At 72.7% G+C, this 115,343-nt stretch carries 94 protein-coding genes, 1 tRNA gene and 3 pseudogenes (1 of these 98 running past the window's edge); 60 read left to right on the top strand and 38 right to left on the bottom strand.

What is annotated here, in order from left to right:
* The 3 genes in view from WA762_RS13055 to WA762_RS13045 are tightly spaced (at most 9 nt apart) and all read left to right on the top strand, a layout consistent with a single transcriptional unit that may run on beyond the window.
* Nucleotides 1-746: the final stretch of a choice-of-anchor A family protein gene (locus WA762_RS13055; RefSeq protein ID WP_335935708.1), read on the top strand. Its footprint begins 796 nt before the window's first position; the window shows 746 of its 1,542 coding nt (coding positions 797-1,542); its start codon lies off the left edge, out of view; its stop codon occupies nt 744-746.
* 9 nt (nt 747-755) lie between these two features.
* The gene (locus WA762_RS13050; RefSeq protein ID WP_335935707.1) at nt 756-1,115 is read left to right on the top strand and encodes a DUF952 domain-containing protein; all 360 of its coding nucleotides are present in this window, start codon (nt 756-758) and stop codon (nt 1,113-1,115) included.
* On the top strand, nt 1,112-2,047 hold the full coding sequence (locus WA762_RS13045) for an NAD(P)H-binding protein (protein WP_335935706.1): 936 nt from the start codon (nt 1,112-1,114) through the stop codon (nt 2,045-2,047). The genes WA762_RS13050 and WA762_RS13045 overlap by 4 nt, the downstream gene beginning before the upstream one ends.
* A gap of 208 nt (nt 2,048-2,255) precedes the next feature.
* Here WA762_RS13045 and WA762_RS13040 read toward each other — a convergent pair whose 3' ends face one another.
* Nucleotides 2,256-2,735 (bottom strand): VOC family protein, encoded by a 480-nt coding sequence (locus tag WA762_RS13040; RefSeq protein WP_335935705.1) that lies wholly within the window; start codon nt 2,733-2,735, stop codon nt 2,256-2,258.
* 561 nt (nt 2,736-3,296) lie between these two features.
* On the opposite strand from WA762_RS13040, the gene WA762_RS13035 reads away from it, so the two are divergent.
* Nucleotides 3,297-3,890, top strand: a complete 594-nt coding sequence (locus tag WA762_RS13035) for a helix-turn-helix domain-containing protein (protein WP_335935704.1) — start codon at nt 3,297-3,299, stop codon at nt 3,888-3,890.
* Between the two features lie 110 nt (nt 3,891-4,000).
* Here the strand turns inward: WA762_RS13035 and WA762_RS13030 are convergent, their stop codons facing one another.
* The 3 genes and pseudogenes from WA762_RS13030 to WA762_RS13020 all read right to left on the bottom strand — a co-directional run.
* Nucleotides 4,001-6,037: a CHAT domain-containing protein gene (locus tag WA762_RS13030; protein ID WP_335935703.1), complete on the bottom strand. Its 2,037-nt coding sequence runs from the start codon at nt 6,035-6,037 to the stop codon at nt 4,001-4,003.
* Nucleotides 6,038-6,240: 203 nt separating this feature from the next.
* Entirely contained in the window at nt 6,241-6,771 is a 531-nt protein-coding gene (locus tag WA762_RS13025; protein WP_335935702.1) for an NUDIX domain-containing protein, read from the bottom strand.
* A gap of 5 nt (nt 6,772-6,776) precedes the next feature.
* Nucleotides 6,777-8,129: pseudogene (locus WA762_RS13020) on the bottom strand (tetratricopeptide repeat protein); the annotation flags it as partial.
* A gap of 223 nt (nt 8,130-8,352) precedes the next feature.
* Here WA762_RS13020 and WA762_RS13015 point away from each other — a divergent pair.
* The 5 genes from WA762_RS13015 (at nt 8,353) to WA762_RS12995 (ending at nt 12,829) form a co-directional block, all read left to right on the top strand.
* Nucleotides 8,353-9,102: a hypothetical protein gene (locus WA762_RS13015; protein WP_335935701.1), complete on the top strand. Its 750-nt coding sequence runs from the start codon at nt 8,353-8,355 to the stop codon at nt 9,100-9,102.
* Between the two features lie 77 nt (nt 9,103-9,179).
* A complete protein-coding gene (locus WA762_RS13010) occupies nt 9,180-10,091 on the top strand; it encodes a phosphotransferase family protein (protein ID WP_335935700.1) in 912 nt (303 codons plus the stop codon).
* A 1-nt stretch (nt 10,092) separates the two neighbouring features.
* The gene (locus WA762_RS13005) at nt 10,093-10,785 is read left to right on the top strand and encodes a class I SAM-dependent methyltransferase (RefSeq protein WP_335935699.1); all 693 of its coding nucleotides are present in this window, start codon (nt 10,093-10,095) and stop codon (nt 10,783-10,785) included.
* A 36-nt stretch (nt 10,786-10,821) separates the two neighbouring features.
* Nucleotides 10,822-11,367, top strand: coding sequence for an HAD domain-containing protein (locus WA762_RS13000; protein WP_335935698.1), 546 nt, complete (start codon nt 10,822-10,824; stop codon nt 11,365-11,367).
* 118 nt (nt 11,368-11,485) lie between these two features.
* A complete protein-coding gene (locus WA762_RS12995; protein ID WP_335935697.1) occupies nt 11,486-12,829 on the top strand; it encodes a hypothetical protein in 1,344 nt (447 codons plus the stop codon).
* Between the two features lie 854 nt (nt 12,830-13,683).
* Here WA762_RS12995 and WA762_RS12990 read toward each other — a convergent pair.
* Nucleotides 13,684-13,944 (bottom strand): annotated as a pseudogene (locus tag WA762_RS12990) (DUF3631 domain-containing protein); the annotation flags it as partial.
* A gap of 7 nt (nt 13,945-13,951) precedes the next feature.
* Here WA762_RS12990 and WA762_RS12985 point away from each other — a divergent pair.
* A pseudogene (locus WA762_RS12985) lies at nt 13,952-14,239 on the top strand (tyrosine-type recombinase/integrase); the annotation flags it as partial.
* 7 nt (nt 14,240-14,246) lie between these two features.
* Here the strand turns inward: WA762_RS12985 and sodN are convergent.
* Nucleotides 14,247-14,642 carry a superoxide dismutase, Ni gene (gene sodN, locus WA762_RS12980; protein WP_073781898.1) on the bottom strand — a complete coding sequence of 132 codons (396 nt, stop codon included), beginning with the start codon at nt 14,640-14,642 and terminating at the stop codon, nt 14,247-14,249.
* A 204-nt stretch (nt 14,643-14,846) separates the two neighbouring features.
* Between sodN and sodX the strand changes: the two genes are divergently transcribed.
* Nucleotides 14,847-15,305 carry a nickel-type superoxide dismutase maturation protease gene (gene sodX / locus WA762_RS12975; RefSeq protein WP_335935720.1) on the top strand — a complete coding sequence of 153 codons (459 nt, stop codon included), beginning with the start codon at nt 14,847-14,849 and terminating at the stop codon, nt 15,303-15,305.
* On the opposite strand, the gene WA762_RS12970 is transcribed toward sodX, so the two are convergent.
* On the bottom strand, nt 15,209-15,838 hold the full coding sequence (locus WA762_RS12970) for a CGNR zinc finger domain-containing protein (RefSeq protein WP_335935696.1): 630 nt from the start codon (nt 15,836-15,838) through the stop codon (nt 15,209-15,211). The two genes, sodX and WA762_RS12970, sit on opposite strands and share 97 nt — an antisense overlap.
* A gap of 73 nt (nt 15,839-15,911) precedes the next feature.
* Here WA762_RS12970 and WA762_RS12965 point away from each other — a divergent pair, with 73 nt between their 5' ends.
* Complete coding sequence (locus WA762_RS12965; protein ID WP_335935695.1) at nt 15,912-16,685, top strand: class I SAM-dependent methyltransferase; 774 nt, start codon at nt 15,912-15,914, stop codon at nt 16,683-16,685.
* Between the two features lie 233 nt (nt 16,686-16,918).
* Here WA762_RS12965 and WA762_RS12960 read toward each other — a convergent pair whose 3' ends face one another.
* Genes WA762_RS12960 through WA762_RS12950 form a run of 3 tightly spaced genes read right to left on the bottom strand, consistent with a single transcriptional unit; the run spans nt 16,919 to nt 19,623 of the window.
* Entirely contained in the window at nt 16,919-17,686 is a 768-nt protein-coding gene (locus WA762_RS12960) for an amino acid ABC transporter ATP-binding protein (RefSeq protein ID WP_335935694.1), read from the bottom strand.
* Nucleotides 17,683-18,633 carry an amino acid ABC transporter permease gene (locus WA762_RS12955; RefSeq protein WP_335935693.1) on the bottom strand — a complete coding sequence of 317 codons (951 nt, stop codon included), beginning with the start codon at nt 18,631-18,633 and terminating at the stop codon, nt 17,683-17,685. Before WA762_RS12955 ends, WA762_RS12960 begins: the two co-directional genes overlap by 4 nt.
* Nucleotides 18,634-18,660: 27 nt before the next feature.
* On the bottom strand, nt 18,661-19,623 hold the full coding sequence (locus WA762_RS12950; RefSeq protein ID WP_335935692.1) for an ABC transporter substrate-binding protein: 963 nt from the start codon (nt 19,621-19,623) through the stop codon (nt 18,661-18,663).
* A 527-nt stretch (nt 19,624-20,150) separates the two neighbouring features.
* On the opposite strand from WA762_RS12950, the gene WA762_RS12945 reads away from it, so the two are divergent.
* The 5 genes from WA762_RS12945 to WA762_RS12925 all read left to right on the top strand — a co-directional run bounded on the left by WA762_RS12945 (nt 20,151) and on the right by WA762_RS12925 (nt 25,134).
* Nucleotides 20,151-21,377, top strand: coding sequence for an NAD(P)-dependent malic enzyme (locus WA762_RS12945; protein ID WP_335935691.1), 1,227 nt, complete (start codon nt 20,151-20,153; stop codon nt 21,375-21,377).
* A gap of 427 nt (nt 21,378-21,804) precedes the next feature.
* On the top strand, nt 21,805-22,770 hold the full coding sequence (locus WA762_RS12940) for a zinc-binding dehydrogenase (protein WP_335935690.1): 966 nt from the start codon (nt 21,805-21,807) through the stop codon (nt 22,768-22,770).
* Between the two features lie 32 nt (nt 22,771-22,802).
* Nucleotides 22,803-24,236 (top strand): cellulase family glycosylhydrolase, encoded by a 1,434-nt coding sequence (locus tag WA762_RS12935; RefSeq protein WP_335935689.1) that lies wholly within the window; start codon nt 22,803-22,805, stop codon nt 24,234-24,236.
* Between the two features lie 101 nt (nt 24,237-24,337).
* The gene (locus tag WA762_RS12930) at nt 24,338-24,547 is read left to right on the top strand and encodes a helix-turn-helix domain-containing protein (protein WP_335935688.1); all 210 of its coding nucleotides are present in this window, start codon (nt 24,338-24,340) and stop codon (nt 24,545-24,547) included.
* Nucleotides 24,547-25,134: a Clp protease N-terminal domain-containing protein gene (locus tag WA762_RS12925; RefSeq protein WP_335935687.1), complete on the top strand. Its 588-nt coding sequence runs from the start codon at nt 24,547-24,549 to the stop codon at nt 25,132-25,134. Before WA762_RS12930 ends, WA762_RS12925 begins: the two co-directional genes overlap by 1 nt.
* Before the next feature lie 116 nt (nt 25,135-25,250).
* Here WA762_RS12925 and WA762_RS12920 read toward each other — a convergent pair whose 3' ends face one another.
* Together WA762_RS12920 and WA762_RS12915 are read right to left on the bottom strand one after the other, a co-directional pair.
* The gene (locus WA762_RS12920; RefSeq protein WP_335935686.1) at nt 25,251-26,273 is read right to left on the bottom strand and encodes a PadR family transcriptional regulator; all 1,023 of its coding nucleotides are present in this window, start codon (nt 26,271-26,273) and stop codon (nt 25,251-25,253) included.
* 1 nt (nt 26,274) lies between these two features.
* The gene (locus WA762_RS12915; RefSeq protein WP_335935685.1) at nt 26,275-27,150 is read right to left on the bottom strand and encodes a DUF4097 family beta strand repeat-containing protein; all 876 of its coding nucleotides are present in this window, start codon (nt 27,148-27,150) and stop codon (nt 26,275-26,277) included.
* 311 nt (nt 27,151-27,461) lie between these two features.
* Between WA762_RS12915 and WA762_RS12910 the strand changes: the two genes are divergently transcribed.
* A complete protein-coding gene (locus WA762_RS12910) occupies nt 27,462-28,493 on the top strand; it encodes a hypothetical protein (RefSeq protein ID WP_335935684.1) in 1,032 nt (343 codons plus the stop codon).
* A gap of 171 nt (nt 28,494-28,664) precedes the next feature.
* Here the strand turns inward: WA762_RS12910 and WA762_RS12905 are convergent, their stop codons facing one another.
* Nucleotides 28,665-28,847, bottom strand: coding sequence for a DUF6104 family protein (locus tag WA762_RS12905; protein ID WP_003961784.1), 183 nt, complete (start codon nt 28,845-28,847; stop codon nt 28,665-28,667).
* Between the two features lie 185 nt (nt 28,848-29,032).
* Here WA762_RS12905 and WA762_RS12900 point away from each other — a divergent pair, with 185 nt between their 5' ends.
* From WA762_RS12900 to fxsT, 8 genes are all read left to right on the top strand, one after another.
* Nucleotides 29,033-29,599 carry a CU044_2847 family protein gene (locus tag WA762_RS12900; protein WP_335935683.1) on the top strand — a complete coding sequence of 189 codons (567 nt, stop codon included), beginning with the start codon at nt 29,033-29,035 and terminating at the stop codon, nt 29,597-29,599.
* On the top strand, nt 29,596-31,692 hold the full coding sequence (locus tag WA762_RS12895; protein ID WP_335935682.1) for a VMAP-C domain-containing protein: 2,097 nt from the start codon (nt 29,596-29,598) through the stop codon (nt 31,690-31,692). Before WA762_RS12900 ends, WA762_RS12895 begins: the two co-directional genes overlap by 4 nt.
* Before the next feature lie 127 nt (nt 31,693-31,819).
* Nucleotides 31,820-32,851, top strand: coding sequence for an AAA family ATPase (locus WA762_RS12890; protein WP_335935681.1), 1,032 nt, complete (start codon nt 31,820-31,822; stop codon nt 32,849-32,851).
* Nucleotides 32,852-33,120: 269 nt separating this feature from the next.
* Nucleotides 33,121-36,594: an SAV_2336 N-terminal domain-related protein gene (locus tag WA762_RS12885; protein WP_335935680.1), complete on the top strand. Its 3,474-nt coding sequence runs from the start codon at nt 33,121-33,123 to the stop codon at nt 36,592-36,594.
* 515 nt (nt 36,595-37,109) lie between these two features.
* Entirely contained in the window at nt 37,110-37,376 is a 267-nt protein-coding gene (gene fxsA / locus WA762_RS12880) for an FxSxx-COOH cyclophane-containing RiPP peptide (RefSeq protein ID WP_335935679.1), read from the top strand.
* Nucleotides 37,377-37,785: 409 nt separating this feature from the next.
* Nucleotides 37,786-39,012, top strand: coding sequence for an FxsB family cyclophane-forming radical SAM/SPASM peptide maturase (locus WA762_RS12875; RefSeq protein WP_443080575.1), 1,227 nt, complete (start codon nt 37,786-37,788; stop codon nt 39,010-39,012).
* Nucleotides 39,013-39,275: 263 nt separating this feature from the next.
* On the top strand, nt 39,276-40,733 hold the full coding sequence (locus WA762_RS12870) for an aKG-HExxH-type peptide beta-hydroxylase (protein ID WP_335935678.1): 1,458 nt from the start codon (nt 39,276-39,278) through the stop codon (nt 40,731-40,733).
* Between the two features lie 84 nt (nt 40,734-40,817).
* On the top strand, nt 40,818-43,811 hold the full coding sequence (fxsT, locus tag WA762_RS12865) for an FxSxx-COOH system tetratricopeptide repeat protein (protein WP_335935677.1): 2,994 nt from the start codon (nt 40,818-40,820) through the stop codon (nt 43,809-43,811).
* Between the two features lie 119 nt (nt 43,812-43,930).
* On the opposite strand, the gene WA762_RS12860 is transcribed toward fxsT, so the two are convergent.
* The 5 genes from WA762_RS12860 to WA762_RS12840 all read right to left on the bottom strand — a co-directional run bounded on the left by WA762_RS12860 (nt 43,931) and on the right by WA762_RS12840 (nt 51,051).
* Nucleotides 43,931-47,728 carry a multifunctional oxoglutarate decarboxylase/oxoglutarate dehydrogenase thiamine pyrophosphate-binding subunit/dihydrolipoyllysine-residue succinyltransferase subunit gene (locus WA762_RS12860; RefSeq protein ID WP_335935676.1) on the bottom strand — a complete coding sequence of 1,266 codons (3,798 nt, stop codon included), beginning with the start codon at nt 47,726-47,728 and terminating at the stop codon, nt 43,931-43,933.
* Nucleotides 47,729-47,986: 258 nt separating this feature from the next.
* The gene (locus tag WA762_RS12855; RefSeq protein WP_335935675.1) at nt 47,987-49,066 is read right to left on the bottom strand and encodes a HAMP domain-containing sensor histidine kinase; all 1,080 of its coding nucleotides are present in this window, start codon (nt 49,064-49,066) and stop codon (nt 47,987-47,989) included.
* Nucleotides 49,063-49,800 (bottom strand): response regulator transcription factor, encoded by a 738-nt coding sequence (locus tag WA762_RS12850; RefSeq protein ID WP_335935674.1) that lies wholly within the window; start codon nt 49,798-49,800, stop codon nt 49,063-49,065. The genes WA762_RS12855 and WA762_RS12850 overlap by 4 nt, the downstream gene beginning before the upstream one ends.
* Before the next feature lie 244 nt (nt 49,801-50,044).
* Nucleotides 50,045-50,737 carry a spermidine synthase family protein gene (locus WA762_RS12845; protein WP_335935673.1) on the bottom strand — a complete coding sequence of 231 codons (693 nt, stop codon included), beginning with the start codon at nt 50,735-50,737 and terminating at the stop codon, nt 50,045-50,047.
* Between the two features lie 128 nt (nt 50,738-50,865).
* Complete coding sequence (locus WA762_RS12840) at nt 50,866-51,051, bottom strand: hypothetical protein (RefSeq protein WP_335935672.1); 186 nt, start codon at nt 51,049-51,051, stop codon at nt 50,866-50,868.
* 236 nt (nt 51,052-51,287) lie between these two features.
* Between WA762_RS12840 and lon the strand changes: the two genes are divergently transcribed.
* Entirely contained in the window at nt 51,288-53,711 is a 2,424-nt protein-coding gene (lon, locus tag WA762_RS12835; protein WP_335935671.1) for an endopeptidase La, read from the top strand.
* 122 nt (nt 53,712-53,833) lie between these two features.
* On the opposite strand, the gene WA762_RS12830 is transcribed toward lon, so the two are convergent.
* Complete coding sequence (locus WA762_RS12830) at nt 53,834-54,598, bottom strand: polysaccharide deacetylase family protein (protein ID WP_335935670.1); 765 nt, start codon at nt 54,596-54,598, stop codon at nt 53,834-53,836.
* Nucleotides 54,599-54,807: 209 nt separating this feature from the next.
* A complete protein-coding gene (locus WA762_RS12825; protein ID WP_335935669.1) occupies nt 54,808-55,656 on the bottom strand; it encodes a lysozyme in 849 nt (282 codons plus the stop codon).
* Nucleotides 55,657-55,882: 226 nt separating this feature from the next.
* Here WA762_RS12825 and WA762_RS12820 point away from each other — a divergent pair, with 226 nt between their 5' ends.
* Nucleotides 55,883-56,380, top strand: coding sequence for a MarR family winged helix-turn-helix transcriptional regulator (locus WA762_RS12820; RefSeq protein WP_443080573.1), 498 nt, complete (start codon nt 55,883-55,885; stop codon nt 56,378-56,380).
* Nucleotides 56,381-56,571: 191 nt separating this feature from the next.
* Here WA762_RS12820 and WA762_RS12815 read toward each other — a convergent pair whose 3' ends face one another.
* Nucleotides 56,572-57,363, bottom strand: a complete 792-nt coding sequence (locus WA762_RS12815) for a hypothetical protein (protein ID WP_335935668.1) — start codon at nt 57,361-57,363, stop codon at nt 56,572-56,574.
* A 354-nt stretch (nt 57,364-57,717) separates the two neighbouring features.
* On the opposite strand from WA762_RS12815, the gene WA762_RS12810 reads away from it, so the two are divergent.
* The 5 genes from WA762_RS12810 to WA762_RS12790 all read left to right on the top strand — a co-directional run bounded on the left by WA762_RS12810 (nt 57,718) and on the right by WA762_RS12790 (nt 63,640).
* Complete coding sequence (locus tag WA762_RS12810; protein WP_443080572.1) at nt 57,718-60,822, top strand: sensor histidine kinase; 3,105 nt, start codon at nt 57,718-57,720, stop codon at nt 60,820-60,822.
* Nucleotides 60,819-61,298, top strand: coding sequence for a roadblock/LC7 domain-containing protein (locus WA762_RS12805; protein ID WP_335935667.1), 480 nt, complete (start codon nt 60,819-60,821; stop codon nt 61,296-61,298). Before WA762_RS12810 ends, WA762_RS12805 begins: the two co-directional genes overlap by 4 nt.
* On the top strand, nt 61,295-61,705 hold the full coding sequence (locus WA762_RS12800; protein WP_335935666.1) for a DUF742 domain-containing protein: 411 nt from the start codon (nt 61,295-61,297) through the stop codon (nt 61,703-61,705). The genes WA762_RS12805 and WA762_RS12800 overlap by 4 nt, the downstream gene beginning before the upstream one ends.
* Nucleotides 61,686-62,333: a GTP-binding protein gene (locus WA762_RS12795; protein WP_335935665.1), complete on the top strand. Its 648-nt coding sequence runs from the start codon at nt 61,686-61,688 to the stop codon at nt 62,331-62,333. The genes WA762_RS12800 and WA762_RS12795 overlap by 20 nt, the downstream gene beginning before the upstream one ends.
* 68 nt (nt 62,334-62,401) lie before the next feature.
* Nucleotides 62,402-63,640: a styrene monooxygenase/indole monooxygenase family protein gene (locus WA762_RS12790; protein WP_335935664.1), complete on the top strand. Its 1,239-nt coding sequence runs from the start codon at nt 62,402-62,404 to the stop codon at nt 63,638-63,640.
* Nucleotides 63,641-63,823: 183 nt separating this feature from the next.
* Here the strand turns inward: WA762_RS12790 and WA762_RS12785 are convergent, their stop codons facing one another.
* The 5 genes from WA762_RS12785 to WA762_RS12765 form a co-directional block, all read right to left on the bottom strand.
* Nucleotides 63,824-65,014, bottom strand: a complete 1,191-nt coding sequence (locus WA762_RS12785) for a C40 family peptidase (RefSeq protein WP_335935663.1) — start codon at nt 65,012-65,014, stop codon at nt 63,824-63,826.
* Between the two features lie 185 nt (nt 65,015-65,199).
* Entirely contained in the window at nt 65,200-67,830 is a 2,631-nt protein-coding gene (locus WA762_RS12780) for an outer membrane protein assembly factor BamB family protein (RefSeq protein WP_335935662.1), read from the bottom strand.
* An 82-nt stretch (nt 67,831-67,912) separates the two neighbouring features.
* A complete protein-coding gene (locus WA762_RS12775) occupies nt 67,913-68,179 on the bottom strand; it encodes a hypothetical protein (RefSeq protein WP_335935661.1) in 267 nt (88 codons plus the stop codon).
* Nucleotides 68,180-68,447: 268 nt separating this feature from the next.
* The gene (locus tag WA762_RS12770) at nt 68,448-69,200 is read right to left on the bottom strand and encodes a TetR/AcrR family transcriptional regulator (protein WP_335935660.1); all 753 of its coding nucleotides are present in this window, start codon (nt 69,198-69,200) and stop codon (nt 68,448-68,450) included.
* A 40-nt stretch (nt 69,201-69,240) separates the two neighbouring features.
* Complete coding sequence (locus tag WA762_RS12765) at nt 69,241-70,176, bottom strand: AurF N-oxygenase family protein (RefSeq protein ID WP_335935659.1); 936 nt, start codon at nt 70,174-70,176, stop codon at nt 69,241-69,243.
* 200 nt (nt 70,177-70,376) lie between these two features.
* Between WA762_RS12765 and WA762_RS12760 the strand changes: the two genes are divergently transcribed.
* Complete coding sequence (locus WA762_RS12760; RefSeq protein ID WP_335935658.1) at nt 70,377-71,486, top strand: ferritin-like domain-containing protein; 1,110 nt, start codon at nt 70,377-70,379, stop codon at nt 71,484-71,486.
* Between the two features lie 207 nt (nt 71,487-71,693).
* Here WA762_RS12760 and WA762_RS12755 read toward each other — a convergent pair whose 3' ends face one another.
* From WA762_RS12755 to ligD, 9 genes are all read right to left on the bottom strand, one after another.
* A complete protein-coding gene (locus WA762_RS12755; protein WP_335935657.1) occupies nt 71,694-72,575 on the bottom strand; it encodes an alpha/beta fold hydrolase in 882 nt (293 codons plus the stop codon).
* 130 nt (nt 72,576-72,705) lie between these two features.
* Nucleotides 72,706-73,794 carry an amidase gene (locus WA762_RS12750; protein WP_335935716.1) on the bottom strand — a complete coding sequence of 363 codons (1,089 nt, stop codon included), beginning with the start codon at nt 73,792-73,794 and terminating at the stop codon, nt 72,706-72,708.
* Between the two features lie 163 nt (nt 73,795-73,957).
* Nucleotides 73,958-75,415, bottom strand: coding sequence for a penicillin-binding transpeptidase domain-containing protein (locus WA762_RS12745; protein ID WP_335935656.1), 1,458 nt, complete (start codon nt 75,413-75,415; stop codon nt 73,958-73,960).
* Nucleotides 75,412-76,812, bottom strand: a complete 1,401-nt coding sequence (locus tag WA762_RS12740; RefSeq protein WP_335935655.1) for an FtsW/RodA/SpoVE family cell cycle protein — start codon at nt 76,810-76,812, stop codon at nt 75,412-75,414. The genes WA762_RS12745 and WA762_RS12740 overlap by 4 nt, the downstream gene beginning before the upstream one ends.
* Nucleotides 76,813-76,867: 55 nt before the next feature.
* Nucleotides 76,868-78,511, bottom strand: a complete 1,644-nt coding sequence (locus WA762_RS12735; protein ID WP_335935654.1) for a HAMP domain-containing sensor histidine kinase — start codon at nt 78,509-78,511, stop codon at nt 76,868-76,870.
* Entirely contained in the window at nt 78,508-79,317 is an 810-nt protein-coding gene (locus WA762_RS12730) for a hypothetical protein (protein ID WP_335935653.1), read from the bottom strand. Before WA762_RS12730 ends, WA762_RS12735 begins: the two co-directional genes overlap by 4 nt.
* 275 nt (nt 79,318-79,592) lie before the next feature.
* Nucleotides 79,593-79,931: a zinc ribbon domain-containing protein gene (locus WA762_RS12725; RefSeq protein ID WP_335935652.1), complete on the bottom strand. Its 339-nt coding sequence runs from the start codon at nt 79,929-79,931 to the stop codon at nt 79,593-79,595.
* Entirely contained in the window at nt 79,928-82,189 is a 2,262-nt protein-coding gene (locus WA762_RS12720; protein ID WP_335935651.1) for a PBS lyase, read from the bottom strand. The genes WA762_RS12725 and WA762_RS12720 overlap by 4 nt, the downstream gene beginning before the upstream one ends.
* Before the next feature lie 344 nt (nt 82,190-82,533).
* A complete protein-coding gene (gene ligD / locus WA762_RS12715) occupies nt 82,534-83,430 on the bottom strand; it encodes a non-homologous end-joining DNA ligase (protein ID WP_335935650.1) in 897 nt (298 codons plus the stop codon).
* A 79-nt stretch (nt 83,431-83,509) separates the two neighbouring features.
* Here ligD and ku point away from each other — a divergent pair, with 79 nt between their 5' ends.
* Nucleotides 83,510-84,646 (top strand): non-homologous end joining protein Ku, encoded by a 1,137-nt coding sequence (gene ku, locus WA762_RS12710; protein ID WP_335935649.1) that lies wholly within the window; start codon nt 83,510-83,512, stop codon nt 84,644-84,646.
* 465 nt (nt 84,647-85,111) lie between these two features.
* On the opposite strand, the gene WA762_RS12705 is transcribed toward ku, so the two are convergent.
* Complete coding sequence (locus tag WA762_RS12705; RefSeq protein ID WP_335935648.1) at nt 85,112-85,555, bottom strand: hypothetical protein; 444 nt, start codon at nt 85,553-85,555, stop codon at nt 85,112-85,114.
* A gap of 223 nt (nt 85,556-85,778) precedes the next feature.
* Between WA762_RS12705 and WA762_RS12700 the strand changes: the two genes are divergently transcribed.
* Entirely contained in the window at nt 85,779-86,156 is a 378-nt protein-coding gene (locus WA762_RS12700; RefSeq protein ID WP_335935647.1) for a hypothetical protein, read from the top strand.
* 185 nt (nt 86,157-86,341) lie between these two features.
* Here the strand turns inward: WA762_RS12700 and otr(A) are convergent, their stop codons facing one another.
* Together otr(A) and WA762_RS12690 are read right to left on the bottom strand one after the other, a co-directional pair.
* Complete coding sequence (gene otr(A), locus WA762_RS12695) at nt 86,342-88,387, bottom strand: tetracycline resistance ribosomal protection protein Otr(A) (RefSeq protein WP_335935646.1); 2,046 nt, start codon at nt 88,385-88,387, stop codon at nt 86,342-86,344.
* A gap of 579 nt (nt 88,388-88,966) precedes the next feature.
* Nucleotides 88,967-89,038 (bottom strand) — tRNA-Arg (locus WA762_RS12690).
* Nucleotides 89,039-89,228: 190 nt separating this feature from the next.
* On the opposite strand from WA762_RS12690, the gene WA762_RS12685 reads away from it, so the two are divergent.
* The 24 genes from WA762_RS12685 (at nt 89,229) to WA762_RS12570 (ending at nt 115,310) form a co-directional block, all read left to right on the top strand.
* Nucleotides 89,229-89,711 carry a response regulator gene (locus WA762_RS12685; RefSeq protein ID WP_335935645.1) on the top strand — a complete coding sequence of 161 codons (483 nt, stop codon included), beginning with the start codon at nt 89,229-89,231 and terminating at the stop codon, nt 89,709-89,711.
* A 54-nt stretch (nt 89,712-89,765) separates the two neighbouring features.
* Nucleotides 89,766-90,830: an ArgS-related anticodon-binding protein NrtL gene (gene nrtL, locus WA762_RS12680; protein ID WP_335935644.1), complete on the top strand. Its 1,065-nt coding sequence runs from the start codon at nt 89,766-89,768 to the stop codon at nt 90,828-90,830.
* Between the two features lie 26 nt (nt 90,831-90,856).
* Complete coding sequence (gene lysA / locus WA762_RS12675; protein ID WP_335935643.1) at nt 90,857-92,248, top strand: diaminopimelate decarboxylase; 1,392 nt, start codon at nt 90,857-90,859, stop codon at nt 92,246-92,248.
* A 96-nt stretch (nt 92,249-92,344) separates the two neighbouring features.
* Nucleotides 92,345-93,676 carry a homoserine dehydrogenase gene (locus WA762_RS12670; protein ID WP_335935642.1) on the top strand — a complete coding sequence of 444 codons (1,332 nt, stop codon included), beginning with the start codon at nt 92,345-92,347 and terminating at the stop codon, nt 93,674-93,676.
* 6 nt (nt 93,677-93,682) lie between these two features.
* Complete coding sequence (thrC, locus tag WA762_RS12665; protein ID WP_335935641.1) at nt 93,683-94,753, top strand: threonine synthase; 1,071 nt, start codon at nt 93,683-93,685, stop codon at nt 94,751-94,753.
* Nucleotides 94,754-95,299: 546 nt separating this feature from the next.
* Nucleotides 95,300-96,217: a homoserine kinase gene (thrB, locus tag WA762_RS12660; RefSeq protein WP_335935640.1), complete on the top strand. Its 918-nt coding sequence runs from the start codon at nt 95,300-95,302 to the stop codon at nt 96,215-96,217.
* A gap of 388 nt (nt 96,218-96,605) precedes the next feature.
* Entirely contained in the window at nt 96,606-98,618 is a 2,013-nt protein-coding gene (gene rho / locus WA762_RS12655) for a transcription termination factor Rho (RefSeq protein ID WP_335935639.1), read from the top strand.
* A gap of 488 nt (nt 98,619-99,106) precedes the next feature.
* Nucleotides 99,107-100,210, top strand: coding sequence for an LCP family protein (locus tag WA762_RS12650; RefSeq protein WP_335935638.1), 1,104 nt, complete (start codon nt 99,107-99,109; stop codon nt 100,208-100,210).
* A gap of 233 nt (nt 100,211-100,443) precedes the next feature.
* Entirely contained in the window at nt 100,444-100,668 is a 225-nt protein-coding gene (gene rpmE / locus WA762_RS12645) for a 50S ribosomal protein L31 (protein ID WP_335935637.1), read from the top strand.
* Nucleotides 100,669-100,821: 153 nt separating this feature from the next.
* The gene (prfA, locus tag WA762_RS12640) at nt 100,822-101,898 is read left to right on the top strand and encodes a peptide chain release factor 1 (RefSeq protein WP_335935636.1); all 1,077 of its coding nucleotides are present in this window, start codon (nt 100,822-100,824) and stop codon (nt 101,896-101,898) included.
* Between the two features lie 133 nt (nt 101,899-102,031).
* A complete protein-coding gene (gene prmC / locus WA762_RS12635) occupies nt 102,032-102,877 on the top strand; it encodes a peptide chain release factor N(5)-glutamine methyltransferase (RefSeq protein WP_335935635.1) in 846 nt (281 codons plus the stop codon).
* A 64-nt stretch (nt 102,878-102,941) separates the two neighbouring features.
* Entirely contained in the window at nt 102,942-103,589 is a 648-nt protein-coding gene (locus tag WA762_RS12630; RefSeq protein ID WP_335935634.1) for an L-threonylcarbamoyladenylate synthase, read from the top strand.
* Entirely contained in the window at nt 103,586-104,227 is a 642-nt protein-coding gene (locus tag WA762_RS12625) for an arsenate reductase/protein-tyrosine-phosphatase family protein (protein ID WP_335935633.1), read from the top strand. The genes WA762_RS12630 and WA762_RS12625 overlap by 4 nt, the downstream gene beginning before the upstream one ends.
* A 180-nt stretch (nt 104,228-104,407) precedes the next feature.
* Nucleotides 104,408-105,712, top strand: coding sequence for a serine hydroxymethyltransferase (locus WA762_RS12620; protein WP_335935632.1), 1,305 nt, complete (start codon nt 104,408-104,410; stop codon nt 105,710-105,712).
* A 136-nt stretch (nt 105,713-105,848) separates the two neighbouring features.
* On the top strand, nt 105,849-107,243 hold the full coding sequence (locus WA762_RS12615) for an MraY family glycosyltransferase (protein ID WP_335935631.1): 1,395 nt from the start codon (nt 105,849-105,851) through the stop codon (nt 107,241-107,243).
* Nucleotides 107,244-107,525: 282 nt separating this feature from the next.
* Nucleotides 107,526-107,963, top strand: a complete 438-nt coding sequence (locus WA762_RS12610; RefSeq protein WP_335935630.1) for a hypothetical protein — start codon at nt 107,526-107,528, stop codon at nt 107,961-107,963.
* 225 nt (nt 107,964-108,188) lie between these two features.
* A complete protein-coding gene (gene atpB, locus WA762_RS12605) occupies nt 108,189-109,010 on the top strand; it encodes a F0F1 ATP synthase subunit A (RefSeq protein WP_335935629.1) in 822 nt (273 codons plus the stop codon).
* A gap of 85 nt (nt 109,011-109,095) precedes the next feature.
* Nucleotides 109,096-109,347, top strand: a complete 252-nt coding sequence (locus tag WA762_RS12600) for an ATP synthase subunit c family protein (protein ID WP_335935628.1) — start codon at nt 109,096-109,098, stop codon at nt 109,345-109,347.
* A gap of 38 nt (nt 109,348-109,385) precedes the next feature.
* Nucleotides 109,386-109,943 (top strand): F0F1 ATP synthase subunit B, encoded by a 558-nt coding sequence (locus WA762_RS12595; RefSeq protein WP_335935627.1) that lies wholly within the window; start codon nt 109,386-109,388, stop codon nt 109,941-109,943.
* Entirely contained in the window at nt 109,940-110,755 is an 816-nt protein-coding gene (locus WA762_RS12590) for a F0F1 ATP synthase subunit delta (protein ID WP_335935626.1), read from the top strand. The genes WA762_RS12595 and WA762_RS12590 overlap by 4 nt, the downstream gene beginning before the upstream one ends.
* A 138-nt stretch (nt 110,756-110,893) precedes the next feature.
* The gene (atpA, locus tag WA762_RS12585) at nt 110,894-112,465 is read left to right on the top strand and encodes a F0F1 ATP synthase subunit alpha (RefSeq protein WP_335935625.1); all 1,572 of its coding nucleotides are present in this window, start codon (nt 110,894-110,896) and stop codon (nt 112,463-112,465) included.
* A gap of 3 nt (nt 112,466-112,468) precedes the next feature.
* Nucleotides 112,469-113,383, top strand: coding sequence for a F0F1 ATP synthase subunit gamma (locus WA762_RS12580; protein ID WP_335935624.1), 915 nt, complete (start codon nt 112,469-112,471; stop codon nt 113,381-113,383).
* The gene (gene atpD / locus WA762_RS12575; protein WP_335935623.1) at nt 113,383-114,825 is read left to right on the top strand and encodes a F0F1 ATP synthase subunit beta; all 1,443 of its coding nucleotides are present in this window, start codon (nt 113,383-113,385) and stop codon (nt 114,823-114,825) included. Before WA762_RS12580 ends, atpD begins: the two co-directional genes overlap by 1 nt.
* 110 nt (nt 114,826-114,935) lie before the next feature.
* The gene (locus WA762_RS12570) at nt 114,936-115,310 is read left to right on the top strand and encodes a F0F1 ATP synthase subunit epsilon (RefSeq protein ID WP_335935622.1); all 375 of its coding nucleotides are present in this window, start codon (nt 114,936-114,938) and stop codon (nt 115,308-115,310) included.
* Nucleotides 115,311-115,343: the final 33 nt, after the last annotated feature.

Below are 115,343 nucleotides of genomic sequence, written 5' to 3'. Positions count from 1 at the left end.
TCCAGGTGTTCGCCGTGGACGCCGACGTGGCGACCGCCGCGGGCGGACCGCAGGACATCCGGTTCGAGAACATCCCGGACGGCGCTACCGTGCTCGTCAACGTCTACGGCGCCCGCCGGGACATCAGCACCCTGATGGGCTCGCTGCCCCAACAGGGCCTCCGCGAACGACTGATGTGGAACTTCCCGGACGCGACCGAGGTCGGCCTGAAGGGCAGCGGGCAGTTCCAGGGCAGCGTGCTGGTCGGAAACCCGTCCAGCATGACCAGTCTCATGATGAGCGGCACCAACGGCCGCTTCTACACGGCCGGTTCGCTCACCCACACGTCCGCGGGGGAGTCGGGCGGCCAGGAACTGCACGCGTACCCCTTCGAGGGAGACCTGCCCGCCTGCGGCGAGCAGCCCACCCCCAGTCCGACGCCCACCGGCTCCGAGACCCCGCGGCCCACCCCGACCCCCACCGGCACGTCCACCCCCGCCCCGACGCCGACCCCGACCGGCACTCCCGCTCCGACGCCGACCGCCGCCCCGACGGGCACCGCGCCGGCCCCCGTCCCCACCGACGGCGGGCCGCACGGCCCCGGCGAGCCCGGCGGATCCGGCCCGGGCGGCCCCGGGACCGGTGGTTCGCTCCCGAACACGGGTTCCGGCACGGGGGAACGGGTGCTCGCCGGCCTCGCGGCACTTCTGCTCGCCGCCGGATCGGCGGCCACGTTGATGGCCCGGAGGGCACGTCGGCGCGGTTAGCGTGGGCCCATGGCCGAACTGCTGCTGCACCTCACCGAAGGGCCCCTGTGGGAGGCGGCCCGCGGGATCGGGACGTACGAGATGTCCACCCGCGGCCGCACCCTGCACGAAGAGGGCTTCATCCACTGCTCGCTGCCGCACCAGCTCGACGCGGTGGCCGAACGGCTGTACGGCGCCGGAAGCGGGGCCGGGGCCGGCGACCAGGACCTGGTGGTCCTCGTCATCGACCCCGCCCGGCTCCCGGCCCCCGTGCGGTACGAGGCCGTCGCGCCCGGCGGCGAGGAGTTCCCGCACGTCTACGGCCCGGTCCCGGTGGACGCCGTCGTGGAGGTGCGCCCCTGGCGGCGCGAGGAGGGCGGGCGGGCATGAACGTTCCGGAGCGCGCCGGCGAGCGCCCCGCCCCCTCCCCCGACGCGCCCGTCATCGCCGTCACCGGCGCGAGCGGTGCGGTCGGCGGACGCGTCGCACGGCGTCTGGTACGGGCCGGCGTGCCCGTGCGCCTCCTCGGCCGCGACCTGTCCAGGCTGCCGGAACTGCCCGGAGCCGCGGCCGCGCCGCCCGCCCCGTACGGCGACGGGGAGGCCATGCGCCTCGCCCTCGCCGGGGCGCACACCCTGTTCCTCGTCTCGGCGCACGAGAGCCCTGACCGGGTCCGCGAGCATCTGACGGCCGTGGACGCGGCGGTCGCCGTCGGCGTCGAGCGGATCGTGTACGTCTCCTTCCTCGGCGCGGCGCCGGACGCCACGTTCACCTTCGCCCGGGACCACTGGCACACCGAGGCGCACATCCGGGTCGTGGGCGTACGCCACACCTTCCTGCGCGACAGCCTGTATCTCGCCGGAATCCCGGCGATGACCGGCTCCGACGGGGTGCTGCGCGGACCGGCCGGGAACGGCCGGGTGGCGGCGGTGGCGCACGAGGACATCGCGGACGCGGCGACCGCCGTGCTGCTCGCCGACACCGAGCGGGACGACACCCGTCACGACGGCGTCACCTACGGCCTCACCGGCCCGGAGGCGTTCACCCTCGCCGAAGCCGCCGAGGAGCTCGGCCGGGCCGCCGGCCGCACGATCACCTATCTGCCGGAGACCCGCGAGGAGGCCTACGCCTCGCGGGCGCGGTACGGCGCGGAGGACTGGGAGGTCACCGGCTGGGTGACGTCGTACGAGGCCATCGCCGCCGGAGAGCTGTCCGCGGTCTCGACCGCCGTACCGGACCTCACCGGGCACCCGGCTACGGGCCTGGCCGCCTACCTGGAACAACACCCGGAAAGCTACCGTCACTTGCTGCCCCAGGACTGACCCGGGCCGGCCCGGGAGGACCGCCCCCGGCCCGGAGCCGGACCGGAAAGGGACCGGCCGGCCCGGAACCGACCCCCGTTGGCCCGGAACCGACCCCCGTTGGCCCGGAACCGGACCGGGCCGGTCTGGTCCGGCCCGGGGCTGAACCGGGTCGGTCCTGGGACTGGACTCGGCCGGCCCGGGGCTGGACCCGGCCGGCCCCGAGGCCTCAGCCCGCGTCGTGCGCCCTCCGCAGCGCGGCGATGTCCAGCTTCTTCATGGACATCATCGCCGCGGTGGTCCGTGCGGCCCGCTCGGCGTCCTGGTCCGCGAGCAGATCGGTCAGCAGCTCCGGGGTGACCTGCCAGGAGACGCCGTACCGGTCCTTCAGCCAGCCGCAGGGACGCTCCTCGCCGCCGTCGGTGAGCCGGTTCCAGTAGTAGTCCACCTCGTCCTGGTCCCCGCAGGGGATCTGGAACGAGACGGCCTCGTTGAACGTGAACTCCGGCCCGCCGTTCACCCCGACGAACCGCTGGCCGTTGATCTCGAACTCGACCGTCATCACCGAACCGGCGGGCCCGGGCCCGGCCTCCGTGTAGCGCACGGTCCTGCCCCGGCGGGATTTCCTGAACACCGAGAGGTAGTACTCCGCCGCCTCCTCGGCCTGCCCGTCGAACCACAGACACGTGGTGAAGCCCTCGGTGGTCATCCCTGTCTCCTGTCGTGCGCGCATACCCCCGCCGGGTACGCATGTCCTCTCGAACCGGCCGATTCCGTCCGGACCCGCCCAGGCGACTCATCGGTCACGCCTTGAAGGCATCGGAATCCGCGTCGGTACGGTCATCATCACCGCCGACACGTTCGAGAAGCGGGTCAACGCGCCGAGCGCCGCATCGAGCCGCAGGTCACATCTTCCGTTCCTCGCCCGGGTGTTCGGCACAGCCGAACGCGCCGCGCCGTTCCTCGCCGGAGTGTCCGGGCCGGGCGCCGGAGGTCCATGAGCCGCACCCCGTCCCCGTACCGGCGCGGCGTCGAACCCGCCGCGCGATGGTGACCGACGGGATGCCCTCGGACGTTGATCGAGAAGGTACCGGTCACCGGGCCGCCGCACACAATCGGGGTACGGCTCCGGCGAGTTCGGGGGCCGCGGGCGCGGCCGGGGTCGTGGGGTGCGCGGAGCGGCGGACGTCCGACCGGAAGCCGGCCGGCCGCGCCCGCGCGGTGCTGCGCGAAGCCCGCTTCGCCGGGCGACGACGGGCTGTGAGAGGCCATGGCGGACCGCGAGGTTGATGGGGGCCGCCGCACGACGATCTCCGACATCGTCGAAGAAGCGCAGATGTCGCGTCCGACCGTCTACAAGTACGCCGGAACCAAGGACGAGGCGTTCGCCAGGATCGTCCGGATGGGACTGGAACAGGCCGCGGCGGCGGCCGAGCGGGCGGCGGCGCGGGCGTACCGCGACCAGCGAGCCTGGCGCGATCTCCAGCGGTTCCTGCCCGAACGCCTCCGGCTGACCGACGAGACCGCGCCCCAGGAGGAGTTCTGGGACTGGTGCGGACACCGGGTCCACCTCGACCGCTGCCCGAATCCGGCGGCGAGGGCCAAGGTCGTCCTGCACCACGGCGTGGGCACCAACGGCCGCCAGATGTCCCTCATCCTGGGCTCCCCGCTCGCGCGGCGCGGCTTCGAGATGGTCGCCCTGGACAACCTCGGGTACGGTCTCAGACGCCATCGCGGACTTCGTCATCAGAAACGCCTCCTCCTGCCCGCACCCGGCCCGCAGACCGCCGAACCAACCCGGCGCCCCTCCCGGGCCGGGTGCGGTGCTTCTTCTCCGTGGGTCGCTGACCTGGCCTTTTACTGATGGCTGGCGATGGGGTGCGACGGTCCTGATCGGGTGTCCTGCGGACTGTGTGCGGACTGCTGTGTTGCGTTCAGAGCGGCAACTCTGGTCCTGTGTGGGACCGCCGTGGTTCACGGGCGCAGGCGATAGCTCTCCACACGGTTCGCCACGTGCCCCAGGTGGACGCGCTCAGGGCGGCCGACAAACAGGTAGAACATCGACTCTGGCACATAGCCGGGCCTACGGAACCAGTTCCGAACCTTGGAGCCAGTGCCCATGTCGTCCGCGATTTCGGCCAGCACGCGCTCGGTGTCCTCGTAGATGCGCCCCCTCCGGAGGCGCCCCTTGGACCTGTTCATCATGAAGTCGGTCAGTACCGGGACGCTGCTGCCGCTGTCCTTCATGGCCCAGTTCTGCAGTGACCTGCTGGCGCCCAGGATGTCGTTGACGGCATTGCCGGCCTGCACGTGGTGCCACACATCGAGAAGCGTTGCAAAATGGCCCGGGTGCTTCAGTTCCTCGAGTACGTTCGCGAGGAAGCGGACCATGAGCATTGCGTTGCGGTCGACACGCACCGGGACCTGCGTGCCAAGCACGGCGAGCACACCTTCGCGGAGTAGCAGGTCGGTCACGCTGACCGCGCCGGCGCCCCTGGGGGCGACATGGCAGGCGCTGAGCATTACGACGGGAGGCGCATTCCCGGGGCCGAGGCCGAGTTCCAGGCATAGCTCGTCGCCGATGACGAGCCCGGATACGTTGCCCTTGAATGAGCCGTGCGCGCTGATGATCAGAAAGTCCGGGCGGTACTCGGCGACAGCATGGCGGAGTGCATCCGGGGTGAGTGTTTCGACCTCATCGATCTTGAGTGCGTCGCCCGCTGCCTGGGCGGCCTCTTTTGCGACCTTCCAGCCCTGGCGCGAGAGTCGGCCCACAGGGTCACTGGTAGGTATGCATTCCGCGATGAGGACGCTCACTCTGCCATTGAGGTTGACGCTTGAGGGCGTGTTGGTCTCGTGCTGGAGGGTGCGGATCAGCGGAGTAAGCGGGCGGTAGGTAAGGGGCAACCGCGCGGTCAGCGGGGAGGTGTCGCCGGGCAAGGTCAGGAGGCCGAGGGGGAAGTTGGAGAACACCGTTAGCTGCGACGCCCGTTTGATCAGCTCAACGACGTCTTCGCTCCAAATAGAGCTGGCGGCTGCGTCGAGACGTGCCATCAGGCTGCGAACGCTGGCGGGGTTCTCGTTGCCGATGAAGTGTCGTTCCAGTTCGGCCAAAGCCACGAAGGCATCCCTGGGGGCGGGCGGCATCATTAGCTCAAGCCCGTTTGTGGCAACGGCGTGATGTGTCGCGGCGAACTCGATGGCGGCGTCTTCTACCGCACTGTCGGGACGCTCGTGAAGTGCAACGGACCAGACGTTCGGTTCGACTTCGCTACTGAGAGGGGAAATGTGGCTGCGCACTTCGCTGCTGTATGCCGTGCGGGAGTAGGCGACAGCAACTCCTGGTAGCGCGAGCGTCAAGGGGAATCTGAGACTTCGTGCTTCTTCGTCTAGTGTGCTCTCGAAGCGTTGTTCGGCGACTTCTCGCGGTGTTTGCTCACTTTCCAGCCGAGCGATCGTAGCGAGGAGGATCTGCCCGTGCACCGCTCGTAGGGCCAGCCCGCCGGCGCCATTACCCAGCGAAGGCTCGGCGAGGTCGCCAGCCCACCCCATCTGCCTTGCGAGCCTGTGGTGGGGTAGCAGGACAGGAGCAAGATCCAGGCGTCGAGTCAAGGTGAGTACGTTCCCCAGCGGCTCGCTGTCAGGGACGAAGTGACGGTGGATTGCCTTCCAGTGTGCCGTGAGGCTTTCGTCGCTTAGGGAAGCGTAGCCCACTGCAGGCAGGGCGAAGTCCATCGTCTTGGAGCGCTGTCGGGCCTCTTCCAGCAAGTCGTCGGGGCACACCACTAGTGTGCGATGAAGCCCACGGAAGAATCCGTCGACGTATCTTGCATCGAACACGTCAATCGGTAGGAGCAGGATGTGGTGGTCGAGCTTCAGCTGCTGGGCCGCTTTGAGGATCCTGGCTGGTGTGTCGACGAGGTCGCTGAGGGTGCTCGGAAGGTGCAGGGTGTACCAGAGTCCCGGGAGCGCGGCGGCAGCGGCTCGGGATATTCCATGGGGTACGGTCACATCCCTGTTCGCGACTTCGTCCAGCTGTTCCGTGGCGAAGGGCGAGCAAACCGCCGGATCCGTTCCGCCGTTCTCGGCGCGACACAGGACGACATAGCCGAGCGGCCGCTCAAACGGTGATCCCGATTCCGTGATCGCGCCCTTTCCAATGCGAAAATTGCTGCCTATTCACAGCGTTTTGGCTGTTCGCCGCTTGGACCCGTCTACGTCCAGCCGTCCAGCGATACCTGAGGCCCCCCGGTGAGGTAGCGATGGAGGGCGCTGGCCGTAGTGTCCACGAACGCCTCGGGAATGGCCTTGGCGTCGATCCAGCAAACCTGGCTGTGCTTGCGGGGTTCGCGGTTCTCGGGTTCGCCGGCCCATTCGTGGACGGCGAAGACGACGGTGAGGAAGCCGTTGGGGGCTTCGACGCCCCAGGCGCCGTGGATGATGTGGGCGACCTTGAGGGACTCGGGCTTCACCGTGAGGCCGGTCTCTTCGTAGAGCTCGCGGACGGCGGTCTCGGTGATGGGTTCGCCCGGCTCGCTCTTGCCGACGGGGAGGTCCCACATGCCCTGGGCGAACTTGGCGTTCTCGCTGCGCTGGAGCAGGACGACGCGGTTGGTGGCCTTGTCGTGGACGATGACGGCGGCGACCAGCAGGGTCATCGATTCGAGCGCCGGCTTGAGGGCCTTCGGCTGATCGTCGGTCTGCTGGGGCACGGTGTTCCCTTCGTCGGGCGGGTTGTTGGGCATGTGAGAGCGAGGGCCTCGCGGGCGCGGCGGGCGAGATCGGCGGTGCCGGGAACGCGGCGGCGCTGGTAGACCGCGAGGGTGGAGCGGATCGAGGTGATCGCCTTGCGGGTGCGGTCGGAGGTCATGCCCTCCATGAGGACCAGAGCCTGGGTCCAGGCGGCGACGGCCTCGTCGGCGCGGGCCTGGGCGGCAAGGCTGTCGCCGAGGTCGGCGTGGGTGAGCGCGTGGACACGCTTGTACTTCTCCGGATCCCAGCGGGTGAGGGCGTCGCGGTGCTGTTGTTCGGTGCCGATGTGGTCGGCGAGGTCGGTCAGGGTGCGGGCGGTGTGGCTGGCCACGGTGCCCGCGGCCGGGCCGCTCACACGGGAGTAGCTGGGCTGGGGGCCGTCGTCCCGGAGGAGGGCGTCTTCGGCGGCGAGCAGGGCGCGTGCGGCCAAGGAGTGCTCTTCAGTGGCTGCGTAGGCGCGGGCGTGAGTAATGTGTAGGAGTGCTTCAGTTTGGCCGTCGACGTGGCCGAGACCTGTGCGGAGAGCGCCTTCGACGAGGTCGACGCAGTGGTGGGGTTGCTTGAGGCTCAGGGCCTGGTGGGCGAGGGCGCGCATCATCCAGGCGGCGTGGCCGTGGGGGTCGGCTTCGCAGGCGAGCTGGTAGCCGACCTGGTAGTAGCGCTGGGCGGCGCCTTCCTGGCCGAGGTCGTGGTGCTTCCACCCTGCGAGGTAAGCGAGTTCGGCGACGGCGCCGAAGGCGGCCCGGCGTAAGGCTTCGCTGGGGAAGCGTCCGCGCAGCATGGGTGCGGCGGTGTCGGCGAGGTACGCGGTGACGGTGGTCAGGCCGTGCCCGCCGCCGAGGCGTTCGTCGGCGGCGCTGAAGGCCGCGGTGATCTGGCGTACGACGTCCACGTCCTCCGCCCCGACCAGGGACGTGCCGGTGCGGGCGCGGAGCATGCGCGCGGTGGCTTCGTGGTCGTATCCGAGCGGCATGGCCACGCCGGCGGTGGTGAAGGCCGCGATGGCGAGGAAGCGGCGGCGCTCAACGTCGGCCCGGCCCAGGTCGGTGGCGGCGAGGACAGGGTCGGATTTCGTCGGCTCTTCGTCGCCACCGGCCTGGACGCCGATCTCGGTCTGGGTGACCGTGCGCCCCGCTCTGCGGGACAGCGCCTCGGCCAGGTACTGACCTACCCGGCCCGACGGGTCGCGGGTGCCGTTCACCCAGTGCGAGATGGCTGACTTGTTGGTCTGGAGGATCTCGCCGTTCTCGGCGGCGATGCGCCGCACGTCTCTGGCGAGGGCCTCGTAGGTGCAGTCGACCGCCGTGATGACGTCACGCAGACGGGAGTTGGGTTCTCTCGGCGCCGCCACGATCGCCTCCACTCCGGAGCTGTAAACCGCGTATACCGCTTCAACTTCCTTCCACCGTACCCACTGAGCGTGACCACCGGTTCACTTATCAGCAGCCGCCCGGAACGGCGCGACCGTGATCCAGGCTCCCCCTTGGTCCGGGCGGCACCCCGAAGTTCCGTACGCCCACACCGGGCTCGGGCATTCCTGTGCCCGGACCCGGCCGAACAGAGACGGAGACACGGTGACCACCATCGACACCACGGCCATCACGGTCGAGCTGCCCGCGGCGTTCGACCCGCGCTGGAGCCGCCTGCCCGGCATCCAGGTCGACGGCCGGCGCATCACGATCGACCCGGCCGAGTACTTCTTCCGCTTCGAGTCGAACACCTGGCTCGTCGCCGACTGGGAGCTGGTCAAGGCCCAGCTCCTGGACGTGGACGAGACGACCGAGAGCGCGGTCGAGCAGCTCGCGCTCGACTTCATCAAGCAGTACAGCGAGTCGACCTCCGACGCGGCCCGCGTCGTGACCACCGCGTACGAGGTGTACGCGTACCTCTTCCGCGACGAGCATCTGGCCGGCCTCGGTCTGCCGCAGATCACCGCCGAGCACCTGCGGATGCTCCGCGAGGCGGCCACGTTCATGGCGCTCAACAAGGTCGAGCTGGACGGGCACATCTCCAACGTCGGCCCGTGCTGGTTCTTCCCCGCCGCCACTTCCGTCGTCTTCGACCTGGATGACGAGATGGGCGGGATGCTCGACGAGGTCTACCACGGCGGCTGGTTCAACGAGCACCGCCGGATCGAGTCCATCAAGGCCCACGCCGCCCTCGGCGGTCGGTTCGTGCACGGGTGCCAGTCCGTGCCGGACCAGTCCGGCGGCGTGGTCGCGCCCTGCGGTGCCTCGATGGCGAACTTCCGCGACGACCTCGCCGCGTTCAAGGCGGGCTGGATCGAGCAGGTCTACGCCCACCGCGTGAACCCCGCCGCGTAACCCACCCGATCAGGCTTCCGGGGGCGGGCCGGCATCCCTCGCCCGCCCCGGAAGCCACCATCCCCCGGAGTCCTCCCGTGACCACGAACCCCAGCGCCGAACTCCTCGACAACCTGCTCACCACGACCGGCCAGACCACCGCCGTACGGGAGGAGGTGCGCGTGTGGTCCATGTCCGGCGTCGAGCGCGTCACCTTCCCCGACGGCTCCACGGCCATCTTCAAGTACGCCAAGAAGCCCTTCGACAGCGAGGACCAAGCCCTCCGCCTGGCCCGCACCCTCGGCGTACCCGTCCCTCAGGTCCACGCCTCCGCCGTCCTGGACGGCTGGCTCGGCATGCTCATGGAGGACCTCGGACCGTCCGTCCGCGAGGCCGACGACCTCGACGGCATCGCCGCGGCCGTGGTCCTGCACGGCACCCGTACGGCTCCGCCCCTGCCCATTCTCGGCCAGGAGCGCCTGCGTGCACTTCCGGCCCGGGCGCTGGAGCACCTCGAACGGCTGCGCAAGGGCCACCGGTGGCAGGACGCCGACGACGTCGAGGACGCGCTTGACCGTATCGCCCAGGCCGCCGAGGCCCGCTCGGCCGGAGCGACGCTGGAACCGTTCGGCTGGGTGCACTCCGAGTTCCACCCCACCAGCCTCCACATCGGGGAGCGCGGCTGGCGGCTGCTCGACTTCGCCCGCGCCTTCACCGGCCCCGGCCTGCTCGACCTCGCCAGCTGGCACGGCACCATCGAGCCCCCGCACCCCGTGCGCCTGCGCGTCTTCCTGGAGCAGTACGTCACCGCCGGCGGCACCCCCGACGCCCTCGCCCCGAGAGGCGGGCTCACCGCCGAGAACTGGGCCCTGGGCTGGCACCGCATGTGGGCCGTCGAGTGGTTCATGGAACAGTCCATCCGCTGGATCAACGACCCGGCCACCGACCCCGCCTACATCAAGGCCGTCCGCCGCCACCTCACCGACGTCCTCCACCTCCTGGAGATCTGACGTGCTCGCCCAGGCATCCCCCTGGCACGCCCACGCCCTCCAGCGCACTGCCGCCGGACTCGCCGAACCCCTGGCCGTACCTGCCCGGATGGAATGGACCACGAGACCCGGCCAAGGGCCCGGCGCCGAGATCCTCGGCCCCGACCCGCGTGGCAAGCGACTCCTGGAACTCGGCTGCGGCCCCGGCCACAACGCCGCCCACCTCGCCACCCGACACGGAGCCCACGTCACCGGCGTCGACCTGGTCGGCCTCCAGGTCCGCCGCGCCCGCTCCCACTACGGACGGCTGAACAACCTCACCTTCGCCGCCGGCCACGCCCTGCACTGCCTTCACGCCTCTGACGAGCAGTTCGATGCCGTCTACTCCGTCTTCGGCGCCGTCGGCCTCGTCGCCCCCGAGCTCCTGCTCCCGGCCATCGCTCGACGCCTCGGGCCCGTCCGGGTGCTCGCCTTCTCCGTCCCCCATCCGCAGCGCGGCGGTCGAAGCCCCTCGGGTGACGACCGTCCCCGCCGCGACCACGTCACCCTCCCCGACCGCACCCGGCTCCCCATCGCCCGATGGGAGTTCGACACCGGCCGCTGGGAGAAGCACCTCAGCCAGGCGGGCTTCTGGCTCACCTCAGCCCAGGAGTTCCACGACCCCCGCATGGGCCACTGGCCCACCACCCTGCTGATCCGCGCCCGCAAGCTCTGACCAACCATTCGCCCCGGCTTCCCCCTGGAGGAACCGATGCGCCCGCCTTACCTGCTCCTCGACATCGACGGCGTCCTCATACCCTTCCCCGACGCGGACGGCTCGACCCCGGCCACCCACGCCCGCCACGATGTCGTCCCCACCGGCCGGAGCGCCGACAACCCGGTCACCGTCTGGCTCGACCCTGCCCACGGCCCCATGCTCATGGACGTGATCAGTGCGGGTCTCGTCACTCCGGTCTGGTGCACCAGCTGGCGGCAGGACGCCACCACCCTGATCGGACCGCTCCTCGGCCTCCCGCCTCTGCCGCACGTCGACCTGCCGCGTCCCCAGATCACCACCAGCCACCCCAACGGCTACCTGTGGAAACGCGACCACGTCGATGCCTGGTTGGCAGACGCCCCCGCCGTCTGGATCGACGACGACTTCACCGGCCTCGACCACACCTGGGCGACGGAGCGCACCGCCAAGGGAACAGCGACCCTCCTCGTTCAGCCCGACCCGCACCTCGGGCTGCGGCCCGAGCACCTGACCAAGGTCCGGACGTGGGCCTCGCAGTTACCCACAGCTCGGGCGGCCTGAGGAGTGGAAGTGAATCCCTCACGTGATCACCCTGCGGGCTCAATGCCATTGAGAATCAATACAGTTGCTTCGCCGATCGCGTCCGCGCGGTCGGATCCCTACTCGAAGGAGCCGTCAAATGCGCATACGAAGACGCGCGGCGGGTGTCGCACTGGTGATAGCGACGGCGTCGCTCAATCTGCTCGGTGCTCCCGGCACGGCAGCGGCACAATCTCGGGGTGGCATCGTTCTGCCCGTGCGGTCGCACTGGCAGACCCTCGCCGACAGTGATCATGTTTACATCAGCGCGCCCGGCGATGACGCGGTGCTGGCCACCGACCACGACGGACAGGTCGTGAAGAAGGTCGAAGGTCTCGACGGGGCGCGGGGCATGGCCGAGTCCGCCGACGAGTCCACCCTGTACGTGGCCCTCCCGGACGCTGACGCGATCGCCGTGATCGACGTCGCGACCTTGACCGAGACGCAGCGTATTTCGACTGGGGCCGACACCGAACCGGAGAACCTCGCCCTCGCCGGCGGCCGACTCTTCTTCAGCTATCAGGCCACCGTCTTCGACGCTGGCATCGGGTCGGTTGCTATCGCCGACGCGACCCCAAGTGTCACCCTGGACGACAACCCCGTCTGGTACGGCAAGCCGCGACTCGCCTCGTCGCCGGGCGCGCCCGACCGGCTTGTTGCCGCGGACAGTCAGGGCATGGCCGGCATGCGCGTCTACGACGTGGACTCGGGCACGCTTCGGGAGACCGCCTACAGCGACGCCGTCGGCGACGTCGAAGACCTCGCGGTGACGCCGGACGGCGGTAGTGTGATCACCGCGGATGGCTATGACTACTATCACCAGCGGTGGCGCCTGTCGGACTTGACGGAAGAGGTTCGGTACGACACCGGCCCCTACCCCAATTCCGTCGCCGTCGACTCCCACGGCACGGTCGCCGCGGGGATCGTGGCGGGAGGGGATTGGGACGTCTACATCTACCGTCCCGGAGAGACCACCGCGTACCGCACGGTGGCGCTGTCATGGCCGTACATGGATCTGCTCGACCGGGGCTTGGCCTGGGCGCCCGACGGCAGCAGGCTGTTCGCCACTCGATTCCCCTACTCCGGCGAGGTCATTCTCGACGTCGTCTCCGACCTGGCCAAGGCGTCCAGCACGATCACTATGTCCGCCCCGAAGACGAACCCCGTCGGCACGCCGGTCACCGTAACGGGGAAGCTGACCTCCATGGTTCCCTTCCCGAAGGGTGGCAAGGTCAAGGTGACGCGCAACGGCCTGGAGCTGCCGGACGTGAGGATCCGACGGGACGGCACCTTTGGCTTCTGTGACACTCCGCCCGACTGGAACATGTACGCCCAGTACACGGTCACCTACGCAGGCGACGCCCAGCATGTGTCCGGAACGGCAACCACCATGGTCGAACTCGTCGGCTCACCAAGTCGGGCGATTCGCCCGGGTCTGTCGTAACAATGTGGGGCCAGTGTCCCTCCGGGGCACTGGCCCCACACAACGGTGCTCCGGACGCCGAGCTGCAGTTCGTCGAGCGGGATCCGAAAGGGAGCCACGAAACGTGGCGAGGGCATCTGAATCGGTCAGTGGTGCCGACTGCGCTCTCGGGACCTGATGGTCACTGGTGTGGCCGGAGGGCGCAGCGCGGTGGGCATAAACGAGGCGTCGCTGACGCTGCCTCGCCTGCGAGCCACTTGCACCCGCTTGTTCGGCAGGGCGACGATGCGCCAGTTGAGGACTTCGGCAGGGTGCTCGGCGCTGTCGAGCTCTCGCTGGGCGCCCACCTCGGCCAGGAGGCGTGGGGCGGGGCGTCGGGATCCCGCCAGGAGGGCTGCTCGGCGGGCGGTTGGATGACGGCCGGCGGCTGAGTACGCGAGGCGACGGAGTCGGACGCGGGCGGACAACTGGTCTCGGCTAAGCCCTCCCCCGGCTGGGGTGCCGCCTGGCGCTCGGCCTTCTCCTCCGCCACCCCTGGGGCGGGGGTAAGCGCGGACGAAGCCCGTTAGAGGCTCGTTCGCTCCAGCTTGCTCCTGATCGGCGGGGCAGGCCGAAGAGCCCCTTGCGGCGGCGGGTGGGGGCATTGTCGGTGCTCGTTTCGGGCATGGTGGCGCTCCGGTAGTCGTGTGGGGTGGGGCTTCGTCACGTCCGTCGCATCCGTTGCGCATGGTCAGGAGAGGCACGGATGCAGTCGCAGGTACGGAGTGATCCGTATCGACAAGGGACTCCGTCCCCGCGCTGACCTGCGCGGGGACGGATGCGACGGAGTGATGCGGACCAGGGAGGTAGGTCAGCGGGTGCGTGCGGGGCCGGTGTAGGTCGCCGATCCCGGCGAGCGCGGCCATGGCGAAGGTGGGAAACGCCGTCGGCTTGTGCTCCGGCCCGGAGATCCGCCAGGCGGGCCGGTTGTGCTGGTGCCCGACGTTCAGCAGGCCGCGCAGGTCCTCCTTGTCGCCGGCCTTGGGGTCGAAGATGGTGTCGGCCTCGTCCACCAGCAGCGTTGGCGGGTTCTTGCCGATGACACGGAACACCACCGCAGGCGAGGTGTTCACCGTCATCATCGGCTGGTGCACGGCGTGCTCGTCCGCCGAGCGGGAAGGCCGCAAGGCTGGCGAGCTGCCGCACATGGTCACCCACGACCTGCGGCACTTCTACGCCTCCGCGCTCATCGCCGGCGGTGCGAGCGTCAAGCAGGTGCAGTTGGTCCTCGGGCACGCATCCGCCGTCATCACGCTGCGGATCTACGCGCACCTGTGGCCGGGGGAAGAAGACCGCACCCGGACCGTCATGGACGCCGTGCTCGGCGGCCTGCGGACCGGGTGCGGACAGCTAAGCGGCACGACCCGCGAAAGTGCAGGTCAGGCCACCTAGAGGGAGATCAAGCCTTCTTGGTCTCCCAGAAGATCTTGTCGATCTCGGCGATGTAGTCCAGCGCCTTCTGGCCCGTCGCCGGGTCCGTGGACGCCTTGGCGGCCGAGAGGGCCTTCAGGGCGTCGTTGACCAGCTGGTGCAGCTGGGGGTACTTCTCGAAGTGCGGGGGCTTGAAGTAGTCGCTCCACAGCACCGAGATGTGGTGCTTGGCCAGCTCGGCGCGCTGCTCCTTGATGACCGTGGCGCGGGCCCGGAAGTGCGGGTCCTCGTTGGCCTGGTACTTCTCCTGCACAGCCTTGACGGACTCCGCCTCGATGCGGGCCTGGGCCGGGTCGTACACGCCGCAGGGCAGGTCGCAGTGGGCGCTGACCTTCACCTTGGGGGCGAACAGGCGGGAAAGCATGAAGCTGTCCTTCCTCGTGATCGTCTTCTCAGGTGGGACATTACTCCGTGAGAGACCGGTTTTCGTGGGTGCCCCCATGGGCTTAGGCCAAAAGTCCGGGGTGAGGCTGGGCCCAGTGGCCGAATGTACGCGACGCTGTACGGGACGGTGTACTGGACGTACGGGACGGGACGGAGCGGGATGGACCGGGGAGGTGCCGGAGGGATGGGCGAGGTGCCGGAGGTGCCGGAGCCGCTGCGGGAGCGGCCCGGGCCGGGGCCGGCGGGGCGGGTGCCGTTCCAGGTGGTGGAGGTGACGGGGCCCTCGATGGTGCCGACGCTGCACCACGGGGACTGGCTGTTCGTGCGGTACGGGGCGCCCGTGCGCCCCGGGGACGTGGTGATCCTGCGCCACCCGTTCCAGCAGGACCTGCTGATCGTCAAACGGGCCGCCGAGCGGCGCCGGGGCGGCTGGTGGGTGCTGGCCGACAACGCGTTCGCGGGCGGCGACAGCACGGACTACGGCACGGTGCCCGAGGACTTCGTGCTGGCCAGGGCGTGGCTGCGGTACCGGCCGCTGAAGGAGGATCAACGGTCGGTGCGCGGGGTGCTCGCCTGGGCGCTCTCGGCGGTGCGGCCGCTCTCGGCGGCGCGTTCCGTCTCCAGGCGCTTGCGGGCCCGGTAGGCGGCCACGTTGGCGCGGGTCGCGCAGCGGTCCGAGCAGTAGCGGCGGGAGCGGTTGGTCGAGGTGTCCAGATAGGCGTTGCGGCAGGGCGCCGACTGGCACAGCCCGAGCCGGTCCACGCCGTACTCCGTGAGGTGGAAGGCCAGCCCCATCGCCGCGATGGCCGCGTACCCCGCCGTCGCGTTCGACGGATGGTCGGCCAGGTGCATGTGCCAGTCCGGCTTGCCGTCCTCGTCACGGAAGTCGTGCCCGGAGATCTGCGGGCTGACCGGGAACTCCAGCAGCAGCGAGTTCAGCAGGTCGACGGCGAGGGTCTCGTCGCCGCCGTCGGCCGCCTCGAAGACCGCGCGCAGCCGGGCCCGCACGGAACGGAAGCGGGTCACGTCCGCGTCGGCGGCGCGCCGGGCCGCCTGCTGGTTGACGCCGAAGAGTTCGCGTACCGCCTCGACGGAGGTGAGGGAGTCCTTGCCGCGGGCCGGCTCCTCGGTGTTGACCAGTCGCAGGGCATAGTCCGAGTAATAGGCCAGTTCCACTTGTAGTCCTTACGGAGTGGGTCTAAAGTCGGTGCACGCGATGTAACAGGCTTTCGCGCTACCAGGGTATTACATGGAGGTTCCTGTGGCGGAAACGACTGCACGTACTGACTGGGCGGCCTGGCAGGAGAGCTGGGACCGCCAGCAGGAGTGGTACATGCCCGACCGCGAGGAGAGATTCCGGGTCATGCTCGACATGGTCGAGGCCTTCGTGGGGCCCCGGCCGAGAGTCCTCGACCTCGCCTGCGGTACGGGAAGTATTACGGACCGGCTCTTCAAGCGGTTCCCGGAGTCGACCAGTACGGGCGTCGACCTCGACCCGGCGCTGCTCGCCATCGCCCGGGGCTCCTTCGACGGCGACGAGCGCGTCACCTTCGTCACCGCCGACCTCAAGGACCCCGACTGGGCCGAGCGGCTGCCGCACGACTCGTACGACGCCGTCCTCACCGCCACCGCCCTGCACTGGCTGCACACGGAACCGCTGGCCGCCCTCTACCGGCGGATCGGCGGGCTGGTCCGGGACGGCGGGGTGTTCATGAACGCCGACCACATGATCGACACCAGCACGCCCCGGATCAACGCGGCCGAGCGCGCGCACCGGCACGCCCGGATGGACCGCGCCAAGGCGGCGGGCGCGGTGGACTGGGCGGACTGGTGGGCCCTCGCGGCCGAGGACCCGGTGCTGGCCGGGCCGACCGCAGAGCGGTACAGGATCTACGGCGAGCACGCCGACGGAGACATGCCGTCCGCGCGGTGGCACGCCGACACGCTGCGCGAGGCTGGATTCGGCGAGGCGCGGGCGGTCTGGGCGTCGCCGTCGGACACCCTGATGCTCGCCGTGAAGTGAGCCGACGACGTGAGCCGATGATGTGAGCCGACGACGTGAGGCGATGGCCTGGGTCGATGATGTGCGCCGATGACGTGCGCTGACGACCTGGGCCGACGGTCCGGGGCGATGGCCTGAGGCGGGTGGCGGGGGCGGGGCGCGGACGGGGGTACGGACGGGGCACGGACGGGGAGGGGTGGGGCCGGTCGGGCCCGTGCCCCTCCCCGCGGTGGTCCCGGAGCGCCTTCGGCCGGTCAGAGCACCTTGGACAGGAACGACTTCGTCCGTTCGTGCCTCGGGTCGGTCAGGACCTCGCGCGGGTGGCCCGACTCGACCACCACGCCGTCGTCCATGAAGACCAGCGCGTCCCCCACCTCCCGGGCGAAGCCCATCTCATGGGTGACGACGATCATGGTCATGCCGTCCTCGGCGAGCCCGCGCATGACGTCCAGGACGTCGCCGACCAGCTCCGGGTCCAGCGCCGAGGTCGGCTCGTCGAAGAGCATCAGCTTGGGCTCCATGGCCAGGGCGCGGGCGATGGCCACCCGCTGCTGCTGGCCGCCGGAGAGCTGGGAGGGGTAGTTCCCCGCCTTGTCGGCCAGGCCGACCCGGTCCAGCAGCCGTTCGGCGCGGGCCCGCGCGACGGCCTTGGCCTCGCGTTTGACCTGGACCGGAGCCTCCATGACGTTCTCGATCGCGGTCATGTGCGGGAAGAGGTTGAAACGCTGGAAGACCATCCCGATGTCCCGGCGTTTCAGCGCGACCTCGGTGTCCCGGAGTTCGTGGAGCCGGTCACCCTTCTGGCGGTAGCCGACCAGTTCGCCGTCGACGTACAGCCGTCCGGCGTTGATCTTCTCCAGGTGGTTGATGCACCGCAGGAACGTCGACTTGCCGGAGCCGGACGGGCCGATCAGGCAGAACACCTCGCGCGGGGCGACCTCCAGGTCGATGCCCTTGAGGATGTGCGCGGCGCCGAAGGACTTGTGGACGCCCTCGGCCTTCACCATGGGGGTCGTCGTCATACCAGGCCTCCCTTCGGCCGGCCCAGGGACAGCACACCGGCCCTGATCTTCTGGAGCGGGGTGGGCGGCAGGCTGCGGGTCGAGCCGCGCGCGTAGTGCCGCTCCAGGTAGAACTGGCCGGTGCTCAGCACGGACGTCATGATCAGGTACCAGGCCGCCGCGAGGAAGTACATCTCGACCGGGGCGCCGGACGACTGCCCGATGTCCTGGGCGTACTTGAACAGCTCGTAGAACTGGACGGCGGCCACCAGGGACGTCGTCTTGAGCATGTTGATGACCTCGTTGCCCGTCGGCGGCACGATCACCCGCATCGCCTGCGGGATCACGACCCGCCGCAGGGTCCGGCCATGGCTCATGCCCAGCGCGTGCGCCGCCTCGGTCTGCCCCTCGTCGACCGAGAGCAGGCCGGCGCGGCAGATCTCCGCCATGTAGGCGGCCTCGTTGAGGCCCAGGCCCAGCAGCGCCGTCAGCAGCGGCGTCATGAAGTTCGACCAGTAGTCCTTGTAGAGCGGCATGAGGTCGATGTACTCGAAGACCAGTCCCAGGTTGAACCAGACGAACAGCTGGACCAGGACCGGGGTGCCGCGGAAGAACCAGATGTAGAACCAGGCGATCGACGAGGTCACCGGGTTGCGCGACAGCCTCATCACGGCCAGCAGGACGCCGCCGATGATGCCGATCACCATCGACAGGGCGGTCAGCAGCAGCGTCTTGCCGACGCCCGTCATGATCCGGTCGTCGAAGAAGTAGTCGGGGACCGCGCCCCAGTTGATCCTGCCCCGGCCGAAGGCGCGGACGATCGCTGCCAGGGCCGCGATCGCGACGGCGGCGGTGACGTACCGGCCGTAGTGGCGGACCGGGACGGCCCTGATCGGCTGCGGGGCGGGTGACGGATCGGAGGGTATGGGCGGCCGGTCGGCCGGGCCCGTCTTCTTGATGTCAGTCACGGGAATGCCTTTCAGCGCAGGGACCGGTCAGGAACCGCCGTTCACTTCCGCCTTGGTCACCGCACCGGCCTCCACACCCCATTTGGCCATGATCCGGCCATACGCGCCGTTCTCGATGATCGCGTCCAGGGCGGCTCGGAGGGCCTGGGTCAGCCGGTCGTCGCCCTTGGCGACGGCGATGCCGTACGGCGCCGCCTGGACCTGCTCGCCGACGAGCTGGAAGTCCTTGCCGCCGCCCGAGGTCTTCACGGCGTACGCGGCCACCGGGAAGTCGGACGAGCCGGCGTCGGCGCCGCCGCTGCGCAGCCGGGTCTGGGCCTCCAGGTCGTTGTCGAAGGTCTCCATCGCGATCGTCTTGCCGGCGGGACACTTCTTCGCCTCGGTCTTGGCCAGGTTGTGCGAGACGGTGCCGCGCTGCACGGCGATCTTCTTGCCGCACAGGTCCGCCCAGCTCCTGATGGACCGGTCGTCGCCCTTCCTGGTGTAGATCGACACCCCGGCGGTGAAGTAGTCGACGAAGTCGACGCCCTCGCCGACCTTCTTCCCGGTCTCGGAGTCGACGCCGTTCTGACGGTCCCTGGTGTCGGTCATGGACGACATCGCCACGTCGTAGCGCTTGGAGCGCAGGCCGGTGATCAGCGTGTCGAACGTGCCGTTCTCGAACCGGAACGTCACGCCGAGCTCCTTGCCGAGCGCGGCGCCGAGGTCGGGGTCGATGCCGACCGTTCTGCCCGACCCGTCCTTGAACTCGACCGGCGGATAAGCGATGTCCGAACCGACCCTGATCACGCCCTTGGACCGGATCTCCGGCGGCAGCAGGGCGGCGGCCGCGGAGTCGGAGCCGACGGGTCTGGTCGAGCCGGGACGATGTGGTCCGTCCTTGGTCTGGTCGCCGCAGGCGGTCAGCAGCACGAGACCGGCGGCCGCGAGCGCGCCGACCGCCGCCGTCCGGGACTTCGCGGCCCTGCGGCCGGTGATGCTTCCGGTCATGATACGAATCCTCCAGCGGACGAAGGGGTGCCGTGGGATGAACGACGCGATCCGGTCCCGGATGTCGTCGCTCCCGGTGGCTACGGCCTCTTGGCGCTCCGGCCGGTGCACTCGACGGCCTGAGCATGTCAAAATCGGATGACGGGCGATCCCCGAAACCCGCGGCGCCGGTCCCTCGGGGCCGGACGCGCCGCGAGCGTCCCTCTCGCGCGCCGGAGGATCTCCGGCGTGTCCCGGCCAGTGAATTTCACGTGTCGATCGGCTGGATTTGTCCTGAAATCCGACTATGAGTCGCATCACCGCGTGGTCATGGACTCGTCCGTAATGCGGTCCGTCCGGTAAGAAAGACCTTTACACCCCTCATCCGGGGCTCAGGGCGCGTGTGCGGCGCGCCCCGCGCGTATGTATCTCCCCCCTGCCGGGGCGGGCCAACCGCCGGGCGCAGGGCGCGTACGCGGTGCCCGCCCACCCCTCCTCAACCAGGAGTGGCCACCCTCACACGATGAAAGACTTAAGGGGTCATCACCATGGCAGCGGAGATCGTCAATCCTCGCAGCGACAGCACCACTGACAGCAGTACCGGCAACAGCACCACCGACGAGCCGTTCGATCCGGCCTTCGCCCTGCACCGCGGGGGCAAGATGGCCGTGCGAGCCACCGTCCCCGTCCGTGACAAGGACGACCTCTCCCTCGCGTACACGCCCGGCGTCGCCAAGGTGTGCAGCGCCATCGCCGAGAACCCCGAGCTGGTCCACGACTACACCTGGAAGTCGCAGGTCGTGGCCGTCGTGACGGACGGCACCGCGGTCCTCGGGCTCGGCGACATCGGCCCCGAGGCGTCGCTCCCGGTGATGGAGGGCAAGGCGATCCTCTTCAAGCAGTTCGGCGGCGTCGACGCCGTGCCGATCGCGCTGGCGACCACCGACGCGGACGAGATCGTCGAGACCGTCGTCCGGCTCGCGCCCTCCTTCGGCGGCGTGAACCTGGAGGACATCTCGGCGCCGCGCTGCTTCGAGATCGAGCGCAGGCTCCAGGAGCGGCTCGACATCCCGGTCTTCCACGACGACCAGCACGGCACCGCCGTCGTGACGCTCGCGGCCCTGCGCAACGCCGCGAAGCTGTCCGGCCGCGAGCTCGGCGACCTGCGCGCCGTCATCTCCGGCGCCGGCGCGGCCGGGGTCGCCATCGCGAAGTTCCTGCTGGAGGCGGGGCTCGGCGACGTCGCCGTGGCCGACCGCAAGGGCGTCGTCAGCCGGGACCGCGAGGACCTCACGGAGGTCAAGCGCGAGGTGGCCGAGCTCACCAACCGGGCCGGGATCTCCGGGACGCTGGAGAGCGCGCTGGCCGGCGCGGACGTCTTCATCGGCGTCTCCGGCGGCACGGTGCCCGAGGCGGCCGTCGCCTCGATGGCGCCCGGCGCGTTCGTCTTCGCCATGGCCAACCCGAACCCGGAGGTCCACCCCGACATCGCGCACAAGTACGCGTCCGTCGTGGCGACCGGCCGTTCGGACTACCCGAACCAGATCAACAACGTGCTGGCCTTCCCCGGCATCTTCGCGGGCGCCCTCCAGGTGCGCGCCTCCCGGATCACCGAGGGCATGAAGATCGCCGCGGCGAACGCGCTGGCGGACGTCGTGGGCGACGAGCTCGCGCCGGACTACGTGATCCCCTCGCCGTTCGACGAGCGGGTGGCCCCCGCGGTGACGGCCGCCGTGGCCGCCGCGGCGCGCGCGGAGGGCGTGGCCCGGCGCTGACGCCGGGCTCCGGTCCAGGACGGGGCGTGGCCCGGCGTCGTGGCCGGGTCCGCTCCGGGCGGGACGCGGGCCGGTGCCGAGACCGGGTCCGTTTCGGGGGCGGGGCGCGGGCCGGTGCTGAGACCGGGTCCGTTTCGGGGCGGGGCAGGGCAGTCGGGGCGGGACGGGTGCGGGTGCCCGGATGCGGGGTGCGTCTGGGGCGGGCCCGCCGTCCCGCCCCGCCCTTCGCCCTTCCGTGCCCGCCTCCGCTTTCGTGCCCGCTTCTTCTCCCTTTGACGTCCGCCGCCTCGTGCGCCCGCCCGCCTTTCCTTTCGCACCGGCCCTGACCGGGACGGCCTCCCTTTCGCGTCCGCCGCCGGCCCGGGGCGGCGCGCGTCACACCAGCAGCCGGTTACGCCGGCCCGTGCCCCGGCCTATCGTCGGGGCCATGTTCGCCGCCTACGCATCCCGCATCGACCGCGACCGTCCCCTCAGCGGCCTCGAACTGGGTGACCGTCCCGCCCCCGAGGCGCGCCCCGGATGGACCACCGTCAACGTGAGGGCCGCCTCGCTCAACCACCACGACCTCTGGTCGCTCCGGGGCGTCGGCCTCACCGAGGACCGGCTGCCGATGATCCTCGGCTGCGACGCCGCCGGGACCGACGAGGACGGCAACGAGGTCGTCCTGCACTCCGTCATCGGCCAGACCGGGCACGGCGTCGGCCCGAAGGAGCCCCGCTCCATCCTCACCGAGCGCTACCAGGGCACCTTCGCCGAGCAGGTCTCCGTACCCAGCTGGAACGTGTTGCCCAAGCCGAAGGAGCTCACCTTCGAACAGGCCGCCTGCCTGCCGACCGCCTGGCTCACCGCGTACCGGATGCTCTTCACCAACGCCGGGGTGCGGCCCGGCGACTCGGTCCTGGTCCAGGGGGCGGGCGGCGGCGTCGCCACCGCCGCGATCGTGCTCGGCCGGGCGGCCGGGCTGCGGATCCACGCCACCAGCCGCGACGCGGCCAAGCGGGAGCGCGCCGTCGAGCTCGGCGCGGTCGCGGCGTACGAGCCCGGCGAACGGCTGCCGGAGCGCGTCGACGCGGTCATCGAGACGGTCGGCGCCGCCACCTGGTCCCATTCGGTGAAGTCGCTGCGCCCCGGCGGCACCCTGGTCATCTCCGGCGCGACCAGCGGCGACCGGCCCTCGCACGCCGAGCTGACCCGGATCTTCTTCCTGGAGCTGCGGGTCGTCGGCTCGACCATGGGGTCCAAGGACGAGCTGGAGGACCTGCTGGCGTTCTGCGCGACGACCGGGGTGCGGCCGGTCATCGACGAGGTGCTGCCGCTGGACCGGGCCCGCGAGGGCTTCGAACGGCTCGCGTCCGGCGACCAGTTCGGAAAGATTGTGCTCACCTGCTCTTGAGGTCTCTCCGGTGAGCTGCTCTGATCTCCGCCATGCGGATACGGATGCGAACGGGCGGCGTACTCACCTCGGTCCTCACCCTGTGCCTGCTCGCGACGGGGGCGCTCGCCCCCGTCGCCGGCGCGCGCCCCGCGCCGCCGGGCCGTCCCGGCACCCACCGGCCCGCCGACGTCATCCCCCGCCTCACCGACGACCAGGGGCGTGTTCTCACCCTGCGCGGCTGGAACGTCGCGGACAAGGCGAACAGCGGTGACCAGGCCCTGACCGCCATCACCGAGAAGCACTTCCGCGATCTGCGTGCCAGGGGCTTCGGCCTCGCCCGCCTCCTCGTCTTCTGGGACGACCTGGAGCCGCGCCGGGGCCACTACAGCACCGCGTATCTGCGCCGGATCGACCGGATCCTGGACTGGGCGCGGAAGTACGACGTCCAGGTGCTCATCGACGCCCACCAGGACGTCTTCGGCCCGGCGTTCGGCAGCCGGGGCATCCCGGCCTGGGCGACCCGCACCGACGGGCTGCCCTTCACCCCGCACCCCGACGACTGGTTCTCCGAGTACTTCGAGCCCGCCGTGCAGCGCGCCTTCACCCATCTCTACGAGGACCCCGACCTCCAGCGCGCCCAGGCGCGCATGTGGCAGGTGCTCGCCGCCCGCTACGCGCACCACCCCGCCGTCCTCGGCTACGACCTCATCAACGAGCCGATGGGGGAGATGCGGGAGGGGGAGGATCTGGCGACGGCCGCCCGCCGCATCGAGGCCCGGCAGATCACCCCGATGTACAACAGGCTGGCCCGCGCGATCCGTTCGGTCGACCGGTCCACCTGGCTGTTCGTCGAACCCACCCCCATCGTCGGCGAGGGCGTCCCCACCGGGCTGGGGGCCGTGGCGGACCGACGGACCGTCTACTCACCTCACTTCTACAATGCCGCGATGGAGGCGGGGGGCGACTACGACCCGTCGGCCGGCTGGGTCGAGGCGTACGAGGACGCCGTCACCCGGTATCCGGCGCGGTACCGCGTCCCGATCGTCGTCGGCGAATGGGGCCCGCTCAACAACACGCTCCCGAACATGGGCCGCTTCTACCGGGACGCGATGACCTCGCTGAGCCGCTACAGCTCCGGCTGGGCCGGGTGGGTGTGGTGCTACGGCGGCGGATACTGCGCCCTGGACGCCTCCGGTGCCTTCGCGAAGAACAAGGAGCGCACCGCCACGCCGTACGCGCCCGCCGTCGCCGGAACCGTCCACTCCGACGCGTACGACGACAGCACCGGCGTCTACCGGCTGACCTACACGGCGGGCCGCCGCGGCGTCACGGAGATCTCCCTGCCGTCGGTCTCCGGCGCGTGGCGGGTCGCGGCGACCGGCCGCGCCGAGGTCCGCAGGCACGGCGGAACGGCCCTGGTCCGGGCCCGCCCGGGCGTCCGCGTCACGGTCACGGTCTCCGGGGCTCCGGCGGGACGCGGCTGAGCGCGTCCGCCGTACCGCTCTTCTCCTCCCTCCGCTCGTTCCTCTCCTCGCTGCGTCAACCACGGTTGACGCCGCGAGTCGTGTCAACCTACATTGACGGTATGAGTGAAGCGACGGATCTCGCCGCGCGCGCCGGTGACCGCGACCCCCGAGTGGGGCTGCGGGCGGTCGCCGCGCTGCGCCGACTGCTGGAACGGCTCGAAGCCGTGCAGGTCGACAGCGCCCGCGCACAGGGCTGGTCGTGGCAGGAGATCGCGGCCGAACTGGGCGTCAGCCGACAGGCGGTGCACAAGAAGTACGGGAGGCGTTGATGTTCGAACGATTCACATCGGATGCCCGGGCGATCGTGACCGGCGCCGTGGCCCGTGCCGAGCGGGCCGGCGCCGCGGCGGTCACGGACGAGCATCTGCTGCTCGCCCTGCTGGACCGGCGGGGCGGCCGGGCCGCCCCCGCCCTCGCCGCGCTGGGGCTCGCCGGACACCGTGCGCAGATCGAGGCGGATCTGGCCGACGCGCGCCGGCGCGGTGGGCTGTCCCGGGCCGACGCGGACGCGCTCGCCGGTTTCGGCATCGACGTCGACGCGGTCGTCACACGCGTCGAGGAGGCGCACGGGGAGGGCGTGTTCGACCGGGCCGGGCGGCGCGGCACGGGCCGCCGCCCGTTCGACCGCGGGGCGAAGGACGTGCTGGCGAGGGCGTTGCGGATCACGGTGGGGCGTCAGGGCCGCCGCATCGCGGACGAGCACGTCCTCCTGGCGCTCACCGCCCGCCCCGGCGTGGTCGCCGAGGTCCTCGCCGCCCATGGCGCGACGTACGAGGCCGTGGACCGCGCACTGCGCGGAGAGGCGGACGAGGGCGGGGGAGAAGACAGAGCGGGGCGGATGCCGAAGGCGGGCTGAGGCGGGGCGGCAGGGCCGGTCCGCTGCCCCATGGCTCGCTTCTCCGCGCCCCTCCCCGTGACTCGCTTCTCCGTGCCTCGCCCCGTGGCCTGCTTCTCGGTGGCCCGCCCCGCGGCTCACTTCCCCTCGCCGCCGTCCTTCCTCAGCAGCGCCCCGATGCGCGCCGCCGCCGTCGCCAGATGGCGGCGGGCCCCCGTCAGTTGCTCCTCGGTGACGCCGCCGTCCCGGGCGGTGTCGCGGATCTCGTCGCGGAAGCGGTCCAGCAGCCGTTCCAGGTCCCGGGCCGGGTCGCCGCCGCCCAGAGCGTCCCGCCCCCACTCGGGATCGGCCCCGGCATCGGTGCCGACGTCGGCGGCCTCCGGCCTGGCGGGCGCGGGCCGGCCGCCGGGCCTGGCGAAGGCGCCCAGCTGTGCGGTGATCTCGGCCAGCCCGTCCCGTACGCCGGAGGGCCAGTCGCCCCGCGCGAAGTGCTCCTGGACCTGGCGGGCGGCGTTCTGCATCTGCTCCCGCGCCCTTTCCTGGGCCTCCTTGGCCTGGCGGCGGGCCTGCTGCGCCTCCTCGCGGGCCCGGCGGGACTCGTCCATCGCCCGGCGGGTCTGGTCCTTCCACTCCTGCTTGGCCTTGCGCAGCTCCTCCTTCGCGGCCCGCCACGCCTCGGTGTCGGTGAAGTCCGCGAGGTCGCCGAGGTCGCCGAAGTCGTTGAAGGAGAAGTCGCGTTGGCCCTTGTGGTGGCCGGAGCCGGCGGAGGTCTTCCTGGTCTCGTGGGCCGCCGCGCGCATCTCGCTGCGCAGCTTGCCGGCCGCGCCGCGCACGTCGTCCCTTATCTCGGCGGCGAGTTCGGAGACGGAGTCCCTGATCTCCACTTCCAGATCGGCCAGTTCGCCGGTGCGCGCGGACAGCTCGGCGCGACCCGCGTCGGTGATCGAGTAGACCTTGCGGCCGCCCTCGGTGGCGTGCGTGACGAGCCCCTCGGCCTCCAGCTTGGCGAGGCGCGGGTAGACCGTGCCAGCCGAGGGCGCGTACAGGCCGTGGAAGCGCTCCTCCAGGAGGCGGATCACCTCGTAGCCGTGGCGCGGGGCCTCGTCGAGCAGTTTCAGCAGGTAGAGGCGGAGGCGACCGTGGGCGAATACGGGGGGCATGTCAGAGCACCTTTCCGGTCTGCTCGGCGTCGCGCGGGTCGGTGTCGTGGGGGTCGTCGTGCGCGGGGCGGCGCAGCAGGGCGATGGAGCCCGAGACGGTCGTGGCCCGCAGGGTCCCGGTCCCGGTCCCGAGGGTGCCGGTGATCTTCTTCGCGCCCCAGGAGCCGCCGACCCGCAGGTCCTCGAAGCCGTTGGAGACGGCGCCGCTCGCGGTGTTCGCCTCGACCGTCGCGTCCGCCGGATGCGGCAGCCGGATGGCGATCTCGCCGGACACCGTGGTCAGTCGGATGTCCGCGGGCGTCCCGGACGGGTCCGGATCCAGGTCCAGCACCATGGTGCCGCTGACCGAGTCGCCCCGGATCCGGCCACCGGCGCCCTCGACGACCGTCAGATCGCCCGAGACCGTCTGGAAGCGCAGCTCGCCCGTGACGGACTGGGCCTCCACGCTGCCGGACACGGTCTCGGCGCGGACCGGGCCGGAGAGCCCGACGAGCGTGGTGTCGCCGGTGACGCCGCGCAGGTTCGTACGCCCGCGGATGCCCGACACCACCGCCCCGGCGCCGACCACGCCGACCGTCACCGCCGCCCTGGCCGGCACGGCGAGGGAGACGACCGCGTGGTGGTTCCGGCCCTGGCGGTCGAACCACTTGAGGAAGCCGTTCCACGGCAGACCCTCGTACGCGACCGTGAGAACGCCGTCTTGCAGGGTGACGGTCAGCGGCGGGCCGTCGATCTCCGAGACCTCCAGCCGGGCGGTCGGCTCGTCGGTGCCGACGATGTTGACCGCGCCTCCGACGACGCGCACGTCGAGAGACCTCACGGGGGCGTCGAAGGTCAGTTTCTGGGGTTCGGCGATGGCCCATGTCGACACAGGCATGGATCTGACCTCCCGGTAACGCGGAATGACGCAACATATCGCGTCTCTTTCTCATCACGATATATCGCGGTGGTGGGAAGTCAAGAAGTCGAGGAGGGCGGACGAAGCCCGGGAAGGCCTGGGGAGGCCCCGGGGAGGCTCGCGGGAGCCGGGGGAAGCGTGGGAGGGCTCGCGAGACCTGGGGAGCCCGGTGAACCCAGGGCGCGGAGGTCCGCCCGGGGCGCGGCGGCGAGGGCGCGCGGGCCCGCCGGAGCCGCGACGCCGCGCGCTGATCCACCACGGACGGCGGGACAGCCCTTAGCGTGTGGAGGATGAACGCGACATCCCCCACGGGCGCGCTGCTGCTGTGCCGCGCCGAACCCGGGGCCGTACGGCCGGTGGCCCGTCTGCTGCGCGAGCGGATGCTGCTCGCGCCCGCCGGGAACGGCTGGTCCGTCCTGGTGCCCGAGGGCAGGACCTGGCGGGGCGGCGAGACCGGCGGGACGCACAGGACGCACGAGACGGACGGGGCGGACGGGACGGACGGGGCACGCGGGCCGTCCGCGTCATCCGCGGCGCACACGTCGTACGCGTCGTGCGGGGAGCGCGGCACGTCGGGTGCGGAGCCGGTCGACCGGGTCGTGGCGGGGTGGGCGGCCGCGCTCGCGGTCGGATCGTTCTGGCCGGTGCTGGCCGTGTGGTGGGACGGCGACCGCGCCGGGTACAGCCTGGCCTCCGGGTTCCGCCGGGCGGTCGGATACGTCTGGTTCGCGGACGGCAGACCGGTCGGCGAGGACGAGGCGATGCGGACGTTCGCCGACCGGCTGGCCCTGGACCCGGTGCTGGACGTCCAGGCGCTCGACGCGCTGACCCGGCCCGATCCGGACGCCGACGCCCGCAACCGGCTGCTGGGGCTGCTCGCCGTCCTCGGCCGCACGGGGCTGGCCCTGCCGCCCGGGCTGGACCCGGGCGCGTCCGTGGACCGGCTCCGGGCGGTGGCCGACGGCCTGCCCGGGACGGAACCCGTCGCCGGGGCGGGCCGGGCCGAGACCGCGAGGGCCGGGCTGAGTGCGGCCGGACGCGGCCGCATCGGCCTCTGGGCGTACGGGCCGGGGGTCCGCGTGCTGGGCGGCCTCCAGGTGGCGGCGGGGCTGCCGCTCGTCCTGTGGGGCGCCGGACGTCGCAGCGGCGGCTGGACCCTTGCCGGGGCGCTGCTGGTGGCGCACGGGGTGCTCGGCCTCGCGTACGGCCGCCGCGGCGGGGTCCCGGCCGGGGCGGCGCGCGGGACGGCGGACCCCGGTCGCGCCGGAGGCGTCGGCCGCGTCGGAGACCTCGGGGGCGACGGGGTTCCCGGGCACGCCTGAGACCTCGGACCGGGCACGTCCGAGACGTCAGTGCCGCCCGGGATCCGCGCGGCGTCGGGATCCGGACGTCAGCCGGACGCCGGAGGCCGCCCAGGCGTCGAACAACGCGGGAAGAACCCGGGGTTCCGGGGCCTCCGGCGGCACGGGCACCCCGGCCGGCCGACCGTGCGACTACTCGTCCTCGTCCTCGTCGTCGAGACGGGCCAGCCAGGTGGCGAGGCGCTCGACCGGCACCTCGAAGTCGGGATTGAGATCGACGAACGTACGAAGCTGCTCGGCGAGCCACTCGAAGGTGACCTCTTCCTCGCCCCGGCGCTTCTCCAGTTCCTCGATGCCACGGTCGGTGAAGTACATGCGGCCCAGCCTAATGCCTGGTGACTGCCCCGCGACGGCCGGGAACGCCCCGTCGGCGGCGGGCCGCGACGGCGGTCCGAGGGCCCCGCGAACGACTGCGCGCGGGCCGGGTCCCCCGGCCCGCGAGTCTCGCGCCGGTCGCCTACTGCCGTTAGCCTGCGGGTAGTTGGGGGAACGGGGGTTTCATGGGCGACAACGGGGCTCGGATCACTCGCATCGAGATGCCGGACGGCACGCCGGTCTGGGCGCGCATCTCGGGGGCGGAGCAATTGGAGGGACCCGCCAGGGGTCCCGCCTTCACGGACATCGGCTACGGGGACATCGCGGACCGGGTGCAGGCCCGGGTCGAGAGCCTGCGGGGCGTGGTGACCAGCGTCGCGCGCTCGCTGGCCGAGCCGCTGCGCGCGGTGCGGCCCGACGAGGTCAGCGTCGAATTCGGCATCGAGCTCACCGCGAAGGCCGGAAAGGTCGTCGGCCTGCTCGCGGACGGCGAGGCCAAGGGAGCCATCACGGTCACGCTGACCTGGCACGGCGGGGGCCCGCCCCTCGACCCGGCGCCCCCGGCGCGGGACGACGGGACCCCCGGCGGCGGGAGCGGGAGCACGGGAGACCCGGCCGCCGGAACCGGCGGCACCGGGGCCCCGGACACCGGGACCGGGCGGACCGGTGCCGCGCCCCCTGCCCCCGGCGCCGCCGCCGGGGACCCGGGCGCGGGCGGGCCGGGCGGTCCGGACGGCGGCGGCCGCTCATGACCCAGCCGCCGGGCCGGGCCGGGTGGGGCGGCTCGGAGAGCACGTACCGGGCGCTGGCGGGCCTCGTGATGGCGGCGACCGTCCGCATCCACCGGCCGGAGCCCGGCCACGCCCCCGACGGGTCCGACCGCGGCTTCCTGGGCAGCGGGTTCTTCGTCGCCCCGAGCTGGGTCCTCACCTGCGCGCACGTGGCGATGGCGGGGGAGGGGCGGCAGGTCAGCGTGGTGTTCAAGCCGGACCCGGGCGCCGCCGAGACGGCGGTCGAGGGGGCCGTGGTCGCCAGCCTGCCGGAGAGCCGGCACGCCGTTCCCGGCCGGGCCCGGCCCGTCGCCGGATGGCCCGCCCCCGACCTCGCGCTGATCCGGCTGCTGCGCCCCGTCGAGCACCCCTGTGTGTACGTGACCGAGCGCCCGGCGGGCATGTTCGGCGGCGGATCGGTCCTCTACACCGGCTGGACCGACAGCGGAGCCGGGCAGCTGACCCGGTTCAGCGGCCGGTGCCAGGTGATGGGCACCTTCGGCGACTGGGCCGAGGACGACGAACAGATGCGGCTCGACGGCGACCGGATGTACCCCGGCCTGTCCGGCGGCCCGGTGGTGGACCTGGCGCGCGGCGAGGTCGTCGGCGTGCTGAAGTCCCGCTCCGACGGCACCACCGGCGGCACCTCGATCGGCGTCGAACGGCTCCGCACGCTGCCGGTGCCGCCCGGCACGGCGGACACCGAGTCCGACGACCCGTACCAGGCGCTGTTCCACGCCCACGACCGCTACCACGCCGACCGGCACACCAGCCCGGTCGGCACCGAACGCACCTGGGCCGACCTCCAGCGGGAGCTGGGCGCCGGGGCGGGGCTCGCCCTCAGCCCCCAGCAGCGCATCGACCTGCTCGGCCGGCTCGCGGAACTCCCGCCCCCGCTCAGCACCCGCAGCCTGCTCGACCTCCTGGACGGGCTGCCGGACACCCACGCGGGCGAGCACCTCACGGCCCCGCGCGGCTGGCGCGACGGGCTCGGCACGCTGTACGACGCCCCCGCCGGCGACAGCGCGCTGGAACTCATCCTGCGGTACTGCATGAGCGCCATCGCCGCCGAACGCCCCTACGTCCTGCCGTCCACCCCGGACGCCGAGGCGGACCTGTGGCGGTGGGTCAAGCGGATGGCGGACGACCGGCTCTCCCGCAAGTTCCGGCACGAACTCGTCGGGCTCCGCTACAACGACCGGCGGGCCACCGCCCGCGAGCATCCCCGCGACCCCGCGCCGGCGCCCGAGCCGGCCCGGGCGCACGACGCCCCGTTCGTCCTGCTCAGGCTGGAGTCGCGGCACTGGGAACCGGACCTCTACGACTGGCGGATCGCGGTCGTGCCGCAGCCCGGGGACTTCCGGCCCGTCGCCGAGGACAGCCGGGGCACCGCGCTGCAGAGCCTGCCGGACCGGCTCGCGGGCCCGCTCGCGGAGGCGTTCCGGCGGTGCGACGCCCCCGACGACCCGGCGGTCCTCCAGGTCGCGGTGGACCCGGCCCTCATGGGCCTGGAGGTCGACGCCTGGCGGATACGGCCCGACGGGCGCCCGCTCGGCGTGGTCCGGCCGGTGGTCGTCCGGCCCCTGGACCGGGGCGCGGACGGGGGCGACCACGGGCCGGCCGAGCGCGAGGCCCGGTGGAACCGGGCCATGACCGCCCCGATGCGGGCCGCCGTCGTCGACTGCGAGGACGGTGTGCGGGTACCCGTGCCGGTGGTGGAGGAGATGCGCCAACTGGCCTACGAGACCGTCCCGGTGCTCTGCCGATACGGCGACCGGCCGGGACCGGAGGGCACGGCCGGCGTGGGGCGGGTGCTCGACGCGGGCTACGGGCTGGCCCTGTGGCGGCGGCGCGCGGCCGAACAGGCCGGCGTCTGCACCGACTTCCACCGGCGCGCCGCCGACGCGGTGGCCGAGGCCCGCACGGCCGATCAGCTTCCCGGGAAGGTGCACGAGTTGAGGAGAGGGGTGCACGCGGGGCGCACGGAGACGTACTGGTCGGACGGGGTGGCTCTGCTCTATGACGACCCGCGTCAGCAACTGCCCGGTTCCGACCACTACTTGGAGGCGCCGTGAGGGGCGGACGGCCCTCCGGGGGCGCGGTGGGGGCGGCCCGGCCCCTTACGGGGTGTGCCTCGGATCGCTACCGTGATGCACGTTCGACAGCTGCCCCTGGCGGACGAGTGACGACGAGGAACACGTTATGAGTGAACCCAGCGAGTGGCTCATCTACCGAGGGGCCGGCGAACCGCACGAGGGCATCGACCGGCTGCCGCCCCCGCCGCCCTGGCGGGACTTCGCGGGCCGCGGCGCCCCGGCCGCCGACGGGCAGGACGAGGACGGGTCGGCCGACCGCCGACTCGGCGGCTACCGGCACATCGCCGAGCTCCACCGGCCGGGCGCCGAGGAGCTGGAGATGATCAACGCGGCGCTCTATCTGCGCCGCCCGCTGCTGGTGACCGGGAGTCCCGGGGCCGGGAAGAGCACGCTGGCCCACTCGGTCGCCCATGAGCTGGGTCTGGGCCGGGTGCTGCGCTGGCCGATCGTCAGCCGCTCGACGCTCCAGGACGGCCTGTACCGCTACGACGCGATCGCCCGGCTCCAGGACGTGCAGATCGCCGCACACGGCGCGGCGGGCGGGAAGGCCGGGGCCGAATCCGTGGAGAGCGTCGGCAGCTACATCCGGCTCGGCCCGCTCGGCACCGCGCTGATGCCCTCGGACCGGCCGCGCGTCGTGCTCATCGACGAACTCGACAAGAGCGACATCGACCTGCCGAACGACCTGCTCAACGTGCTGGAGGAGGGCGAGTTCGGCATCCCCGAGCTGGAACGGATCGTGGACCGGCTGCCCGGCGGCGAGGCGGAGGTCCTCGACGACGACGGAAACAAGGTGAAGGTGCGGGGCGGCCGGGTCCAGTGCCGGGCCTTCCCGTTCGTGGTCCTCACCAGCAACGGCGAACGGGACTTCCCGGCGCCCCTGATGCGCCGCTGCGTCCACCTGGAGCTGGGACGCCCGGACCACCAGCGCCTGGCGACCTTCGTACGCGCCCATCTCGGCGACGAGGCGGCGCGCGCCGGGGACGACCTGATCGCCCACTTCCTGGAACGCTCCCGCAGCGAACTCCTCGCCACCGACCAGCTGTTGAACGCCATCTACCTCACCGACGCGGCGGCGCCGGCCGGCCGGGACCGTCTCGCCGACCTCCTCATCCAGCGACTCGACCGGCCGAGGTGATGGCGATGGCCGGTGGCGGGTCGCGGCACGGGCCGGACGGGGGGCGCCGCCCCGACGACGGCGAGGACCCCCGGGGCCCGGAGCCCTCGGCGGGCGCACCGGGCGCGGCGGGCACGGCGGATGTGCCGGGTGCGGCGGGCGCAGGGGGCGTGGCGGATGCGGCGGGCTCGGCGGGCGCAGGAGGTGCGGAAGGCGGCGGCGAGCCGTCCGGTCGCGTCGTCGTCCGGGCCGGCCCGCCCGGCCGGGGCGAACCCTCCGGCCCGTCCGGTATGCCAGGTTCGCCCGACCGGGCCGGCCCGCCGGGCCCGTCCGGTCAGGCCGGTCCGGACGGGGGCGGGCTGCTGCTTCCCGCCTTCGTCGCGCGGCTGCGCGAGGCCGGGCTCGACCCCGACGCCGAGCAGCTCTGCGACGCCCTCTGGCTGGCCCGCTGGACCCGGCACCCCGACGCGCCGGACGACGACGGCGACGGCCCCGGGACCGGCCCCGCGCCGCCGCTCCCCGAGGCCCCGGACGGGACGGACCGGGCGGAGCGGCCCGGCGTCCCGCCCGCGGGGCGCGAGGAAGACGAGGCCCCCGAGGACCCGGGACCGGGCGACGGGCCCGCGGAACGACACGGTCCCGGGGAAGCCGACCGGCGGGTCCCGCTCCACCCCGTGCCCCGGAGTGCGCCGCCCGACGACGGCCGGTCCGAACGTGGGCCGGGCCGGGCCCGGGGCGGCCGGACGCGCACGCTCACCCTCGGCGTGCCCGCCGCCCCCGCCCTCCCCGAACCACTGGAACTCCAGCGCGCGCTGCGTCCGTTGCAGCGCTACCGCCCGGCCGCGCCGCCGATGCGGTACACCCTCGACGAGGCGGCGACCGCGGAGGACAGCGCCCGGGCGGGCGGGATGATCATCCCGGTGTTCCGCGGCGCGTGCCGGGGCGAGTCGCTGCTCCAGTGCGTCATGGACGCCTCCTCCTCGATGCTGGTGTGGGACCGGATGTTCGGCGAACTCCAGGAATTGTTCGGCCAATTGGGGGCGTTCAGGGACGTCCGGGCGCGCTATCTCCACCAGGGTCCGGACGGGGCCGCCGTGGTGAGCCGCAGCCCCGACCCGGCCGCCGCGCCGCTGAGCTCCGCGGACCGGCTGAGCGACCCCACCGGCCGCCGCGTCACCCTTCTGGTCAGCGACTGCGCGGGGCCGCTCTGGCGCAGCGGACGGGCCCACCGGCTGCTGCACCACCTGGCCCGGCAGGCCCCGACGGCCGTGCTCCAGCCCCTGCCGCAGCGGATGTGGAACCGGACCCGGCTGCCGGTGACCTACGGCTCCCTGGCCCGGGGCGACGGGCCGGGCGGGGCCACCGCGCTCAGGGTCACGGAGCACGCCGGCGCGGGCCCAGCGGTGCACCCGGGCGCGCTTCCCGTCCCCGTGCTCCCGCCGGTGGAAGGGGCGTTGGCGGCCTGGGCGCGGCTGCTGGCCGGCAGCGGGGCGGGGCAGGTGTCCGGCGCGGTCGGCTGGGTGCGGGCCGACCAGCCCCCGGCCGCCGTGCAGCGCCCCGGGGACGGCCTCTCCTCGCTCCAGCTGGTCAGCCGGTTCCGCTCCATGGCCTCCCCGGCCGCCGGCCAGCTGGCCGTGTACCTCGCGGCGGCCCCGCTGTACCTGCCGGTGATGCAGCTGGTGCAGCGCACCATGCTGCCGCATTCCGGCCCCTCGGAACTGGCCGAGGTGCTGCTGAGCGGGCTGCTGTCCCGGGCCCAGGACGAGGAACCGGCCGGGACGCACGGCGAACCGGGCGGCCACTGGTACGAGTTCGCGCCCGGCGTCCGGGAGGCGCTGCTGGGGCCGCTCGGCCGCGACGAGGCGCTGCTGGTGCTGAAGCACTGCTCGCAGTACATAGAGCAGCGGTTCGGGAAGGGCGGGCCCAACTTCCCCGCCCTGGCCTTCGCCCAGCTCGGCGAGGGCCGGCACGGACCGGTGCGTACCGCCGGACGGCCGGGGGCCGGGGGCAAGGACGAGGACGCCGACGTGTTCGCCGGGCGGGCCGAGGAGGACGAGGAGGGCGAGCACGGCGGGGGCGGCACGGGCGGCGGACCACGCGTCCCGCACCCCTTCGCGGAGGTCGCGGTGCGGGTGCTGGAGCGGTTCATGCCGCTGCCCGAGCGGTTCGTCGTCGGCGCGGGCCAGGACCGGCACGACACCGCGCCGCAGACGCCGAACGCGGCGGTGGAGAGCGCCCGGGTGCTGCTGCGGCACTTCGAGTCGGACGGCATGGTCCAGTACCTGATCGACGCCGTGCAACTGCTGCGCGGCGCCACCGAACGCGAGAACCGACCGGGCGCCGACCCCGCGCTGTGGGCGGAGTACTCGCGCTGCGTCCTGCGGCTGTGGGAGGTCCAGGGCGACGCCGAACTGCTCCGCGAGGCCGAGTACGCCGCCGAGCGGGCCGCCGCGCACCCGGCCGCGGTGCGCGAACGGGCCGCCCTCGCCAAGGTGTTGCACGCCGCCGCCGACGACCGGCGGACGCGGGGCGACCGGCGCGGCGCGCTGGAACTGCTGCGCCGCGCCGACCGCGAGTACACCGCCGCCTGCTCCGCCCCCGGACTGGAACCGGCCGAGGCCCTCCGGCTCACCCTGGAGCGCGTCCGGGCCCTGGAGGCCCAGTGGCGGCTCGACGGCGACACCGCGCTGCTCCAGGCCGCGTGCGGGATGCTGGAGGCGTTCGCCGACGTCTGGCCCGACCAGGAGAACCGGCCCGCCGCCCTGCCCCTGGCGCACGGCCGCACCCTGCTCAGGCTCTCCGGGGCCACCGTCGACACCGAACAGTCCCGGGTCTACGCCGCCCAGGCGGCCCGCTCGCTGCGCACGGCGTTCGAACAGGGCGACGGCCGGAGCACCGTGAGCGGCGGGACCCGCGTCCTGCTGGACCTGGTGGACGCCCTGCTCGCCTCCGGCGCGGAGCCCGACGAGGCGGCGACGCTGGTCGAGCACGCCCTGGAGACCGTACGGGAGCAGCGGCTGCGCGCCTCGCTCCTCGCCCGGGCGGCCCGGATCCGGGTCGCCCGCTACGAGCACACCGGCGACCCCGACGAACTCGTCGAGGCGGCCGACTGGTTCGCGCGCGCCGCCCGCGGCGTGCCGCGCGACTCGCAGATCCACGCCGACCTGCTCGCGGAGTGGGGCGGCGCCCTGCTGCGCCGCGCCCGGCTGCCCGACGGCCGCGCGCACATCGGCGCGGCGGTGCGGGTGCTGCGCGACTGCCGTACGGAGACGGCGTCGGGCGGCCCGCGCCAGGCCGAACGGCTGCTGATGCTGGGCCGCGCGCTGATGCTGCGGCACCGCGCGACCGAGGACCGGGTCGATCTGCGGGAGGCCGAGTACCTCTTCGGGCTCGCGGCCCAGGAGGCGACCGAACCCCTGACGGCGGCGGACTGCTGGCTGGAACTGGGCCTGGCCCACCTCGAAGCCGCCCGGGTGCTCCGGCGCCCCGCCCGCCTCGACGAGGCGGCCGAGGCGTTCCGGGGCGCGGCCGAGGCGGCCGGCGCGGCGGAGGAGGAGCTGGACCATCCGCGACTGCGGCGGCGGGCGGCCGCGTTGTGCGCCAGGGCCCACCACTGGCGGGGCGCGACGTACGAACGGGCGGGCCGCCCCCGGGCCGCGCGCGGGGCCTACCGATCGGCCCGCGAGGAATGGCGGAGGCTGCCGGACGGCGGCGGCGCGGCGGGCGAGGCGACCGCGGCGCGGCTGGCGGAGCTGGAACGCTGAAACCGGCGGCCGGCGGGTGCCGTGCGCCGCCCGCCGGTCGTCGGCCGCCGGCCGCCGCGCCTCGGCCATTCCTCGCGCCGTCGTCCCCGTACCGCTGCCCCCGTACCGCCGGCCTCGTATCGCCGCCCTCGCGCCGCCGTGGGACTCCGGGCGGCGCGGAACCGGTGCGGGGCGGCCCGCCGGTGTGCGCCGTATGCGACCGGCGTACGCCGGACGACGGTCGATGACTTGCCCCGGAAGGCGTAGGCCGGGCTGTGCGGGGCATCGGTACAGAAGCAGCCCGTGCGGGCATCACGTCCCGCGACGCCGCAGGTATTTGTCAGACACCCCCTAGGACGCGGCGTGACGGTGACGGGCGGCAGTGTGAGGACAGGCCCTGGAGCGGACACCGTGACGGGCGGAAGCCGTCGCGGCGCGAGCGCGAGCACAGGGGTCAGGGACGCGGATCCGGGATTCGTTCGACGGCGAGCGGATCACCGGGGTCCGGCGCGCGGTACGTGTGACGGGGAGGCGTGATGAACGAGGCGACGGAGAGCGGCGGACCGGCCGTGCGGACACCCGGCGACGGTCCCGGAAGGACGCCCGGCGCGGTGGCGGACGCCGCCGATGCGACGGACGGTGTGCCGGCCGATGGCACGGACGTACTGCCCGAACTGCTGGAACTGGACCTGGAGACGTTGCGGACCCTGGACCATCCGGTGCTCCGCGATCTGGTCGCGGAGCTGTGCGGCCGGGCCGAGCAGCCGCGGGAAACACTGTGGGGATTCACCAACGCCTTCTGACACCGACACCACCGCGGCCGCGCGAGGCGGGCGCGGGGGTCACGGCGGTCCGCCGCCCCACCGAAGCGGTGTCACCCGGCGCCGAAGGCGCGTCACCCGGCGTCCGCGCGACGCCGTCGCGCCCCCATGTCCGAGCGGCGTCCCCTCGCACCCGTGCGATGCCACCACGTGCCCGAGCGACGGCACACCGGGCCTGTGCGCTCTCACACCGGGCCCGTGCGACGGCATTCGGCCCCAACTCCCGTACTGCACACGGTCCGTGGCCGGATCCGCGCGTTTTCGGTCCGGGGCCCGGCCGAACCGGACATCGTGGCCGGGGCCGGGTTTGCCCGCGCGCCGCACCAGGGATACTCGCCTCGGGCCGGCGACGGTGGCTGTCCCGGCATACACGCAGCACGGGGGTGCCGTAGTGGCTGGAAGGACGACGCCGCGCCCACCCCGGCGCACCGGCGGCGACACCGGCGCCCGCCGACGCCCGTTCCCCTTCACGCAGTTCATCGTCAAGGTGCACGGCCGCTGCAACCTGGCGTGCCGCTACTGCTACCTCTACGCGGGCCCCGACCACACCTGGCGCGACCGCCCGGCCGCCGCCCCGCCCGCCGTGCTGGACCGGGCCGCCGAGCGGATCGCCGAACACGCCGCGACCCACTCGCTGCCCGCCCTCGCCCTGGTGCTGCACGGCGGCGAACCCCTCCTGGCCGGAGTCGGCCGCCTCGCCGCCCTCGCGGACCGGGTACGCGGCCTGGCGCCCGCGGGCTGCGCCGTCCACACCACCGTGCAGACCAACGCCACACTGCTCACCGAGGCCCGGGCCGCCGCCCTCGCCCGGCACGGCATCCGCGTCGGCATCAGCCTGGACGGCGGGCTGCCCGCCCACAACGCCCAGCGCGTCGACCACGCCGGACGCCCCGCCTGGCCCGCCGCCTCGCGCGGCGCCCGGCTCCTCGCCGACCGGCACCCCGACGCGTACGCGGGCATCCTCACCGTCGTCGACCCGCGCACCGACCCGGTCGAGACCTACGAGTCGCTGCTGGCCCTGCGCCCGCCCGCCCTGGACCTGCTGCTGCCGCACGGCAACTGGACCAGCCCCCCGCCCGGGCTGCCCGCCCCGCCGGCCCCCCGCACCGGCCCCGGGCCGCGCCGCCCCACCCCGTACGGGGACTGGCTCGCCGCCGTCTTCGACCGGTGGTGGCGGGCCGGACGGCGGGAGACCCGGATCCGCCTCTTCGAGGAGTGCGTCGCGCTGCTGCTGGGCCTGCCCGCCGCCACCGAGTCCCTCGGCCTCGAACCCGTCGACGCGATCGTGATCGAGACGGACGGGACGATCGAGCAGGTCGACTCCCTCAAGTCCGCCTACGACACCGCCGCCGCCACCGGGCTCGACGTCTTCCGCCACACCCTCGACGACGCCCTGCGCCACCCCGGCGTCGCCGCCCGCCAGGCAGGGGCCGGGGCGCTCTGCGCCACCTGCCGTGCCTGTCCGCTGCTGACCGTCTGCGGTGGCGGCCACTACGCGCACCGCTACCGCGCGGACAACGGCTTCACCAACCCCTCAGTCTACTGCGCCGATCTCGAACGGCTGGTGCGCCACGTGGCGGGCCGGCTGTCCGACGCAACCGCAGGAGTCCGCCGATGATCCCCCCACGCATCCCCCCGCCCCGTCCGTCCCCCGGCCCCCCGCGGGGCTGCCCGCCCGGGCCCCCGCACCCCCTCCCGCCCCGCACACCCGCCCCCTCGGCCATATCCCCTCCGCCCATGGCCCATCCGCCCATACCCGCTCCGCCCACAGCCCCTCCCTCCCGGTCCCCGTCGTCCACAGCCCCTTCGACCGCTGCTCCGCCCGGCCCGCCGTCCGCCGGCCCGGCCCCCGTTCCGTCCGTCCGCCCGCTCACCGACGGGATGCTGCGCGAACTCGGGCGCACCGAGGGCGACGCCGACACCCTCCGGATCCTCGTACGCGACCAGGACACCCGTCGGCTCCTCCTCCTGCGGGCCCTGCTCGACGCGGCCGAGGCCGCCTCCGCGACCCTCTGCCCGCCCCGGGCGCTCGACCGGCTACGACAGGACTGGGCCCTGCTGGAGGCCGCCGAACGCACCGACCGGGCCGCCGCGCGCACCGTCCTGTTCCACCCCTTCACCGGCCCCTGGGCACAACGCTGCCTGCACGGGCTCTCCGGCCCCGCGACCGGCCCCGGCGCCACCCGCGCCCACGGCTCCGGTCCCGCGTCCGGCGCCGCGCCCCCACCCCCGTCCCGCTCGGCGCCCGACCCCCGCACCACGGCCCGACTCGCCGCCGATCTCGCCCACTTGAGCCGTCTGGCCGCCGCCGCCGCGATCCGGGCCGGGATGCCCTTCACGGCCCGGCTCACCCCGCACGACGGGCTGCTGCCCCTGCCCACCCTCGGGGCCCTGCGCACCACGTCCCGCACCGTCGCCGCCGACTTCCGGGACGGCGAGCTGTCGTTGCGTCAGGAACCCGGCGGGCGCGCCCTCGTCGTGCGCACGCGGCCCGACGGGGCGACCGGGTCGGCCGATCCGCGCTGGCTCCCGGTGTTCACCCTGCCCGCCGCCCAGCGGGGCATCGGCCCCGTCCCCCTGGACGACATCGACCCGTACCGCACCGACGTCGACGGGCCCCGGCGCCACGGGCTGAGCGCCGCCCCCCACATCGACGACCGAGCGCGCGAGTCCTGGGCCGCCCACTGGGCCGGGGCGGTGCCCCTGCTCCGGGTCGGCGGCGACCACCGGCTCACCGAGACCGCCGTCCTGCTGCGCTGCCTGGTGCCGCTCGCGCCCCCGCCCGGCTCCGGACCCACCGGCGAGGGCGCGGCACACTGCAGCGGCACCAGACGCGAGGCGTTCGGCGCGGTCCTCAGCAGCGAACCCGCCACCGGCGCCTACTTCGCCTCCACCCTCGTCCACGAACTCCAGCACACCAAGCTCTCCGCGCTCTGCGCCCTCGTGCCGCTCCATCACGAGGACGCCGCACCCCGCCACTTCGCCCCCTGGCGCCCCGACCCCAGGCCCTTCGACGGCCTCCTCCAGGGCGCCTACTCGCACCTCGCGCTCGCCGACTACTGGCAGCGGTTCGCACTCGGCGCGCGGCGCGTCACCCACCGCGACCTGGCCTGGGCCGAGCACGCCCGCTGCCGCGAACAGGTCGGGGCCGTACTGCCCGTGCTCGCCGGATCGGCGGCCCTGACCCGCGAGGGCCGGACACTGGTCAACGAGATGATCTCGCTCTACCACCGTCTGGACGATTGTCCGCCTCCGACGGGTCACCTCGCGCGCGCGAAGGCGTACGTGGCCACCACCAAGGTGATATGGCAGCAGAGGAACGGCCCGCGAAGGCCATGAGGAACCCCGTGCGCCGATCCTCTGGAGCGGCCGGGCTCCGGGTGTATGTTGACAAGGCTCGAATCGAGGCAGGGAGACGGTTGAATGCCCGGAACGCGTAAGCAAGTTGGAGCAACCGGGGGGCAGACCGTCACCATCAGTTTCGCCGGATTCAACCGGGCCTGGGCGGCGTGGATCGGGGACCGTCTGGAGCGGCGCGGGGTGTCCGTCGTCCAGCAGCGCTGGGACCCGCCCGTGGAGATCCCGCTGGAGGAGGCGCTGCGGGACCTCACGCTCGCCCGCGGCCGGGTCCTGGTGATCCTCAGTGACTGGTACTTCCAGATGGGGCCGCGCAGCCACGAGGAGTGGAACAGGGCGCTGCGCGAGGTCGTCGCCGCCGACCCCGACCGCTTCGCCGCCGTCTGCGTCACCACCTCCGTACTGCCCGGCGCCACGTCCGTCTTCGGCGCAGCCGACCTGACCAACGTCGGCGCCGACGAGGCCGAACGGCGGCTCTGCGTCCGCCTGGACCTGCCCGCCGACCCGCTCCCCGAGACCGCCGACCACCGGCCCGGTCCCCGCTACCCCGCCGACACCCCCGAGGTGTGGGGCGGGGTGCCGCGCCGCAACACCCGCTTCACCGGCCGCGAGGAACTGCTCAACAAGGCCTACCTGGCGCTCCAGGACGCCGGGTCCGGCGCCGGCGTCGTGACCCTGCACGGCATGTCCGGCGTCGGCAAGACCCAACTCGCCGCCGAGTACGTCTACCGCTTCGGCTCCGAGTACGACGTCGTCTGGTGGGTGCCCGCCGACCGCCGCGCCCTCTACCGCCAGAAACTCGCCGAACTCGCCCCCGAACTGGGCCTGTCCACCGGCGCCGAGTACGGCGAACGGCTCCGCGCCGTGCGCGACGCCCTGCGCCGCGGCGAACCCCACTCCCACTGGCTCCTCGTCCTCGACGGTGCCGACGAGCCCGAGCACATCTGGGACCTGGTGCCCACCGGGCCCGGACACGTCCTGATCACCTCCCGCAACCCCGAGTGGAGCGAACACAACAGCAACCTCGTCGAGGTCCCCGTCTACGCCCGCGACGAGTCCGTCGCGTTCGTCCGCCGCCGCGCCCCGCGCCTGAACCCCGCCGAGGCCGACCGGCTGGCGGAGGCGCTGGAGGACCTGCCGCTGCTCCTCGACCAGACCGCGGGCTGGCTGAACGACTCCGACATGTCGGTCGAGGAGTACATCGAACTCCTGGAGGGCGGCATCGACCAGGACGTCGTCAAGGTCTCCGCCGACTTCCCGCTGGCCTTCCAGACCGCCTGGTCGATACTGCTGAACAAGCTGAGGGACACCGTCCCCGAGTCCGTCGACCTGCTCCGCCTGTGCAGCTTCTTCGCCCCCGGCTCCATCCCCGTGCGGCTGCTGCGCGAGATGCCGCCCGGCGAACTGCCCGAGCAGCTCTCCGGGCTGATGAACGACCCGCTGCTGTGGAACAAGGCCATCGGCCAGCTCCGCCAGTACTCCGTGGTCCGGCTGGAGTCCCACGAGACGGCCGGCGAGGAGGCGTCCTCCGGCGAGTCCCTCTACATGCACCGCATGGTCCACCAGATCATCGGCAAGGACATGCCGGAACGCGACCGCCGGGAGTTCGTCGACGTGGTCCGCCGGGCCCTCGCCGCCGCCGACCCCGGCCGTCCCACCGACACCCGCCTGTGGCCCGCCTACGCCGAGATCACCCCGCACCTCAAATGGGCCGACGTGCTCCGCAGCACCGACCCCGGGGTGCAGACCCTGGTGCTCAACTGCCTTCGCTACATGTACCTCTCCGGCGAGTACCGGGCCGGCATCAAACTCGGCGAACGCGCCATGAGAGCCTGGCGGGAACTCCTCGGCGACGACCACCCCCGGGTCTGGGACCTCAGCTACAACTACGCCAACCTGCTGCGGGCCGTGGGCGACTACGCCGGCACCGAGTACATCGAGCGGGCCGCCGTCGAACACCTCCGGGCCGAACGCGGCCCCATGGACCTGGAACACCTCCGCGCCGCCGGCGGTCTCGCCGCCGACCTGCGGGGACTGGGCCGGTACGACGAGGCGCTGGAGATCTCCGGCTGGATCCTCGTGGCCTACCGCGAACTCCTCGGCGAACAGGACTCCCGCACCCTCAACGCCCAGAACAACATGGCCGTCTCCCTGCGCCTGCTGGGCCGGTACGAGGAGGCGCTCGAACTCAACCGCCGCACCCTGGAGGCCCGGCGGCAACTGCTGCGCCCCCGCCACGGCTGGACGCTCTACTCCGAGATCAACTACGCCACCGACCTGCGTCTGCTGGGCCGCTACGGCGACGCTCTGTCGCTGCAGAACCAGAGCGTCCGGGTGCACCGCCTGGTCATGGGCCCCGACAACCCGCAGACCCTGCGCGCCGAACACAACCTCGCGCTCTGCCAGTACCGTTCGGGAGACCGGGTCAAGGCCGGGGAGCTGTTCACCCGGGTCCTCGAACGCTCCGAACGCGTCCTGGGCGAGACCGACCCGCTGACGATGATGTTCGCCGCCAGCCAGAGCTTCTTCGCCCGCGAGCACGCCGACGTCGACCAGGCCAGGGACATAGGCGAACGCGTGGTCACCGGATATCTGGCCATGCTCGGCGCCCGGCACCCCTATGTGGCGGGCACCCGCGCCAACCACGCCCTGATCCTGCGCAACGTGGGGGAGCGGGACCAGGCGCACGCCCTGCTGGAGGAGGCGCTCGCCGACATGACCCGGGCCGTGGGGGAGTACCACCCCTGGACACTGGGCTGCGCGATCAACGCCTCGGCGCTGCGGAACCTGGTGGGAGACCCGGAATCCGCCGCCGCGCTCACCGCCTCGGTCGTCACCAGGGCCGTCGAGGTCCTCGGCCGCACCCACCCGCTGACCCTGTCCGCCCGGATCGCGCACGCCGCCGACCTGCGCGGGCTCCGGGACCGGCAGCGGGCGGACAAGATCGAGACGGAGGCCCTGGGCGACCTGGAGGCGACCCTGGGCGCCCAGCACGTCCACACGGTCTCGGCCCGCTCCCGTTCCCGCCCGTACTGGGACTTCGAACCGCAGATGGTCTGACGACCCGCCCGGGCACGCCCGCACGCGAAGGGGCCCCGCACACGAACGCGCCCGCACACGAAGGGGCCCGGCCCCGCGATCGTCTCGCGGAACCGGGCCCCTTCGCGTACGGCAGCCGGTCAGGCCTCGAAGACCTCGGCGATCAGCTGCGCCTGCTCGGCCTGGTGGCGCTTGGCCGAGCCGACCGCCGGGGACGAGCTGTGCGGCCGCGAGATGCGACGCAGACGCTCACCGTGCGGGACGTCGGCGCCGACGGCCAGGTCCAGGTGGTCGATCAGGTTCAGGGCGATGAACGGCCAGGCGCCCTGGTTGGCCGGCTCCTCCTGCGCCCAGAGGTACTTCTCGGCGTTCGGGTACTTGGCGATCTCGGCCTGGAGCTCGGCGCCCGGCAGCGGGTACAGGCGCTCCAGCCGGATGATCGCGGTGTCCGTGACGCCGCGCTTCGTGCGCTCGGCCTCCAGGTCGTAGTAGACCTTGCCGGCGCAGAAGACGACCTTGCGGACGTCCTCCGGCTTCACCGTGTCGTCGCCGATCACCGGACGGAAGCCGCCGGTGGTGAACTCCTCCGCCTTCGACGCCGCCGCCTTCAGGCGGAGCATCGACTTCGGGGTGAAGACGATCAGCGGCTTGTGGTGCGGGTTGTGCACCTGCCACCGCAGAAGGTGGAAGTAGTTCGACGGCAGCGTCGGCATGGCGACCGTCATGTTGTTCTGCGCGCACAGCTGGAGGAAGCGCTCCGGGCGGGCGGACGAGTGGTCCGGGCCCTGGCCCTCGTAGCCGTGCGGCAGCAGCAGCGTGACGCCGGAGGTCTGGCCCCACTTCTGCTCGGCCGAGGAGATGAACTCGTCGATGACGGTCTGGGCGCCGTTGGCGAAGTCGCCGAACTGGGCCTCCCAGATGACCAGCGACTCCGGACGGGTCAGCGAGTAGCCGTACTCGAAGCCCATCGCCGCGTACTCGCTGAGCAGCGAGTCGTAGACGTTGTAACGGGCCTGGTCGTCGGAGAGGTAGAGCAGCGGGGTGTAGTCCTCGCCGGTCACCTGGTCGACGAGGACCGCGTGGCGCTGGCCGAAGGTGCCGCGGCGGGAGTCCTGGCCGGCGAGCCGGACCGGGGTGCCCTCCATCAGCAGCGAACCGATGGCCAGGGTCTCGCCCATGCCCCAGTCGATCGTGCCGTTCTCCACCGAGGCCGCGCGACGCTGCATCTGCGGGAGCAGACGCGGGTGGACGGTGATCCGGTCGGGGATGTCGACCTGGGACTCCGCGACGACCTTCACGACCTCCGAGGAGACCGCGGTGTTCACGGCGACCGGGAACTCGGGCTGGACCTCGGGGGTGTGCGCCGGGGCCGGCAGCGAGGTGGCCTCGCGGACCTCCGCGAAGACCTTCTCCAGCTGGCCCTGGAAGTCCTGGAGCGCCTGCTCGGCCTCTTCCAGGGTGATGTCGCCGCGACCGATGAGGGACTCGGTGTAGAGCTTGCGCACCGAGCGCTTCTTGTCGATCAGGGTGTACATCTGCGGGTTGGTGAACTCCGGGTTGTCGCCCTCGTTGTGACCGCGGCGGCGGTAGCAGATGAGGTCGATCACGACGTCCTTGTTGAACGCCTGCCGGAACTCGAAAGCCAGCCGGGCGACCCGGACCACGGCCTCGGGGTCGTCGCCGTTGACGTGGATGATCGGCGCCTCGATCATGCGCGCCACGTCCGTGGCGTACATCGAGGAGCGGGAGGACTCCGGGGCGGCGGTGAAGCCGACCTGGTTGTTGATCACCACGTGCACGGTGCCGCCGGTGCGGTAGCCGCGCAGCTGCGACATGTTGAGCGTCTCGGCGACGACGCCCTGGCCGGCGAAGGCCGCGTCGCCGTGGAGCGCGATGGGCAGGACCGTGAAGTCCGTGCCGCCCTTGTTGATGACGTCCTGCTTGGCCCGGACGATGCCCTCCAGGACCGGGTCCACCGCCTCCAGGTGCGAGGGGTTGGCGGCCAGCGAGACCTTGATCTGCTCGCCGTCCAGACCGGTGAAGGTGCCCTCGGCGCCCAGGTGGTACTTGACGTCGCCGGAGCCGTGCATCGACCGGGGGTCGAGGTTGCCCTCGAACTCGCGGAAGATCTGCGCGTACGACTTGCCGACGATGTTCGCCAGCACGTTGAGCCGGCCGCGGTGGGCCATGCCGATGACGACCTCGTCGAGGCGGGCCTCGGCGGCGGAGTCGATGACCGCGTCCAGCAGCGGGATGACGGACTCGCCGCCTTCCAGCGAGAACCGCTTCTGGCCGACGTACTTGGTCTGCAGGAACGTCTCGAACGCCTCGGCGGCGTTCAGCCGGCGCAGGATGCGCAGCTGCTCCTCGCGCTCCGGCTGCGGGGTGCTGGTGCGCTCCACCCGGTCCTGGATCCACTTGCGCTGCTTCGGGTCCTGGATGTGCATGAACTCGATGCCGGTGGTGCGGCAGTACGACTCGCGCAGCACGCCGAGGATGTCGCGGAGCTTCATCAGCGACTTGCCGGCGAAGCCGCCGACCGCGAAGTCCCGCTCCAGGTCCCACAGGGTGAGGCCGTGCTCGGTGATGTCCAGGTCGGGGTGCTTGCGCTGGCGGTACTCCAGCGGGTCGGTGTCGGCCATGACGTGGCCGCGGACCCGGTAGGAGTGGATCAGCTCGAAGACCCGCGCCGCCTTGGTCACGTCGTTGTCGTGCGAGGCGTCGATGTCCTTGAGCCAGCGGACCGGCTCGTAGGGGATGCGCAGCGCCTTGAAGATCTCGTCGTAGAAGTCGTTCTCGCCGAGCAGCAGCTGGGAGACGATCCGCAGGAACTCGCCGGAGGCGGCGCCCTGGATGACCCGGTGGTCGTACGTCGAGGTCAGGGTCATGACCTTGGAGATGCCCAGCTTGTTCAGGGTGTCCTGGGAAGTGCCCTGGAACTCGGCCGGGTACTCCATGGCGCCGACGCCCATGATGAGGCCCTGTCCGGGCATCAGGCGGGGCACGGAGTGGACGGTGCCGATGCCGCCCGGGTTGGTCAGCGAGGCGGTGACGCCGGTGAAGTCGTCCATGCCGAGCTTGCCGCTGCGGGCGCGGCGGACGATGTCCTCGTACGCCTGCCAGAACTCGAAGAAGTTGAGCGTCTCGGCCTTCTTGATGGCCGCGACGACGAGCTGGCGGTCGCCGTTCGGCTTGACCAGGTCGATGGCCAGGCCGAGGTTGACGTGCTCCGGCTTGACCAGGGTCGGCTTGCCGTCCTTCACCGTGAAGGAGTGGTTCATCGCCGGCATGGCCTTGAGGGCCTGCACCATCGCGTACCCGATGAGGTGGGTGAAGGAGATCTTCCCGCCCCGGGCGCGCTTGAGGTGGTTGTTGATGACGATGCGGTTGTCGAACAGCAGCTTCACCGGAACGGCGCGGACGGAGGTGGCCGTCGGCAGCTCCAGCGAGGCGTTCATGTTCTTCGCGACGGCGGCCGACGGGCCGCGCAGCGTCACGTACTCCGGGCCCTCGGGCGCCTCGGCGGCCGGTGCGGCGGCGGCCTTGGCCGGGGCGGCGGGCTCGGCCTTCGCGGCGGGGGCCGGGGCGGCCTTCGCCGGAGCGGCCGGAGCGGCCGGTGCGGGGGTCGCGGGCGCGGGGGCGGGGGCCGCCGGGGCCTTCGCGGCCGGAGCCGGGGCCTGTGCGGGGGCGGCCTGCGGCGCGGCGGCGGCCGGGGCCGGGGCGCCGGGAACGGGCTTGTCCGCCGTGCCGGAGGCGCCCGGCTTGTAGTCGGCGAAGAAGTCCCACCAGGCGCGATCGACCGAATTCGGGTCCTGGAGGTACTGCTGGTAGATCTCGTCGACGAGCCACTCGTTGGGGCCGAAAGCGGCGGCCGGGTCGGAACCCGGGCCGGCTTGATCGGTCGAGATGCTCGAGTTACTGGGGGACTGAGACGACACGGCGGCAACCGCCCTCTTCCGCTTCACAAGGTGATGGACAGCGGAAATCAAGGCTACGCCTCCCGGGCCGTTCCACGCAGGCCGGGCCGCTCTTCGTCGCGCAAGTCACATTGGACGGCGGGTTTCGGCGCATGGATTGGCGGGAAACAAGCATGGTTCCGCTTGCCCGTTGAACACGAGGGACCGCGGCTACGGTCCCCTGGACCATACCCTCGCAGGAGGACACGCAGAACGCGCCCTTCCGGTTCGAACCCTATGTCAACCTCGCGGTTGTGGAATCCCTGGAAGGGTGACGCGAATGCGGCATCCGCGAGCGGATTCGGCCACTCCGATGCGTCCGCCGTGCAGGTCCACGGCCCAGCGGGCGATCGCCAGGCCCAGCCCCGTGCCGCCGTCGCTGCCCGGACCGTGCGGGGAGGAGACCTCGCCGCGGTTGAAGCGCTCGAAGACCCGGTGCCGCTCCGGCTCCGGGATGCCCGGCCCCTCGTCCAGGACCTCCAGGTGCAGGGACTCCGGCCCGTCGCCGCGCCGCGCCAGCACCTGGACCCGGCCGTGCGGCGGGCTGTGCTTGACAGCGTTGTCGATCAAATTGGCCACCACCTGGTGCAGCCGTTCGGTGTCCGCGTACGCGGTCAGCTCGGGCGGCGACACGTCCAGCGCCAGGGCCACGTCCTTGCGGCCGTGGTGCCCGGAGCCGGAGGACAGCGCGCGGTGCGCGGCGGCGAAGTTGTTCGCCTCCTTGAGCACCCCCGACAGATACGGCCACACCTCGAAGCGGCTCGCCTTCAGCGTGACCACGCCGTTGTCCAGCCGGGACAGGTCCAGCAGGGTCTCCACCAGCCGGCCGAGGCGCTCGGTCTGCTTCAGCGCCGTGCGCATCGTCTCCGGATCGGCCGAGGAGACCCCGTCCACGACGTTCTCCAGCACCGCGCGCAGCGCCGCGATCGGCGTGCGCAGCTCGTGCGAGACGTTGGCCACCAGCTCCTTGCGGTGCCGGTCCACGGCCTCCAGGTCGTCCGCCATGCGGTTGATCGTCTGGGCCAGGTCGCCGAGCTCGTCGCGCCGCCCGGCGCCGCTCACCCGTCTGGTGTAGTCGCCGTGCGAGATCGACCGGGCCACGGTGGTCATCTCGTCCAGCGGCGCGGTCAGGCCGTGCGCCACGAACTGCGTGATCAGCAGCGTCGCGATCACCGAGAACACCGTGATGAACCGCAGCTCGGTCCTGGTCCGCAGGGCCACCATCAGCAGCCCGGTGGTGATGAACACCGAGACCACCACGAGCGTGCCCAGCTTGGCCTTGACCGAGAAGGGGCGGAGTCCGGAGCCGGGCCGCGTCATGGCGCCGGGGTCTCCAGCGCGTAGCCGACGCCGTGCACGGTACGGATCCGCTCCGCGCCGATCTTCCGGCGCAGCGCCTTGATGTGGCTGTCGACCGTACGGGTGCCGGAGGCGTCCGCCCAGTCCCAGACCTCCGCGAGCAGCTGCTCCCGGGAGAGCACCGCGCGCGGCGTGTTGGCCAGGCAGACCAGCAGGTCGAACTCGGTCGGCGTGAGGTGGACGTCCTCGGCGCGCACCCGCACCCGGCGCTGCGCGTGGTCGATCTCCAGCTCGCCCAGGCGCAGGATGCCGCTGCGCGGCGTGACCGCGGCCAGCGCCGCCCGCTCGACCCGGCGCAGCAGGACGTGCACCCGGGCCGCGAGCTCCCGCATCGAGAAAGGCTTGGTCATGTAGTCGTCGGCGCCGACCCCGAGCCCGACCAGCATGTCGGTCTCGTCGTCCCGGGCCGTCAGCATCAGCACCGGCACCGGCCGCCGGGCCTGCACCCGGCGGCAGACCTCCAGGCCGTCGAAGCCGGGAAGCATGATGTCGAGCACCATCAGATCCGGCTGCCACGCCTCGGCCGCGTCCACGGCCGCGGGCCCGTCGAGCGCCGTCTGCACCAGGAAGCCCTCGGCCCGCAGCCTGGCGGAAATGGCTTCGACGATCGTGGCGTCGTCCTCGACCACCAGCACCCGGCGCTGCGCTCCCGGGGTCGCCGCGACGCCGTTGTGGGTGGTGTGTGTCTGTTCCATCGCCCCGCCCCTGCCCGTCCTCGCGGGGACCATTCCCCGGACGCGCGGTCTTCGCTTGTGGATTTCGTGGGTGACCCCGTCACCGGTCACGTGGGTGACCCCGTCACCGGTCAGCAGCGTAAGGGCAGCGGACTGCTCTCGGCTACGCAGGGTGTAACGGCGGGAGGCTCGGCGGAGCGGTGGAGTGTCGGCCTTGTGGTGCTTGGCCCCCGGCTGTCCGGAGGCCGGGGCTCCGACGGGTTCCTCAGACCGTCCGGATCGCGAGATGCACCACGTCGGGCACACCCCGGGCAACGCGTACCTCTTCCGTCCGTACCCCGCCGAATCCGGCATTCCGCAGGGCCTGTTCGAAGGCGGGGGAGGGCTGGGCGGACCAGACCGCGAGCACCCCGCCGGGCGTCAGCCGCTCCCGGCAGTCGGCCAGCCCGGCGGGGGAGTAGAGGCCGGCGTTGTCGTCGGTCACCGTCCAGTCCGGTCCGTTGTCGATGTCCAGACACAGGGCGTCATAACGGTCCGTAGTCGTCCGCAGATGCGCGACGAGGTCGGTGGTGAGCACCGACGTGCGCGGGTCGGCCAGCGCCGCCCCGGAGATCCGCCCCAGCGGGCCCGTCAGGTGCCAGTCCACGATCGCCCGCTCCCGCTCGACGACGGCGATCCGCCCCCACCGCGGCTCGGCGGCGGCCCGTACGAGCGAGAACCCGACGCCGAGTCCGCCGATGAGCACCGCCGGATCGCGGCGGTCGGCGGGCAGCGCGGCCAGCGCCGCGTCGATCAGCAGCCGTTCCGAGCGCCCGTCCGAGGTGTCCATGAGGAAGCACCCGTTGGCGATGATCTCGAAGTCGTCCCCCCGGCTCCGCAGCACCACCTCGCCGTACGGGCCTTCGCGGCGGTCGAGCGTGACGGGGGAGTGGACGTCGGGTCCGAGGGTGTCGGGCATGATGCGGATCTCCGGAGGACGACGGATGCGTTCCCCGCCATCCTGGCCCGTCGCCGCACCGTCCGGCCAGCCGCACCGTCCGGCCGGCCGGGCGCGGGACCCGCGGGGGGCGGCGCTTCCCGGCCCGGTCAGTCGTCGTCGCCCCGGTTCGGGCTCAGGGGTCGGCGCCGGGAACGGCGCGCCAGCTCGCCCGCGGCCAGGGTCACGCGCGCCACGCCGCGGGCCCACCGGGGCCCGCCGCGATCCGCCCACACGACGCACGCGCACCCGCCGACGGCGAGCACCAGGATCCCGAGCAGTACCAGAACAGCCATCGCTTCCCCCATGTCCGCGCGTGCCGGAGAGCATACGGTCCGAGTGATCGTCCCAGGCCGCCGCCGGGCCTGTCGGCGGGAGGGGCCGACAGCGCGGCGGTCCGCCCCGCGCCGCCCGGTGCGGCGCCACGGAGCACGTCCGACTGATCGCTCAGAGCGAACACGGCCCGGGGAACAATGGCGGGCTCAGAAGCATTGAGCCTTAGCAGCTCAAGTTGACTGCCGAAAGGGAGATCATGACTACCGAGTCCCACACGGTCACCCCGCTCGCCCTTCCCGTGCTGCCGCTCGACGACGAGGTCGTGCTGCCCGGGATGGTGGTCCCGCTGGACCTGTCCGACGCCGAGGTGCGCGCCGCCGTGGAGGCCGCGCAGGCCGCGGCCCGCGAGGGCGGCGGCAAGCCCGAGGTGCTGCTCGTGCCGCGCGTCGACGGGACGTACACCGGCACCGGCGTCATCGGCACGGTCGAGCAGGTCGGACGGCTGTCGGGCGGTGACCCCGGGGCGCTCGTCCGCGGCCGGGGCCGGGTGCGGATCGGGGCCGGGACCAGCGGGCCCGGCGCCGCCCTCTGGGTGGAGGGCGTCCGGGTCGACGTGGACGCGCCCGACCCCCTCCCCGGGGCCGCCGCCGAGCTGGTCAAGGAGTACAAGGCCCTCGCCGCCAGCTGGCTGAAGAAGCGCGGCGCCTGGCAGGTCGTGGACCGGATCCAGCAGATCGAGGACGTCTCCGCGCTCGCCGACAACTCCGGCTACTCGCCCTTCCTCACCACCGCCCAGAAGGTGCGGCTGCTGGAGACGGCGGACCCGGTCGCCCGGCTGAGGCTCGCCGTCCAGTGGCTGGGCGAGCACCTGGCCGAGCAGGACGTCGCCGAGTCCATCGCCAAGGACGTCCAGGAGGGCGTCGACAAGCAGCAGCGGGAGTTCCTGCTGCGCCGCCAGCTGGACGCCGTGCGCAAGGAGCTCGCCGGGCTCAACGGCGACCCGGAGGACGAGTCCGGCGACTACCGGGCGCGCGTCGAGGCCGCCGGCCTCCCCGAGCACGTCCGCGAGGCGGCGCTCAAGGAGGTCGACAAGCTGGAGCGCGCCTCCGACCAGAGCCCCGAGGGCTCCTGGATCCGGACCTGGCTCGACACCGTCCTCGAACTGCCGTGGAACGAACGCACCAAGGACGCCTATGACATCCGCGGCGCCCAGGAGGTCCTGGACGCCGAGCACGCGGGCCTGCAGGACGTGAAGGAGCGGATCACCGAGTACCTGGCCGTCCGCAAGCGGCGGGCCGACCGCGGCCTCGGCGTCGTCGGCGGCCGCCGCGGCGGCGCCGTGCTGGCGCTGGTCGGGCCGCCGGGCGTGGGCAAGACCTCGCTCGGCGAGAGCGTGGCGCACGCCATGGGCCGCCGCTTCGTCCGGGTCGCGCTCGGCGGCGTGCGCGACGAGGCGGAGATCCGCGGCCACCGGCGCACCTACGTCGGCGCCCTGCCGGGCCGGATCGTCCGCGCGATCAAGGAAGCCGGTTCGATGAACCCGGTCGTCCTGCTCGACGAGATCGACAAGGTCGGCTCCGACTTCCGGGGCGACCCGGCCGCCGCACTCCTCGAAGTCCTCGACCCGGCGCAGAACCACACCTTCCGCGACCACTACCTGGAGGTGGAGCTCGACCTCAGCGACGTCGTCTTCCTGGCCACGGCCAACGTCCTCGAAGCGATCCCGGAGGCCTTGCTCGACCGCATGGAGCTGGTCCGGCTCGACGGCTACACCGAGGACGAGAAGGTCGTCATCGCCCGCGACCACCTGCTCCCGCGCCAGCTGGAGCGGGCCGGGCTGGGGCCCGACGAGGTGGCGATCGACGAGTCCGCGCTGCGCGCCCTGGCCGGCGAGTACACCCGCGAGGCCGGCGTGCGGAACCTGGAACGGTCCGTCGCCCGGCTGCTCCGCAAGGTCGCGGCCCAGCACGAACTGGGCGAGCGGGAGCTGCCGTTCACGGTCGCCGAGGCCGATCTGCGCGGGCTGATCGGACGCCCGCACCACGTCCCGGAGTCCGCCCAGGACCCGGCCGAGCGCCGCACCTCGGTGCCGGGCGTGGCCACCGGGCTCGCGGTGACCGGCGCCGGCGGGGACGTGCTGTACGTGGAGGCGTCGCTGGCCGACCCGGAGACCGGGGCGTCCGGACTGACCCTCACCGGCCAGCTCGGCGACGTGATGAAGGAGTCCGCGCAGATCGCGCTGAGCTTCCTGCGGTCGCGCGGCGCGGAACTGGAGCTGCCGGTCGCGGACCTGAAGGACCGCGGCGTGCACATCCACTTCCCGGCGGGCGCGGTCCCCAAGGACGGCCCCAGCGCGGGCATCACGATGACGACGGCGCTGGCCTCGCTGCTCTCCGGGCGGCTGGTCCGCACGGACGTGGCGATGACCGGCGAGGTCTCGCTGACCGGGCGGGTGCTGCCGATCGGCGGCCTGAAGCAGAAGCTGCTGGCCGCGCACCGGGCCGGGATCGCCACCGTGGTGATCCCCAGGCGGAACGAGGCGGATCTGGACGACGTCCCGGCCGAGGTCCTGGAGACCCTCGACGTCCACCCGGTGACCGACGTCCGCCAGGTGCTGGAGATCGCCCTCGCGCCGGCCTCCGCCGCCGTGCCGGGGGAGCGGGTCCCGGCCGCGGCGTAGGCCCCGGCCTCGCACCGAGGCCCTCCGGCACGTCCGGGCCCCGGCACACCGCGGGTGTGCCGGGGCCCGGCGCGTTCCGGGACGCGCCCCTTTGCTGCCGGGGCGGCGGACCGCCTTTGGTGTCAGGGGTGGTAGACCGTCCCCGGCACCGGCTCGGCGGGCGCCATCAGCTGCGGGACGGTGACGAACGTGTACCCCTGCTCCTTCAGCGCGTCGATGATGCCCGGCACCGCCGGGACCGTCCCCTCGTAGATGTCGTGCAGCAGGATGATGCCGTCCTTGCCCGCCTGGTCCAGGATGCGCTTGCGGATCAGCGCCGAGTCCGTCGTCGAGTAGTCCTTGGCGGTGGCGCTCCACAGCACCTCGGACAGGCCCAGCTCCTTGCTGATCTTGGAGACCGTCTCGTCGGTGCGGCCCTGCGGCGGGCGCATCAGACGCGGCTTCTTCCCGGTGATCTCCGCTATCGCGTCCTGCGTCTTCTCCAGCTCGGCCCGTATCTCCGCGGGCTCGCGGTCCGTCAGGATCCGGTGCGTCCAGGTGTGGTTGCCCACCTCGTGTCCCTCGGCGGCGAGCCTGCGCACGGTGTCCGGGTACTTCTTGACGTGGTTCTTGCCCAGCAGGAAGAAGGTCGCGTGCACCTTCTTCTCCTTGAGGACGTCCAGCAGATGCTCGGTGTCCTCGCCCGGTCCCGCGTCGAAGGTCAGCGCGATGCACTTCGCCTTGCGGCAGTCCGCCGGGCCGAAGGCGCCCTTGGCGTCGGAGCCCGCGTCGGCGCGCGCGTCCGCCGGGGCGGTGGTGTCCGAGGAACAGCCCGCCAGCGTCAGGGTGAGTGCCGTCACAAGGGCGGCGGCCAACCCCGCGCCGGCCGGCTTCGTCTTCGAGAACAAGGCGGGTCACTCCTCCGTAGCCGCACGAACCGAGCACGCGATGCGCGCCGGAGAAGGACTATACATACGGTGTATACACGTATTGCATAGGGGTGGGCGCCTGGCCGGGGGCACGGGCCGGGGCACGGCGAAGCCCCCGGCGATGGGTGGTCGCCGGGGGCTCGACGGGATGCGGCGGTCGGACCGCGGTGCGGGTGCGGACGGCCGGCTCAGCCGTTCGCGAGGGCCTGCACGCGGTCGTAGGCGCCGTTGAAGCGGTCGTGGTCGCCCACGTAGGGGCCGGACGAGGTGTACTGCCACATCGTGTAGAAGCCCCAGCCGGCCGGGAGGTCGCCGACCGTGCTGTTGTAACGGGCCACCCACAGCGGGTTGGTGGCGCCGAAGCCCGCGTTGTTGCCGGTGCAGGTCGTCCACCAGCTGGTCGCCGTGTAGATGACCGCGTCGCGGCCGGTGCGCGCCTTGTAGGTGTTCACGAAGTCGCGGATCCACGACACCATGGCCGACTGGCTCTTGCCGTAGCACTGGTCGCCGTACGGGTTCCACTCGATGTCGAGCACCCCGGGCAGGGTCTTGCCGTCCCGTGACCAGCCGCCGCCGTGGTCCACGAAGTAGTTCGCCTGCGTGGCGCCGCTGGTGGTGTCCGGGGTGGCGAAGTGGTACGAGCCCCGGATCATGCCGACGTTGTACGAGCCGTTGTACTGCTGCGCGAAGTACGGGTTCGTGTAGTACGTCCCCTCGGTGGCCTTCACATAGGCCCACTTCACGCCGCTGTTCCAGAGCGTTCCCCAGTCGACGTTGCCCTGGTGGCCGCTGACGTCGACGCCTTCGGTCTGGACGGCGCGGGTGTCGCGGGGCAGGGCGCCCTGGCCGTCATGGGCGACGACGCCCATGCCCATCGTGGCCGCGCCGCGGGCGGGCTTCTTCGCGGCGGCGTCGGACCCCGCGGCGCCGGCCGCGCCGGGCAGGGCGAGGAGGAGGGAGAGGGCTGCGAGCAGGGTCCCGGCCGCGGCGAAGCGTGAGCGGCGGGGCCGTCCGGGGCCGGATCTGAGCACGGGCATGTGGTGCCTCCGAGGCGTTGGTGGGGGGACGCGCTGATCCCAGGGAGCGCCGGGTGCACCCCCTGTCGTCGTGGCATGGTGTGAACATGCCAGGCATGACGCTACGCACGTAGACCCCGGGGAGGGAAGAGGGGCTCGCCGCCGTCGTTGGTCTATGCCTGCGAAATACTGACCGAGCTGCGGCGATGACCAGCGGCGGAAGAAACTTTCAGCGGCAGGAAAGCTCATGAGGGGTGTTGACGTGCACGGGAGCGAAAGCGGTAGTGAACGCGGCGCGACCAGTGGAAGTGGTGTGGACCACGCATTCCTCGCCCTGGAACGGGAATTGGCCGTCTTCCTGCGCCGGGCGCGCGCCAACTCCGGCGAGATGGCGCGCGAGGTCCATCCCGAACTGGAGCCCGCCGCCTACGGGCTGCTCGTGCGGCTGGAATCGGCCGGGCGGCAGCGCGCCACCGACCTCGCGGCCTACTTCGGCGTGGGCAAGGCGACCGTGAGCCGTCAACTGCGCGCCCTGGAGGGGCTGGGGCTGGTGGCGCGCGAGCCCGATCCGGACGACGGGCGGGCCTCCCTCGTGCACCTCACGGACGAGGGGCTGGACCGCTACCGCAGCGTCCGCGACGCCCGCCGCGAGCGCTATGTGCGCAAGCTCGCCGACTGGGACCGGGACGAGGTGGCCGAACTGGCCCGGCTGCTGCACCACTTGAACGCCCGCGCCGAGGGCTGACCCCGCGCCGCGTACTCCGTGCGCCGCAGTCCGCGCCGCGCACTCCGTGCGCCGCATTCCACGCCCCGTCCGGCGCGCGGTGCGCCGTGCGCCCCGGCGCGTGTGCGGGCCGCCGCCGGCGGGACGCGCCGTCTCCGTGCGCGCCGCCACCGGCCTCGCGGTCCCACGGCCCTACGAGGCCGCCGCCGGCCTCACGGCGTCACCAGGACCGCCGTCGCGTCGTCGTGCGTCTTGCCGCGGCGCAGGCGCGCGCGCCCCGCCCCCGCGTCCGCGTCCTCCAGCGCCCTGACCCGGTCGATCAGCGACTGCGGCCCCTCCTCGCGGAGCACCGCGAGGCAGTCCGCCCAGTCGCCCTCGTGGAACATCTCGGTCCAGCGGGCCGCGCCGTCGGTCAGCGCCGCCACCGACCGTATGCCGGCGAGCGGGGTGCGTCCGGTGACCGCGCGGGCCGCTGCGGAGGGGTCGGCCGCGGCGGTGAAGAAGCCGCCCTCCTTGTTCCGCAGCCGCGCGTCCACGGTCGCCTCGTCGGCCAGCGAACCCGGCGGCAGCCGGTCCAGGCGGTCGTCGAGGAGGGGGCGCACGGTCCCGTCCGCCAGGCCGAACAGCAGCACGGAATCGGAGAGCACCGCATGCTCGATCTCGTGTTCGTCCCAGCGCGCCAGGACGACCGTCGCCTGCGGCGTTCGTGCGTGAGAAAGGTCACACGAGGATGCGTGAGCCTCGGCGGTGCACCGAATGGACTCGGCCAAGATCTCCCGCAGACTCAGATCTCGTCGCGAACCGGACAGTTCGAGCAGTGAGCCGCCGAGTCGGGCGGTGAACCACGGGACGGAGTGCACGCAGCCGTCGTCGCCCGTCGGCGGGGTGACCCCGTCGAGCAGGACCAGCGTCCCGCCCTGGCCGGAAGCGGGAAGAGCGGCGGCGGCCCAGTCCTCGTTCGGGCGGTCGGGGCTCCCGGCGGCGGTGGCGAGTTCGATGCGCATGCGCCCAGTCTGCACGACGTCTTCACGGGCCCTGCACATGGCCAAAATTGGCCTATACCAGCAGGTCAGAGGGGTGCAATGAGCGGAAGGAGAGGCTCCGTGCCGCGTGCGGGCGGGCATCTTGCCAAAGCCGGGACCGAAGTTCCACCTGACGGTCCAGGTGTGGTGGACGCGCCTCCGGGGGAGACTTGTTCGTCAACTCTGGAGTGATGTTCACTCGTTCGGGTGGCGGAGCGGTTGATGCGCGCCCCCTTCTCAAATGCGCTGGAATGGTCGGAAGCCGTACCAGGGGTCGGGGCGCTCGCTCACACGTGACCGCGCGTCACCTCTGCTTCAAGGGCGGACGAGTCAAGAATGCGAGCACCGGTGCAGAAGAAGCGGCCTCGGAGCAAGGGCGGCAAGAAGAGCGGTTCCGAGGTGACGCCTCCGGCGCCCGCCGAGGGCGCGAGCACCCGGCGAGCCGTGCGCGTACGCACCAGGCTGGTCGCCGGTGTCGCCGTCGTCGGCATCACCGTCATCGCCGCGGGGTCCCCCGCGATCCTCGGCGCCTCCGCCGACCTGAACGAGTCGCAGCGGCTGGTGACCCTCGCCGAGCTGAACCAGCAGGCGATCGCGCTCGCCCACGCCCTCGCGGACGAGCGCGACGAGGTCACCGCCCGCATCGCGGCCGACCGCGACGAGAAGGCCGGGGGCAAGGGCGGCTCCGGCGCGCGGAGCGCCCGCGTCGACCAGCAGCTGGACGAGATCCGGTCGGCCGCCCCCGAGTCGCTGCGACGCGATCTCGCCACCGTCCCGTCCGTGCGCCGTGCCGCGCTCGGCGGCAAGGGCACGGCGCTGGAAGCCCACCAGGCGTACTCCGAGATCATCGCCAAGCTCCACGACGTGGCCGACGAGCTGGTGGAGAAGACCCCGCCGCGCGCCGCCTCCACCGGGCGGGCCCCGCTCGCCCTCGGCCGCGCCACCGAGCAGGCGTCCGCCACCCGCGGGCTGCTGGTCGCCGCCCTCTCGGTGCCCGGCGCGGACTCGGCCCCGCAGATCGACCCGATCACCGGCCTGCCCGTGCAGCAGCAGGGCGGAAGCGACGACGACCGCGTCCGCGACGAGCTGAGCGCCGCGGCCCAGCAGGCCCGCGTCGGCGAACTCGCCTCGCTGGCCGACTTCGACCAGAGCGCGGGCCCCGCCACCCGCGACAAGCTGACCTCCGTCGTCACCGGGCCCGAGGTCGCCGGCGCGGAGAAGTACCTCAACACCCTGACCGACCGCCCCGAGCTGTCCGAGTCCGAGCAGCGCACCAGCCGCAAGAAGGTCGAGGAGGCCCTGTCCGCCCGCCTCGACCGGATGCGCAGCGTCGAGTCCGCCCTCGGCACCGAGCAGATCCGCCACCTCGAACAGCTCCGTGACGACGATGTCACCGCGCTCGAACTGCGGATCGCCCTGCTCGGCGGCTGTCTGCTGGTCGCGGTCGGCGTCTCGACGGCGGTGGCCCGCACGCTCACCCAGCCGCTCGCCGTGCTCCGGATCGGCGCCGCCCGCCTCGCCGCGGAGCCGGACACCGCCGAGCCCATCCGCTACACCGGCCGCAACGACGAGTTCGCCCAGGCCGTACGGTCCGTCAACGCCCTGCATGGCAGGCTCCAGGGCCTGCTCGGGGAGCACAACGGCCGCTTCGAGCGCCTCCGGGCCGAACACGCCGAGCTGGTCGCCGGACGCGAGGCGCTCACCGTGCAGCGCGCCGAGCTCCAGGTCCTGACCACCGATCTCACCGCCCAGCTGGAGCGGTTGCGGAACACGGTCGACCACACCTTCGTCAACCTCGCCCTGCGCACCCTCGGCCTCGTCGAGCGCCAACTCGGCGTCATCGAGAGCCTGGAGGAGCGCGAGCACGACCCGGAGCGGCTCTCCACCCTCTTCAAGCTCGACCACATGGCCACGGTCATGCGCCGGCACAGCGAGAACATGCTGGTCCTCGCGGGCGCCGAGCACGGCCACGGGCACGCGGGCCCGATCCCGCTGGTCGACGTGGCGCGCGCGGCCGTCTCCGAGATCGAGCGGTACGAGCGGGTCACCATCCAGTCCCTGCCGCCGCACGCCCAGATCGCCGGTTTCGCCGCCGACGACCTCAGCCACCTGGTGGCCGAACTCCTGGAGAACGCCACCTCGTTCTCACCCCCCGACTCCCATGTACAGCTCTCCGGCTGGCTGCTGGAGACCGGCGAGGTCATGCTCTCCGTGCAGGACGAGGGCATCGGGATGTCCGCCGAGCGGATGGCCGACCTCAACACCCGGCTCGCCGACCCCGCCCTGTTCACCTCGTCGGGGCACGACGACAAGGGCGCGCCCGAGGCCGGACTCGGCCTCCACGTCACGGCTCTGCTGGCCGCGCGTCACGGGGTGCGGGTCCAGCTGCGCGACCACACGGGCAGCGGCCTCACCGCCGTGGTCGTGCTGCCCACGTCGCTGCTGCCGAAGGCGCCGCCGGCCGCCGCACCGCCGCCGGTGAAGGTCGCCGGGGACGGGCCCGGGCTCAACCTGCCCGGATCGGTCGCCGAGGCCAACTCCAACGCGCTTCCCGGCCGTACCACGCCCGGCGGCCAGGCCGACGATCCGCTGATCGCCGCCGCCGAGCGGGCGATCCTCGCCTCCGGAACCACCGCCGAGCCCGCGCCCGCCGCCCCGGCGGCCCCCGCGCCCGCCCCGGCCGCGGACCACGGCGCGGCCGAGGCCGAGATCACCATGCAGGTCCGGCTGCCGAAGGCCCCGGACCCCGCGGACGCCCCGGCCCCCGATACGTACGCCACCGGCCCCGACCCGTACGCCACCGCACCCGACGTGCCAGCCGGGACCCCCGATGCGTACGCCACCGGCTCCGCCCCGTACGCCGAGGGTTCCGGCGGATTCGCCGCCGCCCCGGACCCGTACGCCGCCGGCCCCGACCGGCACGAGCGCGCCGCGGACGAGTCCCCGGAGCCGTACCGCCCGGAGACGCCCGCCCCGGAGCCGTACGCCGCGTCCGCCCACGACGTCGCGCCCGAGCCGTACGCCGCGCCCGCCGCCCCGGAGACCTACGGCGCGCTCGCGCCCGCGCCGGACGCCGCGCCGGAGCCCGCCGGGGCGTCCGCCGCCGACTCCCTGCCGGGTCCCCGGCAGCCGGAGCCGCAGCAGGAGGTGGTCACGGACAAGGGGCTGCCCAAGCGCACCCCCAGGATCGTCAAGCCCAGCACCGCGCCCACCAGCGAACGCAAGGGCGGCCTGGACAAGGAGGCGCTGCGCCGACGGCTCGGCGGCTTCCACCAGGGAGCCAGGGACGGCCGCCGCGACGTCGAAGCGGAGCTCGCCGCGACCACGGCGACCCAGCCGCTTCCCGGAGCCGCCGCGCCCACCGACCACAGTGAACCGGCCAACCGCACCAACGACCGAAGCGATGAGACGGGGGACACAGTCGAGGAGGCACGCAGTTGACTGCGCCCAGCACATTCGGGCTGAGCACCGAGGCCCGGAACCTTCACTGGTTGCTGAGCAATCTGGTGGAGGAGGTGCCAGGGGTCCACTCGGTCACCGTCGTGTCGTCCGACGGGCTGATGCTGCTCTCCTCCGACCCCGGCCATCTGAACGCCCAGGCCACCGGCCGACAGGACGGGCCCAAAGGATCCAGCGCCGACCTGGCCACCATCGTCTCCGGCATCGGAAGCCTCACCCAGGGCGCCGCCAAGCTGATGGACGGCGGCAACGTCAAGCAGACCATGGTCGCCATGGACGAGGGCAGCGTCTTCGTCATGTCGATCAGCGACGGCTCGCTGCTCGGAGTGCACGCCACCCCGGACTGCGACATGAGCGTCATCGCCTACCACATGGCGTTGTTCGTCGGCCGAGCCGGACACGTACTCACCCCCGAACTCCGCAGTGAGCTGCGCAAATCGATGGAGAGCACCCAGTGACGTCCGCTGCTGAACCCGCCCGCAGGCTCCCGGTCCGCGGGTCCGACCGAAGGCCGGCGCGGGTCCGCCCGTACTCGCTCACCGGCGGCCGCACCCGCTTCGGCCACGTCCTGCTCGTCGAGACCTTCGTGGCCGCGCTCGAAGCCCCCGAGGAGCGCCGCGAGCTGACCAACGGCACGCGGCCCCGCCTGATGCCGGAGCTCCAGGCCATCGTCGAGCTCTGCCGACGGATGCGCACGGTCGCGGAGATCTCCGCCCTGCTGAAGATGCCGCTGGGTGTGGTCCGGGTGCTGCTCAGCGACCTGGCCGACCAGGGAAAGATCCGCGTGTACGGGACCGGCCACGGCGCCGGGCAGCCCGACCGCGCACTGCTCGAAAGGGTGCTCGATGGACTCCGCCGTCTCTGAGGCGTCGCTCTTCGCCCCGCGCCAGCCGGGCGCCGTGGACCAGGCCGAGGAATCGTTGCAGTCCTGGCAGCTGGACCACACCCGGGCGCCCATCGCCACCAAGATCGTGGTCGCGGGCGGCTTCGGCGTCGGCAAGACCACCTTCGTCGGGTCGGTCTCCGAGATCACCCCGCTGAAGACCGAAGCGATGATGACCCAGGCCAGTGAGGACACCGACGACCTCACCGCGACGCCCGACAAGCTCACCACGACCGTCGCGATGGACTTCGGCCGCATCACGCTCGCCGACGACCTCGTGCTGTACGTCTTCGGCACCCCGGGTCAGCAGCGGTTCTGGTTCATGTGGGACGACCTGGTGCGCGGGGCGATCGGCGCGGTCGTGCTCGCCGACACCCGCCGCCTTGCCGACTGCTTCCCCGCGCTCGACTACTTCGAGAGCTGCGGCCTGCCGTACGTCGTCGCCGTCAACCACTTCGAGGGAACACCGGAGTTCGAGGCGGAGGACGTCCGGGAGGCCCTGACCATCCCTCCGCACGTGCCTGTTGTGATCATGGACGCGCGTAACAGGATCACCGTGGTCGAGTCGCTCCTCGCCCTCGTCGGCCACGCCCTGGACGCCACCCCCTGACGGGACGGAACCGGCCGCGCCGGCCGGTCCGCCCGTGGCACAGACACGCAGAACATCGGAGAACCGCGATGCGGAGAATACTCATAGTCGGGGCCGGGCAGTCCGGCCTCCAGCTCGCCCTCGGACTTCAGTCCAAGGGGTACGAAGTCACCCTGATGTCCAACCGCACCGCCGACGAGATCCGCTCCGGCCGGGTCATGTCGACGCAGTGCATGTTCCACACGGCGCTCCAGTACGAGCGCGACTACCAGCTCAACTTCTGGGAGTCGCAGGCCCCGCGCATCGAGGGCCTCGGGCTCTCGGTCGCCGCCCCCGACTCCTCGCGCGCCGTCGACTGGGTCGGCAAGCTGGACGGCTACGCCCAGTCCGTCGACCAGCGCGTGAAGATGGCCGGCTGGATGGAGACGTTCGCCCAGCGCGGCGGCCAGCTCGTCATCCACGGCGCGGCCGTCTCGGACCTGGACTACTTCTCCCGCACCTACGACCTGGTGCTGGTCTCGGCGGGCAAGGGCGAACTGGTCTCCATGTTCGCCCGGGACGCCTCGCGCTCCCCGTTCGACGCCCCGCAGCGCGCCCTGTCCGTCGCGTACGTCCACGGCATGGGCCCGCGCCCCGAGCACCCCGAGTTCGACGCGGTCCGCTGCAACCTGGTCCCGGGCGTCGGCGAGCTCTTCGTGATGCCGACCCTGACCACGTCCGGCCGCGCCGACATCCTCTTCTGGGAGGGGATCCCCGGCGGCCCGATCGATGTGTTCCAGGGCATCAAGGACCCCTCCGAGCACCTCGCCAAGACGCTGGAGCTCATGGAGCGGTACCTCCCGTGGGAGTACGCCCGTGCCACCAAGGTCGAACTGACCGACGCCAACGGCACCCTGGCGGGCCGCTACGCCCCGACCGTCCGCAAGCCGATCGGCCGGCTGCCCGGCGGCGGCCTGGTGCTCGGCGTCGCGGACGTCGTCGTCGCCAACGACCCGATCACCGGGCAGGGCTCCAACTCCGCTTCCAAGTGCGCCAATTCGTACCTGGACTCCATCCTGGAGCACGGCGACCGGCCGTTCGACGAGACCTGGATGCAGGCCACGTTCGACCGCTACTGGGAGACCGCGAAGCACGTCACGAAGTGGACCAACGCCATGCTCGGCGTACCCCCGGAGCACGTGCTGAACCTGCTCGGCGCGGGCAACCAGTTCCAGGCGATCGCCAACCGGTTCGCCAACGGCTTCAACAACCCGGCGGACTTCGAGAACTTCTTCTTCGACCCGGAGAAGACCAACGCCTACCTCGCCGAGGTCACCGGCGCCGCGTAGGCGCCCGACCGTGACGGCCCGGGCCGGGCCCCGCCGGGATGCCACCGGGTTCGTACCGGGTGCGCTGGGATCCCGCCGGCGGGGCCCGGCCCGGCCGTCGTCCGGGGCCGCCCCGCGCGGGACGGTTCCCCCGGCGACTGCCCGTACGGGCCGTTCCGGCGGGACCGTCGCGGCGGGCCGTTTCTACTCCGCGGGCGCGGAGGAGAAGCCGTAGCCGGTGTCCGAGCCCGCGGTCGCCCCGTGCGGGAGGCGCGGGGGCTTGTACGCGGTCAGCGAGGCGTTCCCCGGGTCGGGGCGCACGGCGCCCAGCAGGGGGTTGGACGCCACCGGCGACACCTTCACCCGCGCGCCGGGCCGGGGGGCCTGCACGACCAGGCCGTTGCCGATGTACAGCGCCACATGGGTGGCCCCGGGGAAGTAGATCACCAGGTCGCCCGGGCGCAGCGCGTTCAGCGGCACCCGGTGCAGCCGCCGCCACTGCTCCTGCGAGGTGCGCGGGATGATCCGGCCCGCCTTCGCCCACGCCCGCGAGGTCAGCCCCGAGCAGTCGAAGGAGTCCGGGCCCTGGGCGCCCCACACATACGGCTTGCCGAGCTGCCGCAGCGCGTACCGCATCGCCGCGCGCCCCTCGGCCGACGGCGCACGGGACGAGGACAGCACGCCCGAGGCGAGCAGGGCGCGTTGCGCCCGCTCCATGCCCCGGCGTTCCAGCCTGGCCAGTTCGGCCAGTTGCCCGCCGGAGAGCGACGCCAGCCTGGTCTGCACGGCTTCGAGCCGTGACCGCACGGCGTCCCGCCGACTCCTGCGCTGTGCGGTCAACGCGCGCTGACGGGCCAGCACCGCGCGGGACTCGGCGGCCAGCCGGCGGGCGCGCTCCTCGTCCGCCGTGAACCGCCGTACCGCCGAAGCCTGTTCGGCGGCCAGGCGCTCGACCAGGTGCTCCTGGTCCAGGAAGTGCTCCGGATCGCGGGCCAGCAGCAGCTGGGCGTACACGGAGAAGCCGGACCGCCCCTGGTACTGCTCCCGGGCCAGCCGGCCCGCCTCGTCACGGCTGCCGGCCAGTGCGGTCCGGGCGGCGGCGAGGGCGGTGTCGAGCCTCTTCGCCTGAGCCGTGCGCTTCTTGAGCTCGGCGGCCGTCCCGTTGTACGCCTCGGTGGCCTCCTCGGCCCGCTGGTACAGCGTCTGAAGCTCGGTCAGGAGCCGGGCGACACGGCCCTGGCCGGGGGCGGGGGCCGGGGGCGCCGGTGTCGTGGGGGCGGCGGGCGGCCTCTCGGCCCGCCTCGCGGCGGGCGCGGCGGCGGTGGCGGGAGAGGCCGCGACGAGCGTGGAGAGGGCCGCGGTGCAGCAGACGGCACGCAGGAATCCGCCTGACACGACATCACCTCCGGGCATGGGGCGCAGCGTCGGCGCACGCCATAAGTGGACGTATCGGCTCATTACGGCCACTGGGCGCCGGAAGATGCAAGAACCCGCGTGGCGTGGCGGAGCAGCGGTTCGCCCGGAAGGCGGTGAGCCGGCGCCGGGGCGCCGGGCTTCGTGGGCGGGGGCGTCGGCGGGTGTCAGGCCACGGGGAAGGCGTAGAAGATCCGGTCGCGCTGGACCACCGCGGTCCGGCCGGACGCCAGCACCCGGTACGGGGCGGTGACCGTCGGGCCCTGCGGGTCCTGGGCCCCGATGTCCTGGAACTTCCACAGCCGCCGCCCGTCCTGCGCCGCGAACGCGGTGACCTGGGCGGCGTCCGAGGCCAGCAGCGTCCTGCCGGTGCCGCTGACCGTCACGGCGGGAGCGGCGGCGCCGGCGGGCGCCTCCGTCGAACGCCGCCAGCGCGGCCGTCCCGTCGCCCGTTCGACCGCGCCCACCTGCTGGTCGCGGCTGGTGGTGTGCAGCAGGGTGCCGCTGACGACCGGGGTCCCGTACGGGGCGCCCGCGGTGCCGTTCAGGGTCCACTTCGGCCTGCCCGTGGCGGTCTCGAACGCCTGGAGGCCGTCGCCCACCGCCGCGTACAGCAGCCCCTGGTCGTCGCCCGCGGCCGCGCCGTCCGGTGCGACCGTGCCGATCGCCCGGGCCCACAGCTGCTTGCCGGTCTTCCGGTCGAAGCACCGGAAGACGGCCTTCCCCTTGGCCGCCGCGACGTCGGCGGGGGCGAGCGTGGCCGGGGTCTGGCGCAGTACGACGTCGTTCTCCCGGAGGGCGATCAGCCGGTACCCGGGGGCGGCGGGGCCGCGCCCGGCCGGTACCGGGGCGTGCCACAGCTCCTTGCGGCTCACGATGTCGTGGGCGAACAGATACGACCTGACGACCCGCTGGTCCTTGCCGCGCTTCTTGCCCTTCTTCGGCGGCGGGGCCTTGACGGTGACCTGGTGCGAGCCGGTGAACCAGACCACGGACCCGGACCCGCCGACGACCTCCGGGACCGCGAGGTCCGGCGCCCCGGCGAGCCGCTCCGCGTGGTTCTCCCGGTGCACGACCTCGCCGTTCTTCGCGGACAGCCACAGGAACCCGGTCGGGACCGCGACGAAGCAGAGGTCCGGTCCGGCCGGCAGGACCGTCCGTCCCTTGGCGGCCTCGGCGCTCCGCCAGATCCGGCGGCCGGTGCGCAGGTCGACGCCGCTCGCCCCGTCCTCGCCGGTCAGCACCAGCAGCCGGTCGTTCCAGAGGGCGGCGGCGAGCGGGGCCGGTTCGGCCGCCGGGTGCCGGTACACCCAGCGCGGCCGCGGCGGCAGCCCCGCCACGGTGGGGCCGCTCGGGCCCGGCGCGGGCGCGGGGGAGTCCGTGCCCCCGTCGCCGGAGGCCAGCGCGAACGCCCCGCCCCCGCCGACCGCCAGCCCCGCGACACCGGCCGCGAGCCCGATGAACAGCCCGCGCCGGTCGATCCCGGCCCGGGCGATCCCACGCCGGTCGGACGCGGCGGGCGCTGCGGGCGGGGCCGCCGCGGCGGAGGGGACGGGTGCGGCGGGTGCGGCGGCGACGGAGGACCCGGGCACGGGAGGAGCGGCGGGCGCGGGAGAAGCCGGGGACGCGGGGGCGGGCTCGGCGGCCGGCGGCGGGAGGGGCCGCGCGGTCGTGTCGGCGGGCGGGGCCGCGGGCGTCGCGGGGGAGCCGGTGAGCTGCTGCGGCACGGACAGCTGGGTCGTGGGCCGGTCGGTCGCCGTCACCCGCCGCCCGACATCGCCGAGCTGTGCGGTACGGGTGTCGGCGGCGGGGCGGGCCGCGCTGGTCAACTCCCGTACGCGCAGGCGCTGTCGCTCCAGCGCGGAGATCAGCGGCTCGGGCAGCCAGGCGCCGTCCTCGGCCCGTGGCGGCAGGCCCTCCGGGGCCAGTTCCGAGGCCATCTTCTCCGCGCCGGGCCGCTGGGCCGGGTCCTTGGCCAGGCAGCGCGCGATCGGATCGCGCAACCGCTCGGGCACCGCGCCGAGTTCGGGGTCGGTACGGGCGATGCGCGCGGCGCCCTCGGCGGCCGGGCCGTCCGCGAGCGGGGTGGTTCCGGTCGCCGCGTACGCCAGCAGCAGGCCGAGCACGAAGAGATCGGAGGCGGGGCCGGGTTCCTCGCCCTCCACCTGTTCCGGGGTGAGGTAGCCGAGCCGTACGGACAACTGCCCGCCGGGCCGGGTCTCGGCGGCGGCCGCGGCGCCCAGCGGGCCGAACGCGGCGAGCCGCGGTCCGTCACCGGTCAGCAGCACCGTGCGGGGAGCCAGCCCCTGGAGCACGCCCCCGGTGGCGTGGACCCGGGAGAGGGTCTGGGCCATGCCCGCTCCCAGGATCCGCACGGCGCGCTCGGACAGCGGGCCCGCGAGCTCGATCGCCTCCGCCAGCGTCAGGGCGGGCGTGTAGGGAACGGCCGTCCACGGCAGTTCGCCGTCCGTGCCGTCGGCGAGGGCCGCGGGCAGGGGCCGGTCGCCGGCCCCGGCCAGCAGCTCGGCGGTACGGGCCTCCGCCTGGAAGCGGCGCCGGAAGGCGGGCAGCACGGCGAGTTCGGCACGGGCGGCGGTGACCACCACCACGGCCGCCGGATCCGGCCGCCCGCCGTCCGCCCCGGAGCCGTCCGTCGTCCCGGAGTCGCCTGTTGTCCCGGAGCCGTCGGTCGCCGTCCCGCGCGCGAGGTACTGCACCGCGCTCGCGGTCTCCCGGAGTCGCGCCAGCACCGCGTACGGGCCGATGCGGCGTGGATCGTCCTGACGCAGCGCCTCCATGGCGCACCCCCCTTGCTGACCGTGCCCGGCACCAGACCGTCGATCTTAGACGGCCGGGGCGGCCGGCTCCGGCGGCGTACCCTCAGTTCGGCTTCGACCAGGGCCACTTGGGGCGGTGCCGCACCCGGCCCTCGGGAACGTACACGTACACCCAGCCGCGCGGGAGCCCCAGCCGACGGGAATGGCCGGCCGGCTCCCTGCGGTACGCGTACACGGTGGCGGGGCCGCCGTCCGCGGCCGGCACCGGCACCTCGTACCACTTGGGGGGATGGCCGGTCGGGCCGGTCAGGACGGGCAGCACCCGCCCGTCCAGCGGGCCGCCGGTGAAGGGGGTGTTCTCGCTTCGCACCCCTCCAGTCTCACCGATCGCGCCCGCGGCGCGACCGATCGGCCCCCGGAAGATCTCCGAAGGCATCCGGCCGGCTCCCGGAAGGTCCCCGAAGGCATCCGGCCGGTGGCCGACGGCTCCCGGAACGGCCGCCCGCGATCCCCGCCGTCCGTTATCCGCGTCCCAAGCCGCCGTCCGTCGTCCGCGTCCCAAGCCGCCTGCCGCCTGCCCCTTGTCCCCTGCCGCCCGCGTCCCCGATTGCCCGCGTCGCGGTCCCGGGAGCCCCCGGTCAGTCCCCGGGGAGCAGGTGGGCCGCCCCGTCGACGACCGGGATCAGCCGCCGCGCCAGCCGGCCGGCCGGGCTCGACGGGGTCTCCAGCGGCAGGAGCGCCGCCACCACCGACGCGGTCTCCGGGTCCGTCGCCGCCGTCGTGGCCAGCAGCCCGACCAGCTGGTCGACCAGCCAGTCGCGCAGCTCGGCCGCGGCGGGCCGCTTGCCCTCGTCCAGCCAGATCAGCGAGGCCGCCTCCACGGCCGCGATCCAGGTGCGGACCATCATCCGCAGCCGGGGCCCCGGCTCGCTCCCCGCGGCGCCCCCGGCCAGGTGCGGCAGGATCTGCTCGGCGGCGGCCCGCCGCACCTCGTCGACGATCGCCGTCGTACGGGAGGTCTCGACGACGCTGCCGCCGCGCAGCAGCGCGCTGAACCCGGTGTCGTGCTCGTCCACGAAGGCCAGATAGCGGTCCAGCACCCGCCGCACCCGTTCGGTGGGCGGGCCCGCCGGCGGCTCGGCGAAGCACAGGACCAGCTGCTCGGCGGCGGACCGCAGCGCCGCCTCGTACAACTGCTGCCGCCCGCCCGGGAAGTAGCGGTACACCAGCGGGCGGGAGACCCCGGCGACCGCCGCCACCTCGTCCAACGACACCTCGTCCGGGGCCCGGTGGGCGAACAGGGTGAGCGCCGCACCGAGGAGCTGGGTGCGGCGCTCCTCGACGCTGAGCCTTCGGTACGCGCGGTTCGGCGGAGCGGCGGCAGGGGTCATACGGGAAGCCTAAGCGAGTCCCGCCGCGCGGGACCCGTGCTCAGGCCAGCAGTCCCGAGCTCCGCCACAGCCGGCGCCCGACCCCGTTGAGCACCCCGATGTCGTCGAAGAAGTCCGTCAGCCGCTTCGCGCCCGCCTGCATGGTCTGCGCGCGGTGGCGGCTGGCCCGCACCTGGGCGACCGCCTCCCGGCGGTCCAGGCCGACGCTCTCGTACACCCGGGGGTTGATGAAGCAGACGGAGAAGACGCGGGCCGCCTCGCCGCAGCTCACCCGGGTCAGCTCGCGCTCCCAGCGCGGAGCGGTCACCATCTGGCGGCGCAGCTCCTCCCGGGCGTACCGGACGTGCCGGGCCTCCTCGACCACATGGATGCGGGTCACGCCCCGGATCAGCGGCTGGACCCGCTCGTCCGGGAACGTCAGCCGCTGCATCCAGTCGAGGATCTCCTCGCCGAGCAGGGTCGCCGCGAACGAACCGGGCGTCGTCGAGACGGTCTTCAGCACCCGGGCCAGGTTGTGGTAGACGCGCGGCACCGGGTAGTCGGGCGCCCCGCTCCACTTGATCATCCGGGCGAACATCATCGAGTGCCGGCACTCGTCGGCTATCTCGGTGAGCGCGTAGCGGACGTGGTCGCTGGTCACCGGCCGGTCGTAGACGTGCCGGACCAGCAGCTGCATCAGGATGATCTCGAACCAGACGCCCAGCGAGGCCAGCGACGCCGCCTCGTGCCGGGACAGGTCGATCCGCTGCTCCTCGGACATCCGCCGCCACAGCGGGGTGCCGTAGAGCGAGACGAGTTCCGGCGGCCAGAACCACTTGCCGTCCTCGGCGGGCGAGTCCCAGTCGAGTTCCTTGTCCGGGTCGAAGGAGTGCTTGGCCGAGGCTTCGAGCAGCCGCGCGGCGATCTGCTCGCGGTCCCGGAGCGGGCCGATCGCATCGCGGAGCAGCCGCACATCGCGTTCGGTCACTGGCGTCATGACTGGAGGCACCTCGCACGAGGAGGACAGGGGAATGACCGCCGGTTACCGGCGGTCACCTCTTATGAGACTGCTTGTCAGCAGAGTCGTCAATCCCTTGCGCACGACTTGTTGACCCGACGTCTACCAACGTGTGAACCTGCCAACTGAGGTGACCAGCAGGCCACTTGACGGAGTACGCCAGGCGTGAGGAGCCGTCCGTGTCGACCTTCGACCTGTACACCACCGCCCCCGAGGCGCCGCTGTGGCAGGTGCCCGCCTCCGGCGCCGCCCGCTTCAGCTGGGACTACGACGACGGCCGTGAACGCCTGCTCGCCCTCTACCGGAAGGGCAAGGACAAACAGTGGGACGGCGACAAGCGCATCGACTGGACCCTGGAGGTCGACCCCGACGACCCGCTCGGCGCGCCCGACGACGCGCTTCCCCTGTACGACACCCCGCACTGGGCGAAGCTGACCGGGAAGGACCGGGCCGAACTGCGCAGGCACTACGCCTCCTGGCAGTTCAGCCAGTTCCTCCACGGCGAGCAGGGCGCCATGGTCTGTGCGGCCAGGATCGTCGAGTCCGTCCCCGACCTGGACGCGAAGTTCTACTCCGCGACCCAGACCATGGACGAGGCGCGGCACGCCGAGATCTACGGCCGGTTCCTGCACGAGAAGATCGGGATGCTCTACCCGGTCGACGACAACCTCCAGTCCCTGCTGGGCGACACCCTGCGCGACTCCCGCTGGGACATGCCCTACCTCGGCATGCAGGTCCTCATCGAGGGCCTCGCCCTGGCCGCGTTCGGCATGATCCGCGACACCACGGACAAGCCGCTGCCCAAGCAGATCCTCGCGTACGTCATGCAGGACGAGGCCCGGCACGTCGCCTTCGGGCGGATGGCGCTGCGCGACTACTACCAGCAGCTGACCGACGCGGAGCTCCGTGAGCGCGAGGAGTTCGTGATCGAGGGCTGCTACCTGATGCGGGACCGGCTCCGGGGCGTCGAGGTGCTGGAGAACTTCGGCGTCGGCCGGCAGGAGGCGCACGAGCTGTCCGAACGGTCGTCGTTCCTCCAGCTCTTCCGGAAGCTGCTGTTCAGCCGGATCGTGCCGTGCGTCAAGGACATCGGGCTGTGGGGCGAGCGGCTCCAGCGCGCGTACGTGGACATGGGCGTCCTGGAACTGGGCGACTCCAATCTGGACCTGCTGATGACCCAGGACGAGGAGGTCGCGGAGCGCCTGGACCGGGAACGCTTCGCGGTGGAGGAACGCGCCAGGGTCGCCGAGGTCGAGGAGGCGGTGGCGCGGGGCGCGGCGGGGGAGTGAGGCGGTGCGTGAGGGCGTGCGGAGGGGCGGCCGGGCCTGAGAGCGTTGCGGAGGGGCGGCGGGGCTTGAGAGCGGCAGGGTTTGAGGGCGGTCGGCGCCGCGAAGCCCCCGGCGCGGGCCGGGTGCGCCGGTGCGGGCGGCTCCGGGGCGCGCGGCTCCGGGGCGCGCGGCTCCGGGGCGCGCGGGCCCCGGAGCGAGCGCGCCGGCTCACAGCCGCGCGACGAAGTCCCGTACCAGCGCGGCCACGCGCTCGGGGGCCTCCAGCAGCATCGCGTGCGTCGCCTCGACGCCCTCCACGGCGACGACGCCCGCGCGCTCCGCGGCGAGCTCCGCCAGATCGCGGGCCAGACCGTGCCCGTACGCCTCCATCATCTCGTCCAGCCACTCCGCACCCGGTGTCGGCGCCACCCGGCGCAGGGCCCGGACCAGCAGCAGCGGACGGGGGACGCGGCGGAACAGCGCGAAGAGGTCCAGGGCGTCCATGGCGTCCAGCATCTCCAGGGCGCATTCCCGCTCCGGCAGCAACTGCCAGCCCCCGTCCGGGAGTTCCCGCACGGAGGCGCGGAACGCGGCCGCCGCCCGCGTGTACGGGATGCCCAGGCCCACGCTGTACTCGGCCTGCTGCTCCACGTACTCCGGGGGCATCCGCTGCCCGGCCGAGGCCCGCGTCATGGTCCCGATGTCCGCCAGCCGCCGCACCACCTCGTCCCGGTCCATCCCCGGGTACTGCGCGGGCGTGCCCCACCAGAAGCCGTCCAGGTTCACCGCGCCCGCGACGCGGTCCGGCCGTGCCGCCGCGTACAGCGCGGCCGCCATCCCGCCCAGCGAATGCCCGACCGGGACCACCGGCCCCGTGACGCCCGAGGCGGCCAGCGTCTCGTCCAGGTCGCCGGTCAGCGCGTCGAAGGACCACGACGAGGCGGTGCTGAGGCCGTGACCGGGCAGGTCGACGGCGAGCACCCGGTGGCCGGGGGGCAGATGCGGAACCGAGGCGTCCCAGTCGGCGAGGGAGCGCGAGGCGCCGTGGAGCAGCAGGAGGGCGGGCCCGTCGCCGGAGCCGCCGTGATCGCGTACATGAAGGACCGTCATGCACCCACCGTAGGACGCGGGAAACAGCGCGATATCGTCCCACGGCACGAGGGAACGGGGCGTGCTCCGGGGGCATGATGGATGTGCGCCGACCGCGCGGGCGGTTCCGCAGCCGGCCGCGCGTCGTCCGTCAGGGCCGTGCGGCGGTCAGCGCCGCCTCCGCCGCGCACGCCGTCTCGACCAGTGCGGCGTCCGCCCCGCGCCGTGCGACCAGTTGCAGCCCCACCGGACAGCCGTCCGCCGTGAAGCCCGCGGGCACGGTCGCGGCCGGATGCCCGCTGAGGTTGAACGCCCAGGTCAACGCGGTCGAGTAGAGCTCGCCCGGACCCTCGTGGCCGTGCGGGCGGTTCGGGGTGACGGGGGTGAGCAGCAGCGGGACCCGGGCGAACAGCGCGTCGAGCCGCCGGTCGTTCTCCTCGCGGACCGCGTCGGCGTACGAGGACGGCTCGGCGTCCGGCGTCCGGGCGCGGGGCGGCGGCGACGGCTCCCCGCCCCGGACCGCGAGCCACGCCTCTCCCGGGTCCAGCAGCTGGCACTCGCCGCCCGGCAGCCGCACCGCGCCCGCCGCCGCCAGCCGCTCCACCGCGCGCCGGACCACCGCCCCGACCTCCGGCTCGACGTCCGCGTACCCCAGGTCCGGGCTGAAGACGGCCGGGACCGGGAGGGCGGGCGCCACCGGCCGGTACCCGTCCAGGACGCAGCGCAGATAGGTCCGGGCGGCGGCCGCGGAAGGGGCCAGCACCCCGGCGGAGGCCAGCCCCGTCCGGTCCGGGGACGGCAGCAGCCCGCTCGTGGTCTTCAGCCCGAACACCCCGCACCACGCGGCCGGTATCCGCACCGAACCGGCCCCGTCGCTCCCGGTGGCCAGCGGCACCAGACCCGCCGCGACCGCGACCGCCGAGCCCGCCGAGGAACCGCCCGGCGTGCGGTCGGGCCGCCAGGGGTTGACCGTCCGGCCGTGGGCGCCCAGCCCCCACGTCTGCCAGCACGTCCCGGGGCCGGGCACCGAGGTCGCGCCGACCGGCACCCCGCCCGCCGCGATCAGCCGCCGGGCCGCGTACGAACGGATGCCGGCCGGCCCCTTCACGGCGAACGGCAGGGCCCCCAACGGCAGTCGGGAGGCGCGCGCCACGTCCGCGAGCGCGCGCTCCGGCCAGACCTCGATGAACGCGGACAGCCGGGGGTCCTCGCGCCCGATCCGCTCCAGCGCCGAGGCCACCGCGCCCGCCCCGGCCGCGGCGACCGGGTCGCCCGCGTCCGCAGTGCCCGCCGTGCCCGCCGTGCCCGCCGTGCCCGCGCCGTCCGTACCGTCCGCCCGCCCCGCAACGCTCGAACCGCTTGTATCGCTCGCGCCGTCCGTGCCGTCCGAGTCCGTCATGCGGTCAGTCTCGCAGGGCCGCCTCCATCACGGCGCGCGCGATCGGGGCCGCGCTGCCGCCGCCGCTGATGTCGGCCCGGTGCGCGGCGGCGTCCTCCACGACCACGGCGACCGCGACGGCCGGGCTGCTCGCGTCCGACGCCTGCGCCCAGGAGATGAACCAGGCATACGGCAGGCCCGAGTTGTCGACGCCGTGCTGCGCGGTGCCGGTCTTGCCGCCGACCGTCGCCCCGTCGATCGCGGCGTTGGAACCGGTGCCCCGTTCCACGACGTCGACCATCATCTCCTTCAGCCGGGACGCGGTGAACGGGTTCATCGCCCGCTGGTAGGTGCGCGGTCCGTACCGGCGGACGACCGAGCCGCTCGCGGTCGTCGTACGGTCCACCAGATACGGGTACTTGAGGTCGCCGCCGTTCGCCACGGCGGACGCGACCATCGCCATCTGCAACGGGGTCGCCGTCGTGTCGAACTGCCCGATCGACGAGAGCGCCAGCTGGTCGTCGGACATCCTGGTGTCGAAGTTGCTCTTCGCCACCCCGGACGGGATCCGCAGCCCGGAGTCGTCGAAACCGAACCTCCGCACCGCCTCGACCATGCCCTTCAGCCCGACCCGCACCCCCAGTTCCGCCATCACGGTGTTGCAGGAGACCCGGATGGCCTCCGCCAGCGAGGCGTCCTCGCAGCCCTCGGCCTCGTTGGGGAGCGTGGTCCGCGTGCCCGGCAGCACATAGGGCGACGGGGTGTCGGTCGCGGCGTGGGGATCGGTGACGACGCCCGCGTCGAGCGCCGCCGCCGCGGTCACGATCTTGAAGGCGGAGCCCGGCGGATACGTCTGCCGGATCGCCCGGTTCAGCATCGGCAGGCTCTTGTCCGCGTTCAGCCGGCGCCAGGCGTCGGCGGCGGACGGACCGGTGCCGGCGATCAGCCCGGGATCGTACGAGGGCGACGACACCAGCGCCAGGATGCGGCCGGTCGACGGCTCGACGGCGGCCACCGCGCCCCGACGTCCGTCCAGCCCCTGGTAGGCGGCGCGCTGCAGCGACGCCTTGACGGTGGTCACCACGTTGCCGCCGGGCTGCCGGCCCCGGGTGATGTCGTTCCACAGCGGGATCGGGGCCAGCGCCGAGTCGGTGCCGGACAGGATGCCGTCCTCGGCGTTCTCCAGCAGGGTGGTGCCGTACGTCTGCGAGGCGTAGCCGGTCACCGGCGCGTACAGCGGGCCGTCCCGGTAGGTCCGCTCGTAGGCGAGCTGACCCCCGGTGTTCCGGGAACCGGTGACGGGCCTGCCGCCGACCAGGACGTCGCCGCGCGGCGCGCCGTAACGGGCGATCGTGAGGCGGCGGTTGGCGGGGTTGTGGTCCAGCCTGTCGGCCTCCAGGACCTGGACGCGGGCCGCGTTCAGCAGCAGCGCCACCAGTAGCACCAGACAGAGCGCGGCGGCCCGGCGGATGTAGCGGATCACGGCAGTTCCCTCCGCTTCGGCGTCCCGTCCACGGGCCGCGGCGCGATGATCCCGGTCTCCACCTGGCCGGGGTGCGGCCGGCGGGCCTGGTCGCTGAGCCGGATCAGCAGCGCCACCATGATCCAGTTGGTGACGACCGACGAACCGCCCTGCGCGAGGAACGGCATCGCCATGCCGGTCAGCGGGATCAGCCCCATCACCCCGCCCGCGATCACGAACACCTGGAGGGCCAGGATCGAGGCCAGCCCGATCGACAGCAGCCGCCCGAACGGATCGCGCAGCGCCAGCCCGGCCCGGTACCCGCGCGCCACCAGCAGCGCGTACAGCAGGAAGATCGCGGTCAGCCCGGTCAGGCCGAGCTCCTCGCCCGCGGTCGCCAGGATGAAGTCGGACTTGGCGGCGAAGCCGATGAGGATGGAGTGGCCGAGCCCCAGCCCGGCGCCGAGCATCCCGCCCGCCGCGAACGCGAACAGCGACTGGGCCAGCTGCCCCGGCCCCTGTCCGGCGGCGATGGTCGCGTACGGGTCGAGCCAGTCCTGCACCCGGCTGTGCACATGCGGTTCGAGGGAGCCGACCACGAACGCGCCGACCGCGGCCAGCAGCAGGCCCACCGCGATCCAGCCGGTCCGGCCGGTCGCCACGTACAGCATGATCACGAACAGGCCGAAGAAGAGCAGCGAGGTGCCCAGGTCGCGCTCCAGGACCAGCACGCCGACGCTGAGCACCCAGATCGCTGCGATCGGACCCAGCACCCGGCCGGTGGGGAACTGGAGCTTCCAGATCCGGCGGCCGGTGAAGGCGAGGGCGTTGCGGTTGGCGGCGAGATACGCGGCGAAGAAGACGGCGAGCAGGATCTTGGCGAACTCCCCGGGCTGGAACGAGAATCCGCCGACCCTGATCCAGATCTTGGCGCCGTTCACCGCCGGGAAGAAGATCGGCAGGATCAGCAGCACCAGCGCGGTGGCGACCGACAGATAGGCGTAGCGCTGGAGCACCCGGTGGTCGCGCAGACACAGCACCGCCACGATGAAGAGCGCCACCCCGAGCGTCGACCAGATCAACTGGGTCGGCGCCGCCTGGTCCTTCGGGGTCTCCAGGTCCAGCCGGTAGATCAGCACCAGCCCGAGCCCGTTGAGCAGCACGGCGATGGGCAGCAGCAGCGGATCGGCGTACGGGGCGCGCAGCCGGACCGCGAGATGGGCGAGCAGGGCGAGCAGGCCCAGCCCGCCGCCGTAGCCGGCCACGTCGGGCGGGACCGCGCCGTTCCTGGCCAGGCCGACGGCGGCATAGCCGTAGACCGGGACGAGGACGGCGCCGATGAGGAGCAGCAGCTCGGTCCCGCGCCGTCTGGGCAGGCGCAGATCGGGCGGCGGCGAGTCCGTCGTCGTAACGGTCATGACACGCAACGTAGCAAGAGGAGGGGTCTATTTCCCTTATGTCATAGAGGGGATGTCAACCGGTGCGCCCGTCCCGTGCCGCTCCGCCGTCCGGCGGAGACGCGCGCGTCCCGTCCTCCGACGGTCGTACGGGGGCCGTGCCGTCCGGCGGCCGTACGCCGACCGCGTCGTCCGCCGGGCAGGCCGCGGGCGACGCGTGGCGCGTTCCGCCGTCCGGCGGGCGTGCGTCGTCCTCCGGCGGCGGCACCTGCGCGTCGTCGTCCCCGGGCAGGTACTCGGGCAGGGTCAGCCGGGCCACCGCCCCGCCGTCCGGGGCGTTGCGGAAGGCCAGCTCCGCGCCGATCACCGCGGCCTGCCCGACGGCGATGGTCAGCCCCAGGCCGTGCCCCTTGCCGCCGCCCTCGGTGCGGAACCGCTGCGGGCCGCCGTTCAGCAGGTACTCCGGGAAGCCGGGGCCGTGATCCCGCACGGTCACCGTCGGGCCGTCCACCGTCAGCAGCACCGGGGGACGGCCGTGCCGGTGCGCGTTGGCGACGAGGTTGCCCAGCACCCGTTCCACCCGCCGCTTGTCGGTCTCGACCCGGACGGGCGCGGGCAGCGGCGCGGACGCGTGCTCCCGCCGCCGCGCCGCCCCGGCCGCCGGGCCCGCCCCCGTGGCGGTCTTCCCGTAGCGGACCTCGGTCGTCGTGCCGGAGGCCCGCACCACGCGTTCGATGAGCGGCGCGAGTTCGAACACGTCGAGCTCGACCTTCTCGGTGCGCGCGTCGAGGCGGGAGATCTCCAGCAGGTCCTCCGTCAGCGCCCGCATCGCCCGGACCCGGTCGCGCACCAGCTCGGACGGCCGCCCGGGCGGCAGCAGTTCGGCGGCGGCCGTCAGACCGGTGAGCGGGGTGCGCAGCTCGTGCGCCACGTCGGCGGTGAACCGCTGCTCGGCCAGCAGCTTGCGCTGGAGCGTGGACGCCATGGTGTCCAGGGCGCCCGCGACGATCGCCACCTCGTCCTGCGGGCGCGAGGGGTGCGCCGTGCGCGGGTCGCCGACCCGGGCGTCGAGGTCGCCCTCGGTGATCCGGCGGGCCACCCGGGCCGTCTGGTGCAGCCGCCGGGTGACCCGGGTGACGGCGAACGCGCCGACCAGCAGGGTGGCCCCGGTGGCCAGCAGCGAGGAGCCGACGATCGCCCCGTCGAGCGCGTTGATCGTGCGGGCGCTCTGGCTGTAGTCCACCGCCGTGGCCAGCGCGCCGCCGTCGGCGGGCGCCGCCGCCCACATGGCGGGGCGCCCGTCCCGGTCGGCGACGAGCGTGCCGCTCTCCCCGCGCTCCGCCAGGGCGCGCAGGGCGGCGGGCAGCCCCGGCGGGTCGATCCCGGAACCGGGCGGCAGCGCCTCGCCCGCCTCGTACGCGGTCGTGACGAGCTCCAGCCGGACCAGCGCCTTCTCCCGGGCCTCGGCGACGGTCTGACGGGTCACCTCGCCGTGGACCAGCACGCTCAGCAGCGCGGCGAGGGCGCAGCACATCACCGTGATGAAGACGGCCGCCTTCCAGGTCAGCGTCGCCGTCCAGGCGGGCGCCCGCAGCCGCCCCGGCCGGGCGCCGGACGGCCGCGTTCCGCGCCGCCCGCCGCCGGTCCGTCCGGAGCCGGGGATCCGCCCGGAGCCGAGGGGCCGTCCGAGGCCGGTCCGCCCGAGGCCGCGCCGCTTCATCGTCGCTCCGCGGAGACACCGGCCGACGGGGTGGCGTCGGGGCCGGCCGGCGGGACGGCGTCCGGCGCCGGGGGCGGGGCGAGCTCCGGGACGGCGGGCGGGCGGGCGGTCCCGGCGGGCGGCCCCGGCGCGCGGGGCGAGGGCATCCGGAGGATCTCGTCCCGCGTCGGCAGCATCGCGCGCTGCCGGCCGTCCCACGACCAGGCGGTGCGGTACTCGTATCCCCGGATGGCCGACGGCACCCGCATGATCAGGTCCCGCCCGGCCAGCTCGACGCTGATCACCGCGTCCGAGGTGGACAGGATCCGGGTCAGGCCGCCTGCCTCCGGCATATAGACGCGTACCGAGAGCTGGTGGCCGGGCAGCCGGATGCCGAGCACCATCTCGTCCTTGCCGTCCCCGGTCAGATCCCGGAAGTAGGGGCGCAGCACCGGGCAGGAGGCCGGTGCGTCACGGCACGCCGAGATCTGGCGGACCGTGTCGGCGGGCAGGTCCGTCGTGCCGCGGGACCGGTCCGACCGCGCCTTCAGCCCGGCCTGCACCACCGCCACCGGGTCCAGCCGGTGCACATCGCCGCCCGGCACCTTGATCCCCGGGATCCGCGCGGTCTCGCCCTCGCCGTAGTCGTACGGGGCGGCGGAGGCGGGGGGCAGCTCGGGCCAGAGCCGGGCGGGGCCGACGGCGTGCGGGGCCGGGCCCGTGCTCCGGAGCCCGCCGGCCGCGCCGCAGCCGGCCAGCAGCGCGGCGCCGACGACGGTCCCGAGGACCGCCGCCGTACGGCACCGAAGCCGGCGACGCGGACGCATGTCAGGCTCCCTTCCCTCGGCCCATGCCCCCTAGACATTATTCGGAAGGAAGTCGTTTATCCCTATTTGCTTACAGCCGCACACTGATCGCGTACGCAATGTGCGCCGCCCGCCCCCCACACACCCGCCGGAACTCCGCCCGCCTCGGCCTCGGCCCCGGGGCCGGAGCCGGAGCCGATCGTTCCGGGCCCGGCCCAGTCCCGGTACGGGACCGGCTCGGCCCAGTCCCGATTCAGGACCGGCCCGGCCCAGTCCCGGTACGGGACCGGCTCGGCTCAGTCCCGGTACGGATTCGGCCCCTGCCCGCCCGGGGCGTACCCCGGCCGCCGCCCCTGCGCCGGGTCCAGGTCGTACCCGTGCGGACCGCCCTGCCGGGCGACCGTGTGCCGCGCCAGCAGCTCATCCGCCTGTTCCTTCGAGATCCGCTGCTCCCCGCCGCAGAACGTGCACTGCGTCGCGAACTTCGTCGAGAACGGGAACAGCGGCACGAAGAACAGCGTGAACCTGGTGACCCGCTTGCGCAGCGCGTGCGCGGCCGGGTTGCCGCACCAGCCGCAGACCAGCGTCAGCACGGCCAGCTGGTACAGATATCCGCGCGTACCGAAAATGATCACGTGAGGGGCCCCTTCCCCATGCCCTCCGGGCCGTCCGCGTTCCCCCGGCCGTCCGCGTTCCCCGCGTCGCCCGCCGTGCCGCCCGGGTGCCGCCGGAGCGCCTGCCGGCAGTACGCCAGCAGCCGTTCGTCCTCGTAGGTGTCATGGCTGCCGAACACGCCGTCCATCGCGTTGTGACGGCGCACGGAGGCGAGCTCGGCGCGCAGCACCCGCGCCACGTCCGGCCCCGCGCCGCCGGAGCCCGCCCGCGCCAGGCACTCCGCCACCCGGACCCGGGCCTGACGGCTCCGCTCCCAGACCGCCAGCAGCACCGGCGCCGACTCCTCGGCCCGCCCGGACACCTCCCACAGCGCGGCCGCGGCGTCCACCCGCAGCCACACGTCCTCGTGCCGCAGCAGCGCCCGCAGCCGGGGTATGGTCACCGCCGCCCGCGCCCCGAGCCCCGCCACCGCGTTCACGGCGGCCCGCAGCTCGTGAACGCGTCCGGCCCGCAGCCCCCCGGCCAGCACCGGCAGCACTGCGTCCGCGTCCCCGCTCACCGCCCACAGGGCCTGAGCCGCCTCGACCGCCTCGACCGTCGAGACGCCCCCGGAGGCGCGCAGCAGCGCCCGCAGCTCCGGCTCGGCGTCGCGCGCCGCCGGTCCGAACGAACCGAGCGTCCGCAGCGCCGCCGTGCGCAGCCACTCGCCCCGGTAGTCGGGGGCGCCGCGCAGCACCCGCAGCACCTCCGGAACCGCCTCGTCCGCCCGCACCGCGGCCAACGACGAGAGCAGCGGGCTCGCCCGGTCGTACGCCGCCTCGTCCAGCCGGACCTCGCCGAGCCTGCGGCGCAGCGCCGCGCCCAGCGGGGCCGCCGCCGCGCCCAGGAAGCCGATGGCGAACCCCACGTCGTGCGGCACCTCGGGCCGCTCCAGCGCCGAGGCCAGCGCCGGCAGGGCCCGCACGTCGCCCAGCCGGGCCAGCGCCTTCGCCGCGCTGCCCAGCGCCGGGGGCCCGCTGGGCCAGTCCCGCACCCAGGCGTCCGGATCCGCCGCGACCCGTGCCGCCAGCGCGTCGGCGGCGGGCGCGGCCAGCCCGAAGAGGTCCTCCAGCACGTGCGCCGCCGCGTCGGCCAGCCGCGGCTCCGGGGTCGCGAGCTGTTCGCCGACCAGCCGGACCAGCTCCTCGTAGGAGCCCCGCCAGCTCCGGATCAGCCCGCTGCTCATCCGGAGCGCGTCGATCCGCTGCTGGTGGTCGGGGCTGCGCAGCTGATCCGCCAGCAGCGCCGTCCGCTCGGCGACCCGGTCGTCGAGGCCGGTGTGCAGCGTGCGCAGCAGATCCGCCGTACGGAGGGCGGCGGGGGCCGGGTCCTCCTCGCCGGACAGCGCCCGGGCCTGGCCCACCCGGGCCGCCGGAGCGGTCCGCTCGTCCGCCGGGGGCTCCGCGGCCCCGGACGTCTCGGGGTGCGGGTCGACGCCCGCGATCACCTCGGCCGCACCCGTGCGCGCCTCGCCCGGGCCGTGCCCGGCCGGTCCGGAGCGCCGGGCGGGCGTCGCGCGCAACTGCCGCAGCAGCCCGGTCACCACCCGTACGACGTCTCCCGGCAGCGCGTCCGGCGCGCACCGCGCCAGCTGGGCCAGCGCGGCCAGCCGCAGCCCCGGCGGGAACCCCTCACCGGTCAGCCGGGTCAGCCAGCCGGAAGCCTGCCCGGCCAGCGAACGGTGCCGCAGCGCGACCCGTCCGGCGGCCTCCACCAGCGCGAGCCGCACCTCCTCGGACGGCTCCACCGGAAGGCGCTCCCGCAGCAGCGCCAGCACCCGCAGCGGGCGGCTGTGCAGGCCGGCCAGCGCCGGCGGCACGGCGAGCCGCACCCCCGGGTCCTCGTCGGCCATCAGCTCGCAGAACACCCCGGCCCCGGCGGTGACGGCGGTCGCCGCCATCGCGTAGTTCGCCGCCCCCTCGATCTCCTCCTCGGCGATCTCGTCCTCGTCGTCCTCGTCCAGATCGATGCCGCCGATGCTGGTGAGCAGCTCCACGATGCTGCCCCGGTCCTGGACCCCCGGATCCACGACCAGTTCGAAGAGAAAAGGAATGCAGGCCAGCGTGCAGGCGTACACCTCACCCTGGTGGTGCACGGCCCCGTACATCCCGTCCAGCGCCGCCTCGCGCACCACCGGATCGTCGGACGCCAGGCCGCGCAGCATCGCCGGTACATCATCGGCAGGCCCGTAGGCATGCTCCATCGAGGCCCAGTCGACTTCGTCGATCCCTGCGAACACGCCATCGCCTCCCCACGCGATTCCACGAAGCAGTGTCTGCCAGAGTGTGCACCACGGCCCCCACCGCCTGCCCTCTACATGCGGTCTTTTCCTGACGGACATGACAAATTTCCCGTCATGCGCTATCAGGAGACCGGGAGGAACGTTTCCTTCCGGTGACGGTACGGCAGAACGTCCGCCAGGTCGCCCCCGGCACACCAGGAAACTGGAGTCCCACGAAGGAAGCGCCGGGCACGGCCGTCCCGCACTCCCGTACGGCCCGGACACCTGTACGGCCCGTACGGTCCGGATTCCCGTGCCTCGCCCCGACCCGGACTCCCGCCCGGCCCGCCCCCGCCCGTTCCTCAGCGCACCGCCGGCAGCGGCCCGGCCCGGCCGGGATCGGTGAGCGGCCCGAGCAGATCGCCGTACCGCTCCATCCTGGCCGCCATGTCACCGGCCAGGAAGACGAGTTCTCCGGGCGTTCGGCAGTTCTCCGTCTCCTCCCAGGTGACGGGCGCGGAGACCGTCGGCTCGGGCCGGGCGCGCAGGGTGTAGGGGGTGGCGGTCGTCTTCGCCGCCGCGTTCTGGCTGAAGTCGATGAACACCTTCCCCGGCCGCAGCGCCCGCGCCATCCGGTGCACCACCAGCTCCGGAAGAGCCTGCTCCGCCTCGACGGCCAGACTTCTCGCGTACGCCGACACCCGGTCGGCGGGGGCCGGTTCCACCGGTACGAGCAGATGCAGCCCCTTCGACCCGGAGGTCTTCGGGCAGGCGAGGAGCCCGTCCGCCGCCAGCCGCTCGCGCAGCCACCGCGCCACCGCGCAGCACTCCACCACCGTCGCGGGCGCGCCCGGGTCCAGATCGAACACCATCCGGTCGGCGATTTTGGGCGTGCCGGCCCGCCACTGCGTGGTGTGGAACTCCACCACCAGGTTGGCCGCCCACATCAGCGACGCCAGATCGTCCAGGACCACCTGCCTGGCCCGCTCGTCCTCGCGGTGCGGCACCGGAGTGGTCCGTACCCAGGACGGCGTACCGGGTGGCGGGTTCTTGGTGAAGAAGAGCTGCCCGTCCGGGCCGTCCGGGTAGCGCAGAAAGGACACCGGCCGGTCGCGCAGCTGGGCCAGCAGCGGCTCGGTCACCACGGTGGCGTAGTAGTGGAGCACCTCTCCCTTGGTGGTTCCGGTGGCCGGATACAGCACCTTGTCGAGGTTGCTGAGCGCCAGCCGTCGCCCCTCCACCTCTGTGATCGGCGTCATACGATAAGAATCACATGTTTCCCGGACCAACGGGCGTACACCGGATCAACCGCACCTATGCGAACACGAGGGGCGAACTGTGAGATCCATATGGAACGGAGCCATCTCCTTCGGCCTGGTCAGCATCCCGATCAAGCTGGTCAACGCCACCGAGAGCCACTCGATCTCGTTCCGCCAGATCCATCTCGCCGACGGCGGCCGGATCCGTTACCGGAAGGTCTGCGAGCTCGACGAGCAGGAGGTCGACGCGGCCGAGATCGGCAAGGCGTACGAGGACGCCGACGGCTCGCTGATCCCGATCAGCGACGAGGAGCTCGGCTCGCTCCCGCTGCCCACGGCCAAGACGATCGAGATCGTCGCCTTCGTGCCCGCCGCCTCGATCGACCCGCTCCAGATGGACGCGGCGTACTACCTCTCCGCCAACGGCGTCCCCGCGGCCAAGCCGTACACCCTGCTGCGCGAGGCGCTCAAGCGCAGCCAGAAGGTCGCCCTCGCGAAGTACGCGCTGCGCGGACGGGAACGGCTCGGCATGCTGCGGGTGGTCGACGACGTGATCGCCATGCACGGCCTGCTCTGGCCGGACGAGATCCGCAGCCCCGAGGGCGTCGCCCCGGAGGCCGACGTCACGGTGCGCGACGCCGAACTCGACCTGGCCGACGCGCTGATGGACACCCTCGGCGAGGTCGACATGGACTCGCTCCACGACGACTACCGGGAGGCCGTCGAGGAACTCATCGCGGCGAAGGCCGAGGGCCGCACCCTGGAGCCGGAGCGGCCGGCGGATTCCGGCCGGGGCAAGGTCATCGACCTGGTCGCCGCGCTGGAGAAGAGCGTCCGGGCGGCCAAGGAGGCCCGCGGCGAGGAGGCGGAGCCGGCGGAGGGGGAGCGAGGGGAACGGGAACCGGGCGAGGCGGCGGACCGCCCCATGGCCGGGGTCACCTCGCTCACCGGCCGGAAGAAGCCGGGCGCCGCGCGGCCGAGGAAGAAGACCGCGGCGCCCGCCGGGAAGGCGGCCGCGAAGAAGCCGAAGTCCACGACGGGCAGGGCGCCCGCCAAGAAGTCCGCGTCCCGGTCGACGGCGAAGAAATCGGCGTCCGCCAAGGCGGCGTCCGCGAAGCCGGCGTCCGCCAAGGCGACGGCCAAGAAGACCACCGCGAAGTCCGGCGCCGAGCCGGCGGCGGGCAGGACCGCTGCCCGCAAACGCGCCTCGGCCTGACGACCCGGCCCGGCGGACACCCCCGGCGCCGCCCCGCACGCGCGCCCGCCCACCCGGGCCGTCCGCGACCCGGGTGGGCGGGCCCCACCTCGCGTGCCCGCCGGGCGGCCGGGCCCGTGCGGAGCGGCGCCGCTCGTCACCTCACGTGCACGCGCGCCGGGGGCGGCCGGGCCCGTGCAGGTCCCCCGCGAGGTGGTCTACGCGCGTGGAACACGCGCTGAATGAGGTGTGCATGTAATGCATCACTCTGACGAGGAGGCGTTCATGTGGGAGGCACCCATGTGCCAAGGTTCACCAAGTGCGCTGATCGGGTGGGCGATTCATGGTGAATATGGCCGAATGCCCGTCAACTCGGCTGCGGACCAAGGCGTTTGAGGTCACCGATGAACACGCCGATGAACACGCCGATGAACGCGCCGACGGGGCGTGCCCCGCGTTCGCGGTCCGACGAGCGCGTCGGCGGCCTCACTCGCCCGACGGTCGCGACTGCGGCAGCGGCCCCGGTCCCGGCCGCAGGACGACCGAGGACAGCGCGGTCACGACGACGAACAGGGCCAGCGGCCCCAGCGGCATGACCGTGTCCGGCCGCTCGGCCAGCCGGTCGATGCACTGGCCGACGGTGAAGAACCAGCCGACCGTGCCGACGAGCACGGTCACATACACGCGACGCTCCCGCAGCAGACGCATCCCCAGCCACAGCACGGCCGGCATGGCCAGCAGCGTGTTCACCACGGCCGCCGAGAACGCGGTGTCCCCCGAGCCCCCGAGATCGCCGCCCACGTTCGCGGCCGCCTGTTGCCACTGGGAGAGCGACAGCCCGTCGGACAGCAGCAGATGGGACAGAGCGGCCGCGACCACGGTCACCGCCAACGCCTTGGCGACCCGCCGCGCCACGTGTGTTGCCTGCATGAACCGTCACGATAGGACGCGCGTACGACCATCCCGTGACGGGGGTCGCCCCTCCGCCGTGCGGGCCACGCTCCCCCCTGACGCTCCGTCGGCCCCTCCACCTCTCTCTCCCGCTCCCCGATTCCTCCTCCGGCCTCCCGTTCTTCCCGCACTTCCCGCACTTCCTGTACGGCATACGCGCGGCCGCCCCCGTACGGCCCGCCCCCGCGCCTATGCTCACGGCATGGAGCAGAGCGAAGTGGTGAAGCGCGTGGTGGGAATCCTCACGGAGGCGGGCGAGATCCGCCGGCTGCTCGAAGAGAGCGGCGACCGCGACGACGTGGAAACCGACTCCACGGTGGTGACCGCGCTCCTCAACGAGACGATGCCCCGGATCACCATCCCCGAGGACGCCTCCATCGAGCAGGTCGCCGCCCTCGTCGGCCGCGAGGTCGGCGGCGCGGTCGAGCAACTGGTCGGCGCGTTCACCCTGGCCTTCGCCATGCTCGCCCAGGTGCACGACTCCGGCCAGACGGACGTGACCTCCGCCGACGTGCTCCAGGACCTCGCGCTGCGCGCCGAACAGATCGGCAACGGCGGCTCGGAGGACACGGACACCTGAGCCGCCGCTGTCGATTTGTTCGGCGACGCGCGCCGGGACCCTTCGCGCGACGCGACGCCGCGCACCTCGGCACGGCACGAGTCGGCGACGCGTGACCCCCGCGACGCGCGCCTCGACCATGCGTGACCCCGGCGACGCGCGCCTCGGCCACGCGTGAGCCCGGCCACGCGCGACGGCACGCGGCCTCAGACGCGCCTGAGCACGTGCAGCAGATACTCGTCCCGGTTCAGCGGGTCGGCGCCCTCGGGCCGGGGCCGTACGGGAACGTCCCCGACGGCCGGCCGGTAGCCCCGGAGCTCGGTCAGGAACACCCCCTCCCCGTGCGTCAGGCCCGGCACCTTCCCGCCGAAGTCGTGGACCCGGCTGGTCGGCATCGTCCCCTCCACCCGGAAGACGTCCCCCTCGGCCACGGGCACGCCGGGCACCGCGCCTGCCTCCGCGAGCTTCGCCAGCACCGGGCTGAGCCGGGCGGCGGGGACCTCCAGCTCGAAGGAGCTCACCGGTTCGTGCACCCGGGTGCCTGCCCGCGCGAGCGCGCTCATCAGCACCAGCGGGGTGACCTTGCGGAAGTCGTCGGCCGCGCTGACCGGGCTGGCGAAACCGGTCCGCGTCAGCGTGACCAGGCAGTCGGTGACCTGCCAGCCGTACAGGCCGTGGCGGAGCGTGGTGCGGACCGTCTCCTCGATGGCCTTGTGGAAGGCGAGGGGGAGCGACCCGAGCTCCACCGCCAGCCGGAAGACCACCCCCGCGCCCGGTCCGGCCGGTTCGACGCGCAGGCCCACGGTCGCCCAGAAGTAGGTGTGCTCCCGCGCGTCCATCTCCTCCACCGCCTCGCCCGTTCCGACGGGCTTCTCGACGCAGACCGTACGGGTCCGGTCGAAGCGGGCCTGTACCCCGAAGGACTCGGCGAGCGTGGCGGCGAGGATCTCCTTCTGCACCTCCCCGTAGAGGCGGACCACCGCCGCCCCGTCCGCGTTCTCCTCGTCCTTCCGCAGATCGATGGAGGGGTCCTGCTCGGCGAGCATGCGCAGGGCGGTGTGCAGCCGTCCCGCGTCCGCCGGCCGCTCCGGCCGGACCACCGTCTCCAGCGCGGGCGGCGCGAAGAAGCGCCGCGGCGGCGGCCCGTCCAGCCGCCCCGCCCGGTCCCCGACGCGAACGTCCTTCAGGCCCCGGAGCCGGACGATGTCCCCGGCGGCGGCGCGCGCCTCGACCGTGGCCGACCCGTGCGCGAATACCTGCACCGAGGCCACCCGTCCGGTGTGCTCGGTGACCCGGCCCAGGTGGTCGACCCGGTACAGCGTCACCCGCTCGCGGGCCCCCAGCGTGCCGGAGCGCATGCGCAGATACGCGACCGCCTCCCCGCGCGGCCCGCGCTCGACCTTGAACACGGTCGCCCGCAGCGGCGCGTTCACCAGTGCGTCCGCCCCGCCGTCCGCCGGGCCGTGCGCGCTGTCGACCGTTCCGTCCGCCGCGCCGTCCGCCGCCGGGAGCAGGTCCCGGATCCCGCCGAGCAACTGCCCCAGGCCCTCGCCGGTCAGCGCGGACCCGAAGAACACCGGATGCGCCAGACCGCGCGCGGTCTGCGCGGCCAGCTCCGCCGCGTACTCCTCCCCGGTCGGCGGCCGCTCCTCGTCCAGGTACGCGGCGAGGAAGGCGTCGTCCTGCCCGGCCAGCAGCTCCCCGAGCCGGGCGGCGAACGCCGGGTCGTCGTCCGGTACGAGCGGAACCGAGCGGGCCTGCCGCGTACCGATGCCGGACACGGCCGAGAGGGCGACCGCCCCGGGCGTGAGCCGGTCGCGGATCTCCCGCAGCACGCCGTCGTGGCGGGCGCCGCCGCGGTCGATCTTGTTGACGAAGACCAGCGTGGGGATCCCCAGCCTGCGCAGCGTCCGCATCAGGACACGGGTCTGCGGCTGCACGCCCTCCACGGCCGATACGACGAGAACGGCTCCGTCGAGCACCCCCAGCGCCCGCTCCACCTCGGACACGAAGTCGGCGTGCCCGGGTGTGTCGATGAGGTTGACCTGGAGACCGTCGAGAACGAAGGAGGCCACGGCGGACCGGATGGTGATGCCGCGCCGCCGCTCCAGCTCCATCGAGTCGGTCTGCGTGGTCCCGGCGTCCACGCTGCCCGCCTCGTCGATCGCTCCGGTGCGGTGCAGCAGGCGCTCGGTGAGGCTGGTCTTGCCGGCGTCAACGTGGGCGAGAATGCCAAGATTGAGCTTCTTCATGGGGAGGCGTCAGATTTCTGTGCGTCGTGATGCGGACCTTTCCTGCCGGAGCCGTGGTCGCCTGCCGCATCGTTCGCCCCTTCTCACATGACGTCACTCGCACGCCCGCCCGGAAGCCATGCCTCCCCGACGAGCGCCGTCACCGTAACAAGCACTCGGCTCCGGGGCCCGTGATTTTCAACGGTCCCACCGCCAAGGCCTCTCGCTCTCTTCACCGTGGAGCCGCGCAGGACGCCGCTCGCATCCGACGGACCGTGCGACTGCTCGCGCCGGCCGCCCGGCCCCACGGCGGATTCACGGCGTGGAAGGCCGCCCTCGCCGGTGCGTCGCGGCTCCGGGGGCACATGGCTCATGACCGCGGCGTGCCCACTCGGTGGCTCACAGCCGTGCCGGCCCCGGCCGGGATCAGGATCGGGCCTTCGGGGTCCCGGCCGGTCGACGCCGTAACGGCACCCTGCCGCGCGGAGCGGTCATCGCCGCCGAGGCCGCGTGCGGTCTGGCATGTAATGAACCGGCATGCAATGAAGAATGAAGAAGGCGCTGATCGCGTTTCCGCTGATCAGCGCCTCTGTCCGGAAGTGCCCCCGGCAGGATTCGAACCTGCGCACACGGCTCCGGAGGCCGTTGCTCTATCCCCTGAGCTACGGGGGCGTTTCGCCGGTGTTCCTTGGCGACGGGGAAAACACTACCAGCTTCCGAGGGGTGCCCGTGAACAGCTATTTCCGCGCTGCCGGGGGCGGGGCGCGGGCGCGGGGCGAGGCCGGAGGGGCGGGGTGAGGGGGGAGCCCGGGACGGGTGGCGTACATCCGGCCATGCTCGGACCACTCGTCCGGGGGCGGAAATGGGCAAAACCCGGACGCAGCCCCTACGTCCCACCTACTCTCGAAGGGTGTCAGGCGCGTGTGGCCGCGTGCTTGTTGTCGACGACAACAAGGTCATCCGGCAGTTGATCAGGGTCAATCTCGAGCTTGAGGGCTTCGAGGTCGTGACCGCGTCCGATGGTGTCGAGTGTCTGGATCTGGTGCATCGGGTCTGCCCCGATGTGATCACGCTCGATGTCGTCATGCCCCGGCTGGACGGTCTGCAGACCGCCACCAGATTGCGTTCCGATCCGCGGACCAGACATCTGCCCGTGGCGATCATCAGCGCCTGCACCCCCTGCGAGGTGGAATCCGGGATCGCGGCGGGCGTCGACGCGTTCCTGGCGAAACCTTTCGAGCCGAGCGAACTCGTGCGGCTCGTGGGGCGGTTGGCGAGCCGGGCGGAGCCGCCCGAGGTCGAGGGCAGGCAGGGGGCCGGCCGGGCGGAGAGCGCCGCGGGGTGACCGCATGGCGAAACGGGTCGCGGGGTCGCCCCCTTCCTCCCATACGCTTGTCCTGTGACCCCCGCCGATCTCTCCAGGGCCGTGCTGCACGCCGTGCGCCGCGCGGTCGACGAGGACGCCCTGCGCGCGCCCGTGCCCGCGCGCGTGCGGGTGGAGCGGACGCGACCGGGCGGGCGCGGGGACTACGCCTGCGCCGTCGCCCTCCAGCTGGCCCGGCCCGCCGCGCTGCCGGCCAGGGACGTCGCCGAGATCATCCGGGAGCGGGTCCGGGGCGTGCCGGGGGTCGGCACGGTCGAGGTCACCGGGCCCGGCTTTCTGAACTTCACCCTGTCCGACGGCGGCGACCGCCTCGGCGCGCTCGTCCGGACCATCGGGGAGCGCGGTGAGGAGTACGGGCACGGGGACGTCCTCGCCGGTACGGCGGTCTCCTTCGCGCCCGTCGAGGAGGCGCGCGCCCTGGTCGTCACCGAGACCGTCGAGCGGCTGCTCCGGGCCCAGGGAGCGACGGTGGGCGCGCGGAGCGCGGGCGGGGAGGCGTTGCACGTGATGCCGCTGCCCGCCGCCGACCGAGACCTCTTCGCACGGCTGGGGAACGACGCCGCGCGCTGGGCGCTGCTGCGGGCCGCCCCGCACGACCGGCCCCGGGACACCGGGAGCGACGCGCTGCTCGCGCAGCGGGAGGGCAATCCGCTGTTCCGGGTGCGGTACGCGTACGCCCGGACCCGGGCGCTGGGCCGGAACGCCCGGCAGCTGGGGTTCACCGCCGCGTACGGCCCGAGCGCCGCGTACGGCCCGAGCGATGCGTACTACGGCCCGAGCGATGCGTGCGGCCGGAGTGGCGCGTGCGGTGCGGGGGACGCGCTCGGCGCCGTGCTCGCCGACCACCCCGACGTGCTCGCCGCCGCCGCGCGGCACCGGGAGCCCGACCGGGTCGCCCGGCAGCTGGAGGCGGTCGCGCGGGCGTTCTTCGACTTCCACGACGGCGCCCCGCCGCTCCCCGTCGGTGACGAGAAACCCTCGGCCGCCCACCGTTCCCGGCTCGCCCTCGCCGAAGCCGCCGGGACGGTGCTGGCCGGCGGCCTGTCCCTGCTCGGCATCAGCGCACCCGAAGTCCTCTGAGAGATCCGAGAGAGCAGAGCAAGACCATGAGCCGATCCGCACACCCCGCCGGGCCCCGCCACGCCGACGTCCTGCCGGAGGGGCACTACGCCGCCCCGCCCGCCGATCTCAACGCCCTCGACCGGAAGGTCTGGTCCCGTACCGTCACCCGGGCCGCGGACGGCGCCGTCCGCGTCGGCGGGATCGAAGTGGCGCGGCTGGCCGAGGAGTTCGGCACCCCCGCCTACATCCTCGACGAGAGCGACTTCCGCGCCCGCTGCCGGGCCTGGGCCGAGGCCTTCGGGCCGGACGCCGACGTGTTCTACGCCGGCAAGGCGTTCCTGTCCCGCGCCGTCGTGCGCTGGCTCACGGAGGAGGGCCTCAACCTCGACGTCTGCTCCGGCGGCGAGCTGACCTGCGCGCTGGACGCCGGGATGCCCGCCGAGCGCATCGCGTTCCACGGCAACAACAAGACCGCCGCCGAGATCGAGCGGGCGGTCACCGCCGGCGTCGGGCGGATCGTGCTCGACTCCTTCCAGGAGATCGCCCGGGTCGCCCACATCGCGCGGCGGCTCGGCAAGCGGCAGCGCGTGCAGATCCGGGTGACCGTCGGTGTCGAGGCGCACACCCACGAGTTCATCGCCACCGCGCACGAGGACCAGAAGTTCGGGATCGCGCTGGCCGGGGGAGAGGCCGCCGAGGCGGTGCGCCGGGCCCTCGCGCTCGACGCGCTGGAGCTCACCGGCATCCACTCCCACATCGGCTCGCAGATCTTCGACATGGCCGGCTTCGAGGTGTCCGCGCGACGGGTGGTCCAGCTGCTCGCCGAGGTGCGCGACGAGCACGGCGTCGAGCTGCCCGAGATCGACCTGGGCGGTGGGCTGGGCATCGCCTACACCTCCGATGACGACCCGCGCGAGCCCCACGAGATCGCCAAGGCGCTGGGCGACATCGTCGCCCGCGAGTGCGAGGCGGCCGGTCTCGCCACCCCGCGGATCTCCGTCGAGCCCGGCCGCGCCATCGTCGGCCCCTCCGCGTTCACCCTCTACGAGGTCGGCACCATCAAGCCCCTGGAGGGGCTGCGCACCTACGTCAGCGTCGACGGCGGCATGTCGGACAACATCCGCACCGCCCTGTACGACGCCGAGTACAGCGTGGCGCTGGTGTCGCGCGCCTCGGACGCCGAGCCGATGCTCGTCCGGGTCGTCGGCAAGCACTGCGAGAGCGGCGACATCGTGGTCCGGGACGCCTTCCTGCCGTCCGACCTGGCCCCCGGCGACCTGATCGCCGTGCCCGCCACCGGCGCGTACTGCCGCTCCATGGCCAGCAACTACAACCACGCGCTGCGCCCGCCCGTCGTCGCCGTGCGCGACGGAGAGGCACGTGTCATCGTCAGGCGCGAGACGGAGGAAGATCTCCTGCGTCTCGATGTCGGCTGATGAAATAGATGTCTCAGGATCCGGACGTATGACAGAAACTCCCGTCCGGTGAGTGAGACTGGTCCAGATATCTGAGGTATGAGGAATCGAGGTCGGATGATGCGTACGCGTCCGCTGAAGGTGGCGCTGCTGGGCTGTGGAGTGGTCGGCTCAGAGGTGGCGCGCCTCATGACGACGCACGCCGACGACCTCGCCGCGCGCATCGGCGCGCCGGTCGAGCTCGTCGGCGTCGCCGTCCGCCGGCCCTCCAAGGTGCGCGAGGGCATCGACCCCGCGCTGATCACCACCGACGCGACGGCCCTGGTGAAACGCGGTGACCTCGATGTCGTCATCGAGGTCATCGGGGGCATCGAGCCCGCCCGTACGCTCATCACCACCGCCTTCGAGCACGGCGCCGGCGTGGTCTCCGCCAACAAGGCGCTGCTGGCGGAGGACGGCGCGGCCCTGCACGCCGCCGCCGAGCAGCACGGCCGGGACCTCTACTACGAGGCGGCCGTCGCCGGCGCCATCCCGCTGGTCCGGCCGCTGCGCGAGTCCCTCGCCGGCGACAAGGTCAACCGGGTCCTCGGCATCGTGAACGGCACCACCAACTTCATCCTCGACCGGATGGACACCAGCGGCGCCGGATACTCCGAGGCGCTCGACGAGGCCACCGCGCTCGGCTACGCGGAGGCCGACCCGACCGCCGACGTGGAGGGCTTCGACGCCGCCGCCAAGGCCGCGATCCTGGCCGGCATCGCCTTCCACACCCGCGTGAAGATCGGTGACGTGCACCGCGAGGGCATCACCGAGGTCACCGCCGCCGACATGGCGTCCGCCCGCCGCATGGGCTGCACCGTCAAGCTCCTCGCGATCTGCGAGCGCGCCGCCGACGGGAACTCCGTCACGGCCCGGGTGCACCCCGCCATGATCCCGCTGAGCCACCCGCTGGCCTCCGTCCGCGAGGCGTACAACGCGGTCTTCGTCGAGGCCGAGGCCGCCGGGCAGCTCATGTTCTACGGCCCCGGGGCGGGCGGCTCGCCGACCGCCTCCGCGGTCCTCGGCGACCTGGTCGCGGTCTGCCGCAACAAGCTCGGCGAGGCCACCGGTCCCGGCGAGTCCGCGTACACGCGGCTGCCCGTCAGCCCGATGGGCGACGTCGTCACGCGGTACCACATCAGTCTCGACGTGGCCGACCGGCCGGGCGTGCTCGCCCAGGTCGCGACGGTCTTCGCCGAACAGGGCGTGTCGATCGACACCGTCCGCCAGCAGGGCCGGAGCGCGAGCGGCGTCGACGCGGCCGCCGCCGCCCAGGCCGGCGGCGAGGCCTCCCTCGTCGTCGTCACCCACCGCGCGCCCGACGCCGCCCTCTCGGCGACCGTCGAGGCGCTGCGCAAGCTCGACACCGTGCGCGGTGTCGCCAGCATCATGCGTGTTGAAGGGGAGTAAGGACCCATGACCAGCAAGGGCACCCACCAGTGGCGCGGCATCATCGAGGAGTACCGGGACCGGCTCCCGGTCACGGACACGACGCCGGTCGTCACCCTTCGTGAGGGCGGTACGCCGCTCGTCCCCGCCCAGGTCCTCTCCGAGCGCACGGGCTGCGAGGTCCACCTCAAGGTCGAGGGCGCCAACCCCACCGGGTCCTTCAAGGACCGCGGGATGACGATGGCGATCACCCGGGCCAAGGAGGAGGGCGCGCGCGCCGTCATCTGCGCCTCCACCGGCAACACCTCGGCCTCCGCCGCCGCGTACGCGGTACGGGCCGGCATGGTCTGCGCCGTCCTCGTGCCGCAGGGCAAGATCGCGCTCGGCAAGATGGGGCAGGCGCTGGTGCACGGCGCCAGGATCCTCCAGGTGGACGGCAACTTCGACGACTGCCTCACGCTGGCCCGCTCGCTTTCGGACAACTACCCGGTGGCGCTGGTCAATTCGGTCAACCCGGTGCGGATCGAGGGCCAGAAGACCGCCGCGTTCGAGATCGTCGACGCCCTCGGCGACGCCCCGGACGTCCATGTTCTCCCGGTCGGCAACGCGGGCAACATCACCGCGTACTGGAAGGGGTACAAGGAGTACGCCGTGGACGGCATGGCCACGCACACCCCGCGCATGTGGGGCTTCCAGGCGTCGGGCTCCGCGCCCATCGTCCGCGGCGAAATCGTCAAGGAGCCGTCGACCGTCGCCACCGCGATCCGGATCGGCAACCCGGCCTCCTGGCAGTTCGCACTGAACGCCCGGGACGAATCGGGCGGTTTCATCGATGAGGTGACGGATCGTCAGATCCTGTCCGCCTACCGGCTGTTGGCCTCCCAGGAGGGCGTCTTCGTGGAGCCCGCCTCGGCCGCCTCGGTCGCCGGGCTGCTGAAGGCCGCGGAGCAGGGCAAGGTCGACCCCGGGCAGAAGATCGTCTGTACGGTCACCGGAAACGGTCTCAAGGACCCCGACTGGGCCGTCGCGGGCGCCCCGCAGCCGGTCACGGTCCCGGTCGACGCGGCCGCCGCAGCCGAGAAGCTGGGCCTCGCGTAGGAGCGCGGCCGGGCCCGCGCGGGGGAGTCCGCCCCGCGCGGGCCCGGCGTGCACGCGGGCAGGTGCGTACGGGAGCCGGTGCGTACGGAGGGTGCGGCGGAGTCCGTCGTGAAGGGCCCGCCCCGTGCCCGTCGTGAAGGGTCCCGGCCCGGCCCGCCGGAGCCGCGTTCGCGTCCCGCTTCCGCCCAGCTCCCGCCACGCATCCGTCCGGGCGCCGGGCGGGAGCACGGGGCGTCGCGGGGGAGCGCGACCCCGGCAGGGCCGTTCGCCGTTGGGTGAGAACCCGGCTCAACCGTCTCTTTCCGGGACGGAGAGCGCGTAGGAGGCGGGCGACACGCATCGTGCGCCTCCTGTGCGCCCTATGTCGCCACAGAACCTTCCTTCGATAAGCTGTATCCAACCCGCCCCGCCGCATATGCCGCGGTGCGAGGGTCGTTGTGGCCGTCGGTCCCTCCCGGACCCCACTCCCGCCGCCACGACGCCCGCCACCGTCGAGAAGAACGCATCACCACCCCCCGCTGTCTCACAAGGAGAGTCGTCCCACCGATGGCCCCTCCCGCCTTCCGCGCCGCCGCCGTCCGGGTGCGCGTTCCCGCGACCAGCGCCAACCTGGGCCCGGGATTCGACGCCTTCGGCCTCTCGCTGGGGCTGTACGACGACGTCGTCGTCCGCGTGGCCGACTCCGGGCTGCACATCGACATCGCGGGAGAGGGCGCCGACACACTGCCCCGGGACGAGCGGCACCTCCTCGTGCGCTCCCTGCGCACGGCCTTCGACCTGCTCGGCGGGCAGCCGCGCGGGCTGGAGATCGTCTGCGCCAACCGCATTCCGCACGGGCGCGGTCTCGGCTCCTCCTCGGCGGCCATCTGCGCCGGCATCGTCGCCGCCCGCGCGGTGACCACCGGCGGCGAGTCCCGGCTCGACGACACCGCGCTGCTGGATCTCGCCACCGAGATCGAGGGACATCCGGACAATGTCGCGGCCTGTCTGCTCGGCGGATTCACCCTTGCGTGGATGGACGGCGCGGCGGCCCGCGCGATCAGGATGGATCCGGCGGATTCCATCGTTCCGGTGGTTTTCGTGCCCGACCGGCCGGTGCTCACCGAGACCGCCCGCGGCCTGCTGCCGCGCACGGTCCCGCACGTCGACGCCGCCTTCAACGCAGGTCGTGCCGCACTGCTCGTCGAGGCCCTGACCAGGCGTCCCGAACTGCTGCTGACCGCCACCGAGGACCGGCTGCACCAGGAATACCGCGCCCCGGCGATGCCGGAGAGCACGGAACTCGTGCACCGGCTGCGCGCCGACGGCGTGCCCGCGGTGATCTCCGGTGCCGGGCCCACGGTGCTCGCACTGGCCGAGGACGGTGCGGCCGACAAGGTCGCACGGCTGGCGGGCGAGGGCTGGGCCGCCAATCGGCTCACCCTCGACGCCCCGGGCGCGAGTGTGCTGCCGCTGGCCCCGTAGCCGAGAAGTGATTGCCGGTGAGTGAGAGGGGGAATGTTTGTTGGAGCCGGTAGTGTTAACCTCAAGTCTGCAATCGACGTCTATGAGGCGCGTTGCTTCGTGTCCCTTTCCGGGACCACCATTTCTCCGGGAGCCTCCCCAAACTGCCTGAGCAGCCCGCCTGAGCAGTTTCGTGCACGCTCCGGAACCGGCACGACACATCCCTCGTTCGTCCAGGAGTGGGCCGAGCAGGGGGTTGCTCGCGCCGGACCCACGCACATCCTCATTCCTCCGCCGTACCCGGCGGACCACCGCCCCGGCACGGTCCGCAAGCAGAAGGACCGCAGTCGGACAGCACAACCGGTCGCCGAGCCAGAAGGCCGACGTCCGCTCCAGGGAAGGACCCTTCGTGAGCGACACCACCGATCTGATGGGCGTGACTGCCGACAAGACCGTCGACAGCGCCGCGCCCGCCGAAGGTGCTGCCACTGGCACCACCACACGGCGCCGCCGCTCCGGCACCGGCCTTGACGGCATGGTCCTGGCCGAGCTGCAGCAGGTCGCGTCCGGCCTCGGCATCAAAGGCACCGCGCGGATGCGCAAGGGCCAGCTGATCGAGGTCATCAAGGAGGCGCAGGCGGGCAACGCCGCGCCCAAGGCCGCGGCGCCCGCCGCGGAGGCCGAGGCCAAGCCGAAGCGCCGTGCCACGTCCAAGGCGCGCACCGGCGAGGAGACCCCCGCCGCCGCGCCCGCCGAGAAGGCCGCCGCCCAGCAGCAGATCGACATCCCCGGCCAGCCGGCCAGCGACGAGCAGCCCGTGGTCGAGCGCCGTCGGCGCCGTGCCACCGCTCAGGCGGGCAGCCCGGAGCCCAAGGCGGACGGCAAGCCGGCCGCCGAGGCCAAGGCGCAGCCGCAGGCCGAGACCCGGAGCGCCGAGCCGAAGGGCGAGGAGCGCGCCGAGGCCAAGGCCGAGGCCGCCGCGGACACGGCCGAGGGCCGCCGCGGCGACCGCCAGGACCGGGGCCAGCGCGGCGACCGCCAGGAGCGCGGGGACCGCCGCGACCGGCAGCGCGACCGCCGCGGCAAGGGCGATGACCAGGGCCAGGGCAGCGGCCAGGGCCAGCAGGGCGGCCAGCGCCAGCAGCGCCAGGGCGGCCAGCAGGACGACGGCTACGACGACGAGGCGGGCGGCCGCCGCGGCCGTCGGGGCCGGTACCGCGACCGCCGGGGCCGTCGCGGCCGCGACGACTTCGCGGGCGAGGTCCAGGTCTCCGAGGACGACGTCCTGATCCCCGTCGCGGGCATCCTGGACATCCTCGACAACTACGCGTTCATCCGGACCTCCGGCTACCTGCCGGGCCCGAACGACGTGTACGTCTCGCTCGCCCAGGTCCGCAAGAACGGCCTGCGCAAGGGCGACCACGTCACCGGCGCGGTGCGCCAGCCCAAGGACGGCGAGCGGCGCGAGAAGTTCAACGCCCTGGTCCGCCTCGACTCGGTGAACGGCATGGCGCCCGAAACCGGCCGCGGCCGACCGGAGTTCCAGAAGCTGACCCCGCTCTACCCGCAGGACCGGCTCCGCCTGGAGACCGACTCCAACGTCCTGACGACGCGGATCATCGACCTGGTCGCGCCGATCGGCAAGGGCCAGCGCGGTCTGATCGTGGCCCCGCCGAAGACCGGCAAGACCATGATCCTGCAGGCGATCGCGAACGCGATCACCGTCAACAGCCCCGAGTGCCACCTGATGGTCGTCCTGGTCGACGAGCGTCCGGAAGAGGTCACCGACATGCAGCGGTCGGTGAAGGGCGAGGTCATCTCCTCGACCTTCGACCGTCCGGCCGAGGACCACACCACCGTCGCCGAGCTGGCCATCGAGCGTGCCAAGCGTCTCGTCGAGCTGGGCCACGACGTGGTCGTGCTGCTGGACTCCATCACCCGCCTCGGCCGCGCGTACAACCTCGCGGCCCCGGCCTCCGGACGCATCCTGTCCGGTGGTGTGGACTCGACCGCGCTCTACCCGCCGAAGCGCTTCTTCGGCGCCGCGCGCAACATCGAGGACGGCGGTTCGCTGACCATCCTGGCCACCGCGCTCGTCGAGACCGGCTCGCGTATGGACGAGGTGATCTTCGAGGAGTTCAAGGGCACCGGCAACATGGAGCTCAAGCTCGACCGGAAGCTCTCGGACAAGCGCATCTTCCCGGCGGTGGACGTCGACGCGTCCAGCACCCGCAAGGAGGAAATCCTGCTCGGCGGCGAGGAGTTGGCCATCGTCTGGAAGCTGCGCCGGGTGCTGCACGCGCTGGACCAGCAGCAGGCGATCGAGCTGCTCCTGGACCGGATGAAGAAGACCCAGTCGAACGCGGAGTTCCTGCTCCAGATCCAGAAGACGACGCCCGCGCCGGGCAACGGCAACGACTGACGCCGTCCCCGGACCGGCCGGATCGCACCGGGCCGCCCCCGTCACCGCGAAAGGTGACGGGGGCGGCCCCTTTTCGTACCCCCTTTCTCGTATGCCGGTTCGTGTGCCGGTTCGCGTGCCCGGAAGGCGTCGGCATGCCCGGAAGGTCTCCGGCGGACGCCTCGGCCCCTCCGTCCCGCCGGAGACCTTCGCCACACGGCGGGCCCGGCGGCGGGCGTCGGCGCGATCGCTGTATCGAGCATGAAACCGCAGGTGAGCGCCGGGTGACCCGATGTCCGGCGATGCGAGACGCCCTCTTTGTGCCGGTCCGTTCCCCGCCCGGATGTGACGGAACGCTGTGCAACCCTTCTTCATGCCGCGACGTCGTACGAAGCGGAAGTACAACACCAAAGTCGATCAATGCGACATCGAAGTCGATCGGGTCGATCAGACAGTGCGGGTGCCGCTGCCGGGGGTGGCCGGAAGAAGCCGAGGACCGAGGGAGAAGGATGACCGGGCGGAACGGGAGCGGTGTTCGAATACGTCCCACCGGAAGGCGCCGGAAGAGGCCTTCCCGTCGTCGCCGGGCGGCGGTGGTCGCGGCATGGACCCTGGCGGGCGTCGTGACCGTCGGCGGCGGGGGACTGGCCTTCGCCTACCTCAAGCTCGACGGCAACCTGAAGGCCGTCGACATCAACGCGGCGCTGGGCAAGGACCGGCCGGCCAATGTCGACAACGGCTCCCAGGACATCCTCGTGCTGGGCTCGGACTCCCGCTCCGGCGCGAACGCCGCGTACGGCAAGGACGAGGGGACGGCCCGTTCCGACACCGCGATGGTGGTCCACGTCGACCGGGGACACCGGACGGCGTCGGTGGTCTCCATCCCGCGCGACACCCTCGTCACCCGCCCCGACTGCGTGAGCGACACCGACGGGCGGACCGTCCCCGGGGAGCGGCGCGCGATGTTCAACACGGCGTACGAGGTCGGCGGACCGGCCTGCGCGGTCAAGACTGTCGAGGCCATGTCCGGCATCCGCATGGACCACTACCTCGAAGTCGACTTCACCGGGTTCAAGAAGCTCATCGACGAGCTGGGCGGGGTGAAGATCACGACCACCCGGGCGATCCACGACGCCAAGAGCCATCTGGACCTGCCCCCGGGAACCCATGTCCTGAACGGCGAGCAGTCGCTGGGCCTCGTCCGCACCCGAAAGAGCGTCGGCGACGGCAGCGACCTGGGCCGCATCCAGCTCCAGCAGGCGTTCATCAAGGCGCTGATGGAGCAGGTGCGGAGCGTCGGGGTGTTCTCCGACCCGAAGACCCTGTTCGGCCTCGCGGACACCGCGACCAAGGCCGTCACCACCGACTCCGACCTGGGCTCGGTCAAGCGGCTGACCGGCTTCGTGAACGGCCTCAAGGGGCTCGACGCGAAGAACGTCCACATGGTGACCCTGCCGGTGCGATACGACCCGGCCGACCCCAACCGCGTGGTGCCGCTGGAGGAGTCCGCCCGGCAGGTCTGGGACGCGCTCAAGGCGGACAAGCCGATCCCGGCCTCGGCCACCGAGGACTCGGCCGGGGACAAGGGCTCGGCGGGCGACATCGTCCGCTGATCGCGCCGCCCGGCGGCGTGCGGGCCGCCACCGGAGCGCCCGGGGACCGGCGGCCCGCTCCGGGCCCGCGCGGCAGCGGTACGGGCCGCTGCCGCACCGCCCGGGAATAGCTGCGGCCCGCCCCCGGTTTTGGGAGATGCGGCCGGTCCTGGCAGACTGGACCGTCGGCCCCGGTTCACGGGCGCGCATCCCGCGTGTTCGACCCGGCGCCCTCCCGAACCTAGGAGAAACCCTTGAAGCGCGACATCCACCCCGAGTACGTCGAGACGCAGGTCAGCTGCACCTGCGGCGCGTCGTTCACCACCCGGAGCACCATCGCGGGCGGCACCATCCGCGCCGAAGTCTGCTCCGCGTGCCACCCGTTCTACACGGGCAAGCAGAAGATCCTCGACACCGGTGGCCGTGTGGCCCGCTTCGAGGCCCGCTTCGGCAAGGCTGCCGGCTCCGCCAGCAAGTAGCGAGCCACTGCGCCGGTTCTCGGCGCCCTCTTCCCGGGGGCGTCGGGACCGGCGCTTTTCCGGCTCGGGGTACGGGCCGCATCCGCACCCCCGCCCGGGCGGCTCCACACCGCCCGGCAGGCACGTACGAGTGAAGGAACCAGGAGCCCGAGGATGTTCGAGGCGGTCGAGGAACTGATCGGCGAGCAGGCCGATCTGGAGAAGAAGCTCGCGGACCCGGCGGTCCACGCCGACCAGGCCAACGCGCGCAAGCTGAACAAGCGCTACGCCGAGTTGACCCCGATCGTCGCCACGTACCGCTCCTGGAAGCAGACCGGTGACGACATCGGGACGGCCCGCGAGCTGGCCGCCGACGACCCCGACTTCGCCGCCGAGGTCAAGGAGCTGGAGCAGCACCGCGAGGAGCTCACCGAGAAGCTCCGCCTGCTGCTGGTCCCGCGCGACCCCAGCGACGACAAGGACGTCCTCCTGGAGATCAAGGCGGGCGCCGGCGGCGACGAGTCCGCCCTCTTCGCCGGCGACCTGCTGCGGATGTACCTGCGCTACGCCGAGCGGGTCGGCTGGAAGACCGAGATCATCGACTCCACCGAGTCCGAGCTCGGCGGCTACAAGGACGTCCAGGTCGCGGTGAAGACCAAGGGCGGCAACGGGGCCACCGAGCCCGGCCAGGGCGTCTGGGCCCGCCTGAAGTACGAGGGCGGGGTGCACCGCGTGCAGCGGGTGCCGTCCACCGAGTCCCAGGGCCGCATCCACACCTCCGCCGCCGGGGTGCTCGTCACCCCCGAGGCCGAGGAGGTCGACATCGAGATCCACGCCAACGACCTGCGCATCGACGTCTACCGCTCCTCCGGGCCCGGCGGCCAGTCCGTCAACACCACGGACTCCGCGGTCCGCATCACCCACCTGCCGACCGGCGTCGTCGCCTCCTGCCAGAACGAGAAGAGCCAGCTCCAGAACAAGGAGCAGGCCATGCGCATCCTGCGCTCCCGGCTGCTCGCCGCCGCGCAGGAGAAGGCCGAGGCCGAGGCCGCCGACGCCCGCCGCAGCCAGGTGCGCACCGTCGACCGCTCCGAGAAGATCCGCACGTACAACTTCCCGGAGAACCGGATCTCGGACCACCGCGTCGGCTTCAAGGCGTACAACCTCGACCAGGTGCTCGACGGAGACCTGGACGCGGTGATCCAGGCCTGCGTCGACGCCGACTCCGCAGCCAAGCTCGCCGACGCCTAGGGTGTGAGTGCCGAAAGCGGCGCCGCCCGCCCGCAGGGCCGGACGGGACGCCCGCGACACACCCCGGGACCCGTGCCCGCCGGCCGGTCCGAGCCCAGTCCGCCCCGCCCGTAACCCCGTACGGAGTACCGCGATGAACCTGCTGCTCGCCGAGGTGGCCCAGGCCACCCAGCGGCTGGCCGACGCCGGTGTGCCCTCACCACGATTCGACGCGGAGGAGCTCGCCGCGTTCGTGCACGGCGTCAAGCGGGGCGAGCTGCACCGTGTGCCGGACGCGGACTTCGACGCCCGGTACTGGGAGGCCGTCGCCCGCCGCGAGGCCCGCGAACCCCTCCAGCACATCACCGGCCGCGCCTTCTTCCGCTACCTGGAGCTCCAGGTGGGGCCCGGGGTCTTCGTGCCCCGGCCGGAGACCGAGTCGGTGGTCGGCTGGGCGATAGACGCGGTGCGCGCGATGGACGTCGTCGAGCCGACCGTCGTCGACCTGTGCAGCGGATCGGGCGCCATCGCCCTGGCCGTCGCCCAGGAGGTGCCCCGCTCCCGGGTGCACGCCGTGGAACTCTCCGACGACGCCCTGAAGTGGACCCGGAAGAACGCCGAGGGGTCCAGGGTGACCGTCCACCACGGCGACGCCCTCACCGCCCTTCCCGAGCTCGACGGCCAGGTCGACCTGGTCATCTCCAACCCGCCGTACATCCCGCTCACCGAATGGGAGTACGTGGCCCCCGAGGCCCGCGACCACGACCCGGAGATGGCGCTCTTCTCCGGCGAGGACGGCCTCGACACCATCCGCGGCATCGAACGCACCGCGCACCGTCTGCTGCGCCCCGGCGGCCTCGTCGTCGTCGAGCACGCCGACACCCAGGGCGGCCAGGTGCCGTGGATCTTCGCGGAGGAGCGCGGCTGGGCCGACGCGGCCGACCACCCCGACCTCAACAACCGGCCGCGGTTCGCCACCGCCCGCAAGGCCATGCCGTGACCGGCGGCCCCCGCCCGCGCGCCCCGCACCCGCCATACCCGTACACGCTTGAGGAGGCCGGCTGATGGCACGGCGATACGACTGCAACGACGCGACCGACCGTACGACGGGGCTGCGTGAGGCCGTGTCGGCCGTCCGCCGCGGCGAACTGGTCGTGCTGCCCACCGACACCGTGTACGGCGTCGGCGCGGACGCCTTCAGCTCCGAGGGCGTCGCCGACCTGCTGACCGCCAAGGGCCGCGGCCGCAACATGCCCACCCCCGTCCTGATCGGCTCCCCGAACACCCTGCACGGCCTGGTCACCGACTTCTCCGAGCAGGCGTGGGAACTCGTCGACGCCTTCTGGCCGGGCGCCCTCACGCTCGTCGCCCGCCACCAGCCCTCGTTGCAGTGGGACCTCGGGGACACCCGCGGCACCGTCGCCGTCCGGATGCCGCTGCACCCGGTCGCCATCGAACTGCTCACCGAGTTCGGGCCGATGGCCGTGTCCAGCGCCAACCTCACCGGCCACCCCGCCCCCGAGACCTGCGACGCCGCGCAGGAGATGCTGGGCGACTCCGTCTCCGTCTACCTCGACGGGGGACCCACGCCCGGCATCGTGCCGTCGTCGATCGTCGACGTCACCGGCAAGGTCCCCGTGCTGCTGCGCGCCGGCGCGGTCTCCGTCGAAGAACTCCGCGAGGTGGTACCCGACCTCGAGGTGGCGAATTGACCGCCCCTGAGGGGCGTGGCATAGCGGGGCGGGCCGACACTTTCCGCATCCTCCACGTCAGCACCGGCAACGTCTGCCGCTCGCCCATCACCGAGCGGCTGACCCGGCACGCCCTGGTGGACCGCCTCGGCGATCCGCTGCTGGGCGGACTGATCGTGGAGAGCGCGGGCACCTGGGGCCACGAAGGCGCCCCCATGGAGGCCAACGCCGAGATCGTCCTCGCCGACTTCGGCGCCGACCCCACGGGCTTCGTCGGCCGCGAACTCCTCGACGAGCACGTCATCCGCGCCGACCTGGTGCTCACCGCCACCCGCGACCACCGGGCGCAGGTCATCTCCATGGGCCACTCGGCCGGGCTGCGGACCTTCACCCTCAAGGAGTTCACCCGCCTGGTCCGGGCCATCGACCCGGCCACCCTGCCCGACCCGCGCGAGGAGGGCGTCGTCGAACGCGCCCGCGCCCTGGTGCGCGCCGCCGCCGCGCTGCGCGGCTGGCTGCTGGCGCCCACCGCCGAGGCCGACGAGGTGAACGACCCGTACGGGGCCCCGATCACGTTCTTCCGGTCCATCGGCGACGAGATCAACCAGGCCCTGGAGCCGGTCGTCACCGCGCTGACCGGCGTGCCCGCCGTGCACTGACCCGGGCGCCTGCCCGCACCGGCCGAGGCGGCCGGGCGCCGCTCCGACGGCCGTACGCGGGGCCGGGCACCCGGGAGGGGCCGGGCGGGTGCACGACGGCCGCACAGCGGGCGGGAGGCCCGCGGCGGGCCTACATTGGAGCTGACGCCAGCGCACCCGTTCCAGGCCCGGAGCCGTCAGATGCCGGTCACCACCCCCGCCGCCCAGCCCTCGCCCCCCGCCGCCGGCGGCGCGCTGCCGCAGGACTTCGACGCCCTGTGCCGGGAGGACCCGGAGATCGCCGCCGTGCTCCTGGCGGAACTGGACCGGCAGTCGAGCAGCCTGCAGCTGATCGCCGCCGAGAACTTCACCTCGCCCGCGGTCCTCGCCGCGCTCGGCTCACCCCTGGCCAACAAGTACGCCGAGGGCTACCCCGACGCCCGCCACCACGGCGGCTGCGAGCACGCCGACGCCGCCGAACGCATCGCCCGCCGCCGCGCCACCGCCCTCTTCGGCGCCGACCACGCCAACGTCCAGCCGCACTCCGGCTCCTCCGCTGTGCTCGCCGCCTACGCCGCCCTGCTGCGCCCCGGCGACACGGTGCTCGCCATGGGACTCCCGTACGGCGGGCACCTCACCCACGGCTCGCCCGCCAACTTCTCCGGCCGCTGGTTCGAGTTCATCGGCTACGGGGTGGACCCGGAGAGCGGCCTGATCGACTACGCGCAGGTCCGCGCCCTGGCCCGGGCGCACCGCCCCAAGGCGATCGTCAGCGGCTCGATCGCCTACCCCCGCCACCCCGATCACGAGCTCTTCCGGGAGATCGCCGACGAGGTCGGCGCGTACCACATCGCCGACGCCGCGCACCCGATGGGACTGATCGCCGGGGGAGCGGCCCCGAACCCGGTCCCGTACGCCGACGTGGTCTGCGCGACCACGCACAAGGTGCTGCGCGGGCCCCGCGGCGGGATGATCCTGTGCGGCGCGGAGCTGGCCGAGCGGATCGACCGGGCGGTGTTCCCGTTCACCCAGGGCGGGGCGCAGATGCACACCATCGCCGCGAAGGCCGTCGCGTTCGGGGAGGCGGCCACGCCGGCGTTCGCCGCGTACACCCGTCGGGTGATCGCGCACGCCCGGGTGCTGGCCGCCGGGCTGCGGGCGGAGGGCTTCGAGATCACCACGGGCGGCACGGACACCCATCTGATCGTCGCGGACCCGTCCCCGCTGGGCGTCGACGGCCGGGTCGCCCGGGCCCGGCTCGCGGAGGCGGGCCTGGTGCTGGACACCTGCGCGCTGCCGCACGGGGACGCGCGCGGCATCCGGTTCGGCACCGCCGCGGTCACCACCCAGGGCCTGGACGACGCGGACATGGCGCGGCTGGCGGTGCTGTTCGGGGCGGCGGTGCGCGAGGAGGACGGGGCGCGGGAGGTCCGCGCGGAGGTCCGGGAACTGGCCCGCGCGCACCCGCCGTACCCGTCCGGGGCCTCGCCCGGCGGGCCGGCCTGACCGGGGCCGCACCGGGGCCGGAGACGGAACCACCGGCCCGTCCCCGGGTGTCCTCGGCCATGGCCCCGTGGCGCGCTCGGCCACGGGGCGGACCGGAGAGACCGTCTAAGGTGGGCTGAGATGGCCGGCGAAATCTGTGGGGCAGCCCGTGCGTGATTACCTGCTGACACTCTGTGTCACGGCTGCGGTGACCTGTCTGCTGACCGGTCCGGTGCGCAAGTTCGCCATCGCGGCCGGGGCGATGCCCGCGATCCGCGCGCGCGACGTGCACCGGGAGCCGACGCCGAGGCTCGGCGGCATCGCGATGTTCGGCGGGCTGTGCGCGGGACTGATCGTCGCCGCCCACCTCCACAACCTCGACTGGGTCTTCCGGCAGTCCAGCGAGCCGCGGGCGCTGCTCTCCGGGGCCGCCCTGATCTGGCTGATCGGGGTCCTGGACGACAAGTTCGAGATCGACGCGCTGATCAAGCTCGGCGGGCAGATGATCGCCGCCGCGGTCATGGTCCTCCAGGGGCTGACGATCCTGTGGCTGCCGATCCCCGGCATCGGCACGGTCGCGCTCACCCAGTGGCAGGGCACGCTGCTCACGGTCGCCCTGGTGGTCATCACGATCAACGCGGTGAACTTCGTGGACGGTCTGGACGGCCTCGCGGCGGGCATGGTGTGCATCGCCTCCGCCGCGTTCTTCCTGTACACGTACCGGCTCTGGTACGGGCACATGATCGAGGCGGCGGCCCCCGCGACGCTGTTCACGGCGATCCTGATGGGCATGTGCCTGGGCTTCCTGCCGCACAACATGCACCCGGCCCGGATCTTCATGGGCGACTCGGGATCGATGCTGATCGGTCTCGTGCTGGCGGCCGGCGCGATCTCCGTCACCGGGCAGGTGGACCCGGACACGATGAAGATCTTCGCGGGCAGCGAGCGCGAGGCCACCCACGCGATGCTGCCGGTCTTCATCCCGCTGCTGCTGCCGCTGACCATCATCGCGATCCCGGCCGCGGACCTGGTGCTGGCGATCGTACGCCGCACCTGGAACGGCCAGTCGCCGTTCGCCGCGGACCGCGGGCACCTGCACCACCGGCTGCTGGAGATCGGCCATTCCCACAGCCGGTCCGTGCTGATCATGTATTTCTGGTCGGCGTTGATCGCGTTCGGCGCGGTCGGATATTCCGTGCACTCGGCGTCCCTGTGGATCGTGCTGGTGATCGTGGGACTGAGTGCACTGGGCCTCGTTCTGCTGCTCATGCCGCGCTTCACGCCCCGGGCGCCGTATTGGGCGGAACGCTTCGTGCCGCCCCGCTACCGGCACCGCCGCGCCCACGGCGACGAGGCGGTGTCCGGAGGGGCGTCGGGGGTGGCCCAGGAGGCCCAACAGGGGCCTGCGGAGGGGCAGATGGGGGAAGCCGGCGGAGGGCGCCGGGAACGGCCGCCGACCGCTGCCGCGGGGGTGCGCGGCGTCAATGGGGCGACCGCTCTGAGCGCTCGTTCGCGTCTTTCGGACAGAGATACGGCTGATTCGGCTCGCTGACCATCCCGATTCGCCCCCCTGACGATTCGGTCATCGGGGGCAATATCAGGCGAGATATCGAGTTGTCTTGCTCACACGCGCAAATTCACTCTCATGTGTGACAGCAAGCACAGACCTTAGTAAAGACCTCATCAAATAGTTTGTGATACCGTTCACTAGGCCCGGTGACGGAGTTGAAGGACGTGAGAAGCGCGGTCCTTCGGCCCGAGGCATCGACTCGGACCGGGCCCTACGCTCGTCCTCGACGACACACTGCCCACCCCCAGTAAGCGGAGCTGCCCCATGCCGTCCAACGACGCCCGGACTCTCCTCCAGACCGCCGTACCCACCGCTGCCGCCGGCGCCGTCGCCGCCGCGATCAGCGGCGGAGTCGCAGGCGGCAAGGGAGCCCTCGGCGCGGTCGTGGGGACGCTCGTGGTGATTCTCTTCATGGGGATCGGACTCGTGGTCCTGCAACGGACCGCCCGGTCCCTGCCCCACCTGTTCCAGGCGATGGGGCTGATGCTGTACACGGCTCAGCTTCTCCTGCTGTTCATCTTCGTCGCCGCATTCAAGAACACCACGGTGTTCAACCCGAAGTCCTTCGCGATCACCCTGGTCGCGGCGACTCTGGTGTGGATCGGCGCACAGGCGCGTGCGCACATGAAGGCCAAGATCCTCTACGTCGAACCCGAGTCCGACAAGAGCGAGAAGCCCGAGAACGCCGGGTCGAAGTCGTGAAGGGTAGGGGCGGGATAAGCACGGGTTCAAGACCCTGCTATCGTCCGGTTCCAACTGCGGCATTGCGGGCGCGGGCATGTGAGCTGACGCCTGCTCGATCGCGAGGCTCAATGCCTGACTGCCGCTCACACATCCGTAACACCAGTCCAGTGCCGAACCGCGGCTGCGCGCCGCGCCGACACAACGAGGTTGCCGTACCTATGCGCCACGCTGAAGGAGCCCGCGGTGAGTGCTGACCCGACACAGGTGCTCGCCTTCGAGACCGATTGCCACATCTTCGACGGTTGTGGTTTCCCGGCACCCGGCTTGCACTCGTTCCTGTTCAAGCCCCTCTGGGGCGACGCGGACAGCAACCTGTACTTCAACAAGACGATGCTGCTGGCCCTGCTCGGCTCGATCATCATCGTCGGCTTCTTCTGGGCGGCGTTCGCCAAGCCGAAGCTCGTCCCCGGCAAGCTGCAGATGGTGGCCGAGGCCGGCTACGACTTCGTGCGCCGTGGTGTCGTCTACGAGACGATCGGCAAGCGCGAGGGCGAGAAGTACGTCCCGCTCGTGGTCTCGCTGTTCTTCTTCGTCTGGATGATGAACCTCTGGTCCATCATTCCGGTCGCCCAGTTCCCGGTGACGTCGATCATCGCGTACCCGGCCGCGCTCGCCGCGATCGTGTACGTGCTGTGGGTCGGTCTGACCTTCAAGCGGCACGGCTTCGTCGGAGCCTTCAAGAACTTCACGGGCTACGACAAGTCCCTCGGCGCGGTCCTGCCGCTTTCGATGACCATCGAGTTCTTCTCGAACCTGCTGGTCAGGCCCTTCACCCACGCCGTCCGGCTCTTTGCCAACATGTTCGCGGGCCACACCCTGCTGCTGCTCTTCACGATCGCCAGCTGGTACATGCTCAACGGCATCGGCATCGCCTACGCGGGTGTCTCGTTCGTGATGGTCATCGTGATGACCGCTTTCGAACTCTTCATCCAGGCCGTCCAGGCCTATGTGTTCGTGCTGCTGACCTGCAGCTACATCCAGGGTGCCCTCGCCAAGGGCCACTGAGCACAGCGATCACCGAACACCCCACCTCCTGAAGCTCCCGGTGGCCAACCCCCACCGGACCAAGAAAGAGAAGGAAGAACCGGGCATGTCTGCTCTCCAGACCCTCGCCGAGTCCAGCGTCGCGATCAAGGGCAACCTCGGCTCCATCGGTTACGGCCTCGCCGCGATCGGCCCCGGCGTCGGCGTCGGCATCATCTTCGGTAACGGCACCCAGGCGCTCGCCCGCCAGCCCGAGGCCGCCGGTCTCATCCGCGCCAACCAGATCCTCGGCTTCGCCTTCTGTGAGGCGCTCGCCCTGATCGGTCTGGTCATGCCGTTCGTCTACCCGACCTCCTGACCCGGTAGCGAACAGCCCAATCGACGGAAGGCACTGACGTGAACCCTCTGGTTCAGCTCGCGGCGGAGGAAGCGGAAAACCCGCTCATCCCGCCGGTTCCTGAGCTCGTCATTGGCTTCATCGCCTTTGTCATCGTCTTCGGCTTCCTCGCCAAGAAGCTCCTCCCGAACATCAACAAGGTTCTGGAAGAGCGCCGCGAGGCCATCGAAGGCGGTATCGAAAAGGCCGATGCGGCCCAGACCGAGGCCCAGAGCGTGCTCGAGCAGTACAAGGCTCAGCTCGCCGAGGCCCGCCACGAAGCCGCGCGTCTGCGCCAGGAGGCGCAGGAGCAGGGCGCCGTGATCCTGCAGGAGATGCGGGCCGAGGGCCAGCGGCAGCGCGAGGAGATCGTCGCTGCCGGTCACGCCCAGATCGAGGCCGACCGCAAGGCCGCGGCCGCGGCGCTGCGCCAGGACGTCGGCACGCTCGCCGTCGAACTGGCCGGCAAGCTCGTCGGGGAGTCCCTCGAGGACCACGCCCGGCAGAGCGGCACCGTCGACCGCTTCCTCGACGAGCTCGAGGCGAAGGCCGACGCGAAGGCCGAGGCCGTCCGATGAACGGCGCGAGCCGCGAGGCACTGGCTGCCGCACGTGAGCGTCTCGACGCGCTGACCGACAGCACGTCGGCCGACGCGACGAGGCTCGCCGACGAGCTGGCCGCCGTGACGGCGCTGCTCCAGCGCGAGGTTTCGCTGCGACGGGTCCTCACCGACCCGTCGCAGGCCGGCGAGGCCAAGGCCGAGCTGGTCGGACGGCTGCTGGGCGGGCAGGTGGGCGGCGCGACCGTCGACCTGGTCTCCGGCATGGTCCGCTCCCGCTGGTCGCAGTCGCGCGACCTGGTCGACGCGGTCGAGGAACTGGCGAACATCGCGGACCTCACCGCCGCCCAGCGCGGCGGGGACCTCGACGACGTCGAGGACGAGCTGTTCCGGTTCGGCAGGATCGTCGCGTCCGACAAGGACCTGCGTGCCGCGCTCACCGACCGGTCCGCGTCCGCCACCGCCAAGAGCCAGCTGCTCCGCAGCCTGCTCGGCGGCAGGACCCGGCCGGCCACCGAGCGCGTGATCACGCGCCTCGTCACCGCGCCGCGTGGACGTAGCCTTGAAGGGGGACTCGAGTCCCTCTCCAAGCTCGCCGCGGAGCGCCGGGACCGCATGGTCGCCGTGGTCACCTCGGCGGTGCCGCTCAGCGACCGGCAGAAGCAGCGACTCGGCGCGGCACTGGCGAAGATCTACGGTCGGCCCATGCACCTGAACCTCGACGTGGACCCCGAGGTCCTCGGCGGGATCTCGGTGCGGGTCGGCGAGGAGATCATCGACGGCACCATCGCGGAGCGCCTCGCGGAGGCGAACCGCCGTATGGCCGGCTGACGAGCCGCCGCAGCAACAGAACCACAGCAAGACCAGCGGCCCGGTTGGGCCGTGCAGAAACTGCAGAAGATTCCTGGGGGTCGGCCCCCAGACCCCCTTAAGAAACTTCGGGCCCAACAAGGAGAGCAGGGAACCCAGATGGCGGAGCTCACGATCCGGCCGGAGGAGATCCGGGACGCACTGGAGAACTTCGTCCAGTCGTACAAGCCGGACGCGGCCTCGCGCGAGGAGGTCGGTACGGTCAGCGTTGCCGGCGACGGCATCGCGAAGGTCGAGGGACTTCCCTCGGCCATGGCGAACGAGCTGCTGAAGTTCGAGGACGGCACCCTCGGTCTCGCCCTCAACCTCGAGGAGCGCGAGATCGGTGCGATCATCCTCGGCGAGTTCGACGGGATCGAGGAGGGCCAGTCGGTGCAGCGCACCGGCGAGGTGCTCTCCGTCGGCGTCGGCGAGGGCTACCTCGGCCGCGTCGTCGACCCCCTCGGCAACCCGATCGACGGTCTCGGAGAGATCGCGACCGACGGCCGCCGCGCCCTCGAGCTGCAGGCCCCGGGCGTCATGGTCCGCAAGTCGGTGCACGAGCCGATGCAGACCGGCTACAAGGCCGTCGACGCCATGGTGCCGATCGGCCGCGGTCAGCGTCAGCTGATCATCGGCGACCGTCAGACCGGCAAGACCGCGCTGGCCGTCGACACGATCATCAACCAGCGCGACAACTGGCGCTCGGGCGACGTGAACAAGCAGGTCCGCTGCATCTACGTCGCCGTCGGCCAGAAGGGCTCCACCATCGCCTCCGTGCGCGGTGCCCTCGAAGAGGCCGGAGCGCTGGAGTACACGACCATCGTCGCCGCCCCGGCGTCCGACCCGGCCGGCTTCAAGTACCTCGCGCCGTACACCGGTTCGGCCATCGGCCAGCACTGGATGTACCAGGGCAAGCACGTCCTGATCATCTTCGACGACCTCTCGAAGCAGGCCGACGCCTACCGCGCCGTGTCGCTTCTGCTGCGCCGTCCGCCGGGCCGCGAGGCCTACCCGGGCGACGTCTTCTACCTCCACTCGCGTCTGCTGGAGCGCTGCGCGAAGCTCTCCGACGACATGGGCGCCGGTTCGATGACGGGCCTCCCGATCGTCGAGACCAAGGCGAACGACGTGTCGGCGTTCATCCCGACCAACGTCATCTCCATCACCGACGGCCAGTGCTTCCTGGAGTCCGACCTGTTCAACGCCGGCCAGCGCCCGGCCCTGAACGTCGGTATCTCCGTCTCCCGCGTCGGTGGCTCCGCCCAGCACAAGGCGATGCGCCAGGTCTCCGGCCGTCTCCGCGTCGACCTCGCCCAGTACCGCGAGCTGGAGGCGTTCGCCGCCTTCGGTTCCGACCTGGACGCGGCCTCGAAGGCGTCGCTGGAGCGCGGTAAGCGCATGGTCGAGCTGCTGAAGCAGCCGCAGTACAGCCCGTTCCCGGTCGAGGAGCAGGTCGTCTCCATCTGGGCCGGCACCAACGGCAAGATGGACGACGTCCCGGTCGAGGACATCCGCCGCTTCGAGACGGAGCTGCTGGAGTACCTGCGCCGCGAGCGCAAGGACCTCCTGACCAGCATCCGCGAGGGCGCCAAGATGTCCGACGACACGCTGCAGGCGATCGCCGACGCCGTCGCCGCGTTCAAGCAGCAGTTCGAGACCTCGGACGGCAAGCTCCTGGGCGAGGGCTGATCGATGGGCGCTCAGCTTCGCGTTTACAAGCGCCGCATCCGCTCCGTCACCGCCACGAAGAAGATCACCAAGGCGATGGAGATGATCGCCGCCTCGCGCATCGTCAAGGCGCAGCGCCAGGTGGCGGCGTCCACGCCGTACGCCACCGAGCTGACCCGCGCGGTGACGGCGGTGGCGACCGGCTCCACCACCAAGCACCCGCTGACCACCGAGGCCGACAACCCGACCCGCGCCGCGGTCCTGCTCATCACGAGCGACCGCGGGCTGGCCGGCGGCTACTCCTCCAACGCCATCAAGGCGGCGGAGCGGCTGACCGAGCGGCTGCGCGGTGAGGGCAAGGAGGTCGTCACGTACGTGATCGGCCGCAAGGGCGTCGCCTACTTCGGATTCCGCGAGCGCAAGATCGAGGATTCGTGGACGGGCTTCACCGACAGCCCGACCTACGCGGACGCCAAGCGGGCCGCCGCCCCGTTGATCGAGGCGGTCAGCAAGGACACCGCCGAGGGCGGCGTAGACGAGCTGCACATCGTCTTCACGGAGTTCGTGTCGATGATGACGCAGAACCCGGTCGACGACCGGATGCTGCCGCTCAGCCTCGACTCCGCGAAGGAGAAGGACGGCAAGGCCGAGATCCTGCCGCTCTTCGAGTTCGAGCCGTCGGCGGAGGACGTCCTCGACGCCCTGCTTCCGCGGTACGTCGAGAGCCGTGTCTACAACGCGCTGCTCCAGGCCGCCGCTTCCGAGCACGCAGCCCGCCGCCGCGCGATGAAGTCGGCGACCGACAACGCCGGTGAGCTCATCAAGACGCTCTCCCGGCTCGCCAACGCGGCCCGCCAGGCCGAAATCACCCAGGAAATCAGCGAGATCGTCGGTGGTGCCAGTGCGCTGGCCGACGCGACCGCGGGGAGTGACAAGTAATGACGACGACAGTTGAGACGGCCGTTGCCACGGGCCGCGTCGCCCGGGTCATCGGCCCGGTCGTCGACGTGGAGTTCCCCGTCGACGCGATGCCGGACATCTACAACGCGCTGACCGTGCAGGTCGCCGACCCGGCCGAGGAGGGCAAGCTCAAGACGCTGACCCTCGAGGTCGCGCAGCACCTCGGTGACGGCCTGGTCCGCGCCATCTCCATGCAGCCCACCGACGGCCTGGTCCGCCAGGCCCCGGTGACCGACACCGGCGACGGCATCACCGTTCCCGTCGGCGACGTCACCAAGGGCAAGGTCTTCAACACCCTCGGCGAGATCCTGAACAAGCCGGAGGCCGAGTCCGAGGTCACCGAGCGCTGGGCGATCCACCGCAAGGCGCCCAACTTCGACCAGCTCGAGTCCAAGACCGAGATGTTCGAGACCGGCGTCAAGGTCATCGACCTCCTCACCCCGTACGTCAAGGGCGGGAAGATCGGTCTGTTCGGTGGCGCCGGTGTCGGCAAGACCGTTCTGATCCAGGAGATGATCTACCGCGTCGCCAACAACCACGACGGTGTGTCGGTGTTCGCGGGCGTCGGTGAGCGCACCCGTGAGGGCAACGACCTCATCGAGGAGATGACCGACTCCGGCGTCATCGACAAGACGGCGCTGGTCTTCGGCCAGATGGACGAGCCGCCGGGGACGCGTCTGCGCGTCGCCCTGGCCGGTCTGACCATGGCGGAGTACTTCCGCGATGTGCAGAAGCAGGACGTGCTCTTCTTCATCGACAACATCTTCCGGTACACCCAGGCCGGCTCCGAGGTGTCCACCCTGCTCGGCCGCATGCCGTCCGCGGTGGGTTACCAGCCGAACCTGGCCGACGAGATGGGTCTGCTCCAGGAGCGCATCACCTCGACCCGCGGTCACTCGATCACCTCGATGCAGGCGATCTACGTCCCCGCGGACGACCTGACCGACCCGGCCCCGGCCACCACCTTCGCCCACCTCGACGCGACGACGGTTCTCTCCCGTCCGATCTCCGAGAAGGGCATCTACCCGGCCGTGGACCCGCTGGACTCCACGTCCCGGATCCTGGACCCGCGGTACATCGCCGAGGACCACTACAACGCCGCCATGCGCGTCAAGGGGATCCTCCAGAAGTACAAGGACCTCCAGGACATCATCGCGATCCTCGGCATCGACGAGCTGGGCGAGGAGGACAAGCTGGTCGTCCACCGCGCCCGTCGCGTCGAGCGCTTCCTGTCGCAGAACACCCACGTCGCCAAGCAGTTCACCGGCGTGGACGGTTCGGACGTCCCGCTCGACGAGTCGATCGCCGCGTTCAACGCGATCTGCGACGGCGAGTACGACCACTTCCCCGAGCAGGCGTTCTTCATGTGCGGTGGCCTGGAGGACCTCAAGGCCAACGCCAAGGAGCTCGGCGTTTCCTGAGCCGACGGCTCACCGAGGGGGACGGGCGCGTCCCGTCCCCCTCACCACGCCCCCTAGAATTGACCCAACACCCGGCCGGCGCGGCCGGGTGGTGACCCGAGGAGCCACCCTTGGCTGCTGAGCTGCACGTCGAGCTGGTCGCCGCGGACCGGAGTGTCTGGTCCGGCGAGGCCACCCTGGTCGTCGCGCGCACCACGTCCGGCGACATCGGCGTCATGCCCGGTCACCAGCCGCTTCTGGGTGTGCTGGAATCGGGCCCGGTGACGATCCGCACGAGCGACGGCGGAACGGTGATCGCCGCGGTGCACGGCGGATTCCTCTCGTTCGCGGACGACAAGCTGTCGCTGCTCGCGGAGATCGCGGAGCTGGCGGACGAGATCGACATCCAGCGCGCCGAGCGTGCGCTGGAGCGCGCGAAGGCGGACACCGACGCGGCCGCCGAGCGGCGCGCCGAAGTGCGACTGCGCGCGGTGGCGGTGCGCTAGCGCGCTGCGACAACGTAGCTTTACCCTCAGCCG

It is taken from the genome of Streptomyces tyrfis, from assembly GCF_037034285.1.
Classification (GTDB): Bacteria; Actinomycetota; Actinomycetes; order Streptomycetales; family Streptomycetaceae; genus Streptomyces.
The sequence above is the reverse complement of the archived record's forward strand: the minus strand, read 5'-3'. Positions and strand labels throughout refer to the sequence as shown.

Excerpts from the sequence above, each read along its gene's own strand:
- lysA (WP_335935643.1), top strand. The coding sequence starts at position 90,857 with ATGAGCCGATCCGCACACCCCGCCGGGCCCCGCCACGCCGACGTCCTG.
- WA762_RS13025 (WP_335935702.1), bottom strand. The coding sequence starts at position 6,771 with ATGCCCAACAACCCGCCCGACGAAGGGAACACCGTGCCCCAGCAGACC.
- WA762_RS13000 (WP_335935698.1), top strand. The coding sequence starts at position 10,822 with ATGCGCCCGCCTTACCTGCTCCTCGACATCGACGGCGTCCTCATACCC.
- WA762_RS12845 (WP_335935673.1), bottom strand. The coding sequence starts at position 50,737 with ATGCCCGACACCCTCGGACCCGACGTCCACTCCCCCGTCACGCTCGAC.
- prfA (WP_335935636.1), top strand. The coding sequence starts at position 100,822 with ATGTTCGAGGCGGTCGAGGAACTGATCGGCGAGCAGGCCGATCTGGAG.
- WA762_RS12765 (WP_335935659.1), bottom strand. The coding sequence starts at position 70,176 with ATGACGCCAGTGACCGAACGCGATGTGCGGCTGCTCCGCGATGCGATC.
- WA762_RS12780 (WP_335935662.1), bottom strand. The coding sequence starts at position 67,830 with ATGGAGGCGCTGCGTCAGGACGATCCACGCCGCATCGGCCCGTACGCG.
- WA762_RS12755 (WP_335935657.1), bottom strand. The coding sequence starts at position 72,575 with ATGACGGTCCTTCATGTACGCGATCACGGCGGCTCCGGCGACGGGCCC.
- WA762_RS12630 (WP_335935634.1), top strand. The coding sequence starts at position 102,942 with ATGGCACGGCGATACGACTGCAACGACGCGACCGACCGTACGACGGGG.
- sodN (WP_073781898.1), bottom strand. The coding sequence starts at position 14,642 with ATGCTTTCCCGCCTGTTCGCCCCCAAGGTGAAGGTCAGCGCCCACTGC.
- prmC (WP_335935635.1), top strand. The coding sequence starts at position 102,032 with ATGAACCTGCTGCTCGCCGAGGTGGCCCAGGCCACCCAGCGGCTGGCC.
- thrB (WP_335935640.1), top strand. The coding sequence starts at position 95,300 with ATGGCCCCTCCCGCCTTCCGCGCCGCCGCCGTCCGGGTGCGCGTTCCC.
- WA762_RS12885 (WP_335935680.1), top strand. The coding sequence starts at position 33,121 with ATGCCAGGTTCGCCCGACCGGGCCGGCCCGCCGGGCCCGTCCGGTCAG.
- fxsA (WP_335935679.1), top strand. The coding sequence starts at position 37,110 with ATGAACGAGGCGACGGAGAGCGGCGGACCGGCCGTGCGGACACCCGGC.
- ligD (WP_335935650.1), bottom strand. The coding sequence starts at position 83,430 with ATGACGCCGATCACAGAGGTGGAGGGGCGACGGCTGGCGCTCAGCAAC.
- WA762_RS12810 (WP_443080572.1), top strand. The coding sequence starts at position 57,718 with ATGCGAGCACCGGTGCAGAAGAAGCGGCCTCGGAGCAAGGGCGGCAAG.
- WA762_RS12735 (WP_335935654.1), bottom strand. The coding sequence starts at position 78,511 with ATGAAGCGGCGCGGCCTCGGGCGGACCGGCCTCGGACGGCCCCTCGGC.
- WA762_RS12850 (WP_335935674.1), bottom strand. The coding sequence starts at position 49,800 with ATGGAACAGACACACACCACCCACAACGGCGTCGCGGCGACCCCGGGA.
- WA762_RS12790 (WP_335935664.1), top strand. The coding sequence starts at position 62,402 with ATGCGGAGAATACTCATAGTCGGGGCCGGGCAGTCCGGCCTCCAGCTC.
- WA762_RS12820 (WP_443080573.1), top strand. The coding sequence starts at position 55,883 with ATGAGGGGTGTTGACGTGCACGGGAGCGAAAGCGGTAGTGAACGCGGC.
- WA762_RS12825 (WP_335935669.1), bottom strand. The coding sequence starts at position 55,656 with ATGCCCGTGCTCAGATCCGGCCCCGGACGGCCCCGCCGCTCACGCTTC.
- WA762_RS12740 (WP_335935655.1), bottom strand. The coding sequence starts at position 76,812 with ATGACCGTTACGACGACGGACTCGCCGCCGCCCGATCTGCGCCTGCCC.
- WA762_RS12910 (WP_335935684.1), top strand. The coding sequence starts at position 27,462 with ATGAACGCGACATCCCCCACGGGCGCGCTGCTGCTGTGCCGCGCCGAA.
- WA762_RS13045 (WP_335935706.1), top strand. The coding sequence starts at position 1,112 with ATGAACGTTCCGGAGCGCGCCGGCGAGCGCCCCGCCCCCTCCCCCGAC.
- WA762_RS12610 (WP_335935630.1), top strand. The coding sequence starts at position 107,526 with ATGCCGTCCAACGACGCCCGGACTCTCCTCCAGACCGCCGTACCCACC.
- WA762_RS12730 (WP_335935653.1), bottom strand. The coding sequence starts at position 79,317 with ATGCGTCCGCGTCGCCGGCTTCGGTGCCGTACGGCGGCGGTCCTCGGG.
- WA762_RS12895 (WP_335935682.1), top strand. The coding sequence starts at position 29,596 with ATGACCCAGCCGCCGGGCCGGGCCGGGTGGGGCGGCTCGGAGAGCACG.
- WA762_RS12950 (WP_335935692.1), bottom strand. The coding sequence starts at position 19,623 with ATGACCGGAAGCATCACCGGCCGCAGGGCCGCGAAGTCCCGGACGGCG.
- WA762_RS12890 (WP_335935681.1), top strand. The coding sequence starts at position 31,820 with ATGAGTGAACCCAGCGAGTGGCTCATCTACCGAGGGGCCGGCGAACCG.
- WA762_RS12795 (WP_335935665.1), top strand. The coding sequence starts at position 61,686 with ATGGACTCCGCCGTCTCTGAGGCGTCGCTCTTCGCCCCGCGCCAGCCG.
- WA762_RS12685 (WP_335935645.1), top strand. The coding sequence starts at position 89,229 with ATGGGCAAAACCCGGACGCAGCCCCTACGTCCCACCTACTCTCGAAGG.
- WA762_RS12920 (WP_335935686.1), bottom strand. The coding sequence starts at position 26,273 with ATGCCCCCCGTATTCGCCCACGGTCGCCTCCGCCTCTACCTGCTGAAA.
- WA762_RS12580 (WP_335935624.1), top strand. The coding sequence starts at position 112,469 with ATGGGCGCTCAGCTTCGCGTTTACAAGCGCCGCATCCGCTCCGTCACC.
- WA762_RS13040 (WP_335935705.1), bottom strand. The coding sequence starts at position 2,735 with ATGACCACCGAGGGCTTCACCACGTGTCTGTGGTTCGACGGGCAGGCC.
- WA762_RS12995 (WP_335935697.1), top strand. The coding sequence starts at position 11,486 with ATGCGCATACGAAGACGCGCGGCGGGTGTCGCACTGGTGATAGCGACG.
- lon (WP_335935671.1), top strand. The coding sequence starts at position 51,288 with ATGACTACCGAGTCCCACACGGTCACCCCGCTCGCCCTTCCCGTGCTG.
- WA762_RS12650 (WP_335935638.1), top strand. The coding sequence starts at position 99,107 with ATGACCGGGCGGAACGGGAGCGGTGTTCGAATACGTCCCACCGGAAGG.
- atpA (WP_335935625.1), top strand. The coding sequence starts at position 110,894 with ATGGCGGAGCTCACGATCCGGCCGGAGGAGATCCGGGACGCACTGGAG.
- sodX (WP_335935720.1), top strand. The coding sequence starts at position 14,847 with ATGGGCGAGGTGCCGGAGGTGCCGGAGCCGCTGCGGGAGCGGCCCGGG.
- WA762_RS12940 (WP_335935690.1), top strand. The coding sequence starts at position 21,805 with ATGTTCGCCGCCTACGCATCCCGCATCGACCGCGACCGTCCCCTCAGC.
- WA762_RS12840 (WP_335935672.1), bottom strand. The coding sequence starts at position 51,051 with ATGGCTGTTCTGGTACTGCTCGGGATCCTGGTGCTCGCCGTCGGCGGG.
- WA762_RS12705 (WP_335935648.1), bottom strand. The coding sequence starts at position 85,555 with ATGCAGGCAACACACGTGGCGCGGCGGGTCGCCAAGGCGTTGGCGGTG.
- WA762_RS12770 (WP_335935660.1), bottom strand. The coding sequence starts at position 69,200 with ATGACCCCTGCCGCCGCTCCGCCGAACCGCGCGTACCGAAGGCTCAGC.
- WA762_RS12620 (WP_335935632.1), top strand. The coding sequence starts at position 104,408 with ATGCCGGTCACCACCCCCGCCGCCCAGCCCTCGCCCCCCGCCGCCGGC.
- WA762_RS12855 (WP_335935675.1), bottom strand. The coding sequence starts at position 49,066 with ATGACGCGGCCCGGCTCCGGACTCCGCCCCTTCTCGGTCAAGGCCAAG.
- atpD (WP_335935623.1), top strand. The coding sequence starts at position 113,383 with ATGACGACGACAGTTGAGACGGCCGTTGCCACGGGCCGCGTCGCCCGG.
- thrC (WP_335935641.1), top strand. The coding sequence starts at position 93,683 with ATGACCAGCAAGGGCACCCACCAGTGGCGCGGCATCATCGAGGAGTAC.
- WA762_RS12915 (WP_335935685.1), bottom strand. The coding sequence starts at position 27,150 with ATGCCTGTGTCGACATGGGCCATCGCCGAACCCCAGAAACTGACCTTC.
- WA762_RS12815 (WP_335935668.1), bottom strand. The coding sequence starts at position 57,363 with ATGCGCATCGAACTCGCCACCGCCGCCGGGAGCCCCGACCGCCCGAAC.
- WA762_RS12670 (WP_335935642.1), top strand. The coding sequence starts at position 92,345 with ATGATGCGTACGCGTCCGCTGAAGGTGGCGCTGCTGGGCTGTGGAGTG.
- fxsT (WP_335935677.1), top strand. The coding sequence starts at position 40,818 with ATGCCCGGAACGCGTAAGCAAGTTGGAGCAACCGGGGGGCAGACCGTC.
- WA762_RS12600 (WP_335935628.1), top strand. The coding sequence starts at position 109,096 with ATGTCTGCTCTCCAGACCCTCGCCGAGTCCAGCGTCGCGATCAAGGGC.
- WA762_RS12900 (WP_335935683.1), top strand. The coding sequence starts at position 29,033 with ATGGGCGACAACGGGGCTCGGATCACTCGCATCGAGATGCCGGACGGC.
- WA762_RS12960 (WP_335935694.1), bottom strand. The coding sequence starts at position 17,686 with ATGACGACGACCCCCATGGTGAAGGCCGAGGGCGTCCACAAGTCCTTC.
- WA762_RS13035 (WP_335935704.1), top strand. The coding sequence starts at position 3,297 with ATGGCGGACCGCGAGGTTGATGGGGGCCGCCGCACGACGATCTCCGAC.
- WA762_RS12870 (WP_335935678.1), top strand. The coding sequence starts at position 39,276 with ATGCTGCGCGAACTCGGGCGCACCGAGGGCGACGCCGACACCCTCCGG.
- WA762_RS12930 (WP_335935688.1), top strand. The coding sequence starts at position 24,338 with ATGAGTGAAGCGACGGATCTCGCCGCGCGCGCCGGTGACCGCGACCCC.
- WA762_RS13050 (WP_335935707.1), top strand. The coding sequence starts at position 756 with ATGGCCGAACTGCTGCTGCACCTCACCGAAGGGCCCCTGTGGGAGGCG.
- WA762_RS12590 (WP_335935626.1), top strand. The coding sequence starts at position 109,940 with ATGAACGGCGCGAGCCGCGAGGCACTGGCTGCCGCACGTGAGCGTCTC.
- WA762_RS12965 (WP_335935695.1), top strand. The coding sequence starts at position 15,912 with ATGGAGGTTCCTGTGGCGGAAACGACTGCACGTACTGACTGGGCGGCC.
- WA762_RS12935 (WP_335935689.1), top strand. The coding sequence starts at position 22,803 with ATGCGGATACGGATGCGAACGGGCGGCGTACTCACCTCGGTCCTCACC.
- WA762_RS12700 (WP_335935647.1), top strand. The coding sequence starts at position 85,779 with ATGGAGCAGAGCGAAGTGGTGAAGCGCGTGGTGGGAATCCTCACGGAG.
- WA762_RS12925 (WP_335935687.1), top strand. The coding sequence starts at position 24,547 with ATGTTCGAACGATTCACATCGGATGCCCGGGCGATCGTGACCGGCGCC.
- WA762_RS12905 (WP_003961784.1), bottom strand. The coding sequence starts at position 28,847 with ATGTACTTCACCGACCGTGGCATCGAGGAACTGGAGAAGCGCCGGGGC.
- WA762_RS12945 (WP_335935691.1), top strand. The coding sequence starts at position 20,151 with ATGGCAGCGGAGATCGTCAATCCTCGCAGCGACAGCACCACTGACAGC.